The sequence below is a fragment of the Parasulfitobacter algicola genome, from assembly GCF_013315265.1.
Classification (GTDB): Bacteria; Pseudomonadota; Alphaproteobacteria; order Rhodobacterales; family Rhodobacteraceae; genus Parasulfitobacter; species Parasulfitobacter algicola.
Window position 1 is genome coordinate 283,028 of the sequence record NZ_JABUFE010000002.1, and the last position, 112,443, is coordinate 395,470.

The 112,443-nt window shown below is 52.0% G+C and carries 119 protein-coding genes, 1 pseudogene and 1 riboswitch (2 of these 121 only partly in view); of the genes and pseudogenes, 47 read left to right on the top strand and 73 right to left on the bottom strand.

Features of this window, described 5'->3' with window-relative positions:
- On the bottom strand, nt 1-305 hold the 5' portion of the coding sequence (locus HRQ87_RS05185; RefSeq protein ID WP_174135951.1) for an imm11 family protein. The gene continues 304 nt to the left of window position 1, outside the view; the window shows 305 of its 609 coding nt (coding positions 1-305); its start codon is at nt 303-305; the stop codon falls past the left edge of the window.
- Between the two features lie 224 nt (nt 306-529).
- Complete coding sequence (locus HRQ87_RS05190) at nt 530-922, bottom strand: DUF2147 domain-containing protein (protein ID WP_174135953.1); 393 nt, start codon at nt 920-922, stop codon at nt 530-532.
- A gap of 135 nt (nt 923-1,057) precedes the next feature.
- Here HRQ87_RS05190 and hisA point away from each other — a divergent pair, with 135 nt between their 5' ends.
- On the top strand, nt 1,058-1,780 hold the full coding sequence (gene hisA / locus HRQ87_RS05195; RefSeq protein ID WP_174135955.1) for a 1-(5-phosphoribosyl)-5-[(5-phosphoribosylamino)methylideneamino]imidazole-4-carboxamide isomerase: 723 nt from the start codon (nt 1,058-1,060) through the stop codon (nt 1,778-1,780).
- Between the two features lie 11 nt (nt 1,781-1,791).
- The gene (locus tag HRQ87_RS05200) at nt 1,792-2,136 is read left to right on the top strand and encodes a hypothetical protein (protein WP_174135957.1); all 345 of its coding nucleotides are present in this window, start codon (nt 1,792-1,794) and stop codon (nt 2,134-2,136) included.
- A 3-nt stretch (nt 2,137-2,139) separates the two neighbouring features.
- Here HRQ87_RS05200 and HRQ87_RS05205 read toward each other — a convergent pair whose 3' ends face one another.
- Nucleotides 2,140-2,577 (bottom strand): DUF302 domain-containing protein, encoded by a 438-nt coding sequence (locus tag HRQ87_RS05205; protein ID WP_174135959.1) that lies wholly within the window; start codon nt 2,575-2,577, stop codon nt 2,140-2,142.
- Nucleotides 2,578-2,686: 109 nt separating this feature from the next.
- Here HRQ87_RS05205 and hisF point away from each other — a divergent pair, with 109 nt between their 5' ends.
- From hisF to otnC, 6 genes are all read left to right on the top strand, one after another.
- Nucleotides 2,687-3,445: an imidazole glycerol phosphate synthase subunit HisF gene (gene hisF, locus HRQ87_RS05210; protein ID WP_174135961.1), complete on the top strand. Its 759-nt coding sequence runs from the start codon at nt 2,687-2,689 to the stop codon at nt 3,443-3,445.
- Nucleotides 3,442-3,756 carry a phosphoribosyl-ATP diphosphatase gene (locus HRQ87_RS05215; RefSeq protein WP_174135963.1) on the top strand — a complete coding sequence of 105 codons (315 nt, stop codon included), beginning with the start codon at nt 3,442-3,444 and terminating at the stop codon, nt 3,754-3,756. The genes hisF and HRQ87_RS05215 overlap by 4 nt, the downstream gene beginning before the upstream one ends.
- A gap of 52 nt (nt 3,757-3,808) precedes the next feature.
- A complete protein-coding gene (locus tag HRQ87_RS05220) occupies nt 3,809-5,257 on the top strand; it encodes a tetratricopeptide repeat protein (RefSeq protein WP_174135965.1) in 1,449 nt (482 codons plus the stop codon).
- A 29-nt stretch (nt 5,258-5,286) separates the two neighbouring features.
- On the top strand, nt 5,287-6,288 hold the full coding sequence (locus tag HRQ87_RS05225; RefSeq protein WP_246251756.1) for a phosphatase domain-containing protein: 1,002 nt from the start codon (nt 5,287-5,289) through the stop codon (nt 6,286-6,288).
- 111 nt (nt 6,289-6,399) lie between these two features.
- Complete coding sequence (locus HRQ87_RS05230; protein ID WP_174135967.1) at nt 6,400-7,998, top strand: GMC family oxidoreductase; 1,599 nt, start codon at nt 6,400-6,402, stop codon at nt 7,996-7,998.
- A gap of 54 nt (nt 7,999-8,052) precedes the next feature.
- Nucleotides 8,053-8,700, top strand: coding sequence for a 3-oxo-tetronate 4-phosphate decarboxylase (gene otnC, locus HRQ87_RS05235; protein WP_174135969.1), 648 nt, complete (start codon nt 8,053-8,055; stop codon nt 8,698-8,700).
- A gap of 99 nt (nt 8,701-8,799) precedes the next feature.
- On the opposite strand, the gene HRQ87_RS05240 is transcribed toward otnC, so the two are convergent.
- The 10 genes and pseudogenes from HRQ87_RS05240 to HRQ87_RS20190 all read right to left on the bottom strand — a co-directional run bounded on the left by HRQ87_RS05240 (nt 8,800) and on the right by HRQ87_RS20190 (nt 13,026).
- A complete protein-coding gene (locus HRQ87_RS05240; RefSeq protein ID WP_174135971.1) occupies nt 8,800-9,009 on the bottom strand; it encodes a hypothetical protein in 210 nt (69 codons plus the stop codon).
- Nucleotides 9,006-9,428, bottom strand: coding sequence for a hypothetical protein (locus HRQ87_RS05245; protein ID WP_174135973.1), 423 nt, complete (start codon nt 9,426-9,428; stop codon nt 9,006-9,008). Before HRQ87_RS05245 ends, HRQ87_RS05240 begins: the two co-directional genes overlap by 4 nt.
- A gap of 4 nt (nt 9,429-9,432) precedes the next feature.
- A pseudogene (locus HRQ87_RS05250) lies at nt 9,433-10,485 on the bottom strand (agmatinase family protein).
- A gap of 107 nt (nt 10,486-10,592) precedes the next feature.
- Nucleotides 10,593-10,937, bottom strand: a complete 345-nt coding sequence (locus HRQ87_RS20435; RefSeq protein ID WP_281356581.1) for an ATP-binding cassette domain-containing protein — start codon at nt 10,935-10,937, stop codon at nt 10,593-10,595.
- Nucleotides 10,922-11,152, bottom strand: a complete 231-nt coding sequence (locus HRQ87_RS20440; protein WP_281356582.1) for an ATP-binding cassette domain-containing protein — start codon at nt 11,150-11,152, stop codon at nt 10,922-10,924. Before HRQ87_RS20440 ends, HRQ87_RS20435 begins: the two co-directional genes overlap by 16 nt.
- Entirely contained in the window at nt 11,149-11,352 is a 204-nt protein-coding gene (locus tag HRQ87_RS20170) for a hypothetical protein (protein WP_246251759.1), read from the bottom strand. Before HRQ87_RS20170 ends, HRQ87_RS20440 begins: the two co-directional genes overlap by 4 nt.
- A 61-nt stretch (nt 11,353-11,413) precedes the next feature.
- On the bottom strand, nt 11,414-11,671 hold the full coding sequence (locus tag HRQ87_RS20175) for an ABC transporter permease subunit (RefSeq protein WP_246251766.1): 258 nt from the start codon (nt 11,669-11,671) through the stop codon (nt 11,414-11,416).
- A gap of 45 nt (nt 11,672-11,716) precedes the next feature.
- Nucleotides 11,717-11,962 carry a hypothetical protein gene (locus tag HRQ87_RS20180; protein WP_246251768.1) on the bottom strand — a complete coding sequence of 82 codons (246 nt, stop codon included), beginning with the start codon at nt 11,960-11,962 and terminating at the stop codon, nt 11,717-11,719.
- Nucleotides 11,962-12,597: a type 2 periplasmic-binding domain-containing protein gene (locus HRQ87_RS20185; RefSeq protein ID WP_246251771.1), complete on the bottom strand. Its 636-nt coding sequence runs from the start codon at nt 12,595-12,597 to the stop codon at nt 11,962-11,964. Before HRQ87_RS20185 ends, HRQ87_RS20180 begins: the two co-directional genes overlap by 1 nt.
- The gene (locus HRQ87_RS20190) at nt 12,598-13,026 is read right to left on the bottom strand and encodes a type 2 periplasmic-binding domain-containing protein (RefSeq protein ID WP_246251773.1); all 429 of its coding nucleotides are present in this window, start codon (nt 13,024-13,026) and stop codon (nt 12,598-12,600) included. It lies immediately after the preceding gene.
- Between the two features lie 289 nt (nt 13,027-13,315).
- Between HRQ87_RS20190 and HRQ87_RS05270 the strand changes: the two genes are divergently transcribed.
- The 6 genes from HRQ87_RS05270 to HRQ87_RS05295 all read left to right on the top strand — a co-directional run bounded on the left by HRQ87_RS05270 (nt 13,316) and on the right by HRQ87_RS05295 (nt 19,813).
- The gene (locus HRQ87_RS05270) at nt 13,316-14,254 is read left to right on the top strand and encodes an alpha/beta fold hydrolase (protein WP_217430385.1); all 939 of its coding nucleotides are present in this window, start codon (nt 13,316-13,318) and stop codon (nt 14,252-14,254) included.
- 54 nt (nt 14,255-14,308) lie between these two features.
- Nucleotides 14,309-16,741, top strand: a complete 2,433-nt coding sequence (locus HRQ87_RS05275; protein ID WP_174135977.1) for a ligase-associated DNA damage response DEXH box helicase — start codon at nt 14,309-14,311, stop codon at nt 16,739-16,741.
- Between the two features lie 80 nt (nt 16,742-16,821).
- Nucleotides 16,822-17,484, top strand: a complete 663-nt coding sequence (pdeM, locus tag HRQ87_RS05280) for a ligase-associated DNA damage response endonuclease PdeM (RefSeq protein ID WP_174135979.1) — start codon at nt 16,822-16,824, stop codon at nt 17,482-17,484.
- A gap of 97 nt (nt 17,485-17,581) precedes the next feature.
- A complete protein-coding gene (locus HRQ87_RS05285) occupies nt 17,582-18,109 on the top strand; it encodes a hypothetical protein (RefSeq protein WP_174135981.1) in 528 nt (175 codons plus the stop codon).
- 82 nt (nt 18,110-18,191) lie between these two features.
- A complete protein-coding gene (locus HRQ87_RS05290; RefSeq protein ID WP_174135983.1) occupies nt 18,192-18,557 on the top strand; it encodes a hypothetical protein in 366 nt (121 codons plus the stop codon).
- Nucleotides 18,558-18,736: 179 nt separating this feature from the next.
- Nucleotides 18,737-19,813, top strand: coding sequence for a Hint domain-containing protein (locus HRQ87_RS05295; protein ID WP_174135985.1), 1,077 nt, complete (start codon nt 18,737-18,739; stop codon nt 19,811-19,813).
- 7 nt (nt 19,814-19,820) lie between these two features.
- On the opposite strand, the gene folD is transcribed toward HRQ87_RS05295, so the two are convergent.
- The 16 genes from folD to ruvC form a co-directional block, all read right to left on the bottom strand.
- Nucleotides 19,821-20,711, bottom strand: coding sequence for a bifunctional methylenetetrahydrofolate dehydrogenase/methenyltetrahydrofolate cyclohydrolase FolD (gene folD / locus HRQ87_RS05300; protein ID WP_174135987.1), 891 nt, complete (start codon nt 20,709-20,711; stop codon nt 19,821-19,823).
- 87 nt (nt 20,712-20,798) lie between these two features.
- Nucleotides 20,799-22,475 (bottom strand): formate--tetrahydrofolate ligase, encoded by a 1,677-nt coding sequence (locus HRQ87_RS05305; protein ID WP_174135989.1) that lies wholly within the window; start codon nt 22,473-22,475, stop codon nt 20,799-20,801.
- A 266-nt stretch (nt 22,476-22,741) separates the two neighbouring features.
- Nucleotides 22,742-23,323, bottom strand: coding sequence for an MOSC domain-containing protein (locus HRQ87_RS05310; protein ID WP_174135991.1), 582 nt, complete (start codon nt 23,321-23,323; stop codon nt 22,742-22,744).
- Between the two features lie 74 nt (nt 23,324-23,397).
- Nucleotides 23,398-25,320 carry an ATP-dependent zinc metalloprotease FtsH gene (gene ftsH / locus HRQ87_RS05315; protein ID WP_174135993.1) on the bottom strand — a complete coding sequence of 641 codons (1,923 nt, stop codon included), beginning with the start codon at nt 25,318-25,320 and terminating at the stop codon, nt 23,398-23,400.
- A gap of 81 nt (nt 25,321-25,401) precedes the next feature.
- The gene (gene tilS, locus HRQ87_RS05320) at nt 25,402-26,658 is read right to left on the bottom strand and encodes a tRNA lysidine(34) synthetase TilS (RefSeq protein WP_174135995.1); all 1,257 of its coding nucleotides are present in this window, start codon (nt 26,656-26,658) and stop codon (nt 25,402-25,404) included.
- The gene (gene ybgF / locus HRQ87_RS05325) at nt 26,649-27,461 is read right to left on the bottom strand and encodes a tol-pal system protein YbgF (protein ID WP_174135997.1); all 813 of its coding nucleotides are present in this window, start codon (nt 27,459-27,461) and stop codon (nt 26,649-26,651) included. The genes tilS and ybgF overlap by 10 nt, the downstream gene beginning before the upstream one ends.
- 4 nt (nt 27,462-27,465) lie before the next feature.
- Nucleotides 27,466-27,984, bottom strand: coding sequence for a peptidoglycan-associated lipoprotein Pal (pal, locus tag HRQ87_RS05330; RefSeq protein ID WP_174135999.1), 519 nt, complete (start codon nt 27,982-27,984; stop codon nt 27,466-27,468).
- Between the two features lie 77 nt (nt 27,985-28,061).
- Nucleotides 28,062-29,378, bottom strand: coding sequence for a Tol-Pal system beta propeller repeat protein TolB (tolB, locus tag HRQ87_RS05335; protein ID WP_174136001.1), 1,317 nt, complete (start codon nt 29,376-29,378; stop codon nt 28,062-28,064).
- On the bottom strand, nt 29,378-30,445 hold the full coding sequence (locus HRQ87_RS05340) for an energy transducer TonB (protein WP_174136003.1): 1,068 nt from the start codon (nt 30,443-30,445) through the stop codon (nt 29,378-29,380). The genes tolB and HRQ87_RS05340 overlap by 1 nt, the downstream gene beginning before the upstream one ends.
- A gap of 10 nt (nt 30,446-30,455) precedes the next feature.
- Nucleotides 30,456-30,923, bottom strand: a complete 468-nt coding sequence (gene tolR, locus HRQ87_RS05345) for a protein TolR (RefSeq protein WP_174136006.1) — start codon at nt 30,921-30,923, stop codon at nt 30,456-30,458.
- 2 nt (nt 30,924-30,925) lie between these two features.
- A complete protein-coding gene (tolQ, locus tag HRQ87_RS05350) occupies nt 30,926-31,597 on the bottom strand; it encodes a protein TolQ (protein WP_174136008.1) in 672 nt (223 codons plus the stop codon).
- A 109-nt stretch (nt 31,598-31,706) separates the two neighbouring features.
- Entirely contained in the window at nt 31,707-32,099 is a 393-nt protein-coding gene (gene ybgC, locus HRQ87_RS05355; RefSeq protein ID WP_174136010.1) for a tol-pal system-associated acyl-CoA thioesterase, read from the bottom strand.
- Nucleotides 32,096-32,719, bottom strand: a complete 624-nt coding sequence (locus HRQ87_RS05360; RefSeq protein ID WP_174136313.1) for a hypothetical protein — start codon at nt 32,717-32,719, stop codon at nt 32,096-32,098. Before HRQ87_RS05360 ends, ybgC begins: the two co-directional genes overlap by 4 nt.
- A gap of 37 nt (nt 32,720-32,756) precedes the next feature.
- On the bottom strand, nt 32,757-33,776 hold the full coding sequence (ruvB, locus tag HRQ87_RS05365; protein ID WP_174136012.1) for a Holliday junction branch migration DNA helicase RuvB: 1,020 nt from the start codon (nt 33,774-33,776) through the stop codon (nt 32,757-32,759).
- Between the two features lie 3 nt (nt 33,777-33,779).
- Entirely contained in the window at nt 33,780-34,433 is a 654-nt protein-coding gene (gene ruvA, locus HRQ87_RS05370) for a Holliday junction branch migration protein RuvA (protein ID WP_174136015.1), read from the bottom strand.
- Entirely contained in the window at nt 34,430-34,936 is a 507-nt protein-coding gene (gene ruvC / locus HRQ87_RS05375) for a crossover junction endodeoxyribonuclease RuvC (protein WP_174136017.1), read from the bottom strand. Before ruvC ends, ruvA begins: the two co-directional genes overlap by 4 nt.
- 366 nt (nt 34,937-35,302) lie before the next feature.
- Between ruvC and HRQ87_RS05380 the strand changes: the two genes are divergently transcribed.
- Nucleotides 35,303-35,524 (top strand): DUF1127 domain-containing protein, encoded by a 222-nt coding sequence (locus tag HRQ87_RS05380; protein WP_174136019.1) that lies wholly within the window; start codon nt 35,303-35,305, stop codon nt 35,522-35,524.
- A 92-nt stretch (nt 35,525-35,616) separates the two neighbouring features.
- Here HRQ87_RS05380 and HRQ87_RS05385 read toward each other — a convergent pair whose 3' ends face one another.
- From HRQ87_RS05385 to HRQ87_RS05400, 4 genes are all read right to left on the bottom strand, one after another.
- On the bottom strand, nt 35,617-35,883 hold the full coding sequence (locus HRQ87_RS05385) for a hypothetical protein (RefSeq protein WP_343035142.1): 267 nt from the start codon (nt 35,881-35,883) through the stop codon (nt 35,617-35,619).
- Nucleotides 35,884-36,059: 176 nt separating this feature from the next.
- Nucleotides 36,060-36,932, bottom strand: a complete 873-nt coding sequence (locus HRQ87_RS05390; protein ID WP_174136023.1) for a 50S ribosomal protein L11 methyltransferase — start codon at nt 36,930-36,932, stop codon at nt 36,060-36,062.
- A 52-nt stretch (nt 36,933-36,984) separates the two neighbouring features.
- Entirely contained in the window at nt 36,985-37,635 is a 651-nt protein-coding gene (msrA, locus tag HRQ87_RS05395; RefSeq protein WP_174136025.1) for a peptide-methionine (S)-S-oxide reductase MsrA, read from the bottom strand.
- A gap of 157 nt (nt 37,636-37,792) precedes the next feature.
- Nucleotides 37,793-38,338, bottom strand: coding sequence for an invasion associated locus B family protein (locus HRQ87_RS05400; RefSeq protein ID WP_174136027.1), 546 nt, complete (start codon nt 38,336-38,338; stop codon nt 37,793-37,795).
- 177 nt (nt 38,339-38,515) lie between these two features.
- Here HRQ87_RS05400 and HRQ87_RS05405 point away from each other — a divergent pair, with 177 nt between their 5' ends.
- The gene (locus HRQ87_RS05405; protein WP_174136029.1) at nt 38,516-39,511 is read left to right on the top strand and encodes an asparaginase; all 996 of its coding nucleotides are present in this window, start codon (nt 38,516-38,518) and stop codon (nt 39,509-39,511) included.
- Nucleotides 39,512-39,969: 458 nt separating this feature from the next.
- The gene (locus tag HRQ87_RS20445) at nt 39,970-40,095 is read left to right on the top strand and encodes a hypothetical protein (RefSeq protein ID WP_281356590.1); all 126 of its coding nucleotides are present in this window, start codon (nt 39,970-39,972) and stop codon (nt 40,093-40,095) included.
- Nucleotides 40,096-40,365: 270 nt separating this feature from the next.
- On the opposite strand, the gene HRQ87_RS05410 is transcribed toward HRQ87_RS20445, so the two are convergent.
- The 9 genes from HRQ87_RS05410 to HRQ87_RS05450 all read right to left on the bottom strand — a co-directional run bounded on the left by HRQ87_RS05410 (nt 40,366) and on the right by HRQ87_RS05450 (nt 48,372).
- Nucleotides 40,366-40,809 carry a molybdenum cofactor biosynthesis protein MoaE gene (locus tag HRQ87_RS05410; RefSeq protein WP_174136031.1) on the bottom strand — a complete coding sequence of 148 codons (444 nt, stop codon included), beginning with the start codon at nt 40,807-40,809 and terminating at the stop codon, nt 40,366-40,368.
- A gap of 1 nt (nt 40,810) precedes the next feature.
- Entirely contained in the window at nt 40,811-41,059 is a 249-nt protein-coding gene (gene moaD / locus HRQ87_RS05415; RefSeq protein WP_174136033.1) for a molybdopterin converting factor subunit 1, read from the bottom strand.
- On the bottom strand, nt 41,056-41,721 hold the full coding sequence (gene pgsA / locus HRQ87_RS05420) for a CDP-diacylglycerol--glycerol-3-phosphate 3-phosphatidyltransferase (RefSeq protein WP_174136035.1): 666 nt from the start codon (nt 41,719-41,721) through the stop codon (nt 41,056-41,058). Before pgsA ends, moaD begins: the two co-directional genes overlap by 4 nt.
- Before the next feature lie 17 nt (nt 41,722-41,738).
- A complete protein-coding gene (gene uvrC, locus HRQ87_RS05425) occupies nt 41,739-43,613 on the bottom strand; it encodes an excinuclease ABC subunit UvrC (RefSeq protein ID WP_425501514.1) in 1,875 nt (624 codons plus the stop codon).
- Nucleotides 43,614-43,889: 276 nt separating this feature from the next.
- Nucleotides 43,890-44,666, bottom strand: coding sequence for an SDR family oxidoreductase (locus HRQ87_RS05430; RefSeq protein ID WP_174136039.1), 777 nt, complete (start codon nt 44,664-44,666; stop codon nt 43,890-43,892).
- A 14-nt stretch (nt 44,667-44,680) separates the two neighbouring features.
- Complete coding sequence (locus tag HRQ87_RS05435) at nt 44,681-45,643, bottom strand: calcium/sodium antiporter (protein WP_174136315.1); 963 nt, start codon at nt 45,641-45,643, stop codon at nt 44,681-44,683.
- A 168-nt stretch (nt 45,644-45,811) separates the two neighbouring features.
- Complete coding sequence (locus HRQ87_RS05440) at nt 45,812-46,606, bottom strand: S49 family peptidase (RefSeq protein ID WP_174136041.1); 795 nt, start codon at nt 46,604-46,606, stop codon at nt 45,812-45,814.
- Between the two features lie 81 nt (nt 46,607-46,687).
- A complete protein-coding gene (locus HRQ87_RS05445; protein WP_174136043.1) occupies nt 46,688-47,449 on the bottom strand; it encodes an ABC transporter permease in 762 nt (253 codons plus the stop codon).
- Nucleotides 47,446-48,372 carry an ABC transporter ATP-binding protein gene (locus tag HRQ87_RS05450; RefSeq protein WP_174136045.1) on the bottom strand — a complete coding sequence of 309 codons (927 nt, stop codon included), beginning with the start codon at nt 48,370-48,372 and terminating at the stop codon, nt 47,446-47,448. The genes HRQ87_RS05445 and HRQ87_RS05450 overlap by 4 nt, the downstream gene beginning before the upstream one ends.
- 219 nt (nt 48,373-48,591) lie before the next feature.
- Between HRQ87_RS05450 and HRQ87_RS05455 the strand changes: the two genes are divergently transcribed.
- Together HRQ87_RS05455 and HRQ87_RS05460 are read left to right on the top strand one after the other, a co-directional pair.
- Nucleotides 48,592-49,461, top strand: a complete 870-nt coding sequence (locus tag HRQ87_RS05455) for an extracellular catalytic domain type 1 short-chain-length polyhydroxyalkanoate depolymerase (protein ID WP_174136047.1) — start codon at nt 48,592-48,594, stop codon at nt 49,459-49,461.
- A gap of 35 nt (nt 49,462-49,496) precedes the next feature.
- The gene (locus HRQ87_RS05460; protein WP_174136050.1) at nt 49,497-50,276 is read left to right on the top strand and encodes an SGNH/GDSL hydrolase family protein; all 780 of its coding nucleotides are present in this window, start codon (nt 49,497-49,499) and stop codon (nt 50,274-50,276) included.
- Here HRQ87_RS05460 and HRQ87_RS05465 read toward each other — a convergent pair.
- The 3 genes from HRQ87_RS05465 to metF form a co-directional block, all read right to left on the bottom strand.
- Nucleotides 50,227-51,801, bottom strand: a complete 1,575-nt coding sequence (locus tag HRQ87_RS05465) for a hypothetical protein (protein WP_174136052.1) — start codon at nt 51,799-51,801, stop codon at nt 50,227-50,229. The genes HRQ87_RS05460 and HRQ87_RS05465 overlap by 50 nt on opposite strands.
- Before the next feature lie 69 nt (nt 51,802-51,870).
- On the bottom strand, nt 51,871-52,356 hold the full coding sequence (locus HRQ87_RS05470) for a PaaI family thioesterase (RefSeq protein WP_174136054.1): 486 nt from the start codon (nt 52,354-52,356) through the stop codon (nt 51,871-51,873).
- A gap of 37 nt (nt 52,357-52,393) precedes the next feature.
- Complete coding sequence (gene metF / locus HRQ87_RS05475) at nt 52,394-53,260, bottom strand: methylenetetrahydrofolate reductase [NAD(P)H] (protein ID WP_174136056.1); 867 nt, start codon at nt 53,258-53,260, stop codon at nt 52,394-52,396.
- Nucleotides 53,261-53,356: 96 nt separating this feature from the next.
- Here metF and HRQ87_RS05480 point away from each other — a divergent pair, with 96 nt between their 5' ends.
- A complete protein-coding gene (locus tag HRQ87_RS05480) occupies nt 53,357-54,262 on the top strand; it encodes a LysR family transcriptional regulator (protein WP_174136058.1) in 906 nt (301 codons plus the stop codon).
- 66 nt (nt 54,263-54,328) lie between these two features.
- Nucleotides 54,329-55,117 (top strand): inositol monophosphatase family protein, encoded by a 789-nt coding sequence (locus tag HRQ87_RS05485; protein ID WP_174136061.1) that lies wholly within the window; start codon nt 54,329-54,331, stop codon nt 55,115-55,117.
- On the opposite strand, the gene HRQ87_RS05490 is transcribed toward HRQ87_RS05485, so the two are convergent.
- From HRQ87_RS05490 to HRQ87_RS05500, 3 genes are all read right to left on the bottom strand, one after another.
- A complete protein-coding gene (locus HRQ87_RS05490; RefSeq protein WP_174136063.1) occupies nt 55,114-56,214 on the bottom strand; it encodes a pyridoxal phosphate-dependent aminotransferase in 1,101 nt (366 codons plus the stop codon). The two genes, HRQ87_RS05485 and HRQ87_RS05490, sit on opposite strands and share 4 nt — an antisense overlap.
- A gap of 200 nt (nt 56,215-56,414) precedes the next feature.
- A complete protein-coding gene (locus HRQ87_RS05495; protein WP_174136065.1) occupies nt 56,415-58,103 on the bottom strand; it encodes a phosphate ABC transporter substrate-binding/OmpA family protein in 1,689 nt (562 codons plus the stop codon).
- Nucleotides 58,104-58,350: 247 nt separating this feature from the next.
- Nucleotides 58,351-58,803 (bottom strand): Lrp/AsnC family transcriptional regulator, encoded by a 453-nt coding sequence (locus HRQ87_RS05500; protein ID WP_174136067.1) that lies wholly within the window; start codon nt 58,801-58,803, stop codon nt 58,351-58,353.
- A gap of 72 nt (nt 58,804-58,875) precedes the next feature.
- Between HRQ87_RS05500 and HRQ87_RS05505 the strand changes: the two genes are divergently transcribed.
- From HRQ87_RS05505 to HRQ87_RS05525, 5 genes are all read left to right on the top strand, one after another.
- Nucleotides 58,876-59,472 (top strand): LysE family translocator, encoded by a 597-nt coding sequence (locus HRQ87_RS05505; RefSeq protein ID WP_174136068.1) that lies wholly within the window; start codon nt 58,876-58,878, stop codon nt 59,470-59,472.
- 108 nt (nt 59,473-59,580) lie between these two features.
- A complete protein-coding gene (locus HRQ87_RS05510) occupies nt 59,581-59,862 on the top strand; it encodes a hypothetical protein (protein WP_174136070.1) in 282 nt (93 codons plus the stop codon).
- A gap of 162 nt (nt 59,863-60,024) precedes the next feature.
- Nucleotides 60,025-61,311 carry a DUF3422 family protein gene (locus HRQ87_RS05515; RefSeq protein ID WP_174136073.1) on the top strand — a complete coding sequence of 429 codons (1,287 nt, stop codon included), beginning with the start codon at nt 60,025-60,027 and terminating at the stop codon, nt 61,309-61,311.
- Nucleotides 61,312-61,324: 13 nt separating this feature from the next.
- Nucleotides 61,325-62,491, top strand: coding sequence for a M20 aminoacylase family protein (locus HRQ87_RS05520; RefSeq protein WP_174136075.1), 1,167 nt, complete (start codon nt 61,325-61,327; stop codon nt 62,489-62,491).
- 37 nt (nt 62,492-62,528) lie between these two features.
- The gene (locus HRQ87_RS05525; protein WP_174136077.1) at nt 62,529-63,329 is read left to right on the top strand and encodes a glycosyl transferase; all 801 of its coding nucleotides are present in this window, start codon (nt 62,529-62,531) and stop codon (nt 63,327-63,329) included.
- A gap of 96 nt (nt 63,330-63,425) precedes the next feature.
- Here the strand turns inward: HRQ87_RS05525 and HRQ87_RS05530 are convergent, their stop codons facing one another.
- The 5 genes from HRQ87_RS05530 to HRQ87_RS05550 all read right to left on the bottom strand — a co-directional run bounded on the left by HRQ87_RS05530 (nt 63,426) and on the right by HRQ87_RS05550 (nt 69,359).
- The gene (locus HRQ87_RS05530; RefSeq protein ID WP_174136079.1) at nt 63,426-63,767 is read right to left on the bottom strand and encodes a hypothetical protein; all 342 of its coding nucleotides are present in this window, start codon (nt 63,765-63,767) and stop codon (nt 63,426-63,428) included.
- Entirely contained in the window at nt 63,764-64,489 is a 726-nt protein-coding gene (locus HRQ87_RS05535; RefSeq protein ID WP_174136081.1) for a metallophosphoesterase family protein, read from the bottom strand. Before HRQ87_RS05535 ends, HRQ87_RS05530 begins: the two co-directional genes overlap by 4 nt.
- Before the next feature lie 8 nt (nt 64,490-64,497).
- Nucleotides 64,498-66,093: a phosphoglycerate dehydrogenase gene (gene serA, locus HRQ87_RS05540; protein WP_174136083.1), complete on the bottom strand. Its 1,596-nt coding sequence runs from the start codon at nt 66,091-66,093 to the stop codon at nt 64,498-64,500.
- An 85-nt stretch (nt 66,094-66,178) separates the two neighbouring features.
- Nucleotides 66,179-67,333, bottom strand: coding sequence for a phosphoserine transaminase (locus HRQ87_RS05545; RefSeq protein ID WP_174136085.1), 1,155 nt, complete (start codon nt 67,331-67,333; stop codon nt 66,179-66,181).
- Nucleotides 67,334-68,483: 1,150 nt separating this feature from the next.
- Nucleotides 68,484-69,359, bottom strand: a complete 876-nt coding sequence (locus HRQ87_RS05550) for a hypothetical protein (RefSeq protein ID WP_174136087.1) — start codon at nt 69,357-69,359, stop codon at nt 68,484-68,486.
- 157 nt (nt 69,360-69,516) lie between these two features.
- On the opposite strand from HRQ87_RS05550, the gene HRQ87_RS05555 reads away from it, so the two are divergent.
- The 5 genes from HRQ87_RS05555 (at nt 69,517) to serB (ending at nt 74,687) form a co-directional block, all read left to right on the top strand.
- Nucleotides 69,517-70,572, top strand: a complete 1,056-nt coding sequence (locus HRQ87_RS05555; RefSeq protein ID WP_174136089.1) for an SH3 domain-containing protein — start codon at nt 69,517-69,519, stop codon at nt 70,570-70,572.
- Nucleotides 70,573-70,919: 347 nt separating this feature from the next.
- Nucleotides 70,920-71,696, top strand: a complete 777-nt coding sequence (locus HRQ87_RS05560; protein WP_174136091.1) for a hypothetical protein — start codon at nt 70,920-70,922, stop codon at nt 71,694-71,696.
- A 309-nt stretch (nt 71,697-72,005) separates the two neighbouring features.
- On the top strand, nt 72,006-73,172 hold the full coding sequence (locus tag HRQ87_RS05565) for a leucine-rich repeat domain-containing protein (protein WP_174136094.1): 1,167 nt from the start codon (nt 72,006-72,008) through the stop codon (nt 73,170-73,172).
- Nucleotides 73,169-73,381 carry a hypothetical protein gene (locus tag HRQ87_RS05570; protein WP_174136096.1) on the top strand — a complete coding sequence of 71 codons (213 nt, stop codon included), beginning with the start codon at nt 73,169-73,171 and terminating at the stop codon, nt 73,379-73,381. The genes HRQ87_RS05565 and HRQ87_RS05570 overlap by 4 nt, the downstream gene beginning before the upstream one ends.
- 430 nt (nt 73,382-73,811) lie before the next feature.
- On the top strand, nt 73,812-74,687 hold the full coding sequence (serB, locus tag HRQ87_RS05575) for a phosphoserine phosphatase SerB (RefSeq protein ID WP_174136317.1): 876 nt from the start codon (nt 73,812-73,814) through the stop codon (nt 74,685-74,687).
- A 24-nt stretch (nt 74,688-74,711) separates the two neighbouring features.
- Here serB and murJ read toward each other — a convergent pair whose 3' ends face one another.
- From murJ to HRQ87_RS05590, 3 genes are read right to left on the bottom strand one after another with little or no spacing between them, the layout of a single operon-like run.
- Entirely contained in the window at nt 74,712-76,250 is a 1,539-nt protein-coding gene (murJ, locus tag HRQ87_RS05580) for a murein biosynthesis integral membrane protein MurJ (protein ID WP_174136098.1), read from the bottom strand.
- Nucleotides 76,247-79,057 (bottom strand): [protein-PII] uridylyltransferase, encoded by a 2,811-nt coding sequence (locus HRQ87_RS05585; protein ID WP_174136100.1) that lies wholly within the window; start codon nt 79,055-79,057, stop codon nt 76,247-76,249. Before HRQ87_RS05585 ends, murJ begins: the two co-directional genes overlap by 4 nt.
- Complete coding sequence (locus tag HRQ87_RS05590) at nt 79,017-80,192, bottom strand: penicillin-binding protein activator (protein ID WP_174136102.1); 1,176 nt, start codon at nt 80,190-80,192, stop codon at nt 79,017-79,019. Before HRQ87_RS05590 ends, HRQ87_RS05585 begins: the two co-directional genes overlap by 41 nt.
- A gap of 93 nt (nt 80,193-80,285) precedes the next feature.
- Here HRQ87_RS05590 and rsmI point away from each other — a divergent pair, with 93 nt between their 5' ends.
- Genes rsmI through gshB form a run of 3 tightly spaced genes read left to right on the top strand, consistent with a single transcriptional unit; the run spans nt 80,286 to nt 82,500 of the window.
- Nucleotides 80,286-81,146 (top strand): 16S rRNA (cytidine(1402)-2'-O)-methyltransferase, encoded by an 861-nt coding sequence (rsmI, locus tag HRQ87_RS05595; RefSeq protein WP_174136104.1) that lies wholly within the window; start codon nt 80,286-80,288, stop codon nt 81,144-81,146.
- On the top strand, nt 81,143-81,499 hold the full coding sequence (locus HRQ87_RS05600) for a YraN family protein (RefSeq protein WP_174136106.1): 357 nt from the start codon (nt 81,143-81,145) through the stop codon (nt 81,497-81,499). Before rsmI ends, HRQ87_RS05600 begins: the two co-directional genes overlap by 4 nt.
- 59 nt (nt 81,500-81,558) lie before the next feature.
- A complete protein-coding gene (gene gshB, locus HRQ87_RS05605; RefSeq protein ID WP_174136108.1) occupies nt 81,559-82,500 on the top strand; it encodes a glutathione synthase in 942 nt (313 codons plus the stop codon).
- A gap of 66 nt (nt 82,501-82,566) precedes the next feature.
- Here gshB and HRQ87_RS05610 read toward each other — a convergent pair whose 3' ends face one another.
- Nucleotides 82,567-84,843: an NADP-dependent malic enzyme gene (locus HRQ87_RS05610; protein ID WP_174136110.1), complete on the bottom strand. Its 2,277-nt coding sequence runs from the start codon at nt 84,841-84,843 to the stop codon at nt 82,567-82,569.
- A 154-nt stretch (nt 84,844-84,997) separates the two neighbouring features.
- Nucleotides 84,998-86,098, bottom strand: coding sequence for a chorismate synthase (gene aroC, locus HRQ87_RS05615; protein ID WP_174136112.1), 1,101 nt, complete (start codon nt 86,096-86,098; stop codon nt 84,998-85,000).
- A gap of 92 nt (nt 86,099-86,190) precedes the next feature.
- A riboswitch (TPP riboswitch) is annotated at nt 86,191-86,291 on the top strand.
- A gap of 37 nt (nt 86,292-86,328) precedes the next feature.
- Here aroC and thiB point away from each other — a divergent pair.
- From thiB to HRQ87_RS05630, 3 genes are read left to right on the top strand one after another with little or no spacing between them, the layout of a single operon-like run.
- Nucleotides 86,329-87,309 (top strand): thiamine ABC transporter substrate binding subunit, encoded by a 981-nt coding sequence (gene thiB, locus HRQ87_RS05620; protein WP_174136114.1) that lies wholly within the window; start codon nt 86,329-86,331, stop codon nt 87,307-87,309.
- The gene (locus tag HRQ87_RS05625) at nt 87,288-88,838 is read left to right on the top strand and encodes a thiamine/thiamine pyrophosphate ABC transporter permease ThiP (protein WP_174136116.1); all 1,551 of its coding nucleotides are present in this window, start codon (nt 87,288-87,290) and stop codon (nt 88,836-88,838) included. The genes thiB and HRQ87_RS05625 overlap by 22 nt, the downstream gene beginning before the upstream one ends.
- Complete coding sequence (locus HRQ87_RS05630) at nt 88,825-89,517, top strand: thiamine ABC transporter ATP-binding protein (RefSeq protein WP_174136118.1); 693 nt, start codon at nt 88,825-88,827, stop codon at nt 89,515-89,517. The genes HRQ87_RS05625 and HRQ87_RS05630 overlap by 14 nt, the downstream gene beginning before the upstream one ends.
- Nucleotides 89,518-89,519: 2 nt before the next feature.
- Here HRQ87_RS05630 and hemP read toward each other — a convergent pair whose 3' ends face one another.
- The 3 genes from hemP to cobS all read right to left on the bottom strand — a co-directional run bounded on the left by hemP (nt 89,520) and on the right by cobS (nt 90,742).
- Nucleotides 89,520-89,690 (bottom strand): hemin uptake protein HemP, encoded by a 171-nt coding sequence (hemP, locus tag HRQ87_RS05635; RefSeq protein WP_174136319.1) that lies wholly within the window; start codon nt 89,688-89,690, stop codon nt 89,520-89,522.
- Nucleotides 89,691-89,692: 2 nt separating this feature from the next.
- On the bottom strand, nt 89,693-89,851 hold the full coding sequence (locus HRQ87_RS05640) for a hypothetical protein (protein WP_174136121.1): 159 nt from the start codon (nt 89,849-89,851) through the stop codon (nt 89,693-89,695).
- A gap of 135 nt (nt 89,852-89,986) precedes the next feature.
- Nucleotides 89,987-90,742 (bottom strand): adenosylcobinamide-GDP ribazoletransferase, encoded by a 756-nt coding sequence (gene cobS / locus HRQ87_RS05645; protein ID WP_246251776.1) that lies wholly within the window; start codon nt 90,740-90,742, stop codon nt 89,987-89,989.
- A gap of 74 nt (nt 90,743-90,816) precedes the next feature.
- Between cobS and cobT the strand changes: the two genes are divergently transcribed.
- The 3 genes from cobT (at nt 90,817) to HRQ87_RS05660 (ending at nt 94,172) form a co-directional block, all read left to right on the top strand.
- Nucleotides 90,817-91,830 carry a nicotinate-nucleotide--dimethylbenzimidazole phosphoribosyltransferase gene (gene cobT, locus HRQ87_RS05650; RefSeq protein WP_174136125.1) on the top strand — a complete coding sequence of 338 codons (1,014 nt, stop codon included), beginning with the start codon at nt 90,817-90,819 and terminating at the stop codon, nt 91,828-91,830.
- A gap of 73 nt (nt 91,831-91,903) precedes the next feature.
- Nucleotides 91,904-93,121, top strand: a complete 1,218-nt coding sequence (locus HRQ87_RS05655; protein WP_174136127.1) for a urate hydroxylase PuuD — start codon at nt 91,904-91,906, stop codon at nt 93,119-93,121.
- A gap of 55 nt (nt 93,122-93,176) precedes the next feature.
- The gene (locus HRQ87_RS05660; RefSeq protein WP_174136129.1) at nt 93,177-94,172 is read left to right on the top strand and encodes a hypothetical protein; all 996 of its coding nucleotides are present in this window, start codon (nt 93,177-93,179) and stop codon (nt 94,170-94,172) included.
- A 10-nt stretch (nt 94,173-94,182) separates the two neighbouring features.
- Here the strand turns inward: HRQ87_RS05660 and upp are convergent, their stop codons facing one another.
- The 10 genes from upp to HRQ87_RS05710 all read right to left on the bottom strand — a co-directional run bounded on the left by upp (nt 94,183) and on the right by HRQ87_RS05710 (nt 103,750).
- A complete protein-coding gene (gene upp, locus HRQ87_RS05665) occupies nt 94,183-94,815 on the bottom strand; it encodes a uracil phosphoribosyltransferase (protein WP_174136131.1) in 633 nt (210 codons plus the stop codon).
- Complete coding sequence (locus HRQ87_RS05670) at nt 94,808-95,785, bottom strand: adenosine deaminase (RefSeq protein ID WP_174136133.1); 978 nt, start codon at nt 95,783-95,785, stop codon at nt 94,808-94,810. The genes upp and HRQ87_RS05670 overlap by 8 nt, the downstream gene beginning before the upstream one ends.
- Nucleotides 95,782-96,960, bottom strand: a complete 1,179-nt coding sequence (locus HRQ87_RS05675) for a phosphopentomutase (protein ID WP_174136135.1) — start codon at nt 96,958-96,960, stop codon at nt 95,782-95,784. Before HRQ87_RS05675 ends, HRQ87_RS05670 begins: the two co-directional genes overlap by 4 nt.
- Entirely contained in the window at nt 96,960-98,267 is a 1,308-nt protein-coding gene (locus HRQ87_RS05680) for a thymidine phosphorylase (RefSeq protein WP_174136137.1), read from the bottom strand. The genes HRQ87_RS05675 and HRQ87_RS05680 overlap by 1 nt, the downstream gene beginning before the upstream one ends.
- Before the next feature lie 2 nt (nt 98,268-98,269).
- Nucleotides 98,270-98,662 carry a cytidine deaminase gene (locus tag HRQ87_RS05685; RefSeq protein ID WP_174136139.1) on the bottom strand — a complete coding sequence of 131 codons (393 nt, stop codon included), beginning with the start codon at nt 98,660-98,662 and terminating at the stop codon, nt 98,270-98,272.
- A 140-nt stretch (nt 98,663-98,802) separates the two neighbouring features.
- A complete protein-coding gene (locus tag HRQ87_RS05690; RefSeq protein ID WP_174136141.1) occupies nt 98,803-99,312 on the bottom strand; it encodes a CarD family transcriptional regulator in 510 nt (169 codons plus the stop codon).
- A gap of 282 nt (nt 99,313-99,594) precedes the next feature.
- Nucleotides 99,595-99,933 (bottom strand): ferredoxin FdxA, encoded by a 339-nt coding sequence (gene fdxA / locus HRQ87_RS05695; protein WP_174136143.1) that lies wholly within the window; start codon nt 99,931-99,933, stop codon nt 99,595-99,597.
- A 49-nt stretch (nt 99,934-99,982) separates the two neighbouring features.
- Nucleotides 99,983-100,351, bottom strand: coding sequence for a S4 domain-containing protein (locus tag HRQ87_RS05700; protein ID WP_174136145.1), 369 nt, complete (start codon nt 100,349-100,351; stop codon nt 99,983-99,985).
- Nucleotides 100,348-103,152 (bottom strand): helicase-related protein, encoded by a 2,805-nt coding sequence (locus HRQ87_RS05705; RefSeq protein ID WP_174136146.1) that lies wholly within the window; start codon nt 103,150-103,152, stop codon nt 100,348-100,350. The genes HRQ87_RS05700 and HRQ87_RS05705 overlap by 4 nt, the downstream gene beginning before the upstream one ends.
- Nucleotides 103,153-103,189: 37 nt before the next feature.
- The gene (locus HRQ87_RS05710) at nt 103,190-103,750 is read right to left on the bottom strand and encodes a tetratricopeptide repeat protein (protein WP_174136148.1); all 561 of its coding nucleotides are present in this window, start codon (nt 103,748-103,750) and stop codon (nt 103,190-103,192) included.
- A gap of 231 nt (nt 103,751-103,981) precedes the next feature.
- Here HRQ87_RS05710 and HRQ87_RS05715 point away from each other — a divergent pair, with 231 nt between their 5' ends.
- On the top strand, nt 103,982-104,935 hold the full coding sequence (locus HRQ87_RS05715; RefSeq protein WP_174136150.1) for an alpha/beta hydrolase: 954 nt from the start codon (nt 103,982-103,984) through the stop codon (nt 104,933-104,935).
- On the opposite strand, the gene HRQ87_RS05720 is transcribed toward HRQ87_RS05715, so the two are convergent.
- Entirely contained in the window at nt 104,932-105,501 is a 570-nt protein-coding gene (locus HRQ87_RS05720; RefSeq protein ID WP_174136152.1) for a YqgE/AlgH family protein, read from the bottom strand. The two genes, HRQ87_RS05715 and HRQ87_RS05720, sit on opposite strands and share 4 nt — an antisense overlap.
- Nucleotides 105,502-105,613: 112 nt before the next feature.
- On the opposite strand from HRQ87_RS05720, the gene HRQ87_RS05725 reads away from it, so the two are divergent.
- Nucleotides 105,614-106,408 carry a protein-disulfide reductase DsbD domain-containing protein gene (locus HRQ87_RS05725; protein ID WP_174136154.1) on the top strand — a complete coding sequence of 265 codons (795 nt, stop codon included), beginning with the start codon at nt 105,614-105,616 and terminating at the stop codon, nt 106,406-106,408.
- Nucleotides 106,409-106,539: 131 nt separating this feature from the next.
- Entirely contained in the window at nt 106,540-107,193 is a 654-nt protein-coding gene (locus tag HRQ87_RS05730; protein ID WP_217430388.1) for a VOC family protein, read from the top strand.
- Between the two features lie 39 nt (nt 107,194-107,232).
- On the opposite strand, the gene HRQ87_RS05735 is transcribed toward HRQ87_RS05730, so the two are convergent.
- Nucleotides 107,233-108,507, bottom strand: a complete 1,275-nt coding sequence (locus tag HRQ87_RS05735; protein ID WP_174136323.1) for a D-alanyl-D-alanine carboxypeptidase family protein — start codon at nt 108,505-108,507, stop codon at nt 107,233-107,235.
- Between the two features lie 540 nt (nt 108,508-109,047).
- On the opposite strand from HRQ87_RS05735, the gene clpS reads away from it, so the two are divergent.
- The 4 genes from clpS to HRQ87_RS05755 all read left to right on the top strand — a co-directional run.
- Nucleotides 109,048-109,362: an ATP-dependent Clp protease adapter ClpS gene (clpS, locus tag HRQ87_RS05740; protein WP_174136156.1), complete on the top strand. Its 315-nt coding sequence runs from the start codon at nt 109,048-109,050 to the stop codon at nt 109,360-109,362.
- A gap of 11 nt (nt 109,363-109,373) precedes the next feature.
- The gene (locus tag HRQ87_RS05745) at nt 109,374-110,360 is read left to right on the top strand and encodes a class I SAM-dependent methyltransferase (protein WP_174136158.1); all 987 of its coding nucleotides are present in this window, start codon (nt 109,374-109,376) and stop codon (nt 110,358-110,360) included.
- A gap of 36 nt (nt 110,361-110,396) precedes the next feature.
- Entirely contained in the window at nt 110,397-111,200 is an 804-nt protein-coding gene (locus tag HRQ87_RS05750) for an SDR family NAD(P)-dependent oxidoreductase (protein WP_174136160.1), read from the top strand.
- A 225-nt stretch (nt 111,201-111,425) separates the two neighbouring features.
- Nucleotides 111,426-112,443 carry the 5' portion of an ABC transporter substrate-binding protein gene (locus HRQ87_RS05755; RefSeq protein WP_174136162.1) on the top strand. 2 nt of this gene lie beyond the right edge of the window, so only the first 1,018 of its 1,020 coding nucleotides appear in the window; it begins with the start codon at nt 111,426-111,428; only part of the stop codon is in view: it crosses the right edge, with 1 base visible at nt 112,443.

Consider the following 112,443-nt stretch of genomic DNA (forward strand, 5'->3'; position numbering starts at 1 on the left):
TTTTTGAAAACTTGAGTCGGATAAAGTGCCCCCTGCCCCATATCGAAACGCTCAAGCACCTGTGCGACTCTTTCTGAAACAACCCAAATGCCATATGCGAAAAAAACATTCGGCAGAGTCAGGGATGTCCTTGATCCTTTCATAAACCAAATTTTCTTTGGCACCACCTCCGCAGATATCGGTTCACCGACCCACTGCTTTCTTTCTGCTTCTCTCAATTCAGCCTCATCATCACTGCAAAGGTCATGACGCATTGGCTTTATTAATTCGGCCTTCATCATAACTTTGCTGACCCAAACCGTCATCGTTTATCTCCACGTCAAAGTCGTTATTACTTTAAATGTCAGTGATCTCAGAATACCAATCAAGCGAAATAAACGAGCTTGGAGGCAAAGACACATACCCAGATCATTTGCGGCAAATTAAGAAACAGGATCACAAAAAGCTGTGCCCTAAATGTCTAATTTTTAAATAATATCAGCAAATACTCTTAAAAACAGCCTGCCCCCACGACAGACCATTTCAGATATTATCCGCTGACGCGTGTCCAGGTTTGGCCACGGCAAATTCCAAAGAAACAGCCTTTGACGACCAGACGGCTTCCATTCAGCTCCATCACTGAATTATAGGTCTTGTCGCGATCGGGTGCCCAAATCTTGCCACCGCTATAAGTGCTGTCGCCATCTGCCTGCATCGCCCAGATCATGCGTTTTCCAACTGTATCACTTTCGATCTGTTTGCCCGCACTGTTGAATGCCTTGGCGATGTAGCCGCAGATCGCATCACCGCATTTTGCGACGCGTATGTGACCAAAGGCACCATCATCACCCGGTTGCGTTTTCCAGGTACCCAGAACCGGGTCGGCCATTGCCGTACCCGCCAGACATAGCGTTGCAATCGTCGTTAGAATTATTCGCCTCATGGTGGAACCTCCCTCTTGAATAATGGGGTCAGTAAGGCCGTATGTCGGTCATCACGCAAGAACAACGCTAGGTCACTTTGCTTTTTCCAAAATCCGTGTTTAAGCAACATCGACCAGTGCAAAGGGAATAACATCATGATCCTCTATCCTGCAATTGATCTGAAAGACGGTCAGGCCGTGCGGCTTTACAAAGGCGAAATGGATCAGGCGACTGTATTCAATGATGACCCCGTAGCGCAGGCGATGGCGTTTCAAAATGCAGGATGTGAATGGTTGCATCTGGTGGATCTGAACGGGGCATTTGCCGGAACCCCTGTGAATGGGGGTGCAGTGACTGCGATTCTGGATCAGGCTAAAGTGCCCGCGCAATTGGGTGGTGGTATTCGCGATATGGCAACGATTGAAGCATGGTTGTCCAAGGGACTTGCCCGCGTCATTTTAGGCACAGTTGCAGTAGAGGACCCCGACCTTGTACGAACAGCCGCTAAGGCCTTTCCGGGGCAAGTGGCAGTTGGGCTGGATGCACGCGACGGGCGCGTAGCGACGCGTGGCTGGGCCGAAGAAACTGATATTCAAGTCATTGATCTAGCAAGGAAATTCGAAGACGCTGGCATCGCTGCAATCATTTATACCGATATCAACCGCGATGGTGCGATGCAGGGACCAAATATCCCTGCAACCGCAGCCCTTGCAAATGCTGTGTCGATCCCGATCATTGCATCAGGCGGTGTCAGTTCCATCGACGATCTGATTGCATTGAAAAATTGCGGGGCGCCCTTGAATGGTGCTATCTCTGGTCGCGCCCTGTACGATGGTGCGATCGATTTGCCATCAGCATTGTCAGTTTTGAAAGCGTAAGGAAGACCTGAATGTCTGTGTTAGCTATTGTTGCGATTATCGTTTCTGTTGTACTGCTTTTCGTCCGGTCGCGTGCTGAAAGCGGAATTGTTCGTTCATGGCTTTTATTGCTTCCGATCTTTGTGATCTTTATCACTGTGGCCGAGGCCGTTTTCCGCGCAAGCTGCGAAGGCACGGCATTTTCGGGATGGCATAGTTGCACAGGCATCCCAGATGTCATTGCGGGGGCACTTGATGCACCGCTGTTCTTACTGCCGCCCACGACTATTTTATCAGGTCCGTTCTTTTTATTGGCACTTGCCTATATCGAATGGAAGCACCGCAGGCTGGCCCGGCAAGACCCCGACCAGCCCTAAGGTTTATTGCCCGGCAGCTTTGGCCGTCAGGTTTTTCAACGCGCCTGCCATCATGCCACGCACAGGGGCATCGTCCGGAATGGCCATACCTTCGAACATGCCATCGACGCTTTCATAGGTCAGAAAAACACTGCCTTCGGCATCCTGATAAACCAGCACTTTCAGCGGCAGGACAAGCCCTGCCAGCGGATCGGCCTGCATCGCAGGTGTACCCAGCTTGGGATTTCCAAAAATCAGCAATTGCGATGGGGCCAGTTCCTGACCGACCGATTGCGCACCACCTGCATGATCGACACGCGCAAAAACGGTGGCACCCGCTCCGGTCACCGCTGCTTCCAATGCAGTCATTGTTTCATCGACCGAACCGGCAGCCGGAACCGTGATAATATCTGCCATTGCCGGGGCTGCCGCAACGGACAGCGCCAATAGGAATGCTTTCATCTTTCTCTCCCTCAGGTTTTGCGCAAGTTTAGCGGTTTTGACGGGTAAGCCAATTCACAACTCGCTCGCTCTTCCGTTATCGCTTGTTTCCGCCTAAAAGGGCGCCAAGATGTTGAAAACTCGTATCATACCCTGCCTTGATGTCGCTGATGGTCGCGTTGTCAAAGGCGTGAATTTCGTCGATCTGATTGATGCCGGCGATCCAGTGGAATCCGCACGCGCCTATGATGCAGCCGGTGCGGATGAATTGTGCTTTCTGGATATTCAGGCCACCCATGAAAACCGCGGCACGATGTACGATCTGGCGACGCGCACAGCCGAACAATGCTTTATGCCACTGACCATCGGGGGCGGTGTCCGCACGCCCGATGATGTGCGCAATTTGCTTCTGGCGGGCGCTGACAAGGTCAGTTTCAACTCTGCCGCCGTGGCTGACCCAGATGTCGTGGCGCGCGCGGCTGACCGTTTTGGATCGCAATGCATTGTCGTGGCCATTGACGCGAAAACGGTTGCCCCCGGCAAGTGGGAAATCTTTACCCACGGCGGTCGCAAATCCACCGGCATTGATGCGGTGGAATTTGCCAAGACCGTGGCGACCAAAGGCGCAGGCGAGATCCTTTTGACCTCAATGGATCGTGACGGGACACGCGCGGGTTTCAATATTCCGTTAACCCGCGCGATTTCAGATGCCGTGAACATCCCCGTCATTGCGTCGGGTGGTGTCGGCACGTTGGATCACCTTGTCGAAGGCGTGACCAAAGGCGGGGCCAGCGCCGTATTGGCCGCATCAATCTTTCACTTCGGTGATTTCACCATTCGGCAAGCCAAAGACCACATGGCGGCCGCAGGTATCCCGGTGCGCCCATGACCCATACTCTTGACCGCCTTGCCCAGACAATTGCCGCCCGAAAGGCTGCGAATCCGGACAGTTCATGGACCGCAAAGCTGATGTCCAAGGGGCCTGAAAAATGCGCCGAAAAATTCGGTGAAGAGGCAATAGAAGCCATTATCGAAGCGGTTAAAGGCGACAAAGAAAAACTGACCCGTGAAGCCGCCGATGTTCTGTACCACTTGCTTGTGATGCTGGCATCCCGGGATGTAGCACTTGCAGATGTTCTGGCTGAACTGGACGCGCGCGACGGGATATCCGGGCTTGACGAAAAAGCATCCCGCGAGTGATCAAGGTATAACGCATTCATCGGTCTTAGGGTTTACCCAGTCAGGAGCTTTCATGAAACGCCTTTTTGCAATCACACCGCTTCTTATTGCAGGACAAATGGCCCTTGCCCAAGACGGTCTGCTGACTTTGGAAGACACCAACAAGATTGAATATCTGTCCGATGCGTGCAGCGATTACCTGTCTTACGACTGTTTTAGCACGGGTAAAATATTGCTGAATATGGAATTCAAAGCGATCGCGTCCCTTGTTGAAAAAGGATGCGATGCCGAAAACACCCGCAGTTGTACCTTACTGGCAGGAATGCACTTAACCGAAACCGGGGTCGAATATGATACCAAAATATCGTCAGACTTATTCGCGAAATCATGCGAAAGCGGTGATGCTCAAGCATGCACATATCTTGGTATATCTTATTACAGGGGTGATGGGGTCGAAGTCGACACCGAAACAGGGCGCGCCTTTTATCAAAAAGGCTGTGACGGCGGCGACGGGCAAGGCTGCTCTAACTTAGGCTTCGCCTATAAAAACGGGGGATCGGTCACCAAGGATTTAACGCGCGCACTCACATATTTTGAAAAGTCCTGTGCAAGCGGGCATGGCATCGCGTGTTTTCAGGCAGGGCGCGCTTATGAAAAGGGCAACGGGGTCGAAAAGAACCGCGACCAGGGCATTTCTTTTTACGAACAGGGATGTCAACAAAACAACTATGCCAGCTGTGATGGTCAGGCCAAATTGCTAGATAGTCCTGCGGCATCGGCTGAAACGATGTCCAAGGTTGCATCCCTTTATACGAAAGCTTGCATGCACCAGGTATTCGCGGCCTGCGTTGATCTGGGATATATGCATTCACAGGGACGCTTTGTTCAGCAAGATAATCTGCGCGCCGCAGACCTGTACAAGCGCGCATGTGATGGTGACAACGCCCAAGCCTGTACAAATCTGGGATATTTTTATGAAATCGGCAAAGGTCTGGATATTGATATTATCAAAAGCGCAGAACTTTATCGCAAGGCTTGCGACCATGGCAATAACAGCGGATGCAACAATCTGGCGTTACTTTATGAAAAGGGTGAAGGGGTCCGTCAGGATGTCGATATGGCGATCAGTCTTTATGATGATGCCTGCCTGAACAGCCATGCCAGCAGCTGCACCAATCTTGGCTATCTTTATAAAGAAGGTGAATTGGTCGAAACTGATTATACCAAAAGCATCCAGCTTTACGAACGTGGCTGCAACTTTGGTCATGCGCTTGGTTGCACACGTTTGGGCTTTATGTACGACAAAGGTCTGGGCGTCCAAGTTGATTTTGACCGCGCGGCAGGGCTTTATGAAAAGGCGTGTGATGACGGAAACATGACAGGCTGTCGCAATCTTGGGCAGATGTATGAATATGGCGATGGGGTTTCTAAAAGCCAGACCCGTGCGCAGGAAATATACCAGAACGCCTGCGATCAAAACGATGAAAAATCATGTGGATATCTGGAGAATCTGACCAAATAGATATCTGTTTTTCAGAACTGGAACACTGCTTGAATATACTGAAACGAACGGCCCATCGAATTGCGCTTCTTTGGGAAAAAATATTTGATCGTCTTTTCAATCGGACCGGCAAGGATCGTCTGATTGAGGCCTATATGGGGTATGCCACGGATGAATATCTGATCGTGCGGGGCCGTGTTTTAACCGCGTTACGGCGGAACAAACCGCAGCCACATCAAAGCCGCCTGACGAATATCAAACAGATACTGTCCCTTTTTCTAACAGATGAAGTTGCAGATGTTGCTGTCAGTGCAGGCACACACAAGGCCCAGAGCGACGAAGAGGGTTATTTCCAAATTCTTGTTCCACGCGGTGACCAATACGGGTGGATCGACATTGATGTGACGATTGAGGATCGTGATGGCACAACGGCCTGCCCCGTGCTGATACCTGATCCCAGGGCGAATATTATGATCATCTCTGATATTGATGACACCATGCTTGAAACTGGCGCATATTCATTGGCGCGCAATCTGTGGACCTCGTTCAGTGGCAATGCCCTGACACGGCACGTATTTCCAGACGCGATTGAACTGATCGATGCTCTTTCTGACAAAGGCCGTAATCCTGTTTATTACGTCAGCTCATCGCCGTGGAACCTTTTTTCGTTTTTGACAGATATTTTTACCCGCACCAACTTGACCCGTGGTCCGATGTTTCTGCGTGATTTGGGGTTAAGCGAAACGAAGTTTATCACTGAAGGACATGGTAACCACAAAGGTGGCAGCATTGATGTGCTTTTAAATAGTAATGCTGAACTGCCTGCGATCCTGATCGGGGACACAGGGCAAAAGGATGCCGCGATTTATAAGGATGTGATCGATCAGCATCCTGATCGCATAAAAGCTGTCGTTTTGCGTACCCCGGGTGCGGGCTTGGATGCGGCCGATCATGCAGATATTGCAGCCCTGTCGAAAACAGGTATCCCGGTATTTCACGGGCGTGATTTTAAGGGGATGACAGAAAAGCTTTATAAGATTGCATTCGAATAGTATCATCACAGCTTCAAATTCAAGGCTTCTAAACCTATCGTAGTTTTAGCTTTATCCTGCAGCAAACTTAAACCATTGTGCTTTCCAAATAGCCCGGAAAGACAATTCCATATGCGCGATATTGGATCGTTTGATTATATCATAGTGGGCGCCGGCTCTGCTGGCTGTGTGTTGGCAAATCGGCTTTCTGAAGACCCCAAAAACAAGGTTCTACTGCTGGAAGCTGGGGGCAAGGACAATTATATCTGGATCCATATTCCCGTTGGTTATCTTTTTTGCATGGGCAATCCACGCACCGATTGGGGATACAAGACACAAGCCGAAAAGGGGCTGAACGGCCGGTCTTTGAATTATCCGCGCGGGCGTGTGTTGGGGGGCTGTTCGTCGATCAACGGTATGATTTACATGCGCGGTCAGGCAGCAGATTATGACAGATGGCGACAAGCTGGTAATGAGGGTTGGGGATGGGATGATGTCTTACCCTATTTCAAAAAATCCGAAGATCATTTTGGCCCTGCCGATGATCTACATGGAACCGGCGGCGAATGGCGGGTGGAAAAGCAACGCCTGTCCTGGGAAATTCTTGATGCCTTTGCGGATGCCTGCGAAAGCACAGGCATTCCTAAAGTCGATGACTTTAACAGGGGCGATAATTTCGGGGTTGGCTATTTTCGGGTGAACCAGAAAAAGGGGTGGCGTTGGAATACATCCAAAGCGTTTCTGCGCCCCGTCAACAAGCGTGCCAATCTAACGGTGCTGACCGATGCACAAGCCCACCGCGTTTTGTTTGATGGCAAAACGGCGACTGGTGTTCAATTTGATCGGGGTGGCGACATGCAGGTCGCCCACGCATCAGGCGAGGTTATCTTATCGTCAGGTGCAATCGGATCGCCACAAATTTTACAGCTTTCGGGCATTGGTCCAGCACAGCTTTTGCAAGACAAGGGCGTTCAGGTCATTCACGATCTGCCCGGTGTCGGGGCGAACCTGCAGGATCATTTACAGATCAGATGCGCCTATAAGGTCAGCGGTGTCAAAACGCTGAACCAGCGCGCGGGCAGTCTAATTGGGAAAATGGGCATCGGGATGCAATATGCGTTGTCCCGATCCGGTCCGATGTCGATGGCCCCCAGCCAGCTTGGGGCCTTTGCCAAATCTGATCCGTCTGTGGATTTTGCGGATCTTGAATATCACGTTCAACCGCTGTCCTTGAATGCCTTTGGCGAACCGCTTGACCCCTTTCCCGCCTTCACTGCCAGCGTCTGCAACCTTAGGCCCGAAAGCCGCGGCACCGTTCAGATCACCTCGGGTGATCCCAAGGACCACCCTGCAATTGCACCAAATTATCTGACCGCCGAAGCAGACCGCATCACTGCGGCCCGCGCCATCCGTCTGACACGTCAAATTACCAATCAACCTGCCTTGGCGAAATACAAACCCGAAGAATTCAAGCCAGGTCCGAATTATGAAACAGACGAAGACCTGATAAATGCGGCGGGCGACATTGGCACGACCATTTTTCACCCTGTTGGAACCGCTAAAATGGGATCTGATCCCATGGCTGTTGTCGGTGCAGATCTTCGTGTGCATGGTTTGCAAAACCTGCGTGTTGTCGATGCATCTGTCATGCCAAATATCACATCCGGCAACACCAACTCACCAACGATTATGATTGCCGAAAAGGGCTCTGACTTAATACTGGAAGGTTAAGCTGATGTTGTCAGCAGCCAAAACCAGCCTGCACATATCTGAATAGGAACGATCATGAATGAAAACAAATTGCGCGAAGACGTCTGTATCTGGGCGAAATCTGTCTTTGAGCGCGGCCTGACAGGGGGGGCGACAGGTAATATCTCGGCCAGGTTAGAGGACGGGGGGCTCTTGGTCACCCCAACGGGCAGCAGTCTGGGCCAACTTGATCCTGCCCGGCTTAGCCGTTTTGATGCCAAGGGCGTATTGATTGACGGTGATCCACCAACGAAAGAAGTCGATCTGCACGCTGCATTTTATGAAACTCGCAGCACTGCAGGTGCGGTCGTGCATTTGCATCCCACTCATTCAGTCGCCCTGTCGACATTGCCCGAAACCGATGCTGATTGCTTTCTTCCCCCTATAACACCGTATTCTATCATGCGTTTGGGCAAGGTCAAACTGCTGCCCTTCTTCGTGCCTGGCGATCCTGCGATGGGGGATGCTGTGCGCGGCCTTGCAGGAAAGCGAAGCGCTGTAATGCTGGCCCATCACGGCCCTGTCGTGGCCGCAAAGGATCTTGAAGCCGCTGTATACGCGATTGAGGAATTGGAAGAGACCGCAAAACTAGCACTTTTGCTGCGCGGAATGGGTGCCAAAATGCTATCCCCCGAAGATATCCAAAAGGTCGTTACCCGGTTCGATGTTGATTGGGACGTATGATCTTTCTGCGATCAGCCTAGGCCTCAGGGCGCATGCCCCGAAGACCCCCGCGCCCTTAGATTGGCGGATACGAATTGATCCAACACGGTTGTGTTTTGATCATCCAGAATGGTTTGAACGACCAACCTGATGTCCCGCTCCGCGCAGATGACGAAATGCTAAGATGCCAGCCACAAGAGCGATCAACACAATACCGATCATCATATTTGTGCCGCTGGATGCATGGGATGCAGACCCCAGATCCTGGTGATGTGCTAAAGCTGGGGCAGCGGCAAGCACTGCAGTCATTGTCGAAAGAAGTGTCTTCATTGGTCTAACTCCGGTTTTTTGGACAAAAGGAAATCGCGGATATCAAGTGTCGTTTTTTCATCCATCGACACATAGATCAGGGACATATTCGTGCGTTCGGACACCATCGGTCCGGGGAATGGCAAATAACTAAGCTTGCGTGATCCAAAGGACGGTGATGCAGTGCCGACCTGCCGTTCGGTTTTCAACTGTACATCAACCAGTTTCAGCGCCTTTGCCCCATCCGTACTTGGTTTTTCAAACGGTACAGCCGCAAGCCGCAGATAGACGGATTTATCCGCCGCCTGCACAAACCCATCAATGAATTGAGTGGCCAGCACCTGCAACAATGCGGCATCATTTGCGGGGTCGATGTGGCTGTGCAAGTGGTGATCGGGATGGTTGTGGCCAATGTGGCCGTTCACGATATCATGTGGCATTGGATCACCGCTTTCCTTCAAATTCGCCATGTGGGATATTAACGGGCTTGTCGACATCAAACGGCAGATACGCCATATCAACGCCGTCCCACGCCATCTCGGCAGTTTTATCGATGCCGATCTTTTCCATGTCAGACATGGTTATAATGTTGGTTTCACACTCGTGGGCAACTTTCACAGCCTCGCGCGGGACCTGCCAACCACCGATGCCAACCTGCACCAGGTTTTTAGTCGGAACATTGGGCAGGTTTGTCGAATGGAAACACGGGGTCGTATGCATCCGTTCATCCAAGTCCTTTTTCTGAATATCCGCGTGACGGTCAAAATGTACGATACCGATCTTTTTCGATGTGAATTCCGCAATGCCGCGCACACAAGGAAACCCGATGGAATGATCCCCTCCGATCATAATCGGCAAGCTGCACGAACTGAACACATGGCTGACCGAACGGCTGATTTGATCAAAACCTTTTTCGATATTAGCCGGAATAGTGAACACATCGCTCGCATCTCACAGTGTCATCTGTTCGCGCAAATCAAAGCCCAATTCATAATTATATAGTGTATAAAGTGCGGATATATTGCGCAAGCCTTGCGGCCCAAACCGCGGGCTGGGTCGATAAGTGGTACCACCGTCAAAAGGAATGCCCAGAACCGTGGCATCGTAATCCTTCACTTCTGCCACGTCCTCGGCATAGAGGGCTTTCAGAAATGTATTGATGCCCGCGTAATGCACCAACTCGCCCCGCGCAAAGGTCGGGATTGATTTATCCTCAATCGTATCAGCCACGGTCAGACCCATGCGCAAGGCCCAGCGGCGTTCTTCATCCCACCGCTCTTCGGGCAAATCGCCTTCGGCCTGCATCACCTTCCAGCCGCGCAATTTGGTCAGATCTGGGTGATGCAGACGCCTGTCAGTAAGATACATATCGCGTGGAGTGTGCGACCTTGTCCGTTCAGGTGGGTTGAAAAGCATGCGTTTTCTCCTTGATTGTTTGAAATGGAATACCGCCATCGCGGGCATCAAAATCGTACGTAATTGTGGCTCCGTGGGCATTCGCACCGGTTGGGTCCCAACGCGGTTTATCAAAAAACCAAATCGCGGTCCCCCAGTTTGAAACCTTCGTCAAGATCATGGGTCACTATGAAAACTGTCATGCTTGTCTAAGCACGTAGATCCGTCAGGAAATCATGCATCAACAGCCGAGTGCCGGTATCAAGCGCACCAAAAGGCTCATCCAACAACAGCACCCGCGGCTTGGCAGCAGGTGTCTGACCAATGGTCAAGCGCTGCTGCATAACGGCTGACAGCGTGGCAGGATAGGCATCGGCCACATCAGCAAGACCAATACGCGCCAAAGTATTATCCGCGCGGGTCTTTGCAGCCTTACGTGCAGCACCGAAAACGTGACCCCACCCCCTTTTAAACGTTTCGCCCGCGATGATGTTTTCACGCACGGTCAGATGCGGAAAGATGGAATAGTGTTGAAAGACTACGCCACGTTCCAAACCTGGTTCGACTGCAGGGGGTTACCATCAATGCTAATCCTTTCGTGCGTGGGCTGTTCTTGCGCGATCAATGATCGCAGAAAGGTCGACTTTCCACATCCTGACGCGCCTACGATTGATATGAATTCGCCTTTATCTGTTTTCAGATTGATCCGTTCAAGGATCGGTCTTGGGCCATAGGATTTAAAGACATTATCGACTGCGACGAAACTCATTGTACCGCCACCGCCCATGGGAAAACCTTGCGCGACAGTGTTTTAAGCAGCCAATCCAGAACAAAGGTCAAAACCGTAATCCAGATAACATCACGTCCATCACCAGATATCGCCGGACCAAGAATATGCGGTATCCTAGACCCTGATCGCTGGCGATTGCTTCGGCCGCGATCAGAAACAACCACGCCGAACCAAGGCAAAGCCGGATCGCTGAATAAGATGTGGCATCAATTGCGGCAATCCCACGCGCAGGATAATCACTCAGGTCGACGCCCCCAGGGTTTCAGCCTTGACGATCTGTTCGCGGGGGATCTCACGCTCCCGCCAACTTAAATCGCAGATCAGAAATGGTAGAATACCGATAACGATCAGCACAACCTTTGGCAGTTCACCCAAGCCGAAAACAATGAACAAAATCGGAAGTACGGCCAGTGGCGGGATCATAGAGGTGACCGCCACAAACTGCGTAAATGTTGTCCGGACATATGGCAGCAAACCAATCAAAAGACCAAACACCATCCCCAACCAATCCCGATCCCAAGCCTGCGCAGGCTGGCCGCTGTATCATGCCACAGCAGAATTCGCCCGCTGCACCGGTCCGGTCAACAGCCGTTGCGCCGTTTCCAGCACTTTTGCTGGCGATGGCAACAGCTTATCAGATGGGTTTTCCAATAGGCGCAGATGGGACGCGATGGCATAGGCAACAAATATCACTAGAAACGGTAGGGTCGATAGAAATATCGCAAGCGCCGGCCCCGGTTTTTTATTGATCAATCGCATGGAATACATCGCCTCAGACCATTCATCCACTAAAGCGCATCATCAGCGACCATTTGCATGAATGTCGTATCAAAGCGGAATGTGACGTTGTTGGCATCGCACGTGATGGTTCCATTAGGATATTCCACGCCCACAAAATCCGCCGATGATGCCTCTTCCCCCGGAATGCCTTTATCGAACAAGAATTCGGCAATATTTGTCATTGTAATGGGCAGATCAACGCCTTGGGTAAAAGCCACAGCATCAGTAAGATCATACAATATTTCGGTTGATGCAAGCTGTGCTTTATATCCGGCCAAATCGGTCCCTGATGCCTCGGTCATGGCCGTCAGCACCTCTTCGTCACCTGCGGCCATCAGGCCTATAACTTCGTACAAGGCGCTGGCCAAGGCTTTACCAAAGTCAGGGTTCGCAGCCAGCATATTGGTATTCACAACCATCAGATCAATAATTTCGCCGGGGATATCCGCACTGTCGAACAGCTTATTCGCACTGGGTTCTTCAACAATGGCAGACACAAGCGAGTTCCATATCACCACGACCTCAACATCATTGGTGACATAGGCTGTAGTCATATCGACATCCGATGTGTTGATCACGCCGTTCAGATCAGCCTCGGTTAGCGCTACGCTGTCCAACGCCCGCGCCAGCAGATAATGCGACACTTACAGTTTGACCAGATTGACAGGTTTTCCGCCAAGACTGGACAGATACCCTTGGCCCTTCAAGATCACGGCATCATTTCCGTTGGAAAAATCACCAGCAATCAAAGCGGTGGTATCTGCAGCACTAGCCGACGGAATGGACAGCGTGTCCATATTTGTCGCCGTCACGCCATCAAACGCACCAGCCGTATATTGGTTTATGGATTCCATATAATCATTGATTTGCACGATTTCGGCATCAATGCCGTATTTGTCAGCCCGTTTATGCATGATGCCGCTTTCGTCCAGATAACCACAAGGCATCCACCCCACATAAATCGAGCAGGCCACGCGAAATTCTGTCTTTTCCTGCGCCATCGCGGGTGCCATTACGCACAACGCCAATGCGATCGACAGTGTAGCGATCTTCAAAAGGCTGTTTTTCTTCATGATCTTCCCCAATATTCGTGGGTTCTGCAAAAAAAGAAAAAGTAAGCCGCGCGTAGAACAAAGGGATAAGGCGCGGACGAACCCACGCAGTAATCTCTCGGGATTTTGGCCCGCTGTGTACTGTGACAAAGATTGCTGCTTCAGGCGCCATGCCGGATGTATGCCCAATTGATGGGCCAAAACAGACACAGTAACCGTCTGCCTGCACTCCAATCATATACAGTCACTGGGTTTCAAACCTGGCCTTATGCTGATTTATATTAAGCATTATCGTAAAATGAGCACCTTCATGATCCACACTGCACAATCCGCCCTGTCCAACGCCCCCATAGCAGATAGCTTTTTCGATGGCTTTCGCGAACAAATGATCAATGTGCCCGGTGGGCAGCTTTTTTGCCGTGTCGGCGGGCGCGGAATGCCTGTGTTACTGTTGCATGGGTATCCGCAAACCTCGGCCATGTGGCACTATGTGGCGGCCGATCTGGTGCGAGATTACACAGTGATATGCCCCGATCTGCGTGGCTATGGGCGATCGCTGAAGCCTGCAACCGATGTGCAACACGCACCCTATTCCAAGCGCGCGATGGCGGGCGATATGATCGCGCTGATGAACACCCTTGGCCATGACCAATTTCTGGTCGGCGCCCATGATCGCGGCGCGCGCGTGGCCCATAGGCTGGCGGCAGATCATCCAGAACGGGTTCTGGCGCTGGCCACCCTTGATATAGCCCCCACGCGCGAGATGTATCGCGATGCCGACAGCGCCTTCGCCCAAACCTATTGGCACTGGTATTGGCTGACACAGCCACATCCGTTTCCGGAAACGCTTATCACAGGGTCAAATGACTTTTACTGGCTGGCAAAATGCGGATCGGGCAAAGCGGGTCTTCGCCCCTTTGTGCGGCAGGCGCTGACCGAATATCTGGAATGCTTTAATGACAGTGCCGTCGTCCACGGCGCTTGTGAAGATTACCGCGCCGCCGCAACCATTGATATCGCGCATGATGATGCGGATACCTCTAAACTGACCATGCCACTTTTAGCCCTTTGGGGGCAACATGGCGCAATCCAGACGCATTTTGACTGCCTTGCCCTTTGGCGCGAACGGGCCGAAAACGTGCAAGGATGGTCGCTGCAGGGCGGTCATTACCTGGCCGAGGAAGTTCCTGATCAGGTCATTCCTGCCTTTCGTGATTTCTTTGCCAATGCGCTGGCCAAGAATGTGTGATCCAGCCAATGCTATATGGCTGAAAATTCTGCCTAGCCCGCTAAGTATCAGGCCATGACAAAATTGCCTGACAGCATCACAAACTGGTTTACCCATCGTGGTTGGTCGATCCACCCCCATCAGCAGGACATGCTGGACCGGGCGAACGCCCCTGCGCTGTTGCTGATCGCGCCGACCGGTGGCGGTAAGACACTGGCAGGATTTCTGCCTACTCTGGCCGAGCTTGGCGCGGATGATCATGCTGGGCTGCATACGCTTTATGTCTCTCCGCTGAAAGCACTGGCCGCCGACATCAAGCGCAACCTGCGCACCCCCGTGGATGAAATCGGCCTGCCCATCAGGATCGAGGATCGCACAGGCGACACAAGCCAGACCCAGAAAAAACGTCAGCGGGCTGATCCACCCCACATCCTGCTAACCACCCCCGAAAGTCTGGCGCTACTGACCAGCTACGAAGACGCCCCGCGCATCTTCAGGGGTCTGAAGCGCGTGATTGTCGATGAAATTCACGCCCTGTCGGAATCCAAACGCGGGGATCAGCTGATGCTGGCTATTGCGCGCCTGCAAACGCTTTGCCCCGGTATGCGCCGCGTGGGGCTTTCGGCCACGGTCGAAGATCCCGCCGCCATTGCCCGTTTTCTGGCGCGTCATCCAGACCCGTGCGAAATCCTGAACGCTGATCCGGGACCAGATCCCGACATCCGGATGCTGAAGACCGAAGAAGCCCCGCCCTGGGCCGGTGGCGGCGCAAAATACGCGATCCCTGCCGTGATCGAACAGGTCAAACAGCACAACACCACGCTGATCTTTCACAACACCCGCGCTCAGGCCGAGCTGTTTTTTCATAACCTGTGGCTGCAGAATGAAGATGATCTGCCCATCGGCATCCACCACGGATCGCTTGACCGCGCACAGCGCGAACGCGTCGAACAGGCGATGGTAGATGGCAGCCTGAAAGCCGTGGTTTGCACCGGCTCGCTTGATCTGGGGATCGACTGGGGGGATGTGGATCTGGTCATCCAGATCGGTGCGCCCAAGAACGTCAAGCGGCTGGTCCAACGCATCGGGCGGGCCAACCACCGCTATAATGCGCCCTCAAAGGCGCTGCTGGTGCCCGCCAACCGGTTCGAAATCGTCGAATGCCGCGCCGCCCTGCAGGCCGTCAAAGACCGCGATCTTGACGGTGATCCGCGCGGGCGTGGACCCCGCGATGTGCTCTGCCAGCATATCCTGATCACTGCCTGCGCAGGGCCGTTCGACGCGGATGCCCTTTATCGGGAAGTTACGACTGCAGGGGCCTATCACGATCTGACGCGGGCTGAGTTTGACGCCTGTCTCGATTTCTGCGCCACCGGCGGCTATGCTCTACGCGCCTATGACCGCTGGCAGCGGCTTCTGCGGCGCGCCGACGGTCAGTGGCAGTTGCGTGACCCCCGTGCGACCCGCGCCATTCGCATGAACATCGGCACCATTCAAGACACCGACACGCTGAAAGTCCGTATCCGTGGCCGCGGCAAACCCCTGGGCGAGATCGAAGAAGGCTTTGCCGCCACCCTGACCCCCGGCGACACCTTCCTGATCGGCGGGCAGATCGTGCGGTATGAGGGCCTGCGCGAAATGACGGTTGAGGTCACGCGGCAGGCAACTGACAAGCCCAAGATCGCCACCTTTATGGGTACCAAATTCGCGACCTCAACCCAACTCAGCCAGCGCATCCTGCGGATGTTCCAACAAGACAGCTGGCCTGAACTGCCCCAACACACCGCCGACTGGTTGGCCCTGCAGCGAAAGGTGTCGCAACTGCCCAAACCAGACCGGCTGCTGATCGAAAGCTTCCCCCACGACGGCAAAGCGCAAACAGTGGTTTACGGTTTCGCAGGCCGCAACGCACAACAAACACTTGGGCTGCTGTTGACCCAGCGGATGGAGGAAATGGGCCTGGCCCCCATGGGCTTTGTGTCGACCGATTACGCCACCCTGATCTGGGGCCTTGATCCGCTGACCGACCCCGCCCCGCTGTTTGCTCAGGATAATTTGCGCGAAGGGCTGGAAAAATGGCTGGCGGGCAACGCTGTGATGAAACGCACCTTCAAGGCCAGCGCCGTGATCGCCGGGCTGATCGAACGCAACACCATGGGTAAGCGTAAAAGCGGGCGACAGGCGACGTTCAGTTCCGATATTTTATATGACACGCTGCTGAAATACGACCCCGACCACCTGATGATGCAGATCACCCGCGAAGAGGCCCTGCGCGGGCTGATCGATTTCGGCCGGATCGAGGAAATGGCCGCCCGTATTCAAGGCCGAATTGACCACCTGCATCTGGACCGCGTCACCCCATTGTCCGCACCCCTGTTCCTGGAACCCGGGCGGGTTCCTGTAAAAGGGTTGGCGAACGAACGCTTGCTAGCCGAAGAAGCTGAACGCCTGATAGATACGGCGGGTTTAACAACGATCGACAAACCAAAATGGCGGGTTCCGTTCTAGGGGCATACACCCGAATATTATACGGCAGCCCATGGAAAACACATCTTGAAATTCCCGCCTGCGCGCGGCATGAACATACCATGAACGGATATGAATTCAATTTCGCAGAATGCAGTTTAACGGCGCGCGCATCGGGTGCGCTGTGGTGGGCAGATCAGCGGGTGCTGTGCGTATCAGACCTGCATTTAGGCAAATCTGACCGGATCGCGCGGCGCGCAGGGCTTATGCTGCCCCCTTACGAAACGCGCGATACGCTTGCCCGGCTTGAGGCCGAGATCGACGCACTATTGCCCGACACCGTGATCTGCCTTGGCGACAGCTTTGATGATCTGGCGGCCGCCGACAGCCTGGACGAAGATGAAACGCTTTGGTTAACACGCTTGCAAGCTGGCCGTCGCTGGATCTGGATCGAAGGCAATCACGATCCGGGCCCCGTTGATTTTGGCGGCACCCATCTGGCAGAATTGACTATGTATCCGCTGACATTCCGTCACATCGCAACAAAGACAAACAGCGCTGAAATATCAGGCCATTACCACCCAAAGGCCAGCTTGAACGTCCGTGGTCGAACGATCACCCGTAAATGTTTTCTGCAAGATGAAAATCGTATTATCTTACCCGCCTTTGGCACCTATACCGGGGGCTTGCATAGCCATTCGGCAGCCTTAAGTCAGTTAATGACCACAAGCGCGCGCGCATTTTTATTAGGACAAAAGGTCCAAAACATTCCGATGCCAAGATAAAGCATGGTTGCACTGGCCATTTAACCAGACCCATAATAAGCTTTAGTTGTGGTTTGAAGTTATACAGTTTTACAAAATTGAAGTTGGAATAAACGAAATGCCATCTGATAACCAAAGCTCATTCAATGACCGTTTGAACCGTATGAATGCAAACGGTGGGTCACCTGATTTTTCCAGTCAACCACAAGCACCAACAGAACGACGCGAAAAACCGTCTGTCGGTTGGCGTATTTTACGGGTGCCTCTTGCATTCGTGTGGGGGGCTATTTCGCTGATCGCTATCGATTTGATATTGTTCAATATTTTCTGGAAGCCCGGTATAAACATCCTTGAAGTCTTTAACTTAACTTCGTTATTTGCTTGGTTCGGATTGATCTTGTGTTTTCTGTTTTTCGGAATTTTTATCCTGAGTTTGCGTGGTACGCTGGCGGTTATTGCCTTTCTGATTTCCGTATTGTTTTCAGTTATTCCCTATTATCATGTGTTGTTGAACGTCAGGCCAGATCTGGGTGATGCAATATATCATCCCGAATATATGGACCAGGTTCGCCAGCTTTGGACAGTGCAAGCAACTGGGCCAGGCCAAAATCGCCAGCAGCGGCCGCGGGTATGGTCTTTGCAATAACGCACATTTAATCCATCACGATTTCATAATTTCGCCAAACTGAAGAACAATAAAATATCATAAGTTTACCAAGAACTAAGGCATGAAGATCGCATCCAAAATCACCATTATTGTTGGCACGATAATTCTGACAACCAACTCTGCTGCCGCATTTAATTTTGGATTTGTGCGCGCCCCAGATTATCTAGATCCATTTTTTATAGCGCTTTTGATAGCAGCCTTTATATTCTGGATCGCCGTGATATTCACCAAGCCCCGGGGGATTCCGTTCAATCAGCTTTACAAAACTCAGATGGATCCGGTGCCCACATATTATTTTCGTATTCTTCAGGCGATTGTAATCATCTTTATGGTTCTTCTATTTCTTGGCATGGGCCTGCAAAGATATGACGAAGCACAAGGCTTGGCACATCTTTCCCTTGAACCGCACATGTCTGATATCGTCTAACTCAACAACCATATCGTGAAACCATGACTCTGGCGTATAAAACTGCTAAAATAAGCAGCAGTTTTACAGATTTCCTATTTAGTGATGATAGGATAAAGTAACACCTGACTGCATTTATATGTTTTTGATATCGTTCACCTTATAGGGTATCACTATAATATATAGACAAAGGACAGAGCATGGCCGCGACGACGATCCGGATTTTCAGCGCAAATAATCTTTTGAACGGATCAGGCGAACAGCCATTTACGCCCGGTTCAACAAACGAATCAACGCGGGGTGGCTCGTTCACGGTTGGGTCTGATACCGGCACGATGATTACGATCAATGATGTCAATAATGACGGCTCATTCGATGATGGCACAGGCGAACAACAGTTTACACCAGAGCCCCTGACACTGACGTATGAGGATGCCGGTGGGACTGTCGTGACAACGACCTTTCCCGCCAATTCGCAACTTCAGTCTGAATTTATCACGACCTTTTCAAGCGGTTTGCAGATCGTTGCAATCCGTCTGAACCCCCCTGGTAATGGGGCCAGTGATCTGATCACAGTGGGCTATGCTGTCTATGACCCAAATGGCAACCCAGTAAACCCGCCACCAGGCACAAACATTGGAAGTATTATAGATAATGAAAGAACCGGAACAGTTGATTATGACGATATTTCCTGTTTCACCTCTGGTACATTGATTGAAACGCCAAAGGGTATGGTTCAGATCGACCACCTTAAACCTGGCGATCAGGTTTTGACGCGACATAATGGCATCCAGGACATCGTCTGGATCGGTGAAAGCTGGATCAGCCAGCTGGATATGGTCTGCTTTCCTGCATTGAAACCCATTTCCATACCTTACGATTTTGTTGGCGGTCAGCGGGATCTTTTGGTTTCGCCCCAGCATCGGATCATGCTGCGCACACCTATTGCCGAACTTCTTTTCGGCGAACCTGATATTCTTGTTTCAGCGAAATATCTGTCAAAGTGGCTGCCCGCAGGCAAACCGATCAACAGCGGAATAAAATATCTTCATATTGCTTGTAAAAACCACGAGATCGTAAATGCGGACGGCATTTGGGCCGAAACGCTGTATTGCGATGAAACAACGTCAGATTTGACCAATGCGATGCAGGCCGACCTGAACAGCGAAACGCTCTCAAATGATCCACGCACCGCAGGCTGCCGCATTCTGCGCCGTTTTGAAGCCGACGTGCTAATGCAGAAACTGACTGAGCAAAAGGCTAAACAGGCCGCTTGATCTTATATCAGGCGGTCAGCCCTTTGGGCTCCTTGATACCATTCGCCCGGCAACAAGCCGTAACCGTGTTGGCCAAAAGGCACGCAATCGTCATCGGTCCAACACCACCCGGCACAGGCGTTATCGCACCTGCCACCTGACTTGCGGATGCGAAATCGACATCGCCCACCAGCTTTGTTTTTTCACCATTCGGTATGCGATTGATTCCCACATCAATGACCGTCGCACCCGGCTTGATCCAATCGCCTGTCACCATCTCAGGTCGCCCCACAGCCGCCACAACAATGTCTGCGCCGCGCACGACATCCTGCAAATCTTGTGTCCGGCTGTGTGCAATCGTGACTGTGCAACTGTCGCCTAAAAGCAGGTTCGCCATCGGCTTGCCCACGATATTACTGCGACCGATCACAACAGCGTTCATGCCACTAAGACTGCCGTGATAGTCGCGCAGCAACATCAGACATCCCAACGGCGTACAGGGCACCATCGATTTCTGACCGGTCCCCAACAGCCCCACGTTCGAGATATGAAATCCATCCACATCCTTGGCAGGCTCAATCGAATTGATCACCAGATCTTCGTTCAGATGGTCTGGCAACGGCAGCTGAACCAGTATCCCATGCACAGCAGGGTCCGCATTCAGCTGTGCGATCAAACTCAGCAAATCTGCCTCGGACGTGTCAGCGCCCAACTTATGTTCGATTGAATTCATGCCGACCTCGGTCGTCAGTTTGCCCTTTGATCGAACATAAACCTGACTGGCCGGATCCTCCCCCACCAACACGACAGCAAGCCCCGGCGTGATTCCGTTTTCCTCTTTCAGGCGCGCCACATGGGTCGCCACTTTTTCACGCACTTTGGCGGCAAAAGCTTTGCCGTCGATGATATCGGCACTCATTTTTTTTGCTCTCCTCACGCCTGTCCGTACAAGAGTTTTGTACAAAAATTTTTGTACAAAATAGGCGTACAAATTATACAAAACAGCCTAGAACAGCCCCTCGACCTCACCGGCATCATTCAGCATGATCTGTTCCGCCGATGGCGTTCTGGGCAATCCCGGCATCGTCATGATCTCACCACAGATCACCACGATAAAGCCCGCACCCGCGCTTAATCGCACTTCGCGCACCGGAACGCCATGGCCTGTTGGCGCACCGCGCAAGTTTGGATCGGTACTGAACGAATATTGCGTTTTTGCCATACAAATCGGAAGATGGTCAAACCCCTGATCTTCCCAGGCGCGCAGTTGGTCACGAATTTTCTGATCGGCCAGAACCTCGTCTGCGCGATAGATGCGCTTGGCAATGGTTTCGATCTTGTCGAACAAGGGCATGTCATCGCGATAAAGCGGGGCAAATTGGCTGACACCGCTATCGGCAATTTCAGCAACGCGCGTGGCCAGTTCTTTGATCCCGTCAGACCCGGAAGCCCAATGTTTACAAAGGATTGCCTCGGCTCCTTGGCTTTCGACATAGTCTTTTACAGCCTGCACTTCGGCGTCTGTATCACTAACAAAATGATTGATCGCAACAACGACCGGCACGCCGAAACTTTTGACATTGCCAATATGACGCCCAAGGTTCGGGCAGCCATCCTGCACCGCCTGAACATTCTCAGGCCCTAGATCGGCCTTGGCCACACCACCGTTCATCTTCATCGCACGCACAGTCGCCACCAGCACCACGCAATCGGGCGCTATACCGGCTTTGCGGCATTTAATGTTCATGAATTTTTCAGCGCCCAGATCGGCGCCAAAGCCCGCTTCGGTCACAACATAATCAGCCAGTTTCAATGCCGTAGTCGTCGCAATGACCGAATTACAGCCGTGGGCGATATTCGCAAATGGACCGCCGTGAACAAAAGCCGGATTGTTTTCAAGAGTTTGCACAATGTTCGGTTGCATCGCATCTTTCAACAGAACCGTCATCGCACCATCAGCTTTCAGATCGCGACAATAGACAGGCGACCGATCCCGGCGATAGGCAACGATGATATCGCCCAGACGTTTTTGCAGGTCGGTCAGGTCATTGGCCAAACACAAACAGGCCATGACCTCGGATGCAACAGTGATATCAAACCCGGCTTCGCGTGGAAAACCGTTGGCCACACCACCCAATGACGCTGTAATCTGACGCAAGGCGCGATCATTCATATCCAAAACGCGGCGCCACACAACACGGCGGATGTCGATCTCAAGCTCATTACCCCAGTAAATATGATTATCAATCATCGCTGACAACAAATTATGTGCCGACGTGATTGCGTGGAAATCGCCTGTGAAATGCAGGTTCATCTCCTCCATCGGGACAACTTGGGCATAGCCACCGCCCGCCGCGCCACCTTTCATACCAAAGCACGGCCCAAGCGACGCCTCGCGGATACAAATCGCAGCCTTCTTACCAATGGCATTCAGCCCGTCACCAAGCCCGACCGTCGTCGTGGTCTTGCCTTCACCGGCCGGTGTCGGGTTAATGGCTGTAACAAGGATCAGCTTGCCGTTTTCACGTCCCTGGACCGAGTTGATAAAATCCTGGCTGACTTTTGCTTTGTCATGGCCATAGGGCAGCAGGTCATCACTTGTGATCCCCAGCTTTGCACCAATCTCTTGGATAGGTTTCTTATTCGCTTCGCGGGCGATCTCAATATCGGATTTAAAGCTCATGGTTTGTCCCTGCGTCCCTGTGATGACATCTGTCTATCTTCGGCTATAGCCGCCCGACAAGCGACTGACCGATGCATTTCCGACATTTCCACCACTGGAATCGGCGGCGGTGGAGTTAATTGTGTCTTATCGGAAATCTTGGGAACCAATCGGCCCATCAACAGTTCACTTTATAGAAACAGGAAAGGGTCTGACATGTCTGGTATTACAATCGCTATTCATTTTGGTTTCGCGCTTGGCTTGGGAATGGCGCTTTTGGTTTTGATCTAAACGCCCTTCCAAGACCGCTGCTCCGGCACATGCAGGCGCAGCTTTTCACCAATCTGCAAGATACCTTCGCGTTCAACCCACGCAGTTACCCCACGTCTACCCTTGGCCGCCGCTTTGAATTTTGATCCAAAGCCAGGCAAATCTTCATCAATCACTTTCGCAGGCAGATGGCATGGCCGATTTTCCATGTCGACAACCAATGTTGTTCCCGACCCAGATTGCAGTCTGGACGAGGGCGGTAGATATGTGAAATCAGGCAAACCGCCAATTACCATGGAGGCCCCAACCCATTCCGGTTGAATGTCTGACACGCCCATCAAATCAGCTACCTCAGCCATTTCCTCCATTGAAACCATCGAAAACTGTCTGACATTTCGGATGACTGTGCCCCGGGGATGTTGTGATGTCACCCGTGAGCATGACAGGCGCGTCAACCCGGCATGATCTTCGCCCTCTACACCCGCAAATGTCGCCGTAACAGACTGTAATGATTGAGATCGCAGGGATGCGGTTCGGTCCGGAACATACCCCAGCCATGTAATCGTGCCGAAGAAATCAGTTGGGACAAGTGCTGGCATGTAAATATCGCAGATCTTAAGTATTGATATAAAAAGGCCCCGACAACGATGTGCGGGGCCTTTTAGCAAAAGTCTTATGCCGTTGGTTCTGGCTCAAGCTCGCTATCGGGCGCGCGTGGCTTTTTCGGCTTTGTTTTTGGAATGGCTGTCACCGACGCCGCAGATCCCTGATCAGGCTTGTCATCTTTGTCGTCCGAATGCGGCGGTTCACCACGGATGACACGGTGGATTTCGTCACCTGTCAAAGTCTCATATTCCAGCAACCCTCTTGCAAGCAGCTCGAACTCTTTTTCCTTTTCGGTAATAATCTTCAAAGCGGTTTCATACCCATCCTGAATGAATTTCTTCACCTCGTCTTCGATCAACTGCTTGGTATTAGCCGAAACCGAAAAACCAGCCGTATTACCCTGATATCCCTCGTGTGCTTCGGCATAGTCGATGTTACCAATCTTATCGGACATCCCCCAACGCAAGACCATTGCACGGGCCAGACCTGACGCACTTTGGATATCCCCGGCAGGACCATTGGACACACGTTCAGCCCCATACTTAAACACTTCAGCCGCTTTACCGGCCATCGTCATGGCAAGGCGCTGATGGCATTCGTCCTGGAACATGTTCAGGCGATCCATTTCAGGCAAGCTCATCACCATGCCCAACGCACCACCGCGCGGAATAATCGTGGCTTTATAAACCGGATCACATTTGGGCAACGTGATCCCCACAATTGCGTGACCCGCTTCGTGATAAGCCGTCATTTCCTTTTGTTCTGCCGTCATGACCATTGACCGGCGTTCAGCACCCATCATGACCTTATCTTTGGCGCTTTCAAAATCTTCCATGGTGACAAAACGGCGTCCAACACGGGCAGCCATAAGAGCAGCTTCGTTCACCAGGTTGGCCAGATCCGCGCCAGAAAACCCGGGGCTGCCCCGCGCAATGATCCGCAGATCCACGTCAGGACCAAGCGGTGTTTTGCGGGCATGCACACCCAGAATTTTTTCGCGGCCCTTGATATCGGGATTGGGTACCGTGATCTGACGATCAAAACGACCTGGACGCAATAGCGCAGGATCAAGCACATCGCGACGGTTTGTGGCAGCCACGATGATCACGCCTTCGTTAGCCTCAAACCCGTCCATTTCAACCAAAAGCTGGTTCAAAGTCTGTTCGCGTTCATCGTTTCCGCCGCCATATCCGGCACCCCGATGACGACCGACTGCGTCGATCTCGTCAATAAAGACGATGCACGGCGCGTTCTTTTTGGCCTGTTCGAACATGTCGCGCACACGGGATGCACCAACTCCAACGAACATTTCGACAAAGTCCGAACCCGATATTGTGAAAAACGGCACACCCGCTTCGCCCGCAATGGCACGCGCCAGCAACGTTTTACCAGTACCGGGGGGGCCAACAAGCAATGCACCTTTCGGAATTTTACCGCCAAGACGGCTGAATTTCTGCGGGTTGCGCAGGAATTCAACGATCTCTTCCAGCTCTTCTTTAGCTTCGTCAATGCCGGCGACATCGTCAAATGTAACGCGCCCCTGCTTTTCAGTCAGCAGTTTGGCCCGGCTTTTCCCAAAGCCCATCGCACCACCTTTGCCACCACCTTGCATGCGGTTCATGAAATAAATCCACACCCCGATCAACAGAAGAAACGGCAGAAGGCTTAGCAGAAAGTTCTGGAATGTAGATTCTTCCTGATTTTCGGCACTGACGGTCACGCCGTTTTCGCGCAGGATCGGGCGATATTCCTCGCCTGCGTTTGGTGGGGCGACTGTCGTAAATTCGGTGCCATCATTGTTCGTGACACGAATAGTCTGGTTGTCGATCTCAACAGATCCGACAGTACCGCTTTCAACGCGGTCCAAGAATACGGAATAATCAACCTTTTCATTCTGCGCCGAACTTTGGCCACCATTGAAAATGTTGAACAGTATAAGGATCATCAAAAACAGAACGACCCAAAATGCGATGTTTCTCGCGTTGCCCAAGGAAACTCTCCTATGAATTCTTCTGATCGGGCTCGATAGACCCGCCTCGTTACCTCTAAAATAGAGATCACACGACTTTCTTCAATGCGTTATAATGGCAGTAAAGAAATCATTGTCACTTTTTATCGATTTAATGGTCCAGTTATTAACAAATCCTGCAATTGGGGCGGAAATTAAATCGCTGCCGTGCCAGATTGATGGCGAACTTATCAGCGCATTGCGTGGAATTTGCAGATCACGCCAATCCGGGCGCTGTGCAAGGCCCGTTTCACCAAGCGCGCGAATCTCATGATCGTTGGTATTCGGTCCAGAAACGCGCCAGCGATTGTCCCACATCTGATCTGTCGAACATCTTAAATCTGACACAGCTTTAAATTCGCGGGTAATCCAGATCTGACCCTTCTTTGGAATAATCAAGGCACCGTGCAGAACACTTTGCTGTCCGTTTCGAACGGCATCGACCACCTGTGACAGCGCTTTGTATCTTGGTTTATAAAACTGCCTCGACACCCATCCCAACCCATGCGCCAGCAAACGGTCACGCAACTCACCCGGCGCATCCAGAAAATCGTTTTGCTGGAAAACAACATTGCCTGCCCGTAATGTCACGATGCGCCGCGCCAAATCTTGCGTTGCAATTTCAAGGGCATAACGTGCCTGCGCCATATGCGATGCAGTTTGCGCCAAACGGTCTTGTGTCAAACCAAGATCTGCCAACAACCCCATTATCTGACGGGCTTTGACACGATCAAACCGATCATCGGTATTCGAAGGGTCATCGGCCCAAGGCTGATCAATCCCCGTCAGATAATCACGCAATTCTTGCCGCTTGGCCCATAAAAGCGGGCGCAACCAGGCCACCGGACCATGCTGGCGCATCGGATGCATGCCGCTTAGCCCATCAACGCCAGAGCCACGCGCAAGCCGCATCAAAACGGTTTCGGCCTGATCATCCAAAGTATGTGCCAATGCCACGTGCAAGATTTGATTGTCCTGCGCCCATTGTCCAATCAGATCATACCGTGCCTGTCGTGCCTGGGACTGTAGATTGCCACGGCCATCCCAATCGTCCCACCCAAGAATATGATGCGGAACGCCCAATTTCGCGGCCGCACGGCCAACCATCTCAGCCTCATCCGCCGCACCCTTACGTAACCTGTGATCGACTGTAACACTTTGCAGGAATACGCCTGTGCGTGCCGAATATTGCGCCATCAGATGCAGCAAAGCCATCGAATCGCTGCCACCAGAAACGGCAACGGCGACCCGATCCGGCCGCCGTTCCTGTGTCAGATCATCGAATGCGCTGACAAATTTATCGTATAGGCTTACTGACACCCCAGGTCGCGCATGGAAGTTCGCGCCTCGGTCACTTGGGCATTGTTGGGAAAGCGAATTTCGACTTCACCCAAAGTCACGCACGCCTCACGCTGTTGGCCAAGACGCCCCAATGATGTGCCCAATCGGGTCAGTGCACGGGGTGCATCCTGCCCGTTGGGATCGCTGGAAAACGCATTCAGATAAGCACGTGCAGCCGGGGCTGTATCGCCCATCGCTTCATGTGCTTCGCCTTTTAGTAAATTAGCCTGCGCTGCCAACGGACCACCAGGATAGGTATCGTTGAATGCATCAAATTTCTGAATGGCCATTGCAAAGTCACCCTGTTCAAACAGCGCCTTTGCCTGATCGAAATCAGCCGCTTCGCTGATCGCCAATTGCGGTCCACCAGACGGCTGACTAACTTGTTGCCCGCTGGTGGCGCCAATGGTTTCCCCACCCAACGTGGGCGTTTCACCAAGTGTGCCAATATCGCAATTTTCATCCAACTCGCAGATCCGGAATTCCAGATCACCAATACGATTTGTCCCATCCTGAACAACGCGACCAATGCGGAATTCAAGCTGTTCGGTCTTGGCAGTCAGTCGCGACAGTTCGCTTTCAATAGATATGATCCGATCCAGAAGCGTGCCATCCTGATTAAGATTGCTGGACGATCCGGTTGGCGACAGTTCTGCCTTCAAACTTTCGATCTGTTGATACATCGCGCCCAACTCGGCCCGCACATCTGCCAGCGTGTCCGCCACGCCAGCCGATGGCAATAAAAGCCCAAGTGTCAGCAGGAAAGCACGTGTTCTTCTCATTGGATCAGCTTACTCCGGCCGCTGAAATGATGGTCACAGACCGACGGTTCTGCGCATAGCATTCTTCGGTCGAACATGATGCCAACGGGCGCTCTTTACCATATGTCAACGTGCGCATCCGTGATCCGGCCACACCTTTGGATACCAGATAGTCGCGCACAGCTGCTGCACGACGTGCACCAAGGGCCAGGTTGTATTCACGCGTACCTTGTTCGTCAGCGTGACCTTCGATCACAGCGATATAGGTGGTATTCGCCATCAGCCATGCCGCCTGTCCATCCAAAACAGACTGCGCAGAAGGGCTAAGTGTGGATTGATCCACAGCAAAGTTGATCGTATTTCCAACGGTCTGATTGAAATATTGTGGTGTCGCAGGATCCAGTGTTCCGCTTTCGATACCACCATTTGCGCCACCGGGGCCACCTGCACCGCCTTCGCCATTGTTGCCAAAACGATCACCGTTCGTACAAGCCGCAGCGCCCAATAGCGCCAGCATAAGGGCTGCTTTCTTAAGATATGTCATCTGCTCTGTCCTTTACCGCAAGTCTTTTTATGTTGTTATAATTACTATCCTAGCATCATCAGATCGCTTTGGAAACGCTAAGGCTGCAACGGCCCCCAAGATGGATCAGAAGCCGCGTTGTCTGTCCGAATACTGCGCAAATTCCGACCCGATATGTCAACTGAATACAAAGATGGCGCACCATTCACGCCCTGGGTTTCGCGGGTAAACATGATCACACGGCCATTGGGCGACCACGTCGGACCTTCATCCAGAAAGTTCGACGTCAGCAGACGTTCGCGGCTGCCATCGACATTCATCACACCGATATGAAAACGCCCGCCGGCTTGCTTGGTAAAGGCGATCAGATCCCCACGGGGCGACCAAACCGGTGTCCCATAGCGCCCATCTTCAAAGCTAATCCGCTGCGGTTCGCCACCATTTGCGGACATGATGTAAAGCTGCTGCGTGCCACTGCGGTCACTTTCAAACACGATCTGGCTGCCATCAGGGCTAAAGCTGGGCGCCGTTTCAATCGCAGGGCTGTTGGTCAACCGCGACAAGGATCCTGAATTCAGATCCATGCGATAAATATCCGTGTTGCCGCCTGTTGTCAGTGAAAACACTACCGTACGACCATCCGGGGCAAATCTGGGTGCAAAGCTCATGGTGCCTTCGGGCATCGCAAGCGCACGCCGACCCACGTTTGAAACATCCAGCAGATAAATCCGCGGAAAGCCTGTCTCGTACCCGGTATATAGTACCCGGTCACCCGTGGGCGAAAACCTTGGTGCCAGAACGATGGATGAACTATCGGTCAGATATTGAATGTTTGCGCCATCATAGTCCATGATCGCCAGCCGCTTGGCGCGATTTTCTTTGGGGCCAGTTTCACTAACGAAAACCACACGGCTGTCAAAATACCCACTTTCCCCGGTAATCCGCTGATAGACGGCATCCGACACCTTATGCGCCATGCGACGCCAAGCATCTGTGCTGCCCGCAAATTGCAGACCATCGCCCATTTCAGCACCCGAAAAGATGTCAAACAAACGAAACTTCACCACTAAACGCCCGCCCGCATCAACGCTGACGGCGCCAGTGATCAGGGCCTGCGCATTGACGGCACGCCAGTCCGAATACTGAACGGGTGATGCAAAACTGCTGACATTTGAGATATAAGCCTGCGGCGGAATTTCGCGGAAAAGACCCGTTCCGGTCAAGTCACTGGCCACCACACGTGCAATTCTGACCGCATATTCATTCGCCGCCGCAGTTTCCGGCTGAAAGTCCGGCGTGGCAAATGGCATGGGTTCAACAAGGGGATTATCAAGTCTCAATTTCAAAGGTTCAGCAGCCGAAGCAACTGGAATAAAAAGAAAAAGCGTCATGATAAGACTAAGAATAAACCGCATTATCTGATCCCCATTTTGGTTGGGTCGAAGGTGATTTCGATCTCTTTCCAGTGATCGTATTTGTCTGCCGGCAGATTATAACCGCTTGTGCCGCATCGAAGAATAGCCCGCCTGGCGGATTCGTAGGATCGGTTAACCGCATCATCCGTGCCGCCGGATGACGATATCAATCTGATAGAGGAACTGACTGGCTTAGCATTTAGATCCATCGAAAAGCCCACAACGACGATCACGTTCAGCGAATCCGTTCCAAGTGCACCGATATTCCAGCATTCGCCGACTGCCAGACGAAAGCCTTCCGTCTCGCCCGGTGTCAGTGGCGGGCCCGAAGGTGTGTCGCCAAGTGCAGCCCCCAAAGCCTCGGCGACAGCATCGCTGGTATCAATCGTTTCTGTCACCTCTGTCGCAGGGGTTTCCGGTTCGGCTTCTTGCTCTGGCTCGGCTTGCGCTGTTTGTAGACGGTCCGGGCGGGCTTGCGGGCGTATTGATCGCGCTGGCGCGCCGGGAGTTTCTTCGGCCTCGGTCACAATCTCTGTTCCTGCCTCGGGCGGTGCGGTGGCCTCAACCTCTTCCACTACGGTTTCGCCCTCATCTGTCGGCTCGACCGCCTCTTGCGTCGTATCGGCAGTTTCAACATCAGGCTCTGGCGCTTCGGTTGGAACGGGCGCGACAACATCCACGGCTTCCTGCCCGACTTCATCCGCGGGGTCTGTTTCGTTCACAGGCGGGTCGGGTTCCGGCGGTGGGGCGGGTGTTGATACATCAATCTCCGGTGCATCAGGCACCTCAAGCGGTGGGGCTTGCGCGACTTCGGATTGTTCGGGTTCATCTTCGGGCACGACCAATTCAGGCGTTTCAGCCACCTCGGGCGCGACAGGTACTTCGACATTGGTGACAACATTGGGCGCAATAGACTGCGCTGTCAGGGCTGCAAATTCTTCGCCGGAAATCGTCGTGACCTGCACATCTTCAAATGGCAGCGGATCGGACCGGAATTCACCGCCGAATATCGCCCAAGTGATCAGACCGATGTGCCCAATCCCCGAGATATAGGTTCCGATGCTCACGTCTGCCTCGCTATTGCCCGTCCAGCGTCGGGCCGCCAATATCTGTCACAAGACCAATATTTGAAAACCCACCCGCATTCAGCGCGCCCATTACCTGCATAACACGTTCGTAAGGAATAGATCCGTCGGCCCGCAGGAAAATTTTATCGCCATCCCGTTCTGCCGCAATCGCAGTCAAACGGCTAATCAATTCTTCGTCGGCAATTTCGGTGCTTTGAATTGCGATCACACCGTCGGCGGTTAATGTTACGGTCAGCGGTTCTTCCTGATCCGTGCTCAGCGCATTGGCCGCAGTTTCAGGCAAATTAACTGGCACGCCAACCGTTAGCATTGGGGCTGCGACCATAAAGATAATCAGCAGCACCAACATAACATCAACAAACGGTGTCACGTTGATCTCGGCCATCGGTTGTGACCGGCGACGCTTGCGGCGGCGTCCGCCGCCATCGTCACTTTTTGCCATAAGTCCCGCGCCCATGATCAGCTATCCAACTGACGGCTAAGAATGGTGGCGAATTCATCTGAAAACGCCTCGTAACCACCCAAGATCCGATCACTGTCGGCAATGAACTTGTTATAGAAAATCACTGCCGGGATTGCGGCCAAAAGACCCAAGCCCGTGGCCAGCAACGCTTCTGCGATACCGGGGGCCACGACGGCCAGATTGGTATTTTGCTGTTCGGCAATTTCAATAAAGGCATTCATGATGCCCCAAACAGTGCCGAACAATCCGACAAAGGGCGTGATTGATCCGACCGTCGCCAGAACCGGCAGACCCTTTTGCAGGATTTCGGCCTCTTTCGCGATAGCGACATCCATGGACCTGTCGATCCGGCTTTGCGCCCCTGCGATCAGCCCGCCATCATTGCGATGCGACCTACGCCATTCCATCATGCCAGATGCGAATATCTTTTCCGCAGCCCCCGTGGGTGCCATGCCGATCTTGTCAAACAGCCCATCCAATGGCTCGCCCGACCAGAACGCCACATCAAATTGCGCCGCATTTGCGCGGGCTTTCCGATATACGATAATTTTCTGGATAATGATCGCCCAAGCCCAGAATGAGGCTAAAATAAGCATGATCATGACAAGTTTTACTACAAGTGTTGCGCGCGCAAAAAGCGCCCACATCGAAAAATCTACAGCTTCCATTTGCCTGCTCTTTTTTGTCGGCCGTGTTTCCGGCTCTGATTGATTATATGAATAGCTTAGTTTTCAAAGAAAAGCCATGACAACCATGTTATCGGCGCAAATTATCTTTTCAAGGCTTTGAATGTCGGCGAATGTTTGCTGGCAAACGCGTGGCCTGACCGGCTTTGTTGATTGCCACCACCGTCACGGTTGCGGAAAACAAAACCTGATCGCCCCGCTTGACCTTTTGATCAAAAATCATCCTGACGCCAGTGGCGTGGCTTAATTCAGTTTCAACGACCAGCTCATCATCATATTTTCCCGCTGCCAGATAATCGGCCTCAACCCGGCGTACGGCAAAGACGATGCCATCGTTTTCCTTCAGCGCCACCTGATCCACGCCCATGTCGCGCACATATTCTGTCCGGCCGCGTTCAATATATTTCAGATAATTCGCATAATAGACGATGCCCCCGAAATCAGTGTCTTCGTAATACACGCGCAAGGGCCAAAGATGTGTCATTGCGGTTTCTCCATCCGGGCAAAAAGGCGCAAAGCATGGCTGGCATCATCCGCCACCACAGGCATAACAGGATCATAGGCCGCCTGGATGACCGATGCCACCTCGGGCTTTAGCACCGTCGTATCCCCAACCACAGCCAAGGGTGACGCATTCTGAAACGCCCGGTCTGACCACAGTAAGATGGATTGCACCATTTGACTAAGACACAGTGTTTCAGCCGACACTTCGGCCAAATGCGCATCTATCTTGATAAAAACAAAACATGCCCGAATACCCCCTTGCCCGTCAAAGCGGAAAATCCGGTATTGATTGGCATCGGCTGCGTTAAGCTTCGTGACTAAAGGCTTCAAATCCGGGATCAACTGATCCAGATGTGGCACATCCGGCAGTTCATTCCAGTCTTTGCAGAAAAACACCATCAGATTGGCACCCAGTTCCGGATCTGTTTCCGCCATCTGATGCCTAGCCAACACGACAATCGCCTCAATCGCACCTTTAAGAACCGAAATCGTTGCATCTTCGACACCAAAGACAACAGGCACAATGGGCCGTCCCCATCGCGCAAAAACGTAATCCCCATCGGATCGAGTGAACAGTGCCTCAACCTCTTGCGGTGTCATATTCTCATTGATCCCCAAATACTCAAATTCAGCTGTCTCAGCCAAATAAATCCGTCTGTCCCTTGGGTGCTGTCAACCCCAGATGCGCCCAGGCTTTGTGCGCCAACATCCGTCCGCGCGGTGTCCGTTGGATCAACCCCTGCTGCAGCAAAAATGGCTCAATCACCTCCTCCAGCGCATCGCGGCTTTCGCTAAGCGCCGCTGCAATCGTTTCGATCCCGACCGGTCCGCCAAAATAGTTTTCTGCAATTAAGTTCAGATACCGGCGATCCGCCCCATCCAGCCCCAGATGATCCACGCCAAGCCGTGTCAGTGCATTATCCGCAATCGCCTGCGTCACAAATCCGTCACCTTCAACCACGGCAAAGTCCACCACACGGCGCAGCAAGCGCCCCGCAATCCGGGGTGTGCCGCGCGCGCGCTTGGCAATTTCGCGTGCACCTTCAGGCTCGGCCGGTGCGCCCATCAACCGTGCGCCGCGCGTGACAATCTCGTGCAGCTCATCCACCGTATAAAACTGTAACCGCGTCGGAATACCGAACCGATCCCGCAAGGGCGTTGTCAGCAAGCCAAGCCGCGTCGTGGCCCCGACCAGCGTAAAGGGCTGCAGTTCAATCCGTACCGTGCGCGCCGCAGGACCTTCACCGATCACCAGATCCAGCTCAAAGTCCTCCATCGCCGGGTAAAGGACCTCTTCCACCGCCGGGTTCAACCGGTGAATTTCGTCAATAAACAGCACATCCCGTGCTTCCAGATTGGTCAGGATCGCCGCCAGATCACCGGCCTTGGCCAAAACAGGCCCGCTGGTCATACGGAAGTTCACGCCCAATTCGCGCGACATGATTTGCGCCAGCGTAGTCTTTCCCAAACCGGGCGGGCCATGAAACAGCGCGTGATCCATCGCTTCGCCCCGCTGTCGGGCGGATTGAATAAAGATCTTCAGATTGGCTCGCGCTTCGGCCTGACCGATGAATTCATCCAATGATTGCGGCCGCAACGCGCGGTCATTATCCTCAGATTGCCGCTCGGGGCGCAGGGTGGGATCAGGTTCGCTCATCCCTTATCCCTTCGGTGCCAACAGCTTTAACGCAGCCTTGATCAAGCCGCCCACATCCGCGCCAGGATCATCGCGCGCGGCTTCGGCCACGGCCCCCGCCGCTTCGCCGGGCGCATATCCCAAATTGCCAAGCGCCGACAGCGCCTCTGCCTCAGCCGCCGCGTTGGTGGGCGGCGCCGCGGTTGCCGGGGTCTCGATGACCTCGGCGATCGCCACCCCTTTTGCGGCCTGCAATGTTCCACCCATGGCCATCACGCCGGGCGCCTTGTCTTTCAGCTCATTCACAACACGCTGCGCTGTCTTGGGGCCAATCCCCTTGGCCGCCTTGACTGAATTCATATCACCCAGCGCAATCGCGCGGCCCACACCATCTGCGCCCAAAGCACTCAGGATCGCCATAGAGGCCTTGGCCCCCACGCCCTGAACGCTCATCAACAAGCGATGCCATTCCTTTTCGACAAGCGTGGTAAAGCCAAACAGCTGCAACAGATCTTCGCGTACCAGCAGATCGGTATAAAGCGCCACCGCCTGCCCTGCAGGTGGCAATGCCGCCAAAGTCCGGTCCGAACAATAGACAATATAGCCCACACCGCCCACGTCGATCATCACATGATCCACACCGCGATAATCGACCCGACCTGATAATTTCCCGATCATGCCATCGCCTTTTTCAAAGCGGCTGCCAAATGCCCTGCGCTGGTCGCATGATGGGCATGACAGATCGCAATCGCCAGCGCATCCGCCGCATCCGCCCCTGCAATCTGAACACCGGGCAGTTGCAGCCGCACCATATGATCCACCTGTTTTTTGTCCGCGTGCCCCGCACCCACAACCGCCTTTTTCACAGCATTTGGGGCATATTCCCCCACACTCAGCCCGGCGCGCGCGGGCACCAACATCGCAATCCCGCGCGCCTGGCCCAGCTTCAGCGTTCCTGCCCCGTCGCGGTTAACAAAAGTTTGCTCGACCGCTGCCGTGGTGGGCTGATAATCCGTTACCACCTGACACAACTGATCAAACAGCACCAAAAGACGCCCAGCCAATTCCCCTTTTTCAGATTTACAAATTCCGTTCGCAACATGACTAATCCGCGGGCCATCTACATCAATGACCCCCCATCCCATATTGCGAAGCCCGGGGTCGATTCCCAAAACGCGCATGACTGCTCTGTCTTTCCTGACTTATTGTTCCTTCGGGGTTAGCACGAAACGCGAACAAACGCCAAACAGAAAGCGCATTTAATCATTGCGGCGCATCTGCAACAGGAAAACGGATCATACCTGAAAATATTTCAAAATTTTCTTACATTCCATAATGGCCGTTTTCGCCACAGCGCATTAGAAAAACGACATGACCATAGGTAAAATTTCCTAAAAACGACAGTCATTTAGACCAAATACGACCTATGCAGAAATTGCAAGGAACCTATGCGAAAAACAGGGTGGTTCAATCAAAAACCAACGTCTATCTGGCGTTTAGAAAATCAACACTTATCAAGTATCCCGCTGTTCAAAAGGTCAAGAAAAATGGCAGTTTTAGAGACAACTCCGGTTTCCGGAAAACCCCGCCTTGGCAATTTTGCCGTCAATCTGTTTGCGGCGATCATGTCTTGGCATGATGCACGTGCAACACGCAAAGCCCTGTCAAAACTTTCTGCACGTGAGTTGAACGATATCGGCATTGGTGCAGGTGACATCGACCGCATTTCGGTTGCGCTTAAAAAACAGGTCATCATCGGTCTGAACTAAGATCAACGTTGTTTGTTTTGACAAACAGACGTTTCAAACAAAAAAGCCGCGCTTGATATCAAGTGCGGCTTTTTTAGTGAGTGGACTCTTGGTTAGTTTAAGTATGTGCCGATTTGTCCGGCAATCCACTGTGTCAATGGATCAACCTGCATTGCCCATGCACCCGCTTGTTCAACCCCAGTCCCCTGCTGAAGTGTCGCAATGCGCTGTCCATAAGTTGCATCGCCCAGCTGAGCCAGCAAAAATCCTTTGAACGCGAAAAACGCGATGATCATCAGGATAATGCCCTTCACAGGGAAACGCGGAGCAGCACGGCGCGGACGCGCAATGATCAGTCCATCGTGGTTCACAGATGTCACAACGCCCCGAGACATCCGTGTGTGTTTTTTATTTAATTTCCGTAGGCGTCGGTCAAATTCTATCTGCGACTTGTCCAACAAAACCTCCATACGAGCAGCTACAATTAACAAAATGTTACAAATGATTATGACCAAAATGCGGCGCACGCAACACTGACGTGGTTAATTGCCTAATATCAGCCATTTTTCCGCATGATTAGCGCTGACCAATCACCAATATTGTCAGTACGAACCAGATTGTAACCGTTTTCAGTGTAAATCGATATGACCTCCTGTGTCTGATCCGTCAACAATCCCGAGAGAATCAAATATCCTCCAGGTTGTGAATGATCTTTCATATCGCGCAAAAGGTGTATTAAGGGCGATTTCAGGATATTTGCAAATATTAAATCAAAGGGCGCTTTGGCTTTTATGTCGGGATGATCAAAGCCTACAGCCTCAAGGCAGGTCACGCGATCTGCCAGATTATTGGCCTGTGCATTGACCTGCGCCACTTCAACTGCGACCGGGTCGATATCGCTGGCGATGACATCATGTGGCCAGATATGTGCCGCAGCCATCGCCAAAACGGCCGTACCGCACCCAACATCAATGACGTTCCGCGCGGTAACCCCACTTTCGATCAGAAAATCCAGTGCCTGCAGACAACCAAGTGTTGTCCCATGGTGCCCCGTGCCAAACGCCATCGAGGCTTCGATCAACAGTGGCACCTTGTCTGCCGGCACCTTATCCGCATCGTGCGATCCATAGACAAAGAACCGGCCTGCTTCGACCGGGGCCAATTCACGTCGCACTTTGGCGACCCAGTCGACTTCGGGCAATTGCGATACCGTGAATGGCTTGGCGTTAAATGCAGTGGCCAATACTGCCAGTCCAGCGGTATCGGGTTCTTCAATGAAATAGCCGCCCACTTCCCATAAGCCCGATCCATCCTCGATCTCGAACACGCCGACACCTGAGGGTTCCGGCACAAGGCGTTCCATCGCCTCGCCCAAAGCCTCGGCCTGGTCTTTGCCTGCCAGGGTCGTCAGCGCCGTGAATGTAGTCATCGAAATGTTCCCTATCTATTGAACGCGCGCTTAGGCACGTGGGAACAAAACGTCAAGCGGATGTACCGATCGGGCACGTCACACCGGTACCGCCGATCCCGCAGTATCCATTTGGATTTTTCGCCAGATATTGTTGGTGGTAATCTTCGGCATAATAAAACGTCGGGGCGTCGATGATTTCAGTTGTGATCGCACCATATCCAGACGCGACCAGTCTTTGCTGGAATTCTGTCTTGGTCTGATCCGCCAGTTCGCGCTGCGCATCGTTATAGGTATAAATCCCGCTGCGATACTGGGTGCCGGCATCATTGCCCTGCCGCATACCCTGTGTCGGGTCATGCCCTTCCCAGAACACCCGCAGCAGATCGCCATAGCTTATCACCGCCGGATCATAGACAACCCGCAGCACTTCATTATGGCCTGTCTGACCTGTACACACTTCTTCATAGGTGGGGTTCGGGGTATAGCCCGCCGCATAACCAACCATCGTCAGATAAACGCCATCCAGCCCCCAGAACATCCGTTCGACACCCCAGAAACAGCCCATACCGAACATCGCTTCTTGCATACCATCCGGAACAGGCCCCGTCAGCGGACGCCCGTTCACAAAATGCGCATCAGCCGTTGGAATGGGCGTCGCCCGTCCCGCAAGCGCGTTTTCCGGCGTGACCATTTCGGCTTTCTTGCGCAATATCTGAAACATCCTGTTCCCCTTTGTGGCTTAACAGGTATCTAGTTACGAAAACCGCGCAGTCCAGAGCCTCGTCCGGCACGTAACACATACGTTGAAACAGCAGCAGTCCTAGATATGCTACCGGACTTTCTGTATTATATGAAATTATCTTTATTTTTGAGAGATATCACCTGGAACAACGTGCCTCTGCGTCTTCTACAGCGGCTGTATATCCTCTTAAAGAAAAAGTATCTTTAGTCTGATTACCGCGTGCAGATCTTGCAATTAATATTGCATCAGCGCCACGGCGCATTGCCTCAACAATCTTTTTATCCTCTTCCGGGCTTAAGGCCCAAGCCCATTCACCATCAGTATATAATTGAAATTCATCAGATGCGACTTGCATTGTAACCGTTGAGCCTTTTGCAAAAGGATATCCACCAGTAAAGTTCAGTTGGCCAGATACACCCGCCCCTGGTCTAAAAAACGTGATTAAATAGGTTGGGTCTCTGCGGACAGTAACGGTGCGACCATCACTCAGGCTAGTATTTTCAACTTCTACAGGGGAAGAGACAGCCCAACATTCCGTTGGATTACTCTCAGCATAAACACCCCAATCAAAATGTTCAGCTACTAGATTTGTCGATTCTTGTGCTTGCGCCTGTGATTGGGTCACACCCAAACCAATTGCAAAACAAATTGCCACTGCTGCGCAGGTTATTTTCAATGTCATTCCTACAGCCTCCAAGCTGCTATTGCCTCGTGCCCTTTTGCCAATCATCCGGTCTGATACCGATTTTTGCTGGCGGGTCTGTTATCAACTCGATATGCGCACAATAGCGTAAAAAGACGTCGGGGGAAAAGCCCTGAAAATATCACGATCTGCGGAACCTTGCTGGAGACATCGCAAATGACACACCCTGCCCCCCTTGTAGACATCTGGCGCGGCGACCTTTTGGAAAGCCAGCACACGGGCCACGCGGTGATTTGTGATGACACAGGCCAGATCGTGGACGCATGGGGCGACCCTGATGCGGTCATCTTTCCGCGATCGTCCTGCAAGATGGTGCAAGCATTGCCCCTGATCGAAAGCGGTGCAGCCGATGCATTTGGACTAAGTGACGAACATCTGGCGCTGGCGTGCGCATCGCATCAGGGGGCTGCGATCCACACCGACCGGGTCAGCAGATGGTTGGACGATCTTGACCTGGGCGATGCAGATCTGCGCTGCGGGCCGCAGGCGCCCGCGGACAGGGACGCAAAACACGCCATGATCCGCGCCCACGACACGCCTTGCCAGATCCACAACAATTGTTCCGGCAAGCATGCGGGCTTTCTGACGCTGACGAAACACCTGAAGGCAGGGCCAGAATATGTCGATATTGACCACCCTGTTCAGGTGGCGTGCAAGGATACTTTTGAAAAGTTGACAGCTGTCAACTCGTTAACATTCGGTATAGATGGTTGCTCTGCGCCGAATTTTTCAACCACAGTTCACGGGCTGGCTCGGGCCATGGCCTTTTTCGCAGCCGCCCGTGGCGGGGACACCCGATCTGATGCCGCACAGCGGTTGGTTCAGGCGATGACACGCTTTCCAGAACTTGTTGCTGGAGAAACCCGCGCGTGCACGGAATTGATGCGCGCGATGGGGGGCAAGGTGGCCATCAAGACCGGGGCCGAAGGGGTTTTCATCGCCATCTTGCCAGAAAAGAAAATTGGCGTTGCGCTGAAGATTATCGATGGCGCGACCCGTGCTAGCGAAGCTGCGATCGCTGCGATTTTAGCGCGCCTTGGTGCGCTTGATGCAGATCACCCCGCTGCACGTAAGCGGCTTTTTGGACCGATCACCAATTGGCGTGGGATTGAGACAGGCCATATACGGACCGACGCGTTTACCAAAAGTTAAGATATTCAGCTTGCAAACTAAGGGCTCCGGACCTGATGCTAGCCCCGAAAATATGTTGGACTGTTTATAACGAACGCATAAATCAGGATCACGTCAGAGGCGCTTATTCACATAAAGACAGACCTTTTGTCTTGGCATGTCTTTTGTCTTTTCAACCTTGATATCTTTCGCAGCACCCACGGCTGCGCAAGACACAAGCTGCACCGGCGGTGATGTGTCCAGTAAAACGCTTAGTTCGTTGGATACGCCCCATATATGGTCGTAGGAAGCATTATAGATCAGGATCATCGATAATGACGCAATTATGGTTGGATCATTAAAATTTCCGGATGAGCAATCCTGTCTACATGATGAGGAAAAGCGTGAAAATACTTCAGATATCGCAAATTTTGATTGGTCGAAGATAGAAACACTTAAGCAGATAGATGTTTGCATGTTCCGCATTGCGGCAAGTATTGATGATATTGATCAATTTCGGTCGTGGCTTAAAGGTCGCCGAAGGGCTGGTCAGTGGCCAGCGCATGGCGGTTGGTGCCAGCTTGATTGAAGCGGGCGCGAACCGACAGTATTCCGCATCGCAGTAGGGATAGTATACTGCCCGGATCGATGTCGATGCAACACCTCGCGCGCTGCGCGAGCAAGGCGGACCGACAGCGTTCCGTTGATGCCCTTTGGTAAGATCATCTTTGAAGTTGCCAAAACCAAATTCCAAAATGGAGCTAACAGGCAACAATGATATACCATGTGGTTGACTACATAGGGCAAGTTATCAGATTTATTATTATATCATATGCACTTATCTGACCTTAATTTCTTCTCGCGAAGAAGGCCCGCAAGGGCCTGATAAGCTCTGGTCACCAGCGGGTTAACGCAGCTTCATCCTCAGCTTTGCTGTTCACCCATTCGGACCCATCCGATGTAATCTCTTTTTTCCAGAATGGGGCGCGTGATTTCAGATAATCCATCAGAAATTCAGCCGCTTCAAATGCATCCTTGCGATGCTTTGCGGCTGTTGCCACCATCATGATCCTGTCGCCGGGTGACATACGTCCATAGCGGTGGATGACTAATACGTCTGCCAACGACCAGCGTTTAGCAGCCTGATCTGCAATGGCGCCAAGCGCCTTTTCGGTCATACCCGGATAGTGTTCAATTTCCATCACGGTCAGATCCGTATCTGTAAGATCGCGCACAATGCCAGTAAACGTGACAAGAGCACCTGCGTCTTTGCGATCTGTAGCAAACCCTGCAACTTCGGCGCCCAAATCAAACGCATCTTGTTGAACGCGGATGGTCATATCAACCGCCCGTCATCGGTGGAAAAAATGCAATTTCACGTACACCGGATAGGGGGGCGTCGAAATCAGAAAGCTCCTGATCCACCGCGACTCGCAATGCGCTGACATCTGCAAAGGCCATCGCATAGCGTTCTTCGCGGGATTTGAGTTCTTCGACCAAATCTGCGACAGTTTCAGCGCGGGTTTCAATGGTTTCTTTTGGCAACCCAATCCGTTCACGAACCCAGGCAAAATACATCACGTCGATCATGCTTCATCCTTAAGATAAGGGCGCGCCTTGTTCAGATAATCCCAACCGGTCAGCAAGGTCAAAGCAGCTGCGAACCACAATAGCGCCACCCCACTGTACCAACTGTACCAAGCCCCGTCCAAAAGCCAGCGCAACCCCAGAACATCTTGTTCCTGGCCCGTCAGGATTGCTGAGACGATACTATCATCCATGCCTTGAATGCGGACCTCAAAATGATGCTCGAATATACCGCGGGCAAACAAAACCGACAGCGCAATCATTTGCGCTGTTGTTTTCCATTTTGCCAGCATTGTGACTTTCAGCGTACTAGCGGTTTCGCCCAGAAATTCGCGCAGGCCCGATACGAAAACTTCGCGAAACAGAATCATGGTTGCAGGCAGCAAAATCCAAGGATCCATGCCGGAAAAACCTGTAACCACCAGCAGGGCAATGACCACCATTGCCTTGTCAGCAATCGGATCCAGCATCGCACCAAACTTGCTTTCCTGCCGCCAAAGCCTTGCCAGATAGCCGTCAAACCAATCCGTTACAGCTGCACTGACAAATAAAACAAGCGCGAACCAATCGGCATAGGGGCGATTGAAATACAAAAACATCACCGCAACAGCGGGCGCGGCAAGCAGACGCAAAGTGGTCAGGATATTTGGGATATTCCATTTCATCGTTGTGTCTTAGCCTGTCATCCCCGTTCATGGAAGAAGTCATAGATTGTTTCTGCAAGTGTGTCAGAAATTCCATCCACTGCTTTCAAATCCGTCAGGTTTGCGCGACTAACCGCTTTGGCCGAACCAAAGTGTCCCAACAGCGCACGTTTGCGTGCGCCCCCAACGCCGGGCACTTCGTCCAACGGGGTCGCGCCGATGGCCTTGGACCGTTTGGCGCGGTGGGTCCCGATTGCGAAACGATGGGCTTCATCACGCATTCGCTGTACAAAATACAGCACCGGATCATTGTGCCGCAACGCAAAGGGGCGTTGGCCGGTTCGATGAAACTCTTCCTTGCCCGCATCACGATCAACCCCTTTGGCAACGCCGATCATTGCGACATCATCCACACCCATTTCTGTCATGATTTGGCGCACAGCACTGACCTGACCTGCACCTCCGTCGATCAGCAAAAGATCTGGCCACATGTCTTCTTTGCGATCCGGATCTTCCTTGAGCAGGCGTTTAAATCTGCGGGTCAGAACCTCTTTCATCATGCCGAAATCGTCGCCTGGGGTCAGATCATCACCTTTGATGTTGAATTTGCGGTATTGGCTTTTCAAAAACCCTTCGGGTCCCGCAACGATCATTGCGCCGACTGCATTGGTGCCTTGGATATGCGAGTTATCATAAACCTCAATCCGCGCAGGCGGCGAATCCAGATCAAAGGCTGCGGCCAGACCTTTCAGCAGTTTACCTTGCGTGGCGGTTTCAGACATCTTACGCGCCAGACTTTCACGCGCGTTACGGGCAGCCCCTGTAATCAGTTCGGCTTTTTCCCCGCGCAAGGGTACGGCCAATTCAACCTTGCGTTCGGCTTTTTGTGTCAGCGCATCAGTCACCAGATCTTCGTTTTCGACCGGGTGGCTAAGCAAAATCAGGCGCGGCGGTTGCTTATTGCTGTAAAACTGGCCGATGAAGGCTTCCATCACTTCGGGCGCTTCGACATCGGGGCCAACGCGTGGGTAATAGTCACGATTACCCCAGTTTTGATTGGCACGAATAAAGAAGACCTGCACACAGGCCTGGCCGCCTTCCATATGTAACGCAATCACATCTGCTTCGGCCACGCCGCGCGGATTTATACCTTGGGATGACTGCACTTGGGTCAACGCACGGATGCGATCGCGCAATGCAGCGGCGCGTTCAAATTCCATTTCTTCGGATGCTTTCGCCATATCCTTGGCCAGCTTTTCCTGAATACCTGTGGATTTTCCGGACAAAAATCGTTCGGCATCGCGCACAGATTCAGCATAGTCAGCTTCGGATACTTTTCCCACACACGGGCCACTGCAGCGTTTGATCTGGTACAACAGACAAGGGCGTGTGCGGCTGTCGAAGGTGGCGTCTGAACAATTGCGCAGCTGAAAGACTTTTTGCAGTTGGTTCAAGGTACGATTAACGGCCCCTGCACTGGCAAATGGGCCGTAATAAGCGCCTTTTTCCTTTTTTGCCCCGCGATGTTTTTTGATCTGCGGAAAGCCATGATCTTTGGCGACCAGAATATTGGGAAAACTTTTATCGTCCCGCAACAGCACATTATAGCGGGGTTTCAGCTGCTTGATCAGATTTTGTTCCAACAACAGCGCTTCGGTTTCTGTTTTGGTCGTCAGAAACATCATGCTGGCTGTTTCGCGGATCATACGCGCGATCCGGCCACTGTGCCCGCTGGGACGTGCATAACTTGACACTCGTGCCGTCAGGTTCCGCGCCTTGCCGACATATAGAACCCGCGCTTGATCATCCAGCATGCGGTAAACACCGGGCGATGTGTCCAGTGTTTTCAGATAGGCCTGAATGCAGTCATGGCCTGTTAAGGGGGCAATCGAATCCGTCATACTTGCAAACATATGATTCCAACGGGTGGCTGCAATCTTATTGCGCCAAGGACAAGAGAAATTCTGTCCACTTTTTCTGTGGATAACTTCGCGTATAACTTTGCCTCAGGTGGAATTTTTCCTTGTTTAAGGGGCATTTCTGCTATTTGCCTAATTTTTAAGCTTAACGGCAACACATTGAATTTTAACGATATTTTTATGAGATCGGGCAAATCATTGATATCATTAAACTTTTTGTAACGCTTTTTTGACGAACATGAGACAAAGTGCACAACTCTGCATGTTTGTCTATTCCACACCGATAACATCGGGTGTTTGCCAGCCAAGATGCTGGCCACCGTCTACGCAAAGAAGTTGGCCTGTGATCGCATGCGCATTCAGGAAATATTCCAGCGCGGCGGTGATATCTTCTACATTGGCACCACGTTCAAGTATAGTAGCGGCCCGTTGTTTACCGAAGTGCTCGGCGGATTGACGCCCACCCTGTAACGTGGGCCCCGGACCAATGGCATTAACACGAATGCGCGGGGCAAGGGCTTGGGCCGCAGTCTGTGTAAATGCCCAAAGCCCCATCTTTGCGATGGCATACGTCATGAACTCTGGCGTCAATTTACGCACGCGTTGATCAATCATATTCACAACCAACCCTTTGGCGACCGGTTCGCCCCTATCGTCCAATTCGGGATCAGGGACTTGGCTGGCAAAATTCTGAGTCAGCACAAAAGGCGCGCGTAAGTTGGATTCAAGATGTCTGTCCCAGCTATCGCGCGTGGCAGTTTGCAGGGTATCATATTCAAAAATGGATGCGTTGTTCACCAAACACGTCAAAGGTCCGCCCAATCCCGCAATGGCATGCCCCACCAGCGCCTGTGTTTCGGCTTCGACCAACAGATCGGCCTGAACGGCAACAGCATTCCGCCCCATCTGCTTAATTTGATCCACAACCGCATCAGCGTCAGATTTTGACGTCGCATAATGCACAGCCACGTCATAGCCTTGGTTCGCAAGATACAGCGCCATGCTGCGACCAAGCCGTTTGCCTGCGCCAGTGACCAAAGCTTTCATGATAAGTGTCCCGTTTATGTCAGCAAAACAACCAGATAGGCCACATAGGCAGCTGTCAACACAGCCCCGACAATACGACCCATATTCTGCCTGAAAAAGACAAACGGGATCAGAACAACGGATGCCGCTAACATAACCCACAAATCCACACGCAGAAATGCAGCGTCGACCGGAATTGGGCCGACAAGGCTGGCGATGCCGATAATGGCCAAAAGGTTAAACATGTTCGACCCTATGACATTGCCTAATGCAACATCCGCCTGATTGCGCAATGCAGCCATCACAGTTGTTGCCAATTCAGGCAGCGATGTACCAATTGCCACAAGGGTCAGACCAATGACAGTTTCAGACATCCCAAATTCGCGGGCGATGATCGTTGCATTTGTGACCAGCAGATCGGCACCCAAGGGCAACCCAATCAGGCCTAAAACCAAAAACAAGATGATTTTCCACCATGGAATAGATGGATCAGCCCCTTCGACTTCCTCCTCTTCTTCTTCGGATTGCTCTGCGGCTTTATGGTTTGCGCGATGGCGGCGGGCTTCGATCAGCTGTTCGCCAAGAATAAAAGTCAAAGCCGCCAAAAGGATCAGGCCATGCCACCAGGTGATCGGTCCAAAAAAGCAAAGCACAATGAACAGAACCGTTGCCAACATCATATAGATGAAACTTTTTTGCGTCTGGCATTCACCCGTTCGCAATATGGATATCATTGCGGGGATGCCCAGAACCAACAGAACGTTGGCGGTGTTTGATCCAACAACATTGCCCAAAGCGATGCCTGGTGCGTTGTCCATAATGGCCTTGATGGCGATCAAAAGTTCAGGGGCGGATGTGCCAAATGCCACAATGGTCAGACTGACAATCAATGCCGGGACGCCAAGTCGCAAGCTCATATTCACAGCACCTTTGACCAGCGCATCGCCCGCCAAAAGCAGGATAATAAGCCCAAGGCCAGTGTACAAAAAAGCAGCAATCATGATTTACGATGTCCACAAGGGCATGGGCTTTTCCCAAGGCGAAAACGTCCGCAGCCGCCGCATTTTTTGGATGCAAGTCGCGCCTGCCCTGGAAATTTCAAACGACCAAACATCGCAAGCACGGCGATACCGATCAGGAAAAGGGTAACAATTTTAACCAACACTCTATAGGCCAAATCGGGCAAATTGCGCCCGTTCCTCGACCTGGTGCGTGACATCCGATATCACCTGCATGCCAAACCTTTGCAGAAATGGCTTGCGCATTTCGTAGGCTTTCAGTCTCACCTTATCGCCAAACAGTTCTTTCATCTTCGGAACCAGATGGCCGACCCCATCAACCAGCCCGATATCAACCGCTTTTTCGCCCACCCAAATTTCCCCCGTGAACAAGTCTTGATCTTCTGGCAGTTTTGCGCCCCGCCTTGATTTTACCTGCGCTATAAAAACGTCATGCAGTTGTTCAAGTATACCCTTTAGCCGCTTTACATCCGCAGGCTTTTCAGCTCGGAACGGGTCAAGCATGCTTTTGGATTGCCCGGCGGTATAGACCCGCCGTTGAATGCCGTAATTTTCGATGAATTTGTTCAAACCAAACCCTGATGAAATTACACCGATCGAACCAACAACAGATGTCGGGTCGATCCAGATTTCGTCAGCGGCAGTGGCCAGCCAATATCCGCCCGATGCAGCGACATCTTCGACAAAGGCATAGACAGGTACATCGTTTTCTTCGGAAAGGCGGCGAATGCGGGCCCCTATCAGCGAACTTTGCACAGGCGATCCGCCAGGCGAATTTATGATCAGTGCGACTGCTTTGGGTTTGCCCCTTGAAAAGGCCTTGTCCAGAACCGGAGCAATCGCATCATCGTTCAAACCACGTGCGCCTGATGCAATCATGCCATTCAGCCGTACGACCGACACCAAGGGGTCGGATTTCATAAAAGGGATCCAGCGCTTCATGATGGGCATGTAGAGTGCGACCCCCACCGGAACAAGGCATACCCCTAAATCAGATTTATGTGTTGCTTGTGATCAACGCCTTTAGCTGCGAATTCTGTACCCGGTTTTGAAAATCCACCAGATTACGCCTAGACAAATACCGGTGAAGATCCCGATTGCCATCAGGCTGATCCAGATATCCACATCGGCCACGCCAAAAAACGACCAGCGAAATCCCGAGATCAGGTAAACCACCGGGTTGAACAGCGTAATCGTCTGCCATGCCGGGGGCAGCATTGAAATGGAATAGAAACTGCCGCCCAGAAAAACAAGCGGTGTGATGACCAAAAGCGGGATCAGTTGCAGCTGTTCAAAATTTTGTGCCCATATACCGATAATAAAGCCCAAAAGGCTGAACGACAGGCAGGTCAGCACCAAGAAGGCCAGCATTGCAATAGGGTGTGCAATCTGCAGATCGACAAAGAAATAAGCTGTCGCCAGGATCACAATTCCCACGAACAGCGCCTTGGTCGCAGCCGCACCGACATACCCGATCACGATCTCGAAAAAGCTGATGGGAGCTGATAGAAGTTCATAGATCGTGCCAATAAATTTCGGAAAATATATCCCGAATGATGCATTCGATGTGGCCTGCGTCATCACACTTAGCATGATCAAACCTGGCACGATAAAAGCGGCATAACTGACACCATCAACCTGTTCGATCCGACTGCCAATGGCTGCGCCAAAGACCACAAAATAAAGCGATGTTGATAAAACAGGTGATAAAAAGCTTTGTGCCAGTGTTCTGAAAAAGCGTGCCATCTCAAAAACATAGATGGCTTTGATTGCCTGGAAATTCATGCTTCTTCCTTTACAAGATCAACGAATATATCTTCCAGCGAACTTTGCCTGGTTTGCAGATCTTTCATCTGCAAACCGGCTTTTTGCAGATCTGACAACAGTGTCGTAATGCCGGTACGCGATGATGTTGTTTCATAGCTATAAATCAGGGCCATCCCATCCCCTGATCGCATCAGATCATAACTTGCCAAGGCATCAGGAATATTCGCAACGGCGTCCTGCAGTTCGATTGTCAGACGTTTTTGACCCATCCGCTGCATCAGATCCTCTTTCGGTTCGACCAGCAGGATGCGACCCTGATTGATCACGCCGACACGATCCGCAATCGCTTCGGCCTCTTCAATATAATGGGTGGTCAGAATGATCGTTACGCCATCGGCTTTCAGGTTTGCGACGACGTCCCACATGTCTTTACGCAGTTCAACATCGACACCGGCGGTGGGTTCATCCAGAAATAAGACGCGGGGTTCGTGACTAAGTGCTTTGGCAATCAGTACGCGTCGCTTCATACCGCCGGACAGTTCCATGACCTTGGCACTGCGTTTGTCCCAAAGGGACAATTGGTGCAGAATTTTTTCGATATAGGCGTCATTTTTTGGCTTGCCGAAAAGCCCGCGCGACAGCTTTACGGTATTCATCACCTTTTCAAACGGCTCAAGCGATAGCTCCTGTGGCACCAAGCCGATCAAACTGCGGGCCGCACGGTAATCTGTAATCACATCATGTCCCGCAACGGTGATTTTGCCACCTGATGGAGTTGTAATGCCACAAATCGTTGAGATCAAAGTGGTTTTACCCGCTCCATTCGGCCCTAAAAGCGCAAGAATTTCACCTTCTTCGATCTGAAGATCGACGCCTTTCAGTGCCTCAAAGCCAGAATCGTAAACTTTGGTCACGTTCTCAACACTTACTACAGTCGGCATTTGAGTGCTCCTTGATCAGAGCGCCTTGTCTAAACTGCGCATATTCAAAGGAAAACACTTTTTAATGCACAGGTCTGTGTGAATTTTTGAAAGACTGTTTGTTTTTTGTGCTTTTGGATGCACTTTTTCATATCTATCGGCGAAGTCTGACCGAGCGACGGAATTGTTGCTGGACCTTGTGCGTGCAAGCATCGATCAAGTCGCAAGGGGGATTGGTGCATGACATGTTTTGAGGCCAGGCAGGCTGTGTCGGCCTATGGTCATATTGATTATAAACTGTATATTCCAAAGCGTCCTTCTAAACGCCCTGCACTTTTGATCATGTTGCATGGGTGTACACAGGACCCAGATGATTTTTCTGTCGGGACCGGGATGAATGCGCTGGCGGATCGCTATGGTTTTCTGATTGCCTATCCGCATCAGAAACGGTCCAATAATATAAACCGCTGTTGGAACTGGTATTTGCCAGATCATCAGGGTCAGATCGGCGAACCTGCAAGGATCGTTCAAATTGTGGATGATCTGATTGCAGAACATGGTGTGCATCCAAGAAAGATCTATGCCGCTGGATTATCGGCTGGTGGGGCTATGGCGGCTATATTAGGGCGGGCATATCCTGAAAGATTTGCAGCCATCGGGGTGCATTCAGGTGTTCCGACTGAGGCTGCAACAAATGTAGCTGGCGCCATGATCGCCATGCGTCACGGTGGGCGCGGATTTGTTGGACCAGGATCAACCAGAACAATCATCTTTCAAGGTCAAAAAGATCGCGTGGTCTGCCCCAAAAATGCCGACCGACTTGCGGCGGCTGAACCTGAGTTCGCGCAAGGTGGGCTGCGGCGTAAACAGATCACCCGGAACACCCGCGTGTGCAACAGGATAAAACTGCGCCGTCAAAAGCCTCAGGCGCATGTCGAATACTGGCTTATCGACGGGCTTGGCCATGCATGGTCTGGGGGCCATGCGCCTGGCAGTTATACTGATTCAAAGGGGCCGGACGCATCGGTTGAAATGGCCAGGTTTTTTCTGTCACGCAATTGGCTGGCGCACTATATTTTGCGACTACTGCGCCTGTTACGATTGAAATAACGTCCAGATATAGTCTGTATGGAAAGCGCATAGGGATGTATCATCAACCTGTTATGCAGTTTGCCATATATCTGATCAGCCATATCGTCTTGTTGCCTGTATTGGCATTTCAAGCGGTTCAAGTCCGTAAAAAAGCTTTGGTTTTGCCTGAACCTGCTGGTGAGCGACGCGGTACGATTGGACGTGGCTTACAGCTAAAGATGTTGATCTTGGGTGATTCATCGGCCGCGGGCGTGGGTGTTGAACATCAAGATCAGGCGCTTGCAGGGCTGGTGACACGTCACCTTGCAGCGGGCTATACCGTCGAATGGCAATTGGTCGCGAAAACAGGTGCGACGACCGCGTCGACACTGCGGCACCTTCAGGCTCAGCCTGCGATGGTGTTTGATGTCATCGTGGTGTCACTGGGCGTCAACGATGTGACAAGCGGGGTGTCCCTGAAAAAGTGGTTGCAAAACTATACAGCATTAATGGATTTCCTGGCGTTCGAATATGAAGCAAAACGGATATATGTGTCGGGCTTGCCGCCCCTTGGATCGTTTCCCTTGCTGCCGCACCCTTTGCGCTGGGTACTTGGCCGACAGGCCGTTAAATTTGACCATCACCTGCAAACAATTATCGAAAGCCGGACAGACTGCAGTTATATATCGCTATCTTTTCCGATGGATCCAGACCTGATGGCATCAGACGGGTTTCACCCCGGCCCGCGCGCTTATCAGGTTTGGGCGCAGTTGGTTGTGCAGCAAATCAAGTCCGAAAGCACGCTTAGTCCTGCCGGATCAGCCCGGTCAATGCTGCAGCGGCCAAGGCGGTAATGATCCAACCAAGCGTTTTGGCAAACCAACGCATCCACCATCCCGCCCGGCCCCATGGGCTGCGCGAGGTCGAAGGCGCCCAGGCGTTTTCCTGTCCCAGTGAAATTAAAGGGATCACCAGATCAGCGGAATAGGCGAATGCGTTGAAGGTTTCCCAATCCTGCCCAGCTTGCCCAGGTTGCGACCAGAACGCGCCTGGATTATCCGAATGCAGCTGTGTCGCAGTGATCCAATCCTTTGATACCAGAATGGGTGCGGCGTTCGGTGTCATATCGCCTGCGTCCCAGGTTTTTTGATAAAACAATCCCAACCCCATGATCAGCACAAATGCGAATAGAACAGCACGACCCGGCCGATAGCCATACCCAACGGTCAACCGCAGCAGCGTATCTGTCAGCCCCATCAGCGCCCACCGAATTCCGCGACCGTTTTCCTGACGCAGCAACAGACGGTTTTCCCGGCGCAGCAGTCGTTCTTTGTGCATCAAAACCAGGCGCGCGTCATTGCGGTGGCCCAACTGCTGCATCACATGGGCCAATTGTTCATAAGGTTGCGCGGTAAAGGGCATATCCGCAGGTCGACGTTCCAGCCAGGCCAACCGCGTATCCACGCCGGTTTTAGTGTGCCGGGAAAAGTCATTGTACCGAAACCCATCCAACCGCAGCGGATAACCTGCGCCCGGTCCTTCTGGTTCGTCTTTTAGTTTGTCGACCGATGCGCCTGCCAGATTAACAATCCCGCGACTGATCTGATTATCCTGGAAAAACAAAATGCCACCAACCTGGGCGCGCGCAAGGCTTAGCGCCATATCGCGACCGTGTTCTTCCGTGGCGCTAAAGACGCCTTCGCCTATCACGCTTTCTTTCAAACTGACGCTGGTATTTGAGACAAAGAAATCATGCGCAACGCGTGCGGATGAAAAGAACAATGTTCCCACTGCCACAAGCGATGTGATCCCATCCGAATAAGGATAGTTGCCCAGAAATACCGACCCGTCCACGCGCAATGATGGGGCAAAGACCGCATCCTGACCAGGGGCTTCAATATGTGCGGCACAGATTTGAAGATCGCCATTGATGCGCGCGCCTGCAAGGCTGATTTCGCCTTCGATCCGCGTTTCCGACCGCAGATATAATGATCCTGCAAAACTGGCATTATCGGCTGCCATGCCTTTCAGCAAACAACCCGAGATGTGCAAACCACGTAATCTTGTATTCACAAGGGAAATGTCGCTGTCCAAATGGCATTGCGTCAGCGTTATATCATGTTCAAGATCGCATCCCTGAAGATCCAGCGCGCCCGTGATCCAGGCGCCGCGCAAGCGTAGGCCCTTATCATGCAGACGAAAACTGGGATCTTCGTTCAATAGAATGGCACGAATGACATCGGCACGAATTGCGCGGTCTTGCGATGCCTCAATGGGTCGTTCACCGTCACCAATTGTGATGCGGGATGGTCCACTGCATTCAGCAACCAGCCTTTCTTCAGCCAGGGACAGCGGGGCGTGGTTTTCAATAAGCGGCATTCGGCAGTGACCTTAACAAATCTTGATGAACCCTAGAACGCCAATCCTGTAAATACCAGATATTGCTAATTATTCGTCTTTGATCTTCATGATGATGCAAGTGGTCGACCCGGTTGCATAAAGTGTGCCATCAGAAATCCCGCGAATTTCACCTGTCGCAATGCCCGTTGATCTGCCTGCATGACTGACCACGCCTGTGGCCTCTATTTCAGTATCCAAGGGGATGCTGCGCGCGATGTTTATTTTGTATTCCAATGTCGTATAAAGCGACCCCTTTGGTACTTTGGTCATCACAGCACAAGCCATCGCGCTGTCCAGAAGCGTGCCATACCAGCCGCCATGCACGGTGCCCATTGGATTGGTATGCGCAAAACGGGGCGTCCCGCGAAATGTAACGCGACCTGGTTCAACCATGTGCAGGTGATAATTGAGTGTATCCCCAATTGGTGGCGCGGGCATCTGAGCATCTAAAATAGCTCGCATTGCCTCAAGCCCAGACATCGACAAAAGCTTGTCCCGGTTTGGAAGATCTTCAAAAGACAGGGCTTTTAACATCGCACACTCCGCATAATTCACGCGAAGCGTATCTGGCTTAGGCAACGTTTTCCAGACGCACTTGCGGTGTCACACCAAGTGCATGGCACACATCACGGGTCAACTCGGGGCGGTTGAGCGTATAGAAATGAAGATGATCTACCCCGCCTTCCAGCAAATCGCTGCAAAGTTCGCTGCAAATTGCAGTGGCCAGAAGATCTTCGCGATCATCGCGCTTGGCTGTAACAAAGGTGTCGTCTAGCCATTGCGGAATTGTGGTGCCACAACTTTGGGCAAATTTGCGCACGCCGGTCCAGTTTTCGATTGGCAAGATACCAGGAATGATCGGCGCTGTGATCCCTGCCTTATCACAAGCATCACGGAACCGGAAAAAGGTATCCGCTTCAAAGAAAAACTGTGTGATTGCGGAATGCGCGCCCGCGTCGATTTTGCGTTTCAACCAGTCCACGTCGGCCTGTGCGCTGACTGCTTCTGGGTGCGCCTCGGGGTATGCGCCGACCCGAATGTTGAACTTGCCAGTTTCTGCCAAGGCTGTGATCAATTCGCATGAATCATTAAAGCCATCTTTATGTGGCTCAAACCCGTTTGATCCTTTTGGTGGATCGCCCCGCAATGCGACAATATCAGTCACGCCTGAGACTGCATAGCTTTCCGCAATTTCAAGGGTTTCGTCGCGTGTTGCATCCACGCATGTCAGGTGCGCGGCCACGTTCAACCCGCTTGTTTTATGGATTGCATCAACCGCCTCATGCGTCAATTTTCGTGTTGTTCCGCCCGCGCCATAGGTCACGGAAACAAAATCTGGCTGCAAAGGCGCAAGTGTTTGAACCGTATCCCACAGTCGAAATGATGCCTCCAAAGACTTGGGTGGAAAGAATTCGAACGAAATCTGCGGACGGGTCATCATGTATCCAGTCGTTTTTGGTTTCGCTCTTGTCGCATTTCGCTAAAGATGAAACAACTTCATAATTCTCAAGATAACTATGAGTCTAACCCCAAGATGCATATTGAGTTCCGCCACCTGCGCACAATAAAAGCCATCCATGACACGGGCGGGCTGGCCAAGGCTGCAGATCAGCTGAATATCACACAATCCGCCCTAAGCCATCAGGTCAAGGGCATTGAGGAACAAGCGGGCGTCGAGCTGTTCGTGCGTCGGTCTAAGCCATTGAAACTATCTTCGGCGGGTATGAAACTGCTGGCGACAGCTGAAAAAATCTTGCCCGAAATCGCAGCGCTTGAGGCCGACTTTGCAGGGCTGCAAGCGGGCAAATCCGGCCGTCTGCATATAGCCATCGAATGCCACGCCTGCTTTGAATGGCTGTTTCCCGTGCTGGAAGAATTCCGCAAAGCCTGGCCCGATGTGGACGTTGATATCTTGCCGGGGCTTGCATTTGATGCATTGCCAGCATTGCGTCGCGAAAAGGTGGATCTGGTGGTGTCCTCTGATCCTGAAACACTGGAAGGTGTTGATTTCAATCCACTTTTTGATTATTCGCCCATGTTTGTTGCCTCAAGCCAGCATCCTCTGGCTAAGAAAACCTTTGTTGAGGCACAGGATTTTGCAGGCCAAACGTTAATCACATATCCGGTTGAACGCACACGTCTGGATATCTTTAGCCAGCTTTTGATCCCCGCGCGCGTTGAACCAGCCGCTATCCGTCAGGTCGAACTGACGGCCGTTATTTTACTGCTGGTCGCATCAAACCGCGGTGTTGCTGTGCTGCCCGATTGGGTCATTCGAGAGGTAAAATACAACTCTGATTACGTGACGCGCCCATTGACGAAAACCGGTATCACCCGGCGGCTTTACGCGGCGACCCGTACGGACGACACGACAAAACCCTTCATGGCTCATTTGATCAGACTGGCCAGGACAGAGGCCGTTAAACTGCAGCGGGCCTGAATGTTGCTTGGCATTCGCCATTGGCCCGGCTATATGCCCGCCTTGGCATGAATATTGGAGTCCGCGATGGCTGGCAGTGCAAATCTGAACGTTATGATCAAAGCAGCCCGCAAGGCCGGACGTGCTTTGGCAAAAGACTTTCGTGAAGTTGAAAATCTGCAGGTGTCCATGAAAGGTGCCGGGGATTTCGTCAGCCGTGCCGACATCAATGCAGAAAATATCATCCGCGAAGATTTGACCCTGGCGCGGCCTACCTATGGTTTTTTGGCAGAAGAAAGCGGCGAAACCGAGGGCGAAGATCCCACTCGCCGCTGGATCGTTGATCCGCTGGACGGCACCACCAATTTTCTGCACGGCATGCCGCACTTTGCGGTTTCTATCGCATTGGAAAATAAGGGACAAATCATAACGGGCGTGGTTTATGACCCCAGTAAGGATGAACTGTTCTGGGCCGAAAAAGGTCAAGGCGCATGGGTCAATGAAAGCCGCTTGCGGGTGTCAGGGCGCAACAAGATGATCGAAAGCGTTTTCGCCACGGGATTGCCATTTGGGGGCAGTAAAAATCTGCCACTAACGCTTCAGGAATTGGCGCGGCTTTTACCGGCAACGGCAGGCGTGCGACGGTGGGGGGCGGCTGCGCTGGATATGGCTTACGTGGCTGCGGGCCGATATGACGGATTTTGGGAACGTGGGCTTAATAATTGGGATTTGGCGGCAGGCCTGATCATTTTGCGTGAAGCTGGCGGATTGGCTGAGCCCATTGATAAAAAAGCAGATATTTTGGAAGATGGTGAAATTATCTGCGCGAACGAGGCGATTTTTGATCAGTTTGCGAAAGTGATCCGCAACGTTTAAATTTGCTGCAATGCGATGGGCAGGGCTTTTGCAAATGCTGCCATGTCGTCGGCTGTGCCGCAACTGACGCGGATACAGCGGTCTTGCGGGGCGACGAATGGCATCCGTACAAAGATACCCTGCTTGATTAAATTGGCGACAACAGCGCGCGCGAAACTGCCATCCTTCCCACAGTCGATGGTGACAAAATTCGTGGCTGAAGGTAGCGGTATCAGCCCATTTTCTTTAGCAATTTCAGATATTTGTATGCGCGACATTGATATTCTGGAAATAACATCGGATAAATATGCCTGATCATCCAAAGCCGCCAAAGCGGCAGCTTGTGGCAACCGACCGACACCAAAGTGATTGCGGATTTTATTGAAACTTTGGATCAAATCGGCTTGACCGATTGCATAGCCAATACGCAGGCCTGCCAGACCGTAAGCCTTTGAAAATGTACGCATTCTGATGACATTCGGATTGGACGTATCCAAAGGCGGTACAGCGTCGTGTGGCGCGCAATCTGCATAGGCTTCATCCAAGATCAGCAGACACCCACCAGGAAGTTTTTCTATCATTTTTTCAAGGGTTTGCGCATTATGCCAACTGCCCATCGGGTTGTCGGGATTGGCCAGATAAATTAGTTTAGCGCCTGTTTTGGCGGCCATCGCGATCAGGCCATTTGGGTCTTCGTGATCATCACAATAAGGCACTTTATGCAGCATACCGCCAAAGCCTTGGACGTGATAATTGAACGTCGGATAGGCCCCGTCTGATGTCACAACCGCATCGCCGGGCGAGATGAACAGACGCGCCAAATAACCAAGCAGCCCGTCTATTCCTTCGCCGACAATGATGTTGTCCATCGTAATATTATGATGCTTTGCCAATGCGTTACGTAATTCATAAGCTTCGGGATCGCCGTACATCCATATATCAGACGCCGCATTTCCTATGGCCTTCAGAACCTTTGGGGACGGACCAAAAACGCTTTCGTTTGCGCCAAGCCGCGCTGTGAAACCGTGGCCCATTTGGCGTTCCTGGGTTTCAGGACCGACAAACGGAACGGTTGCGGGCAGGGTCTGGACAAGGTCGGTGAATATAGGTGTTTTCATGGGCGCGACGTAACCCAAATTTTCAGCCCGTCGCAAGCAAAACCCGAGTTTTGTATATTTTGTACACGGGTTATGTACATAAATTTTTGTACAAAACTTTGCTGTTGGCCGTTTGCGATCAGAAAGATCGATGATTGATCATAAACCGTGTGACCCAACCATTCGGAATGGGGCGCCCACCGCAGCGCGCGCCCGATTATTTATCTAACCCAAACTTCGACCCGGCGGTTCATACGGCGGCCCGAGTTTTCTTCGTTGCAGGCCACGGGTGACAGTTCGCCATATCCAAGCGTGGTTAATTTTACGTTGGCCGCAACGCGGGGATCCAATGCATTCTGGATCGTGGCGCGCACGGTGGCGGATCGGCTTTGCGACAGGTTTGTATTCGCCTCAAACGATCCAATTGAGTCCGTGAAGCCGACAAACACAATCTCAGAGGGTCGGTTTTCTTCGATATAATCCGTGATCCGTTTGACATCGGCCTGCGAACGGACGTCCAGACGGCTGGACCCCAGTGCAAAGCGAAACGTCGTGGACAACCGGCGTGCGGACTGCATTTCGAACAGCAGATTGCGCAAGATGCCCAATTCGAACGCATCATTTGTCGACAGGATTAATTGTTGGGTCCGACCTGTGACGGCATTCTGATCCTGTTCGATCACCGACAGATCGATAAAGCCTGCTTTGTTCACAAGCCCGTCGACCTCGCGATTGTCGATGTAATCCAGAAATTCCTGCGCCTCGGGTGATACAACACGGCGGTTATAGGCATAGAACCGGCGTTGAAGGGCGTATTCTTCGCTTTTGATATTAAAGATGCTTGGTTCATTGATCATCCCGCAAGACGATTCAATCGGCAATGCACGTGTGCCCCGCTTGTTTGCAAAGGGCACAAGGCCGATACCATTTGGATCTGACAAGATATTGGATGTCATTTCGCGCATGGTTTGAACCGGGATGATATCTTCGCCCAGTTCTTCGTCGACGGGTTCCAGAACGACCTCTTCGACATAATGAATAGCCGCGTTTGTTTCATCAAAGGTATAGACGTTGATCGGTGCGTTCAGACCGCCAAGTTGCGACCAATTTGTGATGTCGCCTGAAAAAACGCGTGCAATATCTTCAAGCTTGATTTTCTGCAGCGGGTTGCCTGGTGCGACGGCCACGACCAGCCCTTCAACAGCCAGAACGTGTTCCTGGCCTGGGTCGGTAATCGTGCCACCGCCACCTTCGGCGACTTCTTCGATGTCATCGGGTTCGGCGGGTTCATCCAGAAAGATGATTTCAACTTCGCCCTCGGACAGGGCTTCGATGGCTTCTTCTTCCTCTTCTATTTCGATGCCGTAATAGCGGATCACTTTATCATCTTCATCTAAGATACGGATGCTGATGCTGTCTTCTGCTTCATCTTCGCCGTCTTCGATTTCTGGCAAAGCACGGCCGATATCATCGGGAAGTGCCTGCCCGAATGAATCAAGAGAAACGACATTGCCCTGATATTTGGCAGCAATCCCTTCGACAATAACGGGCAAAAGCTGATCGGCGATACCTGCGGAAGCAGCGATTTCAAAAGTGGGCTCGCCAAGGTCCAAATTGTCATCATCGTCGTCATCATCTAAATCAGGGCAACCGGGACCCGTACAATCGAACATATCTGCGTTCAGCTTGATATTTCCGATGGATGTTTTGATGGTATAAGCGCCGTCTTCGGCTTCAATCAGGTCGCCAGTCATCACGACCTCTTTGTCTTTTGATGTAAGAGTAACGACCTCAGCGATTGCTGGTTGTACTGCTAGGATGAATGCAAGTGCTGTGCAACATACGGCTTTGATGCCAAATCCATGTTCACTAAGCTGACTTGATTCTACGAACTTTTTAGTATCGATCAACTCAACACTCCTAATCATTAATGCCCCGTTTTCAGCGTCTGCCTTTTCACAGGGCAAGTCTAGAAAGAATAACGTTGCAATATGAAAATCCACTAATAAAGCAATATTATTACAAATATTAGTTCATACGAGAAATATAATATCAATTTTTGGATAAATTAATCTATTATTAATCATTAATTAATTGAAAAATAATAGTTACCAGGTTGATTCTCTTTTCAGAATTGAGTCGTCGGCGTTAACTTGCCTATGCGCGTTCGTCCTTGGGTGACGACATAACGACATAAGATGTGATGGCATTCACTTGCGGCAATGTGCCTAAAACTTCGGTATGAAAATGCTTGTACGCGGCCAGATCGGTGGCTTCGACCCGAAGGATATATTCGACCGTTCCGGTTATGTTATGACACTCTCGAACTTCGGGGGTTATCGACACCGCTTTTTCAAATGCAGCCTGTGCAGTTTTGGTGTGAACCGACAGCCCGACCGTTATATAGGCGATAAAGCCGATCCCGCGGGCTGACGGATCAATCACAGCGCGATAGCCAAGGATCACCCCGCGCCGTTCAAGATCTTGCACCCGGCGCAGGCAGGCCGACGGCGATAGACCCACGCGACTGGCAAGATCCAGATTGCTGATCCGCCCGTCGCGCGTCAGTTCTTGCAATATCTTATCGTTTATCAGATCTGATTTCGTCATAAGTTGCAAAAATAGTTCTAATATAGTGCAATATGCAATTTATTTTCGGATAAATCAGCATAGTGTGTCCGAATGATTGATTACAGCCTGATCCTGCCCCTGATTTTATTTGCGTTTTCTTCAACAGGAACGCCAGGGCCAAATAATATCATGCTTCTCGCATCAGGGGCCAACTTTGGTTATCTGCGCAGCGTGCCGCATATGGTTGGGATCTGGGCAGGTCTTGCATCAATGATGATCATTATGTCGATGGGACTGTCGCAAATCTTTGATGTTTATCCAGTGGCGAAAACCGTACTGAAGGTGCTTGCGACAGGTTATATGCTGTGGCTTGCGGTCAAAATCGTGCGTGCAGCCCCAGTCAAGGAAACAGATGCGCCAGGACGTCCGATGACACCGCTGCAGGCTGCATTGTTCCAATGGGTTAATCCCAAAGCCTGGGCCATGTCGGCCGGGGCGGTAACCCTTTATGCGATTGGTACAGGCTGGATTGCAATTGCCGGTCTGGTCGTCATTTTCGTCATCGTATCGCTGATCACCAACAGCACCTGGATCGTTCTGGGCAAACAGGTCACGCGTTTTTTATCAACGCCCCTGCGTTTGCGGACATTTAACGTCGTTATGGCCGTTTTGTTGGTCGCATCGCTTTATCCTGTTCTGATCGAATAAACGGTCTTTGGCGTGTTTCTGCCGAATGCAGACTATATTTCACTACGTGTGCGACGGAATATTTGCGCCATATCGTTTCATGGATGTTCTTTAAAAAGGAGACCACTGATGAAACGTTCGATTTGGATGATAGGCGCCAGCATGGCCCTGACAATATGTATGCCGGCATTTGCGGATAATCCGATAAAGCGACTGGACCGCATTGAAGACCGGATAGATCGACGCGAGAACGTTATTGATCGCAGGGTAGATCACGGCCCAGTTGACAGAATTGAAGACCGGATAGATCGCCGGGAAGATCGCGCGGACCGGCTTGGGTATCGCGGATCACGCGCCGTTGATCATCACGAAAGGCGCAAAATTCGATACATCATCCGCAATCGTGATTAAGGCGATATTTGCGATCTGCCCTGTATCTTGGGCAGGTCGCATTTTGATCAATTCGCATCTGCATACCGATGTGTACCCGTAAGTAACCGATTTATTTCTATTTTTTAGTTTACAGTTTTCTGTACCCGTCTAGTTTATTGGCAAGCCAATGGACGCATAGACATGAGCCCGATAGACGATCATCCTTTACGCTATACGCTTGCCAATGAATTGCACGCGCGCCCGTTCCCGTCATTGAATGCGCCGTGCATGGCGGCCTATCTTGCGATCAAACAGCCATCCAATGCCGCCGCGCGGGATCGGGATCAGGACCGCGCGCATCTGTTGGCCTTGCTGGACCGGCACGGTGTGCCGCACCCTGCGCCAGGGGCGACGCATTATTCCGGTAATCTGGGACGCTTTACACTGAAATGGGAACAACACACAGAATTTGTGACGTATACGGCCTTTGATGAAAGCGTAAGCGAGCGGCCTTTTGATCCGGCCAGCTTCGATGTTTTCCCTGAAGACTGGCTGGCCGAAGCACCGGGCGCACGCATGACATCCGCCCTGATCCGCGTCGAAGAACGACCCGAAAACGACGATCAGGTCGCCGAAAAACTGGCCGAATGGTATGTGGCCGAAAGTTTGGCCGTCAGCCGCGTTCTGGACGACACTGCCGTTATCGCGGGTGATTTTCGGATTGATCCAGCAGGACACATGCGGTTTTCGGTTTTTGTGAACAAAGACATCGGCGCACGACGGATCGGGCGGGTGGTACAACGCTTGTGCGAGATCGAGACTTATAAATCGATTTCGATGCTGGCGTTGGCGCGCGTGCGGGACATGTCCGGTCAGATCGGTGGGATCGAGGCACAGCTGTCCAGCCTGATGGGGGATATGGCCAGTGATACGGCTGCGGCTGATAATACCTTGAAATCGCTGCTGTCCATATCGGCCGATCTGGAAAATCTGATTGCGCAAAGTTCATTCCGCTTTGGAGCGACAGGTGCTTACGAGGCGATTGTGACCCAACGGATCGAGGTTTTGCGCGAAGAGCGGTTCAAAGGACGGCAAACGTTTTCAGAATTCATGATGCGGCGTTTTGATCCGGCGATGCGGACTGTGAAATCATCCGAAAGGCGACTGCATGCGATGGCTGAACGGGCCATTCGTGTGGGCAATCTGCTGCGCACGCGGGTTGATGTGGAACGGTCTGCGCAAAACCAGACACTTTTGGAAAGCATGGATGAACGCGCTGGATTGCAGTTGCGATTGCAAAAAACAGTCGAAGGACTTTCTGTCGTGGCGATCAGCTATTACGCCGTTAATCTTGTGCTGTATATGATTGGGCCAACAAGTGATATATTCGGGGTATCGAAACTGCTGTTGACGGCGCTTGCGACCCCGGTTGTTATTTTGGCTGTGTGGTGGATGGTCCGTCGGATCCGTAGATCTATGGAAAAATAATAAAGGATATCTGATGCCGATCAAAAACCGTCTGGCGGAATTGCATGATGAAATCACCGGATGGCGACGCGATCTGCATGCACATCCTGAATTGATGTTCGACACCCATCGCACATCCGCTTTCGTGGCGGATAAGCTAAAGGAATTTGGCTGTGATGAGATCGTAACTGGCATCGGGCGTACGGGTGTTGTCGGCGTGATCAAAGGCAAGTCTGACAGCGCGGGGCGTGTTGTGGGATTGCGCGCGGACATGGATGCGCTGCCAATCCTTGAGGCGACGGGAGTGCCCTATGCCTCGACCGAGCCGGGCAAGATGCATGCGTGCGGGCATGATGGGCATACGTCAATGTTGCTGGGTGCTGCGAAGTATCTGGCCGAGACGCGGAATTTCGATGGCACCACTGTCGTCATTTTTCAACCTGCCGAAGAGGGCGGCGGTGGCGGGCGCGAGATGGTCGAAGATGGCATGATGGATCGGTTCGGCATTCAGGAAGTGTACGGTATGCACAACTGGCCGGGCCAGCCCGTGGGCCGCTTTGCAATCCGACCGGGGTCGTTTTTCGCAGCCGCAGATCAATTCACGATCCAAGTGACAGGTAAGGGTGGCCATGCCGCAAAACCCCATGAAACCATCGATACAACCGTGATCGCGAGCCACATCGTTTTGGCCTTGCAAACGATCGCCAGTCGTAATGTGGACCCGGTCGAACAGGTGGTCGTTTCCGTGACCTCGTTTGAAACCGAAAGCAAGGCGCATAATGTGATCCCCGGAATGGTCACGCTGAAGGGCACTGTGCGCACGATGGACGCGGATGTTCAGGATCTGGCGGAACGACGACTGGTCGAGATTACCGAACAAACCGCACAGGTCTTTGGCGGGCAGGCACAGGTGGATTATCTGCGCGCCTATCCGGTCATGGTGAACGCCACAGTCGAAACCGAATATGCCGCTGCGGCTGCGCGTAAGGTCAGCGGACAATGTGATGACGCACCCCTTGTCATGGGGGGCGAAGATTTTGCCTTTATGCTGAACGCGCGGCCTGGGGCTTATATTCTGGTGGGCAATGGCGACACGGCACCTGTGCATCACCCCGAGTATAATTTTGAAGACGATGTGATCCCCGCAGGCAGCAGCTGGTGGGTCGAGATGATCGAAACCCGGATGCCCGCCAACGGATGACCTTGCCGCCTGCGCGTGCGCAGGCTAGGGATCGGACATGGAAATGGCAAACATCATCTGCATCAAATGGGGCACGCTTTTCGGGCCTGAATATGTCAACCGGCTGTATTCCGGTGTGCGGCGTAATCTGCGCAAAGACATACGCTTTTTCTGCATGACTGAACAAAGCGATGGCATTCATCCTGATGTGGAAATCCTGCCGCTGCCGGTTGAGCCGTTTCATGATGAAATGAACGCGGCCCTTGCTGTGGCGAACCGTCAGGGCGCGATGCGCAAGGTCAGCCTGTTTCGGCCCGGTCTGGTACCGGATCTGCGGGGACCATTTTTGGGCTTTGATCTGGATGTGGTGATCACGGGCGATCTGGGACCGATCTGGTCGGATGCCCCGGGCAAGGTTGCAATGCGTGCCGATTGGGTCGAGGCCCGGCGCGGGCGCCCCACAGGTCATGGATCGGTCTTTCGATTTGATCCTGCGGTGCATGGGTATCTGTATGATGATCTGGCCGCCAAGCCCACGGCCCAAGTCGAAAAAGCCCGCGGGTCAGAACAGCGCTATACCTCGACCAATGCACAGGAACGGGGGGATTTTCATTATATTCCCAACGATCTGGTGGTCAGCTTCAAGCATGATTGCCTTGGCCTGCCACCGGTGAATTACCTGCGTGCCCCGCGCCTGCCGGATAATGCGCGCGTGGTGTGTTTTCACGGCCGCCCAAAGATGCCCGAAGCGGTTGAAGGCTATCGCGGATCCTGGCTGCGACATTCGCGCCCTTGCGATTGGCTGCAAGATCATTGGATTGATCGCACTGCCGTTGATTTGGGCCCGGAATACAATTGAGCGCGCTGGGCGCGCGCATTTTACCCGCGTGGTGCCCACGCGATTTTGCCTGCGGCGCGAATATTTTTTACCAAGAAGAAGGCGTTATGGCGTCTGCTATGAGCAGTCTTTTGACGATGCTGGCCCGGCTACAAACATATTTTCGCGTAAATGTTTGACCTTGAAGATACGGTTTTGAAAGTATCGGCCTGAGGCGATGAACTTTATCTGGTCACGATCAAAGGCCGCACCATCTTCAATTTTTTCTATATATGAATAACCGGGTTCAAGTGTGCCCAGAGACGTCCGTTTCCCACCCGCATCCATCCGCCAGATATCCATCGGATAGTCGCATTCATTACTAAATGACAAAACTCCGCCTGGGGGCGGTCTTGTTGCGGGATCGTTACTGCAGGCCGACAGCGTCAGGATAATTGCGGGGATAAGACAGCGTATCATGATGTCGCTTTCAGGGCGGCACGACCCGTTTGTTTCAGCACCCAACAGTCTGCGCCTTCAAAGACAGCAGGGATCAGAGGGCGACCGTAGCCTGCACCGCCATCCAGATCGATGCGGTTGCCGAAGTGTTCAGGATGATCCAGCGCGGTATGGCCGTGGACGATCAGCTTATGGTGCGGATCGGTGTGGGTGACGAATTCTTCGCGGATCCACAACAGGTCATTTTCGGCCTGATCCTGCATTGCAATACCGGGGCGGATGCCCGCATGAACAAATTGCAGATCATCGCTTTCATGCACTAGGGGCAGGTTTTTCAGAAAATCAATATGGGCCTGGGGAACGGCGCACCGCGCTTCATCGTGCAGATCGCCAAGGCGGCGGCGTTCTTTGGTTTCCAGACCATATGAGGCCAGCGTTTCCAACCCGCCCAGACGGTCGTGCAGCCAATGCAGATCGATGAACAGATGCGGGTCCTGAATGGGGTGATCTTCCAGAAACCATTCGAACATGCGATCGTGGTTACCTTTAAGACAGGTCCAGGGTTTGCCTACATTGACCCCATTGATCAGGGTATCGAGCACGCTACGGCTGTCGGGCCCACGATCCACATAGTCACCCAGAAAGACGATTTCCGCATCCGGACCACCATCGGCGTGGATCAGATCAAGCGCGCTTTCCAGCATTTCGATCTGACCGTGGATGTCGCCGATGGCGTATAGCATATGGTGTCCTAACTGATATCAAAGGCCAAAGGCTTCACCTGTGTGAATTTGCCTGTTGCGGTCAGTTTGTCCAGCACGTTTTCCGGGATAGGGTTATCAACGTAAAGCAACGCAATCGCTTCGCCGCCAACATCGGACCGGCCCAATGTAAAGTTCGCGATATTCACGCCGTTTTCGCCCATGGTTTGGCCCAAAAGGCCGATGATCCCGGGGGTATCTTCGTTGGTGGTGTACAACATATGCACGCCGATTTCGGCATCGATATTGATGCCTTTGATCTGGATAAAGCGCGGTTTACCATCGCTGAAAACCGTACCTGCGATGGACCGTTCACGTTTGTCCGTGACGACTGTGACCTTGATATAGCCCTCAAACACACCAGTTTGATCCTGACTGGTGGTCGAGATTTTGATGCCGCGTTCTTTGGCGATCACGGGGGCCGATACCATGTTCACATCCGGATTGGATTTTTTCATGATGCCCGCGACGACGGCACAGTTCAGCGCCTCAAGGTTCATGGCGGACACTTCGCCGTCATACAGAATGTTGATCGCCTTGATCGGTTCGTCCGTCATCTGTCCGATAAAGGCCCCCAGATGCCCGGCCAGCTTGACCCAGGGGCCCATGATCTTGGCCTCTTCGGCGGTCACCGATGGCATATTTAGTGCGTTGGTCACAGCCCCGGTCAGCAGATAATCCGACATCTGTTCGGCCACTTGCAGCGCGACATTTTCCTGCGCCTCGGTCGTGGCCGCGCCCAGGTGCGGGGTCACAACGACATTCGGCAGGTTGAACAGGGGGCTTTCGGTGGCGGGCTCAACCGCGAAGACGTCGAAGGCGGCACCCGCCACGTGGCCGGATTTCAGGGCTTGGGCCAGGGCCTCTTCATCGACCAGACCGCCGCGGGCGCAGTTGATGATCCGCACACCGGGCTTGGTTTTGGCGATATTCTCAGCCGATATAATATTTTTTGTCTGATCCGTCAGCGGCACATGCAGCGTAATAAAGTCAGCTTTTTCAAGAAGTTCGTCCAGTTCAACCTTTTGCACGCCCATCTTGTCGGCCTTTTCCTGACCCAGATAGGGATCATAGGCCATGACCTTCATTTTCAGGCCGTGGGCGCGATCACAGACAATCCCACCAATGTTGCCCGCACCGATGACGCCAAGGGTTTTACCGGTCAGTTCAACCCCCATAAAGCGGGATTTTTCCCATTTACCTGCGTGGGTCGAGGCATTGGCCTCAGGAATTTGCCGCGCCACGGCCATCATCATCGAAATCGCGTGTTCGGCCGTGGTGATCATGTTGCCAAAGGGGGTGTTCATGACGATCACACCCTTTTTGCTGGCGGCTTCCCGGTCGACGTTATCGACACCGATCCCTGCACGACCGATGACCTTCAGATTATCCGCAGCGGCCAGGATTTTTTCGGTGACTTTCGTGGCGGATCGGATGGCAAGGCCGTCGTATTGGCCAATAACCTCCAGCAATTTATCCTTGTCTTTTCCTAGGTCTGGCTGGAAATCCACATCGATCCCGCGGTCACGGAAAATTTGTACAGCGGCATCGCTGAGTTTGTCGGAAATAAGAACTTTGGGGGCCATTTGGGGCTCCTATCTTTGAAAGTGGGCGCATCCGGGCCGCTTGGAACCCGTCTTGCAATAAGGGTTCGCAACGGCTGGAATGCGATCAGGCTGCTTGAGAGTGTGCTTCGATTTCGGTGGCAAAGGCCCATTCGAGCCAGGGCAACATCGCCTGGATATCTGCGGTCTCAACCGTGCCGCCGCACCAGATCCGCAGACCGGCGGGTGCATCGCGATAGGCGCCGATATCCAGCGCGATGCCTTCCACCTCAAGCCGTTTGGCCACGGCTTTCGCGAAGGCTGCGCCATCGGTGATCCGGTCATCGGTGAACTTCAGGCAGACCGAGGTGTTGGACCGGGTCGCGGGATCGACCGCCAGATTATCGATCCAGTCATGCTGGTCGCAGAAATCCCAGATGGCTTGCGCATTTGCATTGGCGCGCTTCATCAATCCAGACAAGCCGCCCACCGATTTCGCCCAATCCAGCGCGAACAGGTAATCCTCAACACACAGCATCGAAGGCGTGTTGATCGTGGCGCCCTCAAAAATCCCGTCGATCAGTTTGCCACCCTTGGTCAGGCGGAAAATCTTTGGCAGGGGCCATGCGGGCGTATAGCTTTCCAGCCGCGCGACGGCGCGCGGGGACAGGATCAGGATGCCATGGGCCGCTTCACCGCCCAGCACTTTTTGCCAGCTAAAGGTCGTCACATCCAGCTTGTCCCAGGGCAGATCCATCGCAAAGGCGGCCGAGGTCGCATCACAAAGCGTAAGACCCGCGCGATTTGCAGGGATCGCATCGCCATTCGGCATTCGCACACCCGAGGTCGTGCCGTTCCATGTAAAACACACGTCCTGATCATAATTCAGCGCCGCCATATCGACGATTTCGCCGTATTCGGCCGTGTGAACGTTATGTTCGATTTTCAACTGCTTGACGGCATCGGTGACCCAACCGGCGCCAAAGCTTTCCCAAGCGACCATCTGCACAGGCCGTTCGCCCAGCAGTGTCCACATCGCCATTTCGTAGGCGCCGGTGTCCGAGGCAGGCACGATCCCGATCTTGTAATCCGCAGGCACGCCCAGAACCGCGCGCGTTGTCTCAATCGCGTCTTTCAGCTTGGTCTTGCCCACAGCGGCGCGGTGGCTGCGGCCAAGGGCAGCATCCTGTAAGGCGTCCAGAGTCCATGTGGGGGGTTTGGCACAGGGGCCAGAGGAAAAACGCGGATTTACCGGCCGCGTCGCCGGTTTTTGCATAGCCATGTCTGCTATCCTTCCAGATAAGCGCCCTTCGTTGGGGAAGGGTGTCCCACCGCCGGACATACCTATCCCCAGTAAAAACAGCAATAGGCAAAGGTAGTTGCCATGTAGGTAAATGTAGCTTTTTGCAGAACGATGCAGGAACGCATGTTTCCGATTGGCACAAATCTGACACATCGGAAACACGGTTTGTTCCGAGCGACTATCTGACACATGAGTTTACCCCGTCTTTCAATGCGGCAAACCCTCACCGGAGTCGGTGGGCGTCAATAAAGCAAATCTCATATATCAGGCGCTCTGCATCTGAGAGGCTCTCTGGTATGCAAAAACTGGGCCGCGAGGACATTTGTCAGCTGATCGCATGAACATCGGGGGCCGCATCTGGTTTCGCCTGTCCGTTTTCCAGTTGCAGCAACCCCAAGACAAAGATGGACACCACGGTTTACTTGCGCACCGGCCAGCAAGAGCATGTGATGATCTGGGAACTATCCCACTCCGAGCGATACCGGCTCCTACTAGGACCGCTCAAAAACGCGACTAAGGAACCCACCGGATGGTGAAGCCACAATAGTGTGGTCTGACATACCGGGGACCGCACCCTAGCAAGATTGCGACCAGCGGGGCTGGAGAAACCCAGCGAGACAGCGGCTGGCCCCCGATATAGGGCATCGCGTGGATATAGATCAGGAAGGTAGGTCTGTTGCCGAGCAAGAGATCATCCTTTGTGTATTGGGGGGACAGTAGCGGGGGCCGGGTTTGCAGAACTTAGCCAGGTCAGTATTATTTACCAATATAGCGTCTGATTACGGATAGATTTTGCGAATTAGTGGACTGTTCGGTTGGCTCAGCTTGGCGCATTCCGTGATGAATAAGAACATGCCCTTTGTTCTAAAGTGCAGCTCATTCGTGCTATTCCTGAAAGCCGGAAGCTAAGGGCAGTCGCAAGTTGCGCAAACGACCCCAGATTGACGTCTGTAAGCCCCTAGTGCTGCGCTTCGGAGTTCAATCTCGGATTTGGCCTCGGATCAGCAAGAAGCAGTTTGGCGCACAAATCTGCGGATTTCGTCAATTTGCTGAACGCGCACCATAGCCGCTTCCAAAAGAGGTCTACTTGGGAGCAGACAAATAATTGCCAATGAACCGATCTGCCTGTTTAAAGCAGACCATTAAGGTAGCGCTGTAAGAACGCGATGCGGTCAAGCGTATAGTTAATGCCGCAAGTATAGCGGCTATCGAAACGGTTGCTTTTCCTTTGGCTTAGCGTTTCGGTGATATCGCAATCTACCTGTTTATGCCTTTCCCAGACGGATTGTGAAAATGCCAAAGCTTCGACATCAAGGCCTTCGGTTTCCGCGAAAGCGCGCGCGGCCGTATAGTTTTCTTCAAGTGTGACAAGTGCCAAAGTCAGATGCTCTGACAGGCAATTTAACGGGTATGGACGCTCGCGCTCAATGGCGGCACATTGATCCAGTGAAAGTTCTATACACCCATGCGGCAGGATGCCCGATGCGACGCAGTCTTGGTACAAGTTGTATTGGGGGGTTTTAGCCTGCGTGAGCCTTACCAAGCGCATCAGCGGATTTCGGGGTGCAATCGTGCCTCGATCACATAATACTTCGGTCCGTTTACCATTCGGTTGGGTGATTACAACACCACCATCCACTGGCCGCCCACCCAGTACGTCCAGATGAGGCGCGAGAGGCAGGCGAATAACTTCACTAAAGACCTCATAAGCCGTGTCCCCATTGAAGAACGTCACAGTTTCCGTAAAATTCGGGCCGTCCCACAAACCAAGAGTGTGTCGTACATTCGGGATCTTATCGAAAAGGGTCAGCTCGATATTTTCCAGATCATCTGAATATTTGTAGATGACTTGATCTTCAACAAGATGCACCGCAAGTGCATTGGCACCATCGTTCAATGTGCAAGAGAAAAGCTTGATCGACGGTGCGGTTTGCGCTGTGGCTAAGCTTGGCAAGATTAACAGTATAAATCCGCAAACTACGAGGATCTGTCGGAAAGGCGTCATCGTTGTATCCTCTTGGGTTTGTCGCGATAGACACTATTTGGGCCGTCTGCTATGTGTTTGGAAAACTGCACAAATAGCTGCGTTTTGCAAGTGCTGGCGCAACTGCAGCAGCACCAATCAAAAGTATTTATAAGGGTATACAGATAAGGGTATACAGATGATTTTGCGGTTTCTTGTGTTCGCTTTTGTAATCACAGCGGATTACGCCAATGCAAATGAAAACTGCTCGGCCTACGCTCCAAGCGGTGACTGGCCGGAAGCAATTACCGATGTAAACGGTGCCGACTGGCCAATGGCATTCTTTCCTATCCCGGGGCTTTCGATGGGCGCTTATCCGGTTCAGGCGTGTCGCCAGTTGCGTGGCTTTAAAAGCAACACACAAGAGCTTGAAAGTGCGGATGCACGGTATCCCGCAGTTGTGCACACATACGAAGATCGTGTGGCTCCATTCGTCGGTTTGTTTGCCCCAATGCAGATGAGTTTTCGGGGTCAATCGACTTTTTTTGGTATAGCCGAGATAGGTCTGGCTGATGTGTCGCTTGATTTGGCGTTTTCAGCACCACCAAGTGGCGCTCAGTTGACGCGGGTAAATGCTTATTATCGTTTTGCGAACGGTAATGGACGTCGACCCTCTGAAACAGCGGTGATCGAAGGTTTAGTCAGTCAATTCGGCCCTTTTTCAACGAAAGCAGAGCAAACAAGCACAACCACCGTTAAATATCTGTGGCTGGTCAAAGATGGCGCGCTGATCGCCCCCGGGACAGATTTGGCATGTACGTACACCTATCAACAATGGTGGGCTTGGCTTGATCAAGGGGCGCTTGACACTGAGTGGCAAACAACATCCAACATGCGCGCAGTCGACCAAAGCTGCGATGGTGAGATTGCAGTCACCATGAGCTTGAATGCAGACGTGCCAGAATTTGTAGACCGCTTGAAAATTCGCATTGAAGATCGTGCATTGAACATCAAGACCAGCCTGATTGATCAACAGGCGGCGATCGCACGATCAGATCAAACGATGGCACGGGTCAATTCCCCTGACGGAGAGCTGAATATCCGCAGCGGACCATCATTGACTGATGAGATTTACGGCGTGATTTACAACGACGATCTGGTTTGGATTGGTCAAACTTCAGGCAATTGGTCTTATATTGCTGGCGGAAGAGGTTTGCGCGGTTGGGCCGCTTCATCATTATTAACACGAAACTAGATGCGATGATCCAGAAAATCAGTTTAGTAGGTATTGCAATAGCTTTCGGTTGGATACTTGGTTCAGTATTTCCAATTGAGTTGTGGCCTTACTCTGATTGTCACCGACTTGGGGGATCAGTGCGGGTCATAGAAGGGCCGGGCAAAACAAAGGAATGCGTTATTCCAGTGGACTCTGACTAAAGGAAAAGCCTGCTTTTCATAGCAATACGATAAAAAGACACAACCAATCGAACAGTGCAAACACGTTCTCAGAAATGCAAGCTGACATACTCGCCAGATTTATCCTGAAGCTTTACACATAAGCTCACATTGCTGTTGATATTGCGGATGGTGTAGAGGGTCGCCATGGGGTTTATACTTTTTATTTTCGTGCTCTTATGTGGTCTTGCGTTTTTACCACCCTGGCGTCAGTTCTGGCTTATCATGAATGGGGTTTTCATCTTTTTCATTGGTCTTGGGTTGCTTTTATTTGTTGGTCCTCCGGATGCATCAATTCATGCTGATGAAGCGCAGGAGTTTACCAATGCATTTTTAGTTTTTATCTCTGTATCTTTGGGGGCGATGTGTATTGGTCGTCTGATTGTGCACAAAATAAAATACAACAATTCTAGTGAAAGACCAGTCGTCGGGCAATGGCCTTGGCTGCTTCGCTTTGCAAACGGTGTAACGGCTGCCCTCGTTCTTTTTGGATTGATGGTTGATAATATGGCCGGCAGTTCGAACGCCCTGGTCGCACATATGGCATTGGGTGGATTGTGCCTGCTTACTTTGACGGTGGGCATTCGTTATCAGATCGCATGGGTTAATGGGATCGCCGTGAGTCTGACTGCATTAACGGTCTTCAGTGCGGTATACCCGTTTTTAATCAATCTTTCAGCAATCAGAGAAGCCGACGGTAATCCATATTGTATTTATCAAAGCCAACGCGAAAGCTTTGGGGCACAGTATCGCGATATGACCCTTTTGACATTCGACAAGACGGCTTGGACAGCACATGCGGTGCTAATTGTCGAAACACCAGACGGACCGCGATATGGAAACTGGTCTTACTGGCGAAGTCGCTTTATGATGCCATGGGATGTTTGGGCTAGTAAAAAACCAAGGATTCAGTGTCCTGAGTGACAATGCCATATGAGTTGATTTCCCCTATTCAGTAGAAACTCTCACGTTTCATCATCGATCAGAAAGGCGTTTTGTGCCCGTCAGTCGGCGTCTACTTAACGGCTATATTCTTTGATCACCGCGCGCCGGCGGGGTAGCTTTGTTGTGTCGAGAAAGCAGAAAAGCTCATGAGATGGTGCAATCCTGCCCCCTACCGGAACTGACCGCTGTAAGTGCTTTTTGAAGCATGGCATCCTGTAAGGGGTTTCCATAAGGTCACTGACAATTGAAAGAAGGAAAATTATGCCAATTATCGGTTCGGGTACCTCGATGAAGAATTCTTGGATACTAAAGGTTATCGCCGCGTTTTTGGTGGTTGTCCCTCAGGATGCAACCGGTCAACCTGAATGGGTACACTATTTTGCAAGTGATGAGGAAGTTGCGGCGGCGAACTGCACCTCAAATACTGAAAACAAGTCTGACACACGTCAGCTATCGAATGTAGGTACAGACGTCAGTGGCACCCTTAATGGGCGGTTTGTTCAATATAGCGGAGATGCATCGTCGGAATTTTCGAGCTCTGCGGCGTCAAACACTTTGTTCTTCATCGAGATTAGGCAAGGGTCCGCTTTTTTTCGCTCTGTGGGCGGCAACTCGTATTACAGAGGAAACCTGGTGGCTTGGGACAATTCCTGGCTTCTGTGCGCCACATCTGGCACAGCGACTTTCAGTAACATCGAAGTTTCCAAACCTTACCTGCGAATTTTCCCCGAAAAAGACAGCCTGACGGAAGATGGTTATTATCAGCGGTTCCGTATCCTGGAATACTGGCAAGAAACGAGTCGCGTAGTAAGGTCACAGACCGAACTCATCCGTAGCAACTGGATATTGCAACCTTGTGACGGTGTACAGATTGGTGATGTGCGTTGCATTCCTTTTGACGAAACATATTTGGACATCAGTTACATGGGCTTAGACGATGTTTCATTCCTAAGCGACCTGACACAACTTGAGTATTTGAACATAGGGTTTAATCCGCTCCATGATTTGTCGCCGCTGCGTCATCTCACAAAGTTGAAAGAACTCGATCTCGGCGAAATGCGGACAGATGACGAAGCTTTGGATACCTCTTCGTTTGCCTATTTGCAGGATTTGATCACGCTCGATATTTCTGAGAATGTGATTGATGATCTATCGCCGCTAAGCGGTCTGACAAAGCTTGAAAGTATCGTTGCTTTCAGTTCGGATATTCATGATGTGACGCCTCTGGCCAGTATCGAAAGTCTGCGCACGCTTCAGCTTCAAAACACGCTTGTGACGGACATCTCGCCGCTTGGTATGTTGCCAAACCTAGAAACATTGTATCTGAACAATACCGATGTGACTGACATATCAGCCCTGAGATCGCTTCCAAAGCTTGCGGTTTTAGGCCTGCCCGATGGAAGAGAGGCGCGTGGCCATGCAGCAATCCAAGAGGCGTTGGCGGAGACGCGATGAAAATGAAAACTATGAAACAAGCGAAGCTGCTGATTTGCGTCGTTCTGCAGGTGTTGCTGGTGTCCGCGCTGCCAGCCTCTGCGCAACGCTGGTGCGCGCGGCAACTGACACTGTTTGAGGGTATCGCGGCGATCAACGAAGGACATAAAGGCGCTTCGCAGCTTGCGGTTAAGGGATCAAGTAAGGCTGAGTGCAGAAAACCCCTTTAAGGTTTTCGTCACATTTCCCGCCCCCTCGGTTCATTCAGAACCTTTTGCAGAGTGTCGCGATCCATGATGGTTTCGTAAGCCCTTGCCACCGAACGAACCTGGTTCAGAGCTACTGCGCGTTGAGTAGGTGAACGCAGGTTGTCTATTGCTGCGCTCACCGTCTCGAAATATTTGGCGACAGCCTCTTGTGCCTTTTGGCCGGTTTCCCGCCAATTCTGTCATCTGTTTGAGAAATTCGGCCTGCGTTCGACCGTTACCTTCTCGGAACGGATGTCCCAAGGATGCGTTTATGGGTACGGTGAATCGGAGCAAGGGCCAAATCTTTGCAAACCGCTACTTATCTGGGATGTTTGTGATCGGAAATCTTGTCACTGGCGCTTTTGCGGTCAACATGATTTATGCAGCGCGACTGATCTTATGGACTAACACGATGTATACTGTGACCCTGTTGACCAACCCTGTGGCCGCATCCCTTGATCCGGCGTTGCCTGATGCTTTGCGCAATGCATGGGGCGGGGCCGATGTGCAGTGGCTGGCCCCCGATGAAGCGGCAGAGTTTTCCATGGCATCCCCACCAGACACTCAATGGCAGGTCTGGGGTGATCTGCAAAAACAGGGCGTTGATCTGATTGTGCAACCCACGCACGGGCGGCGCAAAAAGATGCTGCTGGCCGATATGGACAGCACGATGATTCAGCAAGAATGCATTGATGAGCTGGCCGATGTGGCCGGTGTTGGCGACCATGTCAAAGACATCACCGCCCGTGCCATGAACGGAGAGTTGGATTTCGAAGCCGCCCTGACCAAACGCGTGGCGCTGTTGAAAGGGCTGCCCATAGATGTGATTGAACAGGTGTTGGCCGAGCGGATCACATTGATGCCCGGCGGCAAGGCACTGGTGGCAACAATGAAGGCAAACCAGGCCTACGCAGCACTCGTGTCAGGTGGATTTACGGCGTTCACGTCCAAAGTAGCGTTAGATCTGGGCTTTGATGAAAACCGGGCGAATACCCTGATCGAAGACGATGGCGTGCTGACCGGGAATGTCGGCAGACCGATTTTAGGACGCCAGGCGAAAATCACCGCGTTAGAGGAAATCACGGCAAAGCTGGATCTGTCAGAGGCCGACGTTCTGGCCGTGGGCGATGGGGCCAATGATCTGGGCATGCTGAAACGCGCAGGCGCAGGCGTTGCGCTGCATGCTAAACCTTCAGTCGCAGCACAGTGCGATATTCGTATCAACCACGGCGATCTGACCGCCTTGTTGTATCTGCAAGGATATAGCAAGGATGAATTTACTTATTAGGCCTTTTCCAGGTTTGACAAGCGACTAGCGTTTCATGGCCGTTCGAAACTCAGAAAACCGAAATGCACCAATCAGCTGCCCCACACCGAAATAACTGATAATACCGATCGCGATTAGTCCCGCCAGCGCCAGATATCGTATTCCAGCCATCTGTAAAGCTGGTGCCATAAGCCAGGCACTGACCCACAAGATTGCGCCCATCACCAGGCTGGCCGCAATAATCCGTGGTAATCGTTGGCTGAACCGCGTATCAAACTTGGCGGCCGGGCCCATCGTTTTTGCGCCGCGCCACAGCAGAAAAACCATGCTCCACGCTGCAAGGGACGTACCAATCGCAGCGGTGATATAACCTACAATAGGGGCCAGACCGATCGCGACGACCGCATTTATAATCAATGAAACCAGCGCATAATAAAACGGACGCTTTGTATCTTCGCGGGCAAAAAACAATGGCTGCAACACCTTTTGCATGACGAAAGCCGGCAAACCCAAACCGTATACGGCGACGGCCAAAGCCGCCGCGGCCGTATCTTCGGGGCCAAAGGCGCCACGTTCGAACAAAACGCTGATTAAGGGCACCGGGATTGCAATCAATGCCACTGCTGCAGGAATGGTCAGGGCCAAGGATATTTCACCTGCGCGGTTGAATGCACTTTGACCGCCAACGTCATCTCCTGCCCGCAGTTTGCGGGACAAATCGGGCAGTAAAACGACCCCAATGGCAATGCCGACGACCCCAAGTGGCAATTGGTACAGACGATCTGCATAGTTCAGCCATGCAATCGCCCCATCAAAGAAACTAGCGACCTGACGACCGATCAAAAGGTTCACTTGAACTACCCCACCTGCCAAGGCGGCAGGCGCGGCAATGATCGCCAACCGCTTGAGTTCGGGTGTCATACGCGGACGTTTAATCGTCAACCTGAACCCTGCCCGGGATGCAGCCACCCAAACCAAAGCCATTTGCGCAATACCGGCGATTGGAACGGTCCAAACTAATGTGTCACCGATGGGCCAGCCCATTGCGCCCGCCAAAATCATCGCGCCGACAAACAAGATGTTCAGCAAGACCGGGGCGGCCGCTGCCGCCGCGAAACGCCCTGTTGCGTTCAATACACCGGATAAAAGCGCTGCAAGCGAGATAAACAAAATATAGGGAAACGCGATGCGGCCGAAAAAAACAGCCAGATCAAAGCGCTGATCTTCCAGAAACCCTGACGCCATGGCAATCACCAGATAGGGCATGGCGAATTGCGCGATAACCGTAAAGACAATCAGAATTGTAGCCAGCCCGGTAAATGCATCATTAGCAAATTCCTTGGCACCATCGCCGCCTTCCAGTTTTTTGGAAAACATTGGCACAAACGCCATGTTGAACGCCCCTTCGGCAAAAAACCGACGGAACATATTGGGCAGCGAAAAAGCGATCAGAAATGCCTCGGCCACCGGTCCTGATCCCAGATAGGCCGCAATCATGATATCGCGCATAAAGCCCAAAAGACGCGACATCAGCGTCCAGACACCGACCGTCAAAAATCCAGACATCAGGCGAATAGGTTTCACGATCTGGCCCTTTGCGCACCATCTTCAATGGCCGCACGCAATCGTTTTTCAAGGGCTTTTTGCTTAGCCTCAGAATGAAATTTCAGCCCGAACATATCCTTGACGTAAAACGTATCAACGACCTGTTCGCCATACGTTACAATAACGGCACTTGCGATATAGATATTAGCGGCGGCCATCGTGCGCGTCAGATCAAACAACAACCCAGGGCGGTCACGTGTGTCGACCTCGATAATGGTATAAATTTCTGACCCTTCGTTATCGAATGTCACCGAAGTCGGTACGCGGAAAGCCCGTTCGCGCTTTTTCATTTTATCTTTTGATTTCAATGCCTCACCCGCGACGACCTTGCCGCGCAGAGTTTTGTCTATCATTTGCCTGAGGCGCGGCAAACGGCTGGCTTCATAGGGGCTGCCATTTGCATCCTGCACCCAGAATACGGCCGTCGCATACCCATCCTTTGAGGTAAACGTACGCGCGTCGACCACATTAGCGCCGACCAGTGCCAAAGCCCCACAGAAACGGCTGAAAATACCCGGATGATCAGCAACGGCGAAACAGGCGCGCGTAGCATCGCGATCTTCGTCCAAGGTCAGATCAATGCGAATTTCATCATTGGATAAATCTTTTAAAAGATTGGCAAAAATCACGTGCGCGCTGGTTGGTAAGCCCTGCCAATAAGGCCCATAATGACGCGCGGTTTCTGCACGCAGCTGCTTTTTATCCCAACCTGATAAGGCATCGCGTAGCATTGATTTGGCCTCAGTTTCACGTGTCTCGCGATTGATATCTTCCAGCCCCGTTTCCAGCGCATTGGCGGTTTCCGCATAAAGCCCACGCAGCAACATGGCCTTCCAGTTGTTCCATGTTCCCGGCCCCACACCGCGAATGTCACAGACCGTCAGAACAGTCAGCAAATCCAAGCGTTTCAGCGTTTTAACGGCCTTGGCAAAATCACGCACAGTGCGCGGGTCGGATAGATCACGCTTCTGCGCCATATCCGACATCAACAAATGATATCGAACAAGCCATTCCACCGTTTCACATTCGTCGCGGTTCAGCCCCAGACGCGGGCAGACCTTGCGTGCAATTTTGGCTCCAAGGATCGAATGATCTTCGTCCCTGCCCTTGCCAATATCATGCAGCAAAAGCGCGATATAAAGCACTTTGCGATTGACGCCGGCTTTTAAAATGCCCGAGGCCACAGGAAGTTCTTCGACCAATTCTTCGCGTTCAATCTGCGCCAATGTGCTGATGCATTGGATCGTGTGTTCATCAACCGTATAGTGGTGATACATATTGAATTGCATCATCGCGACAATCGGTTCAAATTCCGGAATAAACGCCGCCAAAACACCCAGTTCATTCATCCGGCGCAGTGACCGTTCGGGGTTGCCGTGTTTCAGCATCAAATCGATGAAAATGCGGTTGGCTTCACGGCTGTTACGCATGTCATCATCAATAAGATGCAGATTGGCTGCCAACATGCGCATGGCATCAGGGTGCAGAAAATAGCTAGTGCGCAAAGCTTCTTCGAATATGCGGATCAGATTCAGATTATCGGCCAGAAACTCTGTTTCATCTGCTATAGTAAGGCGGTTTTGTTTAACGTCATATCCCGGTTTCACTGATCTTTTGCGCCGTAAAATGCGTGTCAGCATAGGTTCAGGCTTGGCATGGCTTGCCTCAAGCGCTGTCAGAAAGATCCGGGTCAGTTCGCCAACACGAGTGGCATAGCGAAAATAATCCTGCATAAAATGTTCAACAGCACGGCGGCCTGCACGATCTTTATAGCCCATACGATCCGCGACTTCGACCTGAAGGTCAAAATTCAACTGATCCATTGCCCGGTTTGAGATCAGATGGAGATGACAACGCACCGCCCACAGGAAGTTTTCTGCTTGGAAAAAGGTCTCGTATTCTTCGGGTTTGAACATACCCAATTCGAAAAGTTCGCGTGCGACGTCTACGTTTTTAAGGTATTTCGCAATCCAATACAGCGATTGTAGATCGCGCAAGCCGCCTTTGCCTTCTTTTACGTTCGGTTCGACCACATAACGTTGCCCACCTTGTTTGCGGTGGCGCTCGGCGCGTTCTTGCAGTTTCGCTTCGATAAATTCAGGGCCGGTGGTTTTGAAAAGATCATCCCAAAGCCGCGTTTTCAGATCATTCGCCAATGGCGCATAGCCAGCAATAAAGCGCTGTTCAACCAATGATGTGCGGATCGTGTAATCGTCACGAGCCAGACGGATACACTCTTTCACGGTGCGGCTGGCATGGCCCACTTTCAGCCGCAAATCCCATAGGATATACAACATGCTTTCAATCATGCTTTCGGCCCAGGGGGTCATTTTATAGGGCATCAGAAACAGCAAATCGACGTCTGAAAACGGCGCCATTTCATTACGGCCATATCCACCAACTGCCATGATCGCCAGATATTCACCTTCGGTGGGGTTCGGTAATGGATGAAGGTAAGTTTCAGCCACACGCAGTGTCGTTTTGATAATGCAGTCAGTCAGATAAGCATACGACCGCGTCGTTTCTCGTGCAGCAAAAGGATGCTTCGTAAACGCAGCTGCAATCTTTGCAAACCCATCTTTTTTGACCGTCAAAAGATGCTTTACAGTCGTTTTGCGAATATCCTTTGCAGTATCGTCTGCTGTGATGTCTGCATCCAGCCTGCGCCAGATTTCAGCCATATCGAAAAGGTCAGACGCCGGAACAATCAGCTGATCCGGCGTCGCGTTTGTATCGGGCGTCTGGTCAGAAACCAGCGCCGCTGAAGCTTTTTGGGGCAGGGTCAACGATCACGACCTGATTGTTATTGATTTGTGCAACGGCAAGTCCACGTTCATTAGTCCCATCCGCACGGAAACGAAAGATGCCTTGTGTCCCGATAAAGCCAGATCCGCGGGTCAGCTGACTTTTGGTGATTGCATCACTGCGACCTGTATTCACCAATGCCCCAATCGCTGCAATCCCGTCATAGGCAAGACCGGCTAATGGATGTGGCGTCGATCCGTATGCCGTACGATAACGGGCCTGGAATCGCTGTTCCAGACCACGGTCAGGCAATGTGAAATACCCACCCTGCAAACCAGGCAATGACGCCGTTTGCGGCAATGCTGTCCAGCGGGTCAAACCAAGGTACTTCACCTCATCAGGGCGCAACCCTGCCTCGGGTAAGGCCGTCGCGACAAATGGCAGATCCGATTCTGGGCCTGCGGTCAGAAAGACAGTATCGGTGCTGCCAGCTAGTGCACTTTGCGCAATACGGCGCGAATTTCCAAAGATACCCTGCTGTGACAATGGATAACTTTCGACGCCTGAAATCTCCACTCCGTGACGGCGGGCGGCGTTAACAATCGCATCCCGTCCTGTTTCACCCGCCAAACCTTGCGCGTGAACCACCATCATCCGCTTTGTGCCTTGGCCTTTGGAATAGCGCACCAGACGATTGGCAGTGTTTTCAAACGTCGGCCCAAGAACAAAGACATTACCCCCTGCAATTGAAGCATTGTTGGAAAACGCCAGAATATTCACATTCCGATTGGCAACAGACACACCTGCGGCATTGGCAGCGCCGGCATAAAGCGGGCCGATAATGATCTTGGCACCATCATTCACAGCCTTCAGTGCGACGCTTGATGCTTGTGCTGGATTGCCAGCAGTGTTGTAAACACGCAGATCTATTTCGACACCGTTCAGATCAGCAATCGCCAAACGTGCCACATTTTCAAGATTTTTCGCAAGAAGGTTATCGTTTGGATTGGAGGAACCGCCTGGTACAAGAAGTGCCACAGGCACCGCTTTATTAGGATTTATGTTCGGACCATCGCCACCAACACTGATAGGATCACAAGCAGCAATCCAAAAGAGTGAGATAAATGCGAAAATACGACCAAAAAAACGCCCCGATGGCAGGAAATGAGCAAGCATAATGACGGTTAAACCCCCTAATGTCATCGTTGATATGGGTATACCATACCACTTTCATACCAATCATAACCACAAGCCACGGCGGGTCGAGTCTTGAATCATGAAATAAAGCCATTGTCCGCTGGCCTGTACTTTGTCGCAACACCCATCGGGACGGCGCGCGATATAACATTGCGCGCCTTGGATGTTTTGGCCTCGGCTAATGTAATTGCCGCAGAAGATACCAGAAACACCCGCCGTTTAATGGAAATTCATGGCATTCCGTTGGGCGATCGACCTGTGATTTCCTATCATGATCATAACGGCGCCCGCATACGTCCAAGGCTTCTGGCCGATATGGCGGCGGGCAAATCCGTTGCGTATGCTTCTGATGCTGGCACACCTTTGGTGGCTGATCCCGGGTTTGCACTGGCACGTGCAGCGGTGGAAGCGGGGCATATGGTGACATCCGCCCCCGGACCATCTGCCTTATTGGCCGGATTGACTTTGGCAGGCTTGCCGACAGATCGCTTTCTGTTCGCAGGCTTTGCGCCCAACACAAAAATAGCACGTCGGACATTTTTACGTAACCTTGCAGATATTCCTGCCACATTGGTTTTCTTTGAATCCCCCAAACGCATTCAGGGCTTTTTAACCGATTGTGGTCATGAATTAGGGGGTGATCGGACTATGGCATTGTGCCGTGAGCTGACTAAAAAGTTTGAAGAAGTGCGACGTGGGACAATTTCCCAAGTTCTGAGCGGGATACAAGAGAAACCGGTCAAAGGTGAAATTGTCGTTGTGATTGATCGTGCGGCCGCCAAAGAAGTGAATGATGATATGATCCGACAGGCACTGACAAAGGCATTGCAGACGAACCGACTTAAGGATGCGGCAAGTCAGGTTTCCACTGATCTGGGCGTGGCGCGGCGTACGGTTTATCAGATTGGTTTGGATATGGCCAAAAAAGAATGACAGGTCAGACATCCTATTACGCCGGACTATACGCCGAAGATATTGTCGCGCGGCAATATACAGCCGAAAACTGTCAGATTGCGGCAAAGCGCTGGCGCGGAACGGCAGGTGAAATTGACCTGATCTTTCGACAAGGCGATGCGCTGATCTTTGTGGAAGTCAAGAAAAGCAAAACATTCGACCGCGCCGTTGCTGCCTTATCGAAACGTCAACAATCGCGAATCTATACCGCTGCGTCGGAGTATTTGGAACATGAACCCAATGGCCAGAATACGGAAATGCGCTTTGACGTGGCCCTTGTGGATCGCACAGGCGATGTGCGGATTATTCAGAACGCATTCGGTCAATTCTGATTGAACCCGCCTGCGGCCTGCGTCATGTATCGAATATCGCAGTCAAAAAGGCCCGCCGTATGCCCCTTAAAATCGCATTCCAGATGGACCCGATCGAACCGATCGATATCAACGCCGACAGCACTTTTCGCTTGGCCGAAGAGGCACAGGCGCGTGGGCATGATCTGTTTTACTATACGCCCGATCATCTGGCGTTTCAGCAAGGAAAACTGACCGCAAGAGGCTGGCCGCTGACCGTACGGCGCGAGATGGGAAATCATTTTTCGCTTGGGGATATGACACAGGTCGATCTTGCAGATTTTGATGTGGTGTGGCTGCGTCAGGATCCGCCCTTTGATATGCATTACATCACGACAACCCATCTTTTGGACCGCATTCACCCCGAAACCTTGGTGGTGAATGATCCATTCTGGGTTCGCAATTTTCCGGAAAAATTATTGGTTCTGGATTTTCCTGACCTTATCCCGCCAACAACCATCGCCCGTGATCTGGAAACGATCAAAGCGTTTAAGGCCGAACATGGCGATGTGATCTTGAAACCGCTTTATGGTAACGGCGGCGCAGGTGTTTTTCGGTTGGATAAAGCTGATCGCAACTTGTCTTCCCTGCACGAGCTTTTTACCGGCTTTAGCCGTGAGCCTTTGATTGTTCAGAAATTTTTACCCGACGTATCGAACGGCGATAAACGCGTGATCCTGGTCAATGGCGACCCTGTGGGTGCAATCAACCGCGTACCAGCCGCCGGCGAAACGCGGTCAAACATGCACGTCGGTGGGCGTCCCGAAAAGGTTACCTTGACAGATCGGGATCTTGAAATTTGCGCGGCCATCGGCCCGGTTTTGCGTGAAAAGGGCCAGATTTTCGTCGGCATTGACGTAATTGGCGATTATCTGACGGAAATAAACGTCACCTCTCCCACTGGTATTCAGGAACTGGAACGCTTTGACGGTATCAACGTGGCGGGCCGTATCTGGGACGTCATCGAAGAAAAACGAAGCTAAGCGAACGCTCATCAAACCCAGGTCGGGTTTTCCTCGCGAAGAAGGCCGGCAAGGGCCTGATAAGCGTTAGCCATAATGCGCCACAGGTGTGCCAGCCAAAGCTGAAATATTCAACAACCCGCGTGCGGTAATCGATGGCGTTACGATATGCGCTTGATTGCCCATTCCCATCAGAATTGGCCCAACCTCAAGCCCGCCGCCGCGCATTTTCAAAATATTCCGCACACCAGACGCCGCATCGGCATTTGCAAAGATCAGAACATTCGCAACACCATCCATATGCGCATCCGGGAAAATTCGTGACCGCAATTCAGGATCCAGCGCACTGTCGATGTGCATTTCACCCTCATAACTGAAATCACGCGCAGCATTGTCCAGTATTTCCATCGCCGCCCGCATACGTCGCCCTGTGTCGCAATCCAGATTACCGAATTGCGAATGCGAACACAGCGCAATTTTTGGATCAATCCCGAACCTGCGCACGTGACGAGCGGCACCAATGGCCGCTTGGGCAATCTGATTTGGCGTGGGTTCAGGATGCACTTGGGTATCGGCAATGAACAAGGGGCCGTCTTCCAAGATCATCAGGCTTAACGCGCCCACGGGCCGCAATGTATCTGTCCCCAAAAGCTGCGAGACATAATTCAAATGCCACAAATACTGCCCGAACGTTCCGCAGATCAAACTGTCCGCATCCCCTCTATGCACCATAACAGCCCCAATCGCAGTTGTATTCGTCCGCATGATCGCACGAGCCAGATCCGGTGTTACACCGCGCCGGGCCATTAATGTATGATACGTGCCCCAATAATCACGATATCGCGGATCGTTTTCAGGATTAACGATCTCAAGATCGGCAGCACACACACTGAGACCCAACCGTTTACATCTGGTTTCGATAACCTCTGGCCGACCGATCAAAATGGGCGTATCAGTATGTTCTTCCATCATAGCCTGAGCCGCCCGCAACACGCGTTCGTCTTCGCCTTCTGCAAAAACGATGCGACGGTTTGCTGTTGCGGCGGCTTCAAACACCGGGCGCATCAAAAGGGCAGATTTAAATACCGACCCATCCAGTTGGCTCTTATACGCTTCAATATCCTCAAGCGGTTTCGTCGCCACACCTGTTTCCATGGCAGCTTGCGCCACGGCACTGGCAACAACGCCAATCAGACGCGGATCGAATGGTTTTGGGATCAGATAATCCGTCCCGAATGTCATCTGTTCACCTTGATAGGCGGCAGCAGCTTCGGCACTGGTTGTCGCGCGCGCTAATTCGGCGATGCCGGCAATACATGCCAGTTGCATCTGGTCATTTATTTCAGTCGCTCCAACATCCAATGCGCCGCGAAAGATGAATGGAAAACACAGTACATTATTGACTTGATTGGGAAAATCACTGCGTCCCGTCGCTATGATTGCATCGGGTGCGATCTTGCGGGCCTCATCTGGCATAATTTCCGGGTTGGGATTGGCAAGCGCAAATATAATCGGCTGTCTTGCCATTTTGCCCACCATTTTGGGGGTCAAAACATTAGGGCCTGACAATCCCAAGAATAAATCGGCCCCTTCGATCACATCCGACAGCTCACGCAGGTCCGACGCTTGGGCATAATCCGCTTTTTGCGGTGTCATATCCGTTTCGCGACCCTTGTAAATTAGTCCGTTCAGATCGCACAGCCAGACATTTTCCCGTTTCACACCTAGCTTCAGCAGCATGTTCAGGCAGGCAATACCAGCGGCCCCGCCCCCTGTGGAAACCACCTTGATATCGGAAAAACTCTTGCCCGCGACGCGCAAAGCATTCGTGGCAGCCGCACCAACAACAATTGCTGTTCCATGTTGATCATCATGAAACACCGGGATGTTCATTCGTTCGCGACACCGCTTTTCGACGATAAAGCAATCAGGGGCTTTGATATCTTCTAAATTGATTGCACCAAAAGTCGGCTCAAGCGCACAAACAATATCAGCCAGTTTTTCAGGATCGCTTTCATTCAACTCAATATCAAAACAATCGATATTGGCGAATTTCTTGAACAAAACGGCCTTGCCCTCCATCACGGGTTTCGATGCCAAACCGCCAATATTTCCCAAACCCAAAACAGCCGAACCATTTGTGACGACCGCCACCAGATTGCCCCGCCCAGTATATTTTGATGCGTTTGCAGGATCGGCTTTGATCTCAAGACAGGCCTCGGCCACGCCAGGTGAATAGGCGCGCGCCAGATCACGACTATTGGCCAGTGGTTTTGTCGCCCTGATTTCCAGCTTACCGGGTTTCGGATATTCGTGATAATTCAGCGCGGCCTGTTTCAGGCCGTCATGAGACGCATCATCCATATCATATCCTCCCGTGATCCGATATTTGTTTAACGTTAAACTATTTTTTCAGACTATTGGAAAGGCCCGCTTTTAAAGCAAGGCGTTATTCTTACCGCATGGTGAACATTTAGCGTAGCTTGAATATGGCTAGGAAATACAAACACTTGGAATATCAACCAATTTTACCACGGTTTTCGCCCACTTGCCCACGATGTAAAAGCAGATGATCAAGGATCACGCATGCCATCATAGCCTCGCCTACCGGAACAGCCCTGATACCAACACAAGGATCATGGCGGCCTTTGGTTATGATTTCAGCGGCCTCGCCCGATTTTGTGATCGTCTTGCGCGATGTCAGGATCGATGAGGTCGGCTTGACCGCGAACCGCACCACAAGATCCTGCCCTGTCGTGATACCACCCAGCACGCCGCCTGCGTGATTGCTGGTAAATTCGGGGCCATTCGCACCCATAACAATTTCATCGGCGTTGTTGTCACCCGTCAGCATTGCCGCTGACATGCCTTCGCCGATCTCAACCCCTTTGACTGCGTTGATCGACATCATTGCAGCCGCCAGATCAGTGTCGATCTTGCCATACACAGGGGCGCCCAAACCTGCAGGAACGCCGCGCGCGACAACTTCGATCACGGCACCAACAGAATTGCCAGATTTGCGCAAATCATCCAGATAATCCGCCCATTCCTGAGCAGCCGTTGCATCGGGCGTCCAGAACGGGTTTTCGTCAATCTGATCCCAATCGAACCGCGCGCGATCCATTTCCAACGCGCCCATCCGGGTCATATACCCTTTGATCTGCACATCAGGCGCCAGCGTCTTGATCGCCTCGCGCGCCAAACCACCTGCGGCTACGCGCGCTGCTGTTTCCCGCGCCGAAGACCGACCGCCACCGCGATAATCGCGGATGCCGTATTTCTGCCAATAGGTTATGTCGGCATGGCCCGGACGAAATTTATCCATAATCTCGGAATAATCCTTGGACCGCTGGTCCGTGTTGCGGATCATTAGCTGAACAGGCGTGCCGGTTGTTTGCCCTTCGAACACTCCGGATAGAATTTCAACTTCATCCGCTTCACGCCGTTGCGTTGTGTATTTATTCTGCCCAGGCTTCCGGCGATCCAGCCAATGCTGCAACATGGCCGCATCCACAGGCACACCCGGCGGGCAGCCATCTACGGTCGCCCCCAATGCTGGCCCATGGCTTTCACCCCATGTCGTTACTCGGAAAAGATGGCCAAAACTGTTCATACTCATCGCTGCACGCTCCTTGACATATGCGTCTAACGGGGCAGGCGCAGACGCTCAAGCGGTTTCGACTTGCCCCTGCGCGATCAAATGGTAAGTCTGGCGATACCTCGGGGTGCCGATAATCGGCTGAGATGCACTATACGAACCCGTTGAACCTGAACCGGTTAACACCGGCGGAGGGAAGGTTACTGGAACGCTCCAGCCCGTCTCCGTCTGTGGCAGAAATGGAGAGCGATATGAAATCTTTTACATTTGCCGCGGGACTTTGTCTGACAGCCAGCTTTGCTATTGCTGAAACGCCAGTTCTGACAGTCTATGCGCCCGATTATTTTGGATCGGAATGGGGCCCCGGCCCCGCGATTGAACAAGCGTTTGAGGCGACATGTGAGTGTGATTTGCAATTCGTCACGGGCGATGTGCTGCCAAGGTTGTTGCTTGAAGGCGAACGCACGCGTGCGGATGCTGTCATTGGGTTGAACACAGATGTCACCGCCCGTGCCCGTGCCACCGGACTTTTCGCGCCACATGGTCAGGATACATCCGATCTGACAATGCCGATTGACTGGACGGATGATGTTTTTCTTCCTTTCAACTGGGGCCACACGGCCTTTATTTATAACAACACAAAAATCGAAAACCCCCCGACCAGTTTTGACGAATTGCTAAACGCACCCGATGATCTGAAGATCGTGATCCAGGATCCGCGCAGCTCAATTTCCGGACTGGCACTGATCCTTTGGGTCAAGGCTGTGTACGGTGATGACGCAGAAGCAGCATGGGCCAAACTGCAGCCCAAAATACTGACCGTGACCAAGGGTTGGTCGGAAAGCTATGGCATGTTCACCGATGGCGAGGCTGACATGGTGCTTAGTTACACCACCAGCCCAGCCTATCACATCATTGCTGAAAACGATCAAACGAAACAGGCCGCAATTTTTGAAGAAGGCCATTATTTCATGGTCGAACTGGCCGCCCAGATCGCAGGTACGGATCAGCCTGAGCTGGCACAGGCATTCATGGATTTTATTCTGACTGAACCGTTTCAGTCCATTATTCCAGAAGGCAATTGGTCATTTCCAGCGAACCTTTCATCTGACAAATTACCCACTGGCTTTGATCAGCTGAAACTGCCGGAAAAAGTTTTGTTCTATACCGAAGATGAAGCAGCGGCCCTACGTGATGAAGCCCTGGACGAATGGCTGCGCGCGCTTCGCTGACCATTAGGCTTTTTGGCGGCGCGGCTATTGCTGTGCTGCTGACACTAAGCCTTGGAACGCTGATCGCAGTGTTGTTGCGGGCCGAGGCGATTTCAGGATTTGGTCGCCCTGAATGGGCGGCCGTACGGTTTACGCTGATGCAAGCGACGCTAAGCGCATTGATCAGTGTTTCGCTGGCAATTCCTTTGGCGCGCGCCTTGGCTCGCCGACAATTTCCAGGTCGAAGTGCGTTGATTACACTGCTTGGGGCCCCGTTTATTTTGCCGGTGATTGTCGCCATTCTGGGTCTGGTCGCAATCTTTGGCCGGAATGGCGTGATCTCAAATATTCTGGGCTTTCCGCTGGATATCTATGGGCTTCAGGGAATTCTTTTGGCCCATGTGTTCTTTAACCTTCCGCTGGCCACGCGGTTGATTTTACAAGGCTGGCTGGCCATTCCATCAGAACGATTTCGCCTTGCCGCCAGCCTTGGTTTTACGTCCGGCAACGTTGCCCGAACAATCGAACGTCCGATGCTGATTGAAATAGTGCCAGGTGCTTTTCTGGTCATCTTTCTGATCTGCCTGACCAGCTTTGCTGTGGCGCTTGCCCTTGGCGGCGGCCCCGCTGCTACGACGGTTGAGCTAGCGATTTATCAGGCATTTCGCTTTGACTTTGATTTATCAAAAGCGGCACTGCTGGCCAGTGCCCAATTCGTGATTTGCGCCATCGCCGGAATCATCGCCCTACGATTATCGATACCCCAAGTTGCTGGCGGCGAATTAGATCGAACATTGGATAGATGGGATGCCAAATCACCTTTTTTACGGCTTCAGGATGGCGTGATCATCATTTTATCAGCCGTATTTCTGTTGGTGCCGCTTAGCGCAGTGGTGCTGCGCGGCCTGCCTGGGGTGTTGGAAATGCCCGTAAGCGTTTGGCAAGCCGCACTGCGATCTATCTTTGTCACTGTTATTGCCACAACGGTTTGCATGGCGATGTCTTTATCATTGGCGTTTTTCGTACAAAACATCAAACGTGGCAAAATATGGGTCGAAGGAGTTAGTCTGCTGGCAATTGCCGCATCCCCACTGGTGATGGGGACAGGACTGTTCTTGATTTTATTTCCTATGATGGACCCGTCGCGCGCAATGCTGTTTATTACAGCACTGGTCAATGCCGCGATGGCCCTGCCCTTTGCCTTGCGCGCATTGGTCCCTGCCCTGCGCCAGATCGAAGGAACCTATGGCAAGTTGGCCGATAGCTTGGGGATGCACGGGTTTACACGGCTTCGGTATCTATATCTGCCACGGCTACGCCGCCCGCTTGGGTTTTCTGCAGGGCTCATAGCTGCTCTTGCTATGGGTGATCTGGGTGTAATCACTTTGTTTTCCGACCCCAATCGCGCGACTTTACCGCTTGAGATGTATCGATTGATGGCATCCTATCGTTTGGAAGCCGCATCCGGTGCTGCCCTGCTTCTGCTGATGTTTAGCTTAAGCGTATTCTGGATTTTCGACAAAGGGGGCCGCGTTAATGCTGACGTTTGAAAATCTGCACATCACTATTGGTGATTTTGAATTGCGCGGCGACATAAAAATCGAAACGGGCGCGCAAGTTGCTATCATGGGTCCGTCGGGTGCAGGCAAATCAACACTTTTCAATGCCGTTGCGGGGTTTCTTTCTCCTTCAGCCGGACGGATCGTATGGGATGGCCAGAATATAACCACTTCAGTCCCTGCAGACCGTCCAATCGCGTTGTTGTTTCAAGATAACAATCTGTTTCCCCATCTAACGGCTTTTCAGAATACAGCCCTTGGTATCAGACCCGATTTGCGTTTGTCGGACACTCAGTCGCAAGATGTAACAGATGCGCTGGCCAAAGTGGGATTGCAGGAGTTTGAAGCCCGAAAACCCGCAGCATTATCTGGCGGACAACAAAGCCGCGTTGCCTTGGCCCGAGTTCTGGTTCAGCACAAACCTCTTATTTTGCTTGACGAACCCTTTGCAGCATTGGGTCCGGCGCTTAAAGCAGAAATGCTTGATCTTTTAAGCCGCGGAATTCGCGAAAGCGGCGGTACATTGTTAATGATCACCCACGATCCGGCAGATGCCAAACGTATCGCCGATAGCGTGATCATCGTGGCTGATGGTCAGATCGCGGCACCAGTTGAAACGGTGGCGCTTTTTGAAAATCCGCCTGCCGCTTTGCAAACATATCTGGGCTAGGGTTATTTGGTCAAAATCAGCTTGCCCGCCCGGGTGATGCGCAAAACATAAAGCTGATTGTCCAAAACGATATGGGCCTGCACCCCATCACCAACCAAACTGCGCGCGTTATAGCTGGGCAAAGACTGTGGCCGATCAGTGGTTTGTGCGATCTCAAAGGACGTGGGCTTCATATTCATAGGCGTGCCTCAATCCGATCCAATAAAATCTCAAGGCGTAATTCGCTGGAATAAGTGCCTTCGCTTAGCACAGCTGTAATTTCTTGCCAGCACGGTTTTAGATTCTGAATATAGTCAACGCGCGGTAGCATCTGTTGGGGTCTTGGGTCGTCCATTTGAACCTCCAAAGCATATATCTAGATGGTTCCGGGCTTGTCCCTTTCAGGGCAATGGCTAGGATATAATTCCAAATCTGACTAATTTAGTCAGTCATGTCAATTGCTGAGTTAAAAAATCTAATTATCGGCAAATTATAGCAGTGTTGTGAGTGAAATCAGCAAAACACATTCCGTGATTTGCTGAGATGCACCCAGAATATCGCCTGTTTGCCCCCCTATTTTAGCGCGTGCCACATATCCCACAGCGACAGTACATAAAATCATCAAGCCGATTAATAGAATCACAGCCGAAGGTAAGATCAATACGGTAATGGCAAACGCCAAAATTGCGGCCAAAATGACTTTGCTTGCAGGTGGTCTGCCGACCGAAGATGCAAGCCCCGTTTTCCGTGCATTCGCAAGACCGTGCATCAATGCTACCATTGGCACACGGCTTAGCGCACCCAAGGCAATTAATAGATAAACCGGCAAGGACGATAATAAAACACTTAGTGCTGCACACCGTAAAATCAGACTTAGGGTCAGTGCAATCACCCCATATACACCAATGTGACTATCTTTCATGATCTCAAGACGCCTGTCGCGATCATAGGCCCCCCAAAGACCATCGGCGCTGTCAGCCAGACCATCTTCGTGCATGGCACCCGTCAGCACGACCTGGAGCACCACAACAAGCACCGCAACGATCACTGGAACAACCCCAAACCATAGGAAAACTGCTGCAACTGCCGCAGCAATACCCCCAATCAATGCGCCGACAACTGGATAAGCCCATGCCGCAAGCGCACCCCGCGCCATAACGTGATCCGAATTCAGCGGAACAGGCAGCCGCGTCAAAAGACCGATTGCGGCAGGAATATCGATCAAATCAAGGATGCGGGTTGACAAAAGAACGGCCTTTCTATCGCTTCTCGGCTCAGGTTTGCGTAAAGACATCTGCACGTATTTTCAATGAGGGACCAATGACAAACGCCTTTTCGACCCTGGTCGAATTTAAAACGCTTCTGAACGAAATGCCCGATAGTGATATGCAGGCCGCTGCTGAGGCATCAGATCATAATTCGCAGCTGACAAAACCCCCCGGCGCACTGGGGCAGCTAGAGGATCTGGCGATATGGTATGCAGGATGGCGGGGTCATACGACGCCCCAGATCACAGCACCGCAGGTGATTGTTTTTGCAGCAAACCATGGTGTTGCGACCCTTGGCGTATCTGCTTTTCCGCCAGAGGTCACCACCCAGATGGTTGCTAATTTTGAACATGGTGGTGCTGCCATCAATCAACTGTCCAAACTTTTTGGCGCTAAAATGGATGTTTATCCGATTGATTTGGATACGCCCACGGCTGATTTTACACAAGGTCCAGCACTGACCCCGGAAGAGCTTATTGCAGCCCTTCAAACCGGATGGAACGCAGTTGATCGGTCATGCGACCTGTTGGTTGTGGGGGAAATGGGCATTGGCAATACAACATCTGCCTCGGCCATTTCAGCCGCTTTATTCGGCGAAGATGCGGACACATGGACAGGGCGCGGAACCGGGGTGGACGGTGCTGCCTTGAAAACCAAGACGGATGTGGTCAAAGCCGGGTTGAGGCATCATGCCGATGTTACGGATCCACTTGAAATTCTAAGGTGTCTGGGTGGCCGGGAACTGGCCGCAATGGTTGGCGCCATCGCAGCAGCGCGGCAAAATCGGATCCCCGTGATCCTTGACGGCTTTATCTGCTGCGCGGCAGCAGCAGTATTGCATGAGGCGCAAAACGGCGCGTTGGATCATACAGTCGCAGGCCATCAAAGCGCTGAAACCGCACATAAAATACTTTTGAAGAAACTCAGGAAAGTACCCCTGCTGTCACTTGGAATGCGCCTTGGCGAAGGATCAGGTGCCGCACTTGCCATTGGCATATTAAAAGGTGCAATCGCCTGTCATTCAGGCATGGCGACATTTGCGCAAGCTGGTGTGTCGCAGGAATAAGTCCGCGCCAAATCACCTCTGGCCAAAGACTGCGGGCTAGGGTCAACTGGCATAGCGTAACAGGGAAAAAAACATGTACGATTTCGCCGTTCTGATGGCATGGGCCGAATTCGCAGTTCGCTGGCTGCACGTGATCACTGCTATCGCATGGATCGGGTCATCGTTCTATTTCATCGCCCTTGACCTTGGCTTGCGCCGCGACAAACCGCTTGGCACAGGCGCGGATGGCGAAGAATGGCAGGTCCATGGCGGTGGGTTTTATCACATCCAGAAATATATGGTGGCCCCGGATCAAATGCCGGACGATTTGGTGTGGTTCAAATGGGAAAGCTATGCGACCTGGTTAAGCGGCTTTGCGTTACTTGTTTTGGTTTACTATCTTGGCGCGGAACTTTATCTTATCGACCCTAATGTGCTGGACATCTCCATTTGGGCCGGTGTTCTAATTTCGCTTGGATCGCTAATCTTTGGCTGGATCGCCTATGATTTGATCTGCAAAACGCGCTTTGGCGATGACAATACCAGACTGATGATCCTGCTTTATGTGATCCTGGTCGCGATGGCCTATTTTTACACACAAGTGTTTTCTGGCCGAGCCGCACTGTTACATTTGGGCGCCTTCACTGCGACGATAATGTCGGCCAATGTCTTTATGATCATTATTCCAAATCAAAAAATCGTAGTGGCGGATCTGCGGGCAGGACGGACCCCCGATGCGAAATACGGCAAGATCGCCAAGCAACGATCGACCCACAATAACTATCTGACGCTGCCGGTTTTATTTTTAATGCTCAGCAATCATTACCCTCTTGCATTCGCCAGCGAATATAATTGGATTATCGCCAGCCTGGTGTTTTTGATGGGTGTAACGATCCGGCATTACTTCAATTCAGTTCATGCAAGAACGGGCAATCCAACCTGGACATGGGGTGTCACTGTTATTCTGTTTCTAATCATCGCGTGGCTGTCCACAGCACCGATGTTTCAGCGTGAACAGGATCTGACCCTGCGCGGCCAAGCATTACAATTTGCGCAGGCCGACGGCTTTGAAGACGTACACGACATCATTCTTGGACGCTGTTCAATGTGCCACGCACAAGAACCGGCTTGGGACAATATTCTGTGGCCACCAAAAGGGATCATGCTTGAAACCGAAGCCCAGATTGCCCAAAACGCCCGTGCAATATATCTGCAAGCAGGTTTAAGCCACGCTATGCCGCCCGCCAACCTGTCCTATATGGAACTGGAAGAGCGCGCCAAAATTGTCGAATGGTATCGCGCAGCGCAGTAGTCATCAGTTTCATGATTCTTTGGAAAGACAAAAAACGTCACTAAAGGAAGCTAAAATGCGCCTTAAAATCACAGATGCCTTAATTTCCGATTTGCCACAAATAGTCGAACTTTTACTGGCCGATGCAAAACAAAGGCACGCGACCAACCCAGTGCTTTGGGCCATCGCAGATGATGCCGAAGCGCAAATAGAAAAATCTGTCCGATCCGCTTTGGAAGATGAAAAACAACCTTTTCGACAAAAATGGCTAACGGCTGTGGCAGATGGTCAGTTGTTCGGCTTAGCACATACTATGCTGGTCCCAGTGCCGCCAATCTATGCTGGTAAACTGGGCAACCCGGGGTTGTTGCTTGATGATTGCTGTATCGCTGAAAATGCACCGGATGGAACGGCTGACGCGCTTATTGCAGCAGCCGAGACCGACTTGCGGAATGCCGGTGCCAAGGTACTGTTGGCCTCATCGGCGTTTGGCGATGACTGGCAATCCAAATATACGCAACATAATTACGAACCACTTACACTTTATCTTGCCAAAACCGGTTTTGATGATGCTGCGCCATCAAATTCTATAAGGGCAGCAGATGAACCTGATCTGTCTCAGATCGTTGCCAGAAGTGCGAAAAACAGGGCGATCCTGTCTGATCTGAACCCCTTTTGGGAACCCCATCCAGAGGCAGACATCCGATTTGGAAACTTGATGAAACGCAGTTTGACGCTTGCTGATCGCGATATGATTGTTTCCGGCGTTTCAGACCGTTTAGATGGCTATGCCATCGTCCAACCCGCAACACATATGCATTTTCCAACGGCCCATGACATCAGAAAAGTCGGCATAATTGACGATTATTTTCACGTGGATTATGCAGATCCGTTGAATGTGTCAGATAATGGTATCGGGGCAAAAACACTTCTTCTTCATGCAGAAGCTGCATTCAAACAGCGGGGTTTCAATGCGACTTTGATCGTCTGTCCTGCAGCGTGGCTGTCAAAAATTGCTGTTCTTGAAAACACGGGCTATCAGAATGCGACACTCTGGATGATAAAGAGATAAACCCAACACGTCACTTTGTCCCAAACATCCGATCTCCTGCATCGCCAAGACCGGGAACGATATAGCCAACATCGCTTAGCTTTTCATCAACGGCAGCGGTGACAATCTGCACGTCCGGATGTGCCTCTTTCATTCGCGCGATGCCTTCGGGTGCTGCCAAAAGACACATAAAGCGAATGTTTTTTGCCCCCGCGTCCTTTATTAAATCAACGGCTGCAACAGAAGAATTGCCCGTGGCCAGCATCGGATCGACCGCAATTACCAAACGATCCCGCAAGGCATCGGGCAGTTTGCAGTAATATTGCACCGGTTGCAGCGTTTCTTCGTCGCGATAAAGCCCAACAAACCCCACACGTGCAGATGGCACAAGATCCAGAACCCCATCTAAAAGTCCGTTTCCAGCACGCAAAATCGACACCAGCGCCAGTTTCTTACCCGCCAGTACAGGGGCCTCCATCTCGGTCAAAGGGGTTTCGATTGTGCGGTTCGTTAGGGGCAACTCTGATGTGATCTCATAGGCCAGTAGTTGACTGATCTCACGTAACAACTGCCGAAACTCCGACGTTGAGGTTTCGCGGCGTCGCATCAGCGTAAGCTTATGTTGTACAAGGGGGTGCTTAACAACGGTCAGGTGGTCAGACATCTGGGATCTCCAATTTGGGCAACAGGCTTGTACGGACATCATCCGTACAAAAAGCGGCATCAAGTGCTGTGCGGTTCAGATCAGAAAAAACAGCATCATCCCAGCCAAAAGTTTCAGCAAGCATATCAAATTCATGGGTCATGGTTGTGTGGAAAAATGGTGGATCATCCGTGGACACAGTAACCTTAACGCCCTTGTCATACAGTCGTGCAATCGGATGGCTGGCCCAGTCAGGATAAACCCCAAGTGATACGTTTGAGCCGGGGCAAACTTCCAGTACGATACCACTTTCAGCCAACTCTTCGACCAAGGCAGGATCTTCGATAGCACGAACGCCGTGGCCGATACGCTCAACCTTAAGATCTTTGATTGTATCGCGAATACCTTGTGGTCCAGCCCATTCACCTGCATGGGCTGTCAGGCGCAGCCCCGCTTCGCGCGCCATATCAAAACTATAGGCGAAATCCTTAGGCTGACCTATTGTTTCAGCGCCCGCGATACCAAAACCCACCACCCAATCGCCTGCGGTCTCCGCTGCGCATAACGCCGTTTCACGCGCCTTTTCAGGACCGAAATGGCGAATGCACGTGACGATACCGCGCAAAATAATACCGTCTTCACGCTCTGCCTGATCAGCCGCCTCGCGGATAGCATGCAAATATTCGCGCCACGCGGCTATATCACGGCCCCCGCAAAAATCAGGCGACAGAAAAGTTTCCGAATAAATCACCCCATGTGCCGCACTTTCGCGCAAGACGGCCAAAGTCAAACGGTGATAATCTTCGGGTGTTTTCAGGGCTGCCGTTGCGGCCTCGTATACTTTCAGAAAATGCGTAAAATCAGTGTGCGCATAGTGACCCTGTTCATCAAAGACGCCATCTAAGCGAATGTCTTTTTCCTGTGCCAGACTACGAATGAATGCAGGGGGGGCAGCACCTTCCAAATGCAAATGAAGTTCAACTTTATTCATAGAAAACTGCGCCCCGGTCCGTGTGCTGATACCCCAAGATGGTCAGCAATACTTGCCGCCACATCTGCAAACCCCACATGCCCGATTGAACGCGGCAGATTACCTAGAACAGGCACACGTTCGCGCGTATGATCGGTGCCGGTCCATGTCGGATCATTGCCGTGATCGGCGGTAAAGATAATCAAATCATCATCACGCAAACGAGCCAAGATGCGCGGAACCTGCGCGTCAAACCATTCCAACGCACGGGCATATCCCGCCACATCACGGCGATGACCATAAAGGCTGTCAAATTCGACAAAATTGGCAAAGATAAGCGATCCATCCTTAGCGATTTGTACCAATTCAATCAAATGCCTCATTAATGTTTCGTCGTCGCCTTTGCGCACATCCGTAATCCCTTGCATGGAAAAGATATCGCCAATCTTCCCAATGGCATGGACAGTTTCCACCCAATCACAAAGGGTCGGTGCTGGCGGTGCAATTGCATAATCATGGCGGTTTGTCGTGCGGGTAAAGCCGGTTTCCGGCGTACCAACAAAAGGTCGCGCAATGACCCGACCGATTTTCATATCGTGAAGCATTGGCGCAATGGTTTGGCACAGCTTCAGCAGTCGATCCAAGCCAAATGTTTCCTCGTGTGCGGCGATCTGAAAAACGCTGTCGGCCGAAGTATAACAAATGGGCCATCCCGATTGCATATGTTTGGCGCCAAGATCGATCAATACCTGGGTGCCAGATGCATGGCGATTGCCCAAAATGCCATCAACGTCCAGATATTCGCAGACCGCTTGCACAACATGGTCAGGAAAACAGGGCGTGGTATCAGGGAAATAGTGCCAATCCCATGGCACGGGCACGCCCGTCAATTCCCAATGGCCAGACGGCGTGTCTTTCCCGTTTGAGACTTCTGTCGCAGCGCCCCAAAGCCCTTGCGGTATCGCGTCAAACCCTGGCATTTCAGCGCCCGAAGCCAAACGTACCGCAGCGCCCAGTCCAATACGATCCAGATTGGGCATCAACAGCGGCCCCTCGCGCCCTTTATCCGCACGACCGCCGGCACAGGCTTCCGCAATATGGGCCAAAGTATTCGCACCTTCGTCGCCAAACGCTTTTGCGTCGGGCGCACCGCCACATCCCACACTATCCATAACAACCAGAAACGCGCGCGCCATCAGCTGACCCTGTTATAGATAGCAGGCGGTAATTCGCAGTCTTCGGTGGATATTGTAATTGCGGCGCGCACGGCTGTTTCTGCCTGATCCGCGGCACTTTCTGATGCGGCATGAACCACTGCAACCGGGATGTTCCGATCCACAATATCCCCGATCGAAGCTATATCAGACAGCCCAACCGAAGGGTCAATTTTATCCGTATCGCGCAAACGGCCACCACCAAGTGTGACGACAGCATGTCCCAAAGCCTCGCCATCGAAACCGGTGATGTAACCTTCGCCTTGAATGAAAATATCGCGCTGGATTGGGGCGGCCGGCAACCGATCATGCCAGCGTTCCACAAAATCTCCCGGGCCTCCAAGGGCTGCGATCATCTTTTGAAAGCACTCAGCGGCGGATCCGTCATAAAAGCTGTCCATAATCTGCAATGCGCCCTCTTCTGCGTTATCGGCCAATCCGGCCGAGGCTAAAAGTTCGCCCCCCAAAGCCGCCGACAGATCGGGCAAATCCTGATCCTGCTCATCGCCGTTCAGGCACTGCACAGCTTCCATAATTTCAAGCGCATTGCCCATGGATTTTGCAAGTGGTTGGTTCATATCAGTGATCAGCGCCGTTGTTTTGCAGCCTGCCTGATTTGCGGTGCTGACCAGTGATTGTGCCAGTTCTTCTGCGTCGTCCATGGTTTTCATGAACGCGCCCGATCCAACCTTGATATCAAGAACCAAAGTTTCCAATCCCGCGGCCAATTTCTTGGCCAGGATCGACGCTGTGATCAGATCGATACTTGCCACCGTTCCTGTCACATCGCGGATTGCATAAAGCCGTTTGTCTGCGGGCGCCATATCTGATGTTGCACTGACAATTGCACAGCCGATTTCGCCAACAATTTTACGAAACTTCGCCTCGTTTACTTCTGTTTTGACACCGGGGATCGCTTCCAGTTTATCCAGTGTGCCACCGGTGTGACCCAATCCACGACCTGAAATCATTGGAACATACGCGCCGCACGCTGCCAATGCCGGTGCCAACAAAAAGGATGTGCTGTCCCCGATACCACCAGTGGAATGCTTGTCGACAATAGGCGCATCCAGATGCCATTTCAGTACATCACCGCTGTCGCGCATGGCTTGTGTCAATGCCACGCGCCCTGTTGATGATAATCCTTGGGTACAGACCCCCATCGCAAATGCGCCCGCTTGTGCATCCGTTACATTGCCAGATGCCAGACCGCGTGCGAACCATTCCAGTTCATCTGCAGTTAATGTCACGCCACCACGCAAACGGCCCAGTATCTGTCGGGCGTCCATGATCAGCGGCTTTCCATGTGGTCGGTTGAAAATGCGCCAGGCAGCAATTCTGCCAAGGTCATTATCTGGGATTTTCCGGCAATCGTCATCATTGTAATCTGCGTATCGGGGGCGCCAAATTCAGCCAGCTTTTGACGACACCCCCCGCATGGGCTGATCGGCAATGGGCTGTCTGCAATGATAAGTGCTTCGGTTAACTTTGTTTCCCCCGCAGCCACCATTGTCGCAATTGCACCAGCTTCTGCGCATGTTCCTTCGGGATAGGCCACATTTTCGACATTGCACCCTGCGTAGACAGTACCTGACGCACCTTTGACAGCGGCACCTACCTTGAAGTTCGAATAGGGTGCATAGGCCTTTTCGCGCACAGCTTTGGCTATATCTAGCAATTTCATGTCAGGGTCCCCTTGCACCAAGATTGATATGAGCGTGCGCAGGATGCAAGGGTTAGTGATACGCGTTGTAAAATAAGCGCCTTATAAAACGAAAAAGCCGCCCAAGACTGGACGGCTTTTACAAATCTTAAACGCTAGGATCAGGCTGCGCGCGCAACCAGAACTTCGCCAACGTGTCTGGCCGTTGCCACTTCATCGGCGCCGCTGACAGCTGCAATTTCGCGGGTCAGACGTTCAAGCGCGGCTTCGTAAAGCTGACGTTCCGAATAGCTTTGTTCGCGCTGATCATCATTGCGATGAAGATCGCGCACAACTTCAGCAATTGCGATCAAATCACCAGAGTTAATCTTTTGCTCGTATTCTTGCGCGCGGCGTGACCACATCGCACGTTTTACTTTTGCCTTGCCTTTCAGCGTTGTCATAGCCCGGTCAACCGTATCGGGCGAGCTAAGCGAACGCATGCCAACTTCTACCACTTTGTTAGTTGGGACACGGACAATCATTTTGTCTTTCTCGAATGATATCACAAACATTTCGAGCGCCATTCCCAAGACTTCCTGCTTTTCGATAGAAACGATTTGGCCAACTCCATGGGTTGGATAGACAACATAATCGCTTGGACGAAATTCGGATTTTTTTGATTTGCTCATTCAGTTTTTCCTCGAATGCGCCACGTGGGCGACAGCGAAAATGACCGTCGTCCCTGCCTGCGCAGGGGCGTCCGATCATATATCCGCTTAGTTTTAAGCCAGAACTGGGTTGGTATGCCCGACAGTTTGGCGTGTGTATTTTGTTCTCATGTATTGAATATCATATCAGAAAAATGAGGTTTCCGAAAGAACTACCTTACAGTAATTCATCATTACTAATGTATTTCAATAAGTTAAGATCCAAAAAAGATCAAAAACCATGCCGTATAACGCGAATCGTTCTTAACCGCCTTCGCCTGCAGCTTCCGAAAAATACTTGTCCAATTTGCCTGTTTCACCGTCACGATCTTCGGCTTCGGGCAATGGATCTTTCTTGGTAATGATCACGGGCCAGCTTTCGGAATACTTGCGATTGAATTCAACCCATTTTTCCATGTCCGGCTCTGTATCCGGACGGATTGCATCTGCGGGACATTCAGGTTCACAGACACCACAATCGATACATTCGTCAGGGTGGATCACCAACATGTTTTCACCTTCGTAAAAACAATCGACAGGACATACCTCGACGCAGTCAGTATATTTACAGGCGATACAATTGTCGGTGACGATATAAGTCATGTCTGGGCTTTCCGTTTCTTCGACCGTTTAGCTAAACGAGGCGAGCCAATCATTCAAGATGGGACGTGCGGTCATGTCGCAGCTTGCGTGCATCTCGTTTTGTCGGACGCCCTTTGCCTTCATAAGAGGGGTTATAGGGCTGCTTTTCACGAACGGGTGTCATGTCTTCGTATAGTTCTTGCGCATCAGATGCAGGGCCACGCTTTTCCGCCAAAGCGATAACGCGCACGACACGAATGTCGTGGGCTTGCGGAAACGTCAAAACACAGCCAGGGGATATCGTGCGGGATGGTTTCGAGACAGGCGTGCCGTCCACCCGCACTTTACCCGCAGTTACAACCTTGGTGGCCAGGCTGCGGGTTTTGAAAAACCGCGCATACCAAAGCCATTTATCCAGCCGCAACGTAGGTTCGGTCACCCTTTCTTTAGGCCCATCAGGGCAGCGGCAAAGGGATTGTCTGGATCAATCTTATCTTTTTTAGGGGGACGTGCCTGAAAATTCTTGGCCCCTTCAGGTTTACCCTTAGGCTTGCCCCGTTTTCCTTGCGGTTTGGTGCGTGCATTATTGCCCTGTGGCCGCGCATTCTGCTTACGATTACCGCCCCATGTGAACGTATAAAACACCTCAAGCTCAGGTTCTGTAGGTTCAGCTGTTTCAGCCATTTCCGGTGGTGGCGCTGGTGGTGTCTCAGCTGGTGTTTCCACAGGAACCTCTTGCGGAGGTGTGTCAGGCGCTTCAGGTGGCGTATCTATCGGTGTTTCTGGCGGCGCATCTAATGGTACCTCTGGCGGGACATCCGATGGTATTTCATCAGGTGTACCAGCTTGAACGGGCGCAGCCTTGATCTTTGTGCGCTCACCACGCTCAAACTTATAACCCAGGCCAGCCAGCAGATTGGAAAACTGTTCCAGTGTCATGCCAGTGATTGACAGCATATCAGGGTTCGCCTCGAACCCGCCACGACTGTTCTGATTACGCAGCAGATCTGCAAGGCGTTCCAGCATGTCGATACGGATCGCACGATCGCCCGCAGCACGATACCCGGCCATTGTCAGATGACCATCGGGCGTTCCCGAAGGCACCGGAATTGTGACCAGACCAGGCGGCGGGCTTTCGGGAAATTCCTGCAAATTTTGCGCCAAAGACCACAGAACAAGCCGCAACCGTGTTGGTGCTGGCTTCAAAAGCAAAGGCATAAAAATTGTGTATTGCCCAAAACGAATACCGTGCTTGCGCAAAAGACCGCGGGCATCTTGATCAAGCGTTTTGACTTCATCGGCTACGCTGTCACGAGTCAGCACGCCAAGGCTTTCAACGATACGGAACGCAAAGCCACGGGCCAACCCTGTCAGCGCTTCGTCCCGGCTAAGACCCAGCAAAGGCTCGAAAAGTGTGGCGATCTTACGATCAATAAAATGCTGCAGACGGCGCTGTACTTTTTGGGCCACATCCGGACCCGCTTCTTCATCCACAAAAGCCGCCACAGTGGGTTTCAGCGCATCAGCACCTGCGACCAATTTACCGACGGCATGTTCGCCCCACATCAGGCCGCCCTGTTCGGTAAAATCAATCTCAGTGTCGGGCGCGTTATAAAAACGATCCGCGCGCAGATGGAATTCGGGTGTCAACGCCTGAAGGCTGGCGGTGCGCAGCGTCTTGGCTTCATCTGGGCTACTGCTGGTATCCTGACGGAACCGAAAACCTTCAATACGGCCCACGAATTGGCCCTCGACAGTTACTTCGCCTTTGTCGTCTACGTTTGCCACAAGGGCCTCCTTCTGTTTCAACCGCCGCAGCAAAACACTTGTGCGCCGATCAACAAATCTTTGGGTCAGACGGTCATGCAACGCATCTGATAATCGATCTTCTACAGCGCGGGTTTCGCCACGCCAATGACTTTCATCAAAAATCCAGCCCTTACGCTGTGCCACATACGTCCAAGTCCGGATAAAAGCCAGCCGTTTTGACAGCGTGTCTATGTCACCTTCCGTGCGGTCAATGCGTTTGATCTGGCGGGCGAACCAATCGGCGGGGACTTGCCCGGTCTCGTGCAGAAAGCTGAACAGCTGACCCAAAAGGGCCGAATGTTCCGCGTGACTGATGCCGCGAAAGTCCGGAATACGGCAGACATCCCACAATAATTTCACGGATTTTGCGTCAGACGCCCGTGCAAGTACTTCAGCATCGGCCGACAACGCTTTTAATGCGCCAAGATCATCGCTTTCGCGCACGCGCGTCAACCATTCGCCGTTTGTCTGGTCTTCCAGCGACCGGATCAACGCGTTCACTGTACCGAACTGCAACCGCGTATTGCGCCATTGCAGTTTGCGCACGGGGGTAAAATGCGCGTCCGTAATCGCTTTGGCAACTTCATCATGCAAGGTGGGCGCTTCGCCTGTCACGCCAAACGTACCGTTGTTCATATGACGCCCTGCGCGCCCTGCAATCTGGGCCAATTCATTTGGTTGCAAAGGACGCATCCGGCGACCATCAAATTTGCTTAACGATGAAAAAGCCACATGGTTGATATCCAGATTAAGACCCATCCCGATGGCGTCTGTGGCCACCAGAAAATCGACATCGCCGTTCTGATAAAGTTCAACCTGCGCATTCCGTGTGCGCGGTGACAAGGCGCCCATGACCACGGCCGCGCCCCCCTTTTGACGACGCAGAAGTTCAGCAATGGCATAGACGTTATCGACCGAAAACCCGACAATAGCGGATCGCGGCTGCATCCGGCTGATCTTTTTGGCACCTGTATAGGTCAGTTCGGAAAACCGATCGCGCCTGACAAATTGCGCGCGCGGCTCAAGCGCTGCAATGGCGCTGCGCATTGTGTCAGAGCCCAGGAAAAGCGTTTCATGCAAGCCACGCGCATTCAGCAACCGATCGGTAAAAACATGGCCGCGTTCCAGATCAGCACACAGTTGAATTTCGTCAATCGCCAAAAAATCACAACCGATACCATCTGGCATCGCCTCGACCGTGCAGACCCAATATTGCGTGCGATCGGGAACAATCCGTTCTTCGCCCGTGACCAAAGCAACAACCGAAGGTCCGCGTAGCGAAACGATCTTGTCGTAAACTTCTCGCGCCAAAAGGCGCAAAGGCAGACCAATCACACCGGTTCTGTGCCCCAGCATCCGTTCAATCGCATAATGTGTTTTGCCGGTATTGGTCGGGCCAAGAACCGCCGTGATGCGCGACACCTGCGTCATAGGATACTCCACGCGGGCCATGGCCCAAACTGATTGATTAAAGCGCGTGACCTTCAACCTTGTCTTCAAGGTATTCCAGCAAATCGGTGATTTCTTCGTAATGCGGATGGATACCGCGGGCTTTGCGCAGTGCGTTCAAGGCCTGTTGTTCATACCCAAGCTCTTCGAAGATATATCCCACGCCCGTCAAAGCCCCAAAATGATCCGGGTTCAATTCAAGTGTGCGTTCCAGATCAGCCAAAGCAGGCCCATATTGTTCAAGCCGGAAAAACGCCGTGGCACGGGCATGAAACCCTTCGGCAAAATCAGGGGCGTGATCGGTCAGAGCTGTCAGATGTTCAACAGCTGTTTGGAAATCACCGGTTTCCAACGCATCCTGTCCGCGTTCCAACAACAGATCCATTGCAGCAGATCCAGATTTCGACCACTCAAGCATAACCTCGCGTTCGATCACGCGATACGTATCAGGCGTCGAATTGCGTAGACGGTCCATCAAGTCATCAGATTGCACCGGCTGAGTCGTGCCGGGTATGGAAAACCCTACTGTCAGCCCCGCTGCCAGCACGATAGATTTGATCTTAGTTGTAACAATACCCATATTATTTAGTCTAGCGTGGTGCTCGCAAAATGCATCCCCCAAAGTGAAAGATTACAAAGGAAAATTGATGGGCAAAGTCCTTAAGCAAACTATTTCCTTGCTGCGATCTTTCATATTTCACTGGGCACAGCCAATGAATCTTGCACCAGTCAAGGCGCGGTCAGACAACGAATTTGCGCGATACGACACTATGGGACGTGTTCAAAAACCAAGAAACATATCGGGTTAACTATGTTGGATATCACTTCTTCTATAACTGAAGCGCCATTCTTTGATGATGTGGCCGACGCCCCTGACGGCACAAAAGCCTATTGGCTGACAACCGAAGATGGGCTGCGCATTCGCATCGGTGTATTTCCCGGCGGTGACAAGGGCACGATTCTGCTATTTCCCGGTCGCACTGAATATATCGAAAAATATGGCCGGGCTGCGCGTGAATTTGCAGCGCGCGGCTATACGACAGTTGCTGTTGATTGGCGCGGACAAGGGCTGGGTGCACGGTTGCTGAAAGATCCCAATGCCGGTCACGTGGATCATTTTCCCGATTATCAGAATGATGTGCGCGCGGTAATGGCAGCCGTAAAAGACCTGAATGTCCCTAAGCCGCTGTATCTGATTGGCCATTCAATGGGAGGCTGCATCGGACTGCGCGCTGTCATGGAAGGGCTTCCGGTGAAAGCCGCCACCTTTACAGCACCTATGTGGGGCATTCTAGTGACACCCGCCATGCGACCCATTGCATGGAGCGTATCTTGGCTGGCGCGTCACATTGGCCTTGGCGGTAAATATACACCCGGTACAGAACCAGTACCCTATGTGATGAGCGCGCCGTTCGCAGACAATACCCTGACCCGCGATCGTGATATGTTTGATCATATGCGCAGTCAGCTGTCACAACATCCTGATCTGTCGTTGGGCGGGCCCAGTATGCAATGGCTGAATGAAGCCCTGCGCGAAATTGTCCGTATGTCGGCGGCCCCCGCCCCCGATCTGCCGACGCTGTGTATTCTTGGTAGCAACGAACGCATCGTAGATCCCGAACGGGTGAAGAAACGGATGGAACATTGGACAAAAGGCGAATTGTTGATCATGCCAGAGGCCGAACATGAAGTCATGATGGAGCGTGAAGAAATTCGCAATAAAGTCTTCGACAGCGCGACAGCCCTTTTTGACGCCAATCGCTAGGCGCGTCCTGCCTCGGCCGATAACAGCAACGGATCAATTCCCATTTCAGCCAAAGCTGCGGACCATTTCATCGTATTGTCCTTGGCAAACACAATGTCCATTGGCGCTTCGCAAGTCAGCCAGCCGTTCTCTGCAATCTCGCGTTCAAGCTGGCCCGGACCCCAACCGGAATAGCCAAGCGTCATCAAAGATGACGATGGCCCCTGACCTGTTGCAATGTCTTCTAGAATATCCAGCGTGGCCGTCATGCCGACATGATCATCCACCTGCAGGGTGGATGAATTTGCGCCGTAATCCGCAGAATGCAGCACAAAACCGCGCCCATGCTCAACAGGGCCACCGAAATGCACTTTGATAACAGATGCATTATTGATTGTGGGTGTGATTGATAATTGATCCAACAGATCTGAAAACTGAATACCTTGCGCAGGTTTGTTAACAATCAAACCCATCGCACCTTCGTCCGAATGCGCGCACATATAAACCACGCTTTTATCAAACCGGGGGTCACCCATGCCCGGCATGGCAATCAGCAGCTTTCCAGTCAGATCAATTGATTCACTCATACCACTAGAATGTGGTGCCAGAGCGCAACGCGCAAGTGGCAGATGGTCCTGTCACAATGAAGTCGCCTCTTCGTGATTTCCTATGGGTGGATTACTGCCTATTATCCTACGAATGACCAAGATTTTCGCATTTATCGCAGTTTTACTTGCCCCGCTTGCCGCTTTTGCCGAATCTATCGAAGATATCGTGCAGGTTGATGTGCTTTCAGGGTGGCGCGCGCCTGATGGTACGCACATGGCGGGCTTGCGTCTGAAACTGGCACCAGGCTGGAAAACCTATTGGCGTTCACCCGGCGATGCGGGTATTCCGCCGTCATTCAGTTGGAGAGGTTCGCGCAATATCGACAGCGTCAGATTTCACTGGCCCATTCCCGAGGTTCAAAACCAAAACGGGTTTCGTACGCTTGGCTATTCAAATCAAGTGGTAATCCCTGTGCAGTTGATGCCCAAAAATAATCGGAGCATCCGGATGAACGGGCGGATTGAATTGGGTGTTTGCAAAGATGTTTGCATTCCCGTGAGCCTTGATTTCAAGGCCAATCTGCCAACAGATGGCGCGCGTGATCCACAAATTACCGCCGCGTTGATTGATCAGCCATTGTCCGCAACCGAGGCCGGCGTTCAGGGCGTGAGTTGCGATATTGAACCAACATCAGACGGTCTGCGCATGGCTGCGCATGTCGATATGCCTCAACTTGGCCGTGATGAAATCGCGGTTGTCGAATTACCTGATCAAAGTGTTTGGGTCAGTGAAACAAAGACCGTTAGGTCTGGTGATCGGCTGACTGCAACAATGGAAATGGCCAACGAACACGGCAAACCCTTTGCCCTAGACCGAAGCCGTATCCGCATTACAGTCCTAAGCCAAGGCGCGGCAGTCGATATTATGGGATGCTCGGCGGGTTAGTTTTCAATACCAATCATTCGAATAGATGGGGCTTGGTTGGTCTTTTGGTCGTTATAAGATGTTCGCCTTAGACCTCAATGCACCTATACCTTGCGCTAAAAATTGGATCACATGACCTCTGAAACAGCCATTTGAGTTCGCCATACGTGCTAAAGCTTGACCATATCACTGTCATAGCCCCAACGCTGATCCAAGGGGTGCGCCATGTCCAAGAGTGCCTTGGCCTTAAGGTGCCTTTTGGGACACACCATGATTATATGGCCACCTATAATCACAGACTTCAATTGGGAAATGATGTCTATCTGGAAATCGTCGCGCTAGACCCTGCCTGTACCTCGCCCGACAGAGCGCGTTGGTTTGGTTTAGACAACCTAGAAACAGTCAGGTCGGACTGGGATGAGGGGCGTCGCCTGCGTGGATGGGTTGCAAGCACCGAAAATATAGACGCCTTGATCTCAAAGCATGGCACTATCTTTGGTGATAAGGTCTGCCTACCGATCAATACACCGACGTTCGCTTTTTCTATTCCCAAAAATGGCGCGCTTCCGCTGGACGGTGCTGCCCCTTCGATTATCGATCACCAAGGCGATCCGACTTCGATGGCTGAAATTCCGGATATGGGTGCGCGCCTTCGGTCACTGACACTTGAACATCCCGACCCTATTGCAATCGAAACGCTATATCGCGAGCTGTCGATTAATCATCCGCCCTTAATCATAGATGGACCCAAAGTCCGATATTGCGCACAAATCGAAACACCGGACGGACTGAAAAAGCTTACGTGATACAATAATGCAGCCCCATTTGAATATGGGGCTGCATTATTATGCTGGACCAAGTACCTTGCAGCCAATCTGGCGCGCTTCCAAGCGACGACAGGCCATTGCGGCGCTGTCCTTGGTCATCCCAAGGAAATTCGCGTCATAACCCGCCTGCTTGCGCACCACCTTGCGGAGTGATCCGTCAAGTGCATTGGTTTCAGCCAATGCTGTTCGCAGCAAAATACTTTCTGCCTCGTGACGGGATCGATATTGCCCGATGTTGATGCCCCAGTGTCGATTACCAGACGTAGAAACACGCGTCACAATCTGAGATGTAATCGCGCGGGTCGCTTCCGGGGTGGCATTTGCCATGACAATCTCACGTGGACGGGCACGTGGTTTCGTTACAGTATCCTGTGCTATGTCAGAGGATGCCTGTTGCACAGCTTCCTGAATGCTTTCTCTTAGTGCAAGCATAACCGGATCCGTTGCCTTTGGCACATTCGGTCGGGCCTGTGGGCGCAAACTGCGTTTTACAGCCGTTGCGGTCCGTATCGTTTTACCGGATGATCCCGCATTTGTTGAATAGACGGGTGCGTCAGGTTTGCGTACGGCCACCTGTGTCGGCGCACGGCTAAAGCCCATGTCCAACAATTCAGCAACACGGGCATTTCGCGATGGCGTTGATTGCCCACCGAAAACAGTCGCAATAATCCGTTCATTCCCACGTTCAGCTGACGCGACAAGATTAAAGCCAGCGGCCCGTGTGTATCCTGTTTTGATACCATCTGCGCCTTTATAAGACTGCAGCATACGTCGATTGGTGTTGTTTACCTTACGAATACCCGCATCCGTTGATTGGCGACTAAAGATGTTATAATACTGTGGATAATCGTAAAACAAACGGCGACCCATGTTCGTCATGTCACGCGCTGTTGAAAGATGTCCTTCTTCGGTCAGACCGTGGGCGTTCTTGAATGTTGTCCGCGTCATGCCCAACGCTTTGGCCGTGCGATTCATGCGACGGGCGAAAGCAGCCTCAGATCCGGAAATCGCCTCGCCTATGGCGGTTGCAGCATCATTGGCCGATTTCACGGCGGCCGCACGCACAAGATAACGCAATTCGATCCGTTGCCCGGGTTTCAGCCCGATTTTCGACGGCGGTTCGGCTGCAGCTTTACGCGAAATCAGAACTTTGGTGTCCATACTGATTTCGCCGCGCTGAACGGCCTCAAACGCGATGTAGAGCGTCATCATTTTGGTTAATGATGCTGGATGTAAGCGTGTATCGGCATTTCGAGAATGCAAAACTTCACCAGATCGCGCATCCATAACCATCGCCGCATAGGGTGCGGCCAAAGCTGGCGCGAAGGTGACACAAAACAAGCTTGCGATAAATACAATATGACGGACACACCGCCTTGAACGCGTGATCACGTGACTGCCCTTTTTTCTGCCTCTGGCCGTCAATTTTTTGACTGGCCTTATTATTATTGAAAATCACGATAGCATAATATTGAAATTCAGAAAACCTCTTAATTTCAATAACTTTCAGGTCTTAGTTACAGTAAAATTCAACATATAGCGTCAGATTGTATGAAACCCACAAGATACGCAGATCACAAAAACTGACCAAATCAAATCAAACAAATCACTTTGAGCCGTACAAAAGGGGTGCTGGATCACACGCAAAACCCATTCGTTTTTATCTGAATATGCCCCCTGATTTACGTCCCATTATCGCCAAACTCCATATCACTAATCCATCCCTTTGGCATTTGCCCCCTTTTCACGGGATACAAGGCGCTTATATAGTGCGGTTCACGCGGTATAGCCCGAGTCTTCCTGACACCTTTAGAAACGCAGATTGAATTTATCATGGCAGACAAAGATGATGATAGTGATATCGGCGTGGTGCTTGAAACGCGCCCCAAGACGCAGCGACCGCCAATGTATAAGGTCATGCTGTTGAATGATGACTATACGCCAATGGAATTTGTCGTTCATGTGCTAGAACGTTTTTTCGGCCTTAGCCACGCACAGGCGTTTGAAATCATGCTGACTGTGCATAAAAAAGGCTTGGCGGTCGTTGGGGTATTTTCCTATGAAATTGCTGAAACCAAGGTTGCACAGGTGATGGACTTTGCCCAACGCCATGAACATCCACTGCAATGCACGATGGAAAAGGAATAGGTCGTCCCTGAATGGCATCCTCTCGCTTGTCTCTAGGTCTTGAGGGCGGTCATGCCGTGCTGCCCGATGAAGGCCAAATTGCCGTATTTGCGCCGCGCAGTGATACTGATTTGTCTGCATTGCCCAAAGATCGCGTTGTGATTTTGACGGGGTTCAAACCGGATCATGATGCCTGGACGGCCCGCGGATACGATACCCAAATCACTGTCAACGGTCCCTTTGCAGCCAGTCTTGTCATCCTGCCCCGTGCCAAGGATCAGGCCCGCGCCTTGATCGCCGAAGCAATGGATAAGACCCAAGGCACTGTGATCATTGATGGTTTAAAAACGGACGGCGTTGACAGTCTTTACAAGCAATGCCGCAAACGCGCCAATCCGACACCATCCTATTCCAAAGCCCATGGCAAACTGTTCACAATGCCCTCAGGCGACGCTTTGTCTGATTGGGCCGCCCCGGATCAACCTGCTGAAAACGCTGACGGTTTCCAAACGATGCCGGGTGTTTTTTCTGCGGACGGTATTGATCGTGGATCTGCATGTCTGGCTGAAGCACTGCCTGCCAAGTTGCCAAAACGTATTGCCGATCTGGGCGCAGGATGGGGATATCTGGCAAGTGAAATTCTGAAATACGACAGCGTGGCCGAGTTACATCTGATTGAGGCGGATCATGCCGCTTTGGAATGCGCAAAACTTAACATCACTGATCCGCGCGCGCACTTTCATTGGGCAGACGCGACCCGTTTTACCAGTGATCCGTTTGACATGGTCATCAGCAACCCACCCTTTCATACAACACGCGTCGCCGATCCTGGTTTGGGGCAGGCGTTTTTACAGGCGGCGGCAGGTTTGCTGAAGCCAAAGGGTGTTTTGCTGATCGTGGCAAACCGTCATTTGCCTTATGAAACCGCCCTGAATGAGCTGTTTCGCGATGTAACTGAAATAGGTGGAAACAGTGCGTTCAAGGTTATTCGTGCGCACATACCTCGCCCCAAAAGCTGAATTCGCCTAACATATTTATAGAATCAGGAGCATTTGATGTCATTTTCTATTGCGGGTAAGACCGCCATCGTGACCGGCGCTGCAAAGGGTGTTGGATTGGCCATCGGGCGACAGTTTGCAGATCAGGGTGCAAATGTGATGTTTGCCGATATTGACGAAACCGGTCTGGTCGATCAAGTCGGCGAAGATGCCAAACAAGAGGGTAACGTTCGCTATTTCGCCGGCGATTTGCGGGAAAGACTGACAATCGCCAATTTGCTGTCTGCCACCATTGATGCATTTGATCGCGTGGATATTCTGGTAAATGCGTCCCGTCAGGTTGAACCATCCGATCCCTTGGACCCTGACAGCGACGCGGTTGAAATTATGCTGCAACAAAACTTGATGACCAGCCTGCGACTTAGTCAACTGATCGCCAAGCGGATGATCAAACAGGCCGAAGGACAAGAAACCGGTTCAGTTGGTTGCATTGTCAATCTGTCCTCTATCGCCGCACGCCGCACACATCCGCAGATGCTGGGCTATTCCGTCAGTTGTGCTGCATTGGATCAGATGACGCGATCTTTGGCAGTGGCATTGGCCCAACATCATATCCGCGTTAATGCCGTTGCTTTCGGCAGCGTGATGAGCGCGAGTTTAAAGGACTCGCTTCAAGATCATGGCGAATATCGCGAAGATATTCGCGACCACACACCCCTTGCCCGTATTGCAAGCCCGGCCGAAGTTGCTGATGCCGTGCAATATCTTGCCTCTGATGGATCCGGGTTTGTGACGGGTCATGTTATCACGGTTGATGGCGGGCGTACTCTGATTGATCCCGTATCCGCGCCTGTCCATTGATAGCGGCGGCCTGACTTCAATTATCACAGACGAATGAAACCGCCGTGAGACAGTTGACAAAGATAACTAAATTATTCCCTATTCGCTGACTGTAAACCAGAATACCCTTATTAGGCTTAACACTAAAAGCCGAGAATATATAAAATGAAGATCCGATAAAATCTTCAGGCAGAGCCCTAAAAAGGGGCCGCCAACACCCGCCATAACTCAGGGAGGATATGAGACATGGTTACACTGAACCGCCGCAAGGCATTGGCATTAATGGGCGCAACTGCCACAGCTGCAGGGCTGGCCACGCCCGCTCTGGCCCAAAATCGCAAAATCACCGTGGGCGCATTACGCTTTACCAGCCATGCACCCAGCTTCATCGGGGTCGAACGTGACTATTTCAAAGATGCGGGCCTTGATGTAGAACTGAAATTCTTTCAAGCTGCGCCCCCCATGGCCGTTGCAATCGCATCCGGTGATGTGGATTATGCTGTGACCGCAATGTCAGGCGGACTTGTGTCTTTGGCAGACAAAGGCGCTATCAAAATCATCGGCGGTGCATTGTCCGAAGAACCTGGCATTGATGGTCAGAAAATCCTTGTCTCAGACGCCGCTTATCAAGCCGGGGCCACCACGCCTGCGGCATTGGACGGCAAGTCATTCGGCATGTCATCGGCAGGATCGTCCTTTCATTATATGGGCGCAAAAATTGCTGAAAAAGAGGGAATATCTCTAAGCTATAAACCCTTGCAAAAGGTCGGGGCTATCATCGGTGCGCTGAAATCCGGCCAAATCGATGCTTGGTCAATTGTGCCCCATATTGCCAAACCGCTTGCCGCATCGGGGGCGGTGCATATCGTTGGCGATATTGCGGATTATCTTCCGAATTATCAGGTCACCACCGTTTTCACTTCGGCTGAAAATGCCAATGACGAAGCGGACATGACCCGTGCATTTCTAGCTGGTTTTTCCAAAGGCGTGACGGATTACAACAGCACAATGATTGATCAGGCCAATGGCGATGAGGGTGTGCAGCAAATGGTCGATCTGATCCACAAGTACGTCTATACGGACCGTCCGCGTGACAAAGCCGCCCCATCTATCATCAATGGCACCATGCGTTTGAATGAAGGCGCAGCCCTGAACACAGCGTCGCTTCAGGATCAGTTAAGCTGGTATCAATCCGAGGGATTGGTAGGTGCTGACATCACACTGGATACGGTCGTTGATGCCAGTTATGTCAAAACGATGAGCT

What these genes read in the sequence shown, in the direction of transcription:
- HRQ87_RS05190 (WP_174135953.1), bottom strand. Translation starts at nt 922, where the DNA reads ATGAGGCGAATAATTCTAACGACGATTGCAACGCTATGTCTGGCGGGT.
- hisA (WP_174135955.1), top strand. Translation starts at nt 1,058, where the DNA reads ATGATCCTCTATCCTGCAATTGATCTGAAAGACGGTCAGGCCGTGCGG.
- HRQ87_RS05200 (WP_174135957.1), top strand. Translation starts at nt 1,792, where the DNA reads ATGTCTGTGTTAGCTATTGTTGCGATTATCGTTTCTGTTGTACTGCTT.
- HRQ87_RS05205 (WP_174135959.1), bottom strand. Translation starts at nt 2,577, where the DNA reads ATGAAAGCATTCCTATTGGCGCTGTCCGTTGCGGCAGCCCCGGCAATG.
- hisF (WP_174135961.1), top strand. Translation starts at nt 2,687, where the DNA reads ATGTTGAAAACTCGTATCATACCCTGCCTTGATGTCGCTGATGGTCGC.
- HRQ87_RS05215 (WP_174135963.1), top strand. Translation starts at nt 3,442, where the DNA reads ATGACCCATACTCTTGACCGCCTTGCCCAGACAATTGCCGCCCGAAAG.
- HRQ87_RS05220 (WP_174135965.1), top strand. Translation starts at nt 3,809, where the DNA reads ATGAAACGCCTTTTTGCAATCACACCGCTTCTTATTGCAGGACAAATG.
- HRQ87_RS05230 (WP_174135967.1), top strand. Translation starts at nt 6,400, where the DNA reads ATGCGCGATATTGGATCGTTTGATTATATCATAGTGGGCGCCGGCTCT.
- otnC (WP_174135969.1), top strand. Translation starts at nt 8,053, where the DNA reads ATGAATGAAAACAAATTGCGCGAAGACGTCTGTATCTGGGCGAAATCT.
- HRQ87_RS05240 (WP_174135971.1), bottom strand. Translation starts at nt 9,009, where the DNA reads ATGAAGACACTTCTTTCGACAATGACTGCAGTGCTTGCCGCTGCCCCA.
- HRQ87_RS05245 (WP_174135973.1), bottom strand. Translation starts at nt 9,428, where the DNA reads ATGCCACATGATATCGTGAACGGCCACATTGGCCACAACCATCCCGAT.
- HRQ87_RS20440 (WP_281356582.1), bottom strand. Translation starts at nt 11,152, where the DNA reads ATGAGTTTCGTCGCAGTCGATAATGTCTTTAAATCCTATGGCCCAAGA.
- HRQ87_RS20175 (WP_246251766.1), bottom strand. Translation starts at nt 11,671, where the DNA reads ATGGTGTTTGGTCTTTTGATTGGTTTGCTGCCATATGTCCGGACAACA.
- HRQ87_RS20190 (WP_246251773.1), bottom strand. Translation starts at nt 13,026, where the DNA reads ATGAAGAAAAACAGCCTTTTGAAGATCGCTACACTGTCGATCGCATTG.
- HRQ87_RS05270 (WP_217430385.1), top strand. Translation starts at nt 13,316, where the DNA reads ATGATCCACACTGCACAATCCGCCCTGTCCAACGCCCCCATAGCAGAT.
- HRQ87_RS05275 (WP_174135977.1), top strand. Translation starts at nt 14,309, where the DNA reads ATGACAAAATTGCCTGACAGCATCACAAACTGGTTTACCCATCGTGGT.
- pdeM (WP_174135979.1), top strand. Translation starts at nt 16,822, where the DNA reads ATGAACGGATATGAATTCAATTTCGCAGAATGCAGTTTAACGGCGCGC.
- HRQ87_RS05285 (WP_174135981.1), top strand. Translation starts at nt 17,582, where the DNA reads ATGCCATCTGATAACCAAAGCTCATTCAATGACCGTTTGAACCGTATG.
- HRQ87_RS05290 (WP_174135983.1), top strand. Translation starts at nt 18,192, where the DNA reads ATGAAGATCGCATCCAAAATCACCATTATTGTTGGCACGATAATTCTG.
- HRQ87_RS05295 (WP_174135985.1), top strand. Translation starts at nt 18,737, where the DNA reads ATGGCCGCGACGACGATCCGGATTTTCAGCGCAAATAATCTTTTGAAC.
- folD (WP_174135987.1), bottom strand. Translation starts at nt 20,711, where the DNA reads ATGAGTGCCGATATCATCGACGGCAAAGCTTTTGCCGCCAAAGTGCGT.
- HRQ87_RS05305 (WP_174135989.1), bottom strand. Translation starts at nt 22,475, where the DNA reads ATGAGCTTTAAATCCGATATTGAGATCGCCCGCGAAGCGAATAAGAAA.
- HRQ87_RS05310 (WP_174135991.1), bottom strand. Translation starts at nt 23,323, where the DNA reads ATGCCAGCACTTGTCCCAACTGATTTCTTCGGCACGATTACATGGCTG.
- ybgF (WP_174135997.1), bottom strand. Translation starts at nt 27,461, where the DNA reads ATGAGAAGAACACGTGCTTTCCTGCTGACACTTGGGCTTTTATTGCCA.
- pal (WP_174135999.1), bottom strand. Translation starts at nt 27,984, where the DNA reads ATGACATATCTTAAGAAAGCAGCCCTTATGCTGGCGCTATTGGGCGCT.
- tolB (WP_174136001.1), bottom strand. Translation starts at nt 29,378, where the DNA reads ATGCGGTTTATTCTTAGTCTTATCATGACGCTTTTTCTTTTTATTCCA.
- tolR (WP_174136006.1), bottom strand. Translation starts at nt 30,923, where the DNA reads ATGGGCGCGGGACTTATGGCAAAAAGTGACGATGGCGGCGGACGCCGC.
- tolQ (WP_174136008.1), bottom strand. Translation starts at nt 31,597, where the DNA reads ATGGAAGCTGTAGATTTTTCGATGTGGGCGCTTTTTGCGCGCGCAACA.
- ybgC (WP_174136010.1), bottom strand. Translation starts at nt 32,099, where the DNA reads ATGACACATCTTTGGCCCTTGCGCGTGTATTACGAAGACACTGATTTC.
- HRQ87_RS05360 (WP_174136313.1), bottom strand. Translation starts at nt 32,719, where the DNA reads ATGACACCGCAAGAGGTTGAGGCACTGTTCACTCGATCCGATGGGGAT.
- ruvB (WP_174136012.1), bottom strand. Translation starts at nt 33,776, where the DNA reads ATGAGCGAACCTGATCCCACCCTGCGCCCCGAGCGGCAATCTGAGGAT.
- ruvA (WP_174136015.1), bottom strand. Translation starts at nt 34,433, where the DNA reads ATGATCGGGAAATTATCAGGTCGGGTCGATTATCGCGGTGTGGATCAT.
- ruvC (WP_174136017.1), bottom strand. Translation starts at nt 34,936, where the DNA reads ATGCGCGTTTTGGGAATCGACCCCGGGCTTCGCAATATGGGATGGGGG.
- HRQ87_RS05380 (WP_174136019.1), top strand. Translation starts at nt 35,303, where the DNA reads ATGGCAGTTTTAGAGACAACTCCGGTTTCCGGAAAACCCCGCCTTGGC.
- HRQ87_RS05390 (WP_174136023.1), bottom strand. Translation starts at nt 36,932, where the DNA reads ATGACTACATTCACGGCGCTGACGACCCTGGCAGGCAAAGACCAGGCC.
- msrA (WP_174136025.1), bottom strand. Translation starts at nt 37,635, where the DNA reads ATGTTTCAGATATTGCGCAAGAAAGCCGAAATGGTCACGCCGGAAAAC.
- HRQ87_RS05400 (WP_174136027.1), bottom strand. Translation starts at nt 38,338, where the DNA reads ATGACATTGAAAATAACCTGCGCAGCAGTGGCAATTTGTTTTGCAATT.
- HRQ87_RS05405 (WP_174136029.1), top strand. Translation starts at nt 38,516, where the DNA reads ATGACACACCCTGCCCCCCTTGTAGACATCTGGCGCGGCGACCTTTTG.
- HRQ87_RS20445 (WP_281356590.1), top strand. Translation starts at nt 39,970, where the DNA reads ATGATATTGATCAATTTCGGTCGTGGCTTAAAGGTCGCCGAAGGGCTG.
- HRQ87_RS05410 (WP_174136031.1), bottom strand. Translation starts at nt 40,809, where the DNA reads ATGACCATCCGCGTTCAACAAGATGCGTTTGATTTGGGCGCCGAAGTT.
- moaD (WP_174136033.1), bottom strand. Translation starts at nt 41,059, where the DNA reads ATGATCGACGTGATGTATTTTGCCTGGGTTCGTGAACGGATTGGGTTG.
- pgsA (WP_174136035.1), bottom strand. Translation starts at nt 41,721, where the DNA reads ATGAAATGGAATATCCCAAATATCCTGACCACTTTGCGTCTGCTTGCC.
- uvrC (WP_425501514.1), bottom strand. Translation starts at nt 43,613, where the DNA reads ATGTTTGCAAGTATGACGGATTCGATTGCCCCCTTAACAGGCCATGAC.
- HRQ87_RS05430 (WP_174136039.1), bottom strand. Translation starts at nt 44,666, where the DNA reads ATGAAAGCTTTGGTCACTGGCGCAGGCAAACGGCTTGGTCGCAGCATG.
- HRQ87_RS05440 (WP_174136041.1), bottom strand. Translation starts at nt 46,606, where the DNA reads ATGAAGCGCTGGATCCCTTTTATGAAATCCGACCCCTTGGTGTCGGTC.
- HRQ87_RS05445 (WP_174136043.1), bottom strand. Translation starts at nt 47,449, where the DNA reads ATGAATTTCCAGGCAATCAAAGCCATCTATGTTTTTGAGATGGCACGC.
- HRQ87_RS05450 (WP_174136045.1), bottom strand. Translation starts at nt 48,372, where the DNA reads ATGCCGACTGTAGTAAGTGTTGAGAACGTGACCAAAGTTTACGATTCT.
- HRQ87_RS05455 (WP_174136047.1), top strand. Translation starts at nt 48,592, where the DNA reads ATGACATGTTTTGAGGCCAGGCAGGCTGTGTCGGCCTATGGTCATATT.
- HRQ87_RS05460 (WP_174136050.1), top strand. Translation starts at nt 49,497, where the DNA reads ATGTATCATCAACCTGTTATGCAGTTTGCCATATATCTGATCAGCCAT.
- HRQ87_RS05465 (WP_174136052.1), bottom strand. Translation starts at nt 51,801, where the DNA reads ATGCCGCTTATTGAAAACCACGCCCCGCTGTCCCTGGCTGAAGAAAGG.
- HRQ87_RS05470 (WP_174136054.1), bottom strand. Translation starts at nt 52,356, where the DNA reads ATGTTAAAAGCCCTGTCTTTTGAAGATCTTCCAAACCGGGACAAGCTT.
- metF (WP_174136056.1), bottom strand. Translation starts at nt 53,260, where the DNA reads ATGACCCGTCCGCAGATTTCGTTCGAATTCTTTCCACCCAAGTCTTTG.
- HRQ87_RS05480 (WP_174136058.1), top strand. Translation starts at nt 53,357, where the DNA reads ATGCATATTGAGTTCCGCCACCTGCGCACAATAAAAGCCATCCATGAC.
- HRQ87_RS05485 (WP_174136061.1), top strand. Translation starts at nt 54,329, where the DNA reads ATGGCTGGCAGTGCAAATCTGAACGTTATGATCAAAGCAGCCCGCAAG.
- HRQ87_RS05490 (WP_174136063.1), bottom strand. Translation starts at nt 56,214, where the DNA reads ATGAAAACACCTATATTCACCGACCTTGTCCAGACCCTGCCCGCAACC.
- HRQ87_RS05500 (WP_174136067.1), bottom strand. Translation starts at nt 58,803, where the DNA reads ATGACGAAATCAGATCTGATAAACGATAAGATATTGCAAGAACTGACG.
- HRQ87_RS05505 (WP_174136068.1), top strand. Translation starts at nt 58,876, where the DNA reads ATGATTGATTACAGCCTGATCCTGCCCCTGATTTTATTTGCGTTTTCT.
- HRQ87_RS05510 (WP_174136070.1), top strand. Translation starts at nt 59,581, where the DNA reads ATGAAACGTTCGATTTGGATGATAGGCGCCAGCATGGCCCTGACAATA.
- HRQ87_RS05515 (WP_174136073.1), top strand. Translation starts at nt 60,025, where the DNA reads ATGAGCCCGATAGACGATCATCCTTTACGCTATACGCTTGCCAATGAA.
- HRQ87_RS05520 (WP_174136075.1), top strand. Translation starts at nt 61,325, where the DNA reads ATGCCGATCAAAAACCGTCTGGCGGAATTGCATGATGAAATCACCGGA.
- HRQ87_RS05525 (WP_174136077.1), top strand. Translation starts at nt 62,529, where the DNA reads ATGGAAATGGCAAACATCATCTGCATCAAATGGGGCACGCTTTTCGGG.
- HRQ87_RS05530 (WP_174136079.1), bottom strand. Translation starts at nt 63,767, where the DNA reads ATGATACGCTGTCTTATCCCCGCAATTATCCTGACGCTGTCGGCCTGC.
- HRQ87_RS05535 (WP_174136081.1), bottom strand. Translation starts at nt 64,489, where the DNA reads ATGCTATACGCCATCGGCGACATCCACGGTCAGATCGAAATGCTGGAA.
- serA (WP_174136083.1), bottom strand. Translation starts at nt 66,093, where the DNA reads ATGGCCCCCAAAGTTCTTATTTCCGACAAACTCAGCGATGCCGCTGTA.
- HRQ87_RS05545 (WP_174136085.1), bottom strand. Translation starts at nt 67,333, where the DNA reads ATGGCTATGCAAAAACCGGCGACGCGGCCGGTAAATCCGCGTTTTTCC.
- HRQ87_RS05550 (WP_174136087.1), bottom strand. Translation starts at nt 69,359, where the DNA reads ATGACGCCTTTCCGACAGATCCTCGTAGTTTGCGGATTTATACTGTTA.
- HRQ87_RS05555 (WP_174136089.1), top strand. Translation starts at nt 69,517, where the DNA reads ATGATTTTGCGGTTTCTTGTGTTCGCTTTTGTAATCACAGCGGATTAC.
- HRQ87_RS05560 (WP_174136091.1), top strand. Translation starts at nt 70,920, where the DNA reads ATGGGGTTTATACTTTTTATTTTCGTGCTCTTATGTGGTCTTGCGTTT.
- HRQ87_RS05565 (WP_174136094.1), top strand. Translation starts at nt 72,006, where the DNA reads ATGAAGAATTCTTGGATACTAAAGGTTATCGCCGCGTTTTTGGTGGTT.
- HRQ87_RS05570 (WP_174136096.1), top strand. Translation starts at nt 73,169, where the DNA reads ATGAAAATGAAAACTATGAAACAAGCGAAGCTGCTGATTTGCGTCGTT.
- serB (WP_174136317.1), top strand. Translation starts at nt 73,812, where the DNA reads ATGTATACTGTGACCCTGTTGACCAACCCTGTGGCCGCATCCCTTGAT.
- HRQ87_RS05590 (WP_174136102.1), bottom strand. Translation starts at nt 80,192, where the DNA reads ATGCTTGCTCATTTCCTGCCATCGGGGCGTTTTTTTGGTCGTATTTTC.
- HRQ87_RS05600 (WP_174136106.1), top strand. Translation starts at nt 81,143, where the DNA reads ATGACAGGTCAGACATCCTATTACGCCGGACTATACGCCGAAGATATT.
- gshB (WP_174136108.1), top strand. Translation starts at nt 81,559, where the DNA reads ATGCCCCTTAAAATCGCATTCCAGATGGACCCGATCGAACCGATCGAT.
- HRQ87_RS05610 (WP_174136110.1), bottom strand. Translation starts at nt 84,843, where the DNA reads ATGGATGATGCGTCTCATGACGGCCTGAAACAGGCCGCGCTGAATTAT.
- aroC (WP_174136112.1), bottom strand. Translation starts at nt 86,098, where the DNA reads ATGAGTATGAACAGTTTTGGCCATCTTTTCCGAGTAACGACATGGGGT.
- thiB (WP_174136114.1), top strand. Translation starts at nt 86,329, where the DNA reads ATGAAATCTTTTACATTTGCCGCGGGACTTTGTCTGACAGCCAGCTTT.
- HRQ87_RS05625 (WP_174136116.1), top strand. Translation starts at nt 87,288, where the DNA reads ATGGCTGCGCGCGCTTCGCTGACCATTAGGCTTTTTGGCGGCGCGGCT.
- HRQ87_RS05630 (WP_174136118.1), top strand. Translation starts at nt 88,825, where the DNA reads ATGCTGACGTTTGAAAATCTGCACATCACTATTGGTGATTTTGAATTG.
- hemP (WP_174136319.1), bottom strand. Translation starts at nt 89,690, where the DNA reads ATGAAGCCCACGTCCTTTGAGATCGCACAAACCACTGATCGGCCACAG.
- HRQ87_RS05640 (WP_174136121.1), bottom strand. Translation starts at nt 89,851, where the DNA reads ATGGACGACCCAAGACCCCAACAGATGCTACCGCGCGTTGACTATATT.
- cobT (WP_174136125.1), top strand. Translation starts at nt 90,817, where the DNA reads ATGACAAACGCCTTTTCGACCCTGGTCGAATTTAAAACGCTTCTGAAC.
- HRQ87_RS05655 (WP_174136127.1), top strand. Translation starts at nt 91,904, where the DNA reads ATGTACGATTTCGCCGTTCTGATGGCATGGGCCGAATTCGCAGTTCGC.
- HRQ87_RS05660 (WP_174136129.1), top strand. Translation starts at nt 93,177, where the DNA reads ATGCGCCTTAAAATCACAGATGCCTTAATTTCCGATTTGCCACAAATA.
- upp (WP_174136131.1), bottom strand. Translation starts at nt 94,815, where the DNA reads ATGTCTGACCACCTGACCGTTGTTAAGCACCCCCTTGTACAACATAAG.
- HRQ87_RS05670 (WP_174136133.1), bottom strand. Translation starts at nt 95,785, where the DNA reads ATGAATAAAGTTGAACTTCATTTGCATTTGGAAGGTGCTGCCCCCCCT.
- HRQ87_RS05675 (WP_174136135.1), bottom strand. Translation starts at nt 96,960, where the DNA reads ATGGCGCGCGCGTTTCTGGTTGTTATGGATAGTGTGGGATGTGGCGGT.
- HRQ87_RS05680 (WP_174136137.1), bottom strand. Translation starts at nt 98,267, where the DNA reads ATGGACGCCCGACAGATACTGGGCCGTTTGCGTGGTGGCGTGACATTA.
- HRQ87_RS05685 (WP_174136139.1), bottom strand. Translation starts at nt 98,662, where the DNA reads ATGAAATTGCTAGATATAGCCAAAGCTGTGCGCGAAAAGGCCTATGCA.
- HRQ87_RS05690 (WP_174136141.1), bottom strand. Translation starts at nt 99,312, where the DNA reads ATGAGCAAATCAAAAAAATCCGAATTTCGTCCAAGCGATTATGTTGTC.
- fdxA (WP_174136143.1), bottom strand. Translation starts at nt 99,933, where the DNA reads ATGACTTATATCGTCACCGACAATTGTATCGCCTGTAAATATACTGAC.
- HRQ87_RS05705 (WP_174136146.1), bottom strand. Translation starts at nt 103,152, where the DNA reads ATGACGCAGGTGTCGCGCATCACGGCGGTTCTTGGCCCGACCAATACC.
- HRQ87_RS05710 (WP_174136148.1), bottom strand. Translation starts at nt 103,750, where the DNA reads ATGGGTATTGTTACAACTAAGATCAAATCTATCGTGCTGGCAGCGGGG.
- HRQ87_RS05715 (WP_174136150.1), top strand. Translation starts at nt 103,982, where the DNA reads ATGTTGGATATCACTTCTTCTATAACTGAAGCGCCATTCTTTGATGAT.
- HRQ87_RS05720 (WP_174136152.1), bottom strand. Translation starts at nt 105,501, where the DNA reads ATGAGTGAATCAATTGATCTGACTGGAAAGCTGCTGATTGCCATGCCG.
- HRQ87_RS05725 (WP_174136154.1), top strand. Translation starts at nt 105,614, where the DNA reads ATGACCAAGATTTTCGCATTTATCGCAGTTTTACTTGCCCCGCTTGCC.
- HRQ87_RS05735 (WP_174136323.1), bottom strand. Translation starts at nt 108,507, where the DNA reads ATGGTTATGGATGCGCGATCTGGTGAAGTTTTGCATTCTCGAAATGCC.
- clpS (WP_174136156.1), top strand. Translation starts at nt 109,048, where the DNA reads ATGGCAGACAAAGATGATGATAGTGATATCGGCGTGGTGCTTGAAACG.
- HRQ87_RS05745 (WP_174136158.1), top strand. Translation starts at nt 109,374, where the DNA reads ATGGCATCCTCTCGCTTGTCTCTAGGTCTTGAGGGCGGTCATGCCGTG.
- HRQ87_RS05750 (WP_174136160.1), top strand. Translation starts at nt 110,397, where the DNA reads ATGTCATTTTCTATTGCGGGTAAGACCGCCATCGTGACCGGCGCTGCA.